107 protein-coding genes, 7 tRNA genes and 1 riboswitch are annotated in these 115343 nt (G+C 53.8%); of the genes, 61 read left to right on the top strand and 53 right to left on the bottom strand.

Annotation, left to right across the window (positions count from 1 at the left end):
• Position 1 precedes the first annotated feature (1 nt).
• The 20 genes from AC2FCQ_RS08325 to sdhC form a co-directional block, all read right to left on the bottom strand.
• Positions 2-77 (bottom strand) — tRNA-Lys (locus AC2FCQ_RS08325).
• Positions 78-256: 179 nt separating this feature from the next.
• Complete coding sequence (gene cpoB, locus AC2FCQ_RS08330) at positions 257-1057, bottom strand: cell division protein CpoB (RefSeq protein ID WP_490308039.1); 801 nt, start codon at positions 1055-1057, stop codon at positions 257-259.
• Positions 1058-1066: 9 nt separating this feature from the next.
• Positions 1067-1576, bottom strand: coding sequence for a peptidoglycan-associated lipoprotein Pal (gene pal, locus AC2FCQ_RS08335; protein WP_037418161.1), 510 nt, complete (start codon positions 1574-1576; stop codon positions 1067-1069).
• 44 nt (positions 1577-1620) lie between these two features.
• Positions 1621-2913 (bottom strand): Tol-Pal system beta propeller repeat protein TolB, encoded by a 1293-nt coding sequence (gene tolB, locus AC2FCQ_RS08340; RefSeq protein ID WP_020825685.1) that lies wholly within the window; start codon positions 2911-2913, stop codon positions 1621-1623.
• A 132-nt stretch (positions 2914-3045) separates the two neighbouring features.
• Positions 3046-4293, bottom strand: coding sequence for a cell envelope integrity protein TolA (gene tolA, locus AC2FCQ_RS08345; protein WP_490308040.1), 1248 nt, complete (start codon positions 4291-4293; stop codon positions 3046-3048).
• A gap of 81 nt (positions 4294-4374) precedes the next feature.
• Positions 4375-4803, bottom strand: coding sequence for a colicin uptake protein TolR (tolR, locus tag AC2FCQ_RS08350; protein WP_490308041.1), 429 nt, complete (start codon positions 4801-4803; stop codon positions 4375-4377).
• A 12-nt stretch (positions 4804-4815) separates the two neighbouring features.
• The gene (gene tolQ, locus AC2FCQ_RS08355) at positions 4816-5499 is read right to left on the bottom strand and encodes a Tol-Pal system protein TolQ (protein ID WP_209636248.1); all 684 of its coding nucleotides are present in this window, start codon (positions 5497-5499) and stop codon (positions 4816-4818) included.
• On the bottom strand, positions 5496-5900 hold the full coding sequence (gene ybgC / locus AC2FCQ_RS08360) for a tol-pal system-associated acyl-CoA thioesterase (RefSeq protein WP_012005710.1): 405 nt from the start codon (positions 5898-5900) through the stop codon (positions 5496-5498). The genes tolQ and ybgC overlap by 4 nt, the downstream gene beginning before the upstream one ends.
• Before the next feature lie 130 nt (positions 5901-6030).
• Positions 6031-6327, bottom strand: coding sequence for a cyd operon protein YbgE (gene ybgE, locus AC2FCQ_RS08365; protein WP_265554335.1), 297 nt, complete (start codon positions 6325-6327; stop codon positions 6031-6033).
• Positions 6327-6440, bottom strand: coding sequence for a cytochrome bd-I oxidase subunit CydX (cydX, locus tag AC2FCQ_RS08370; protein WP_004949761.1), 114 nt, complete (start codon positions 6438-6440; stop codon positions 6327-6329). Before cydX ends, ybgE begins: the two co-directional genes overlap by 1 nt.
• 17 nt (positions 6441-6457) lie before the next feature.
• Entirely contained in the window at positions 6458-7597 is a 1140-nt protein-coding gene (gene cydB, locus AC2FCQ_RS08375; protein WP_265554343.1) for a cytochrome d ubiquinol oxidase subunit II, read from the bottom strand.
• 14 nt (positions 7598-7611) lie between these two features.
• Entirely contained in the window at positions 7612-9180 is a 1569-nt protein-coding gene (cydA, locus tag AC2FCQ_RS08380; protein WP_209636254.1) for a cytochrome ubiquinol oxidase subunit I, read from the bottom strand.
• A gap of 796 nt (positions 9181-9976) precedes the next feature.
• Positions 9977-10849 carry a succinate--CoA ligase subunit alpha gene (gene sucD / locus AC2FCQ_RS08385; RefSeq protein WP_209636256.1) on the bottom strand — a complete coding sequence of 291 codons (873 nt, stop codon included), beginning with the start codon at positions 10847-10849 and terminating at the stop codon, positions 9977-9979.
• Complete coding sequence (gene sucC / locus AC2FCQ_RS08390) at positions 10849-12015, bottom strand: ADP-forming succinate--CoA ligase subunit beta (RefSeq protein ID WP_012005704.1); 1167 nt, start codon at positions 12013-12015, stop codon at positions 10849-10851. The genes sucD and sucC overlap by 1 nt, the downstream gene beginning before the upstream one ends.
• A 241-nt stretch (positions 12016-12256) precedes the next feature.
• Entirely contained in the window at positions 12257-13471 is a 1215-nt protein-coding gene (gene odhB, locus AC2FCQ_RS08395; protein WP_209636258.1) for a 2-oxoglutarate dehydrogenase complex dihydrolipoyllysine-residue succinyltransferase, read from the bottom strand.
• Between the two features lie 17 nt (positions 13472-13488).
• A complete protein-coding gene (sucA, locus tag AC2FCQ_RS08400; RefSeq protein ID WP_265554873.1) occupies positions 13489-16296 on the bottom strand; it encodes a 2-oxoglutarate dehydrogenase E1 component in 2808 nt (935 codons plus the stop codon).
• 261 nt (positions 16297-16557) lie between these two features.
• Complete coding sequence (locus AC2FCQ_RS08405) at positions 16558-17274, bottom strand: succinate dehydrogenase iron-sulfur subunit (protein ID WP_209636262.1); 717 nt, start codon at positions 17272-17274, stop codon at positions 16558-16560.
• A gap of 16 nt (positions 17275-17290) precedes the next feature.
• Positions 17291-19057 carry a succinate dehydrogenase flavoprotein subunit gene (gene sdhA / locus AC2FCQ_RS08410; protein ID WP_209636264.1) on the bottom strand — a complete coding sequence of 589 codons (1767 nt, stop codon included), beginning with the start codon at positions 19055-19057 and terminating at the stop codon, positions 17291-17293.
• A 1-nt stretch (position 19058) separates the two neighbouring features.
• On the bottom strand, positions 19059-19406 hold the full coding sequence (gene sdhD, locus AC2FCQ_RS08415) for a succinate dehydrogenase membrane anchor subunit (RefSeq protein ID WP_209636266.1): 348 nt from the start codon (positions 19404-19406) through the stop codon (positions 19059-19061).
• Positions 19400-19789 (bottom strand): succinate dehydrogenase cytochrome b556 subunit, encoded by a 390-nt coding sequence (sdhC, locus tag AC2FCQ_RS08420; protein WP_020825671.1) that lies wholly within the window; start codon positions 19787-19789, stop codon positions 19400-19402. Before sdhC ends, sdhD begins: the two co-directional genes overlap by 7 nt.
• A 733-nt stretch (positions 19790-20522) precedes the next feature.
• On the opposite strand from sdhC, the gene AC2FCQ_RS08425 reads away from it, so the two are divergent.
• Positions 20523-21815: a citrate synthase gene (locus AC2FCQ_RS08425; protein ID WP_209636268.1), complete on the top strand. Its 1293-nt coding sequence runs from the start codon at positions 20523-20525 to the stop codon at positions 21813-21815.
• Between the two features lie 59 nt (positions 21816-21874).
• On the opposite strand, the gene nei is transcribed toward AC2FCQ_RS08425, so the two are convergent.
• From nei to AC2FCQ_RS08485, 12 genes are all read right to left on the bottom strand, one after another.
• Entirely contained in the window at positions 21875-22666 is a 792-nt protein-coding gene (gene nei / locus AC2FCQ_RS08430) for an endonuclease VIII (RefSeq protein WP_490308042.1), read from the bottom strand.
• Between the two features lie 56 nt (positions 22667-22722).
• A complete protein-coding gene (gene pcp / locus AC2FCQ_RS08435) occupies positions 22723-23367 on the bottom strand; it encodes a pyroglutamyl-peptidase I (protein WP_404760154.1) in 645 nt (214 codons plus the stop codon).
• A 9-nt stretch (positions 23368-23376) separates the two neighbouring features.
• A complete protein-coding gene (locus AC2FCQ_RS08440) occupies positions 23377-24396 on the bottom strand; it encodes a DUF979 domain-containing protein (protein WP_209636275.1) in 1020 nt (339 codons plus the stop codon).
• Positions 24393-25124, bottom strand: a complete 732-nt coding sequence (locus tag AC2FCQ_RS08445) for a DUF969 domain-containing protein (RefSeq protein ID WP_209636277.1) — start codon at positions 25122-25124, stop codon at positions 24393-24395. Before AC2FCQ_RS08445 ends, AC2FCQ_RS08440 begins: the two co-directional genes overlap by 4 nt.
• A gap of 60 nt (positions 25125-25184) precedes the next feature.
• The gene (gene pxpA / locus AC2FCQ_RS08450) at positions 25185-25922 is read right to left on the bottom strand and encodes a 5-oxoprolinase subunit PxpA (protein ID WP_265554375.1); all 738 of its coding nucleotides are present in this window, start codon (positions 25920-25922) and stop codon (positions 25185-25187) included.
• Positions 25912-26844: a 5-oxoprolinase subunit PxpC gene (pxpC, locus tag AC2FCQ_RS08455; protein ID WP_265554377.1), complete on the bottom strand. Its 933-nt coding sequence runs from the start codon at positions 26842-26844 to the stop codon at positions 25912-25914. The genes pxpA and pxpC overlap by 11 nt, the downstream gene beginning before the upstream one ends.
• Positions 26838-27494, bottom strand: a complete 657-nt coding sequence (gene pxpB / locus AC2FCQ_RS08460) for a 5-oxoprolinase subunit PxpB (RefSeq protein ID WP_265554379.1) — start codon at positions 27492-27494, stop codon at positions 26838-26840. Before pxpB ends, pxpC begins: the two co-directional genes overlap by 7 nt.
• A 152-nt stretch (positions 27495-27646) precedes the next feature.
• Positions 27647-28390, bottom strand: a complete 744-nt coding sequence (locus tag AC2FCQ_RS08465) for a type 2 GTP cyclohydrolase I (RefSeq protein ID WP_490308043.1) — start codon at positions 28388-28390, stop codon at positions 27647-27649.
• Positions 28391-28407: 17 nt separating this feature from the next.
• Positions 28408-29388 carry an MBL fold metallo-hydrolase gene (locus AC2FCQ_RS08470; RefSeq protein WP_490308044.1) on the bottom strand — a complete coding sequence of 327 codons (981 nt, stop codon included), beginning with the start codon at positions 29386-29388 and terminating at the stop codon, positions 28408-28410.
• Between the two features lie 22 nt (positions 29389-29410).
• Complete coding sequence (gene phrB / locus AC2FCQ_RS08475) at positions 29411-30841, bottom strand: deoxyribodipyrimidine photo-lyase (RefSeq protein WP_490308045.1); 1431 nt, start codon at positions 30839-30841, stop codon at positions 29411-29413.
• A gap of 15 nt (positions 30842-30856) precedes the next feature.
• Positions 30857-31810 (bottom strand): YbgA family protein, encoded by a 954-nt coding sequence (locus tag AC2FCQ_RS08480; RefSeq protein ID WP_265554387.1) that lies wholly within the window; start codon positions 31808-31810, stop codon positions 30857-30859.
• Between the two features lie 144 nt (positions 31811-31954).
• Positions 31955-32161 carry a YbfA family protein gene (locus tag AC2FCQ_RS08485; protein ID WP_209636294.1) on the bottom strand — a complete coding sequence of 69 codons (207 nt, stop codon included), beginning with the start codon at positions 32159-32161 and terminating at the stop codon, positions 31955-31957.
• A 445-nt stretch (positions 32162-32606) separates the two neighbouring features.
• Here AC2FCQ_RS08485 and AC2FCQ_RS08490 point away from each other — a divergent pair, with 445 nt between their 5' ends.
• The 6 genes from AC2FCQ_RS08490 (at position 32607) to kdpE (ending at position 40550) form a co-directional block, all read left to right on the top strand.
• Entirely contained in the window at positions 32607-32696 is a 90-nt protein-coding gene (locus AC2FCQ_RS08490; protein WP_004949718.1) for a K(+)-transporting ATPase subunit F, read from the top strand.
• On the top strand, positions 32696-34384 hold the full coding sequence (gene kdpA, locus AC2FCQ_RS08495) for a potassium-transporting ATPase subunit KdpA (RefSeq protein ID WP_265554389.1): 1689 nt from the start codon (positions 32696-32698) through the stop codon (positions 34382-34384). Before AC2FCQ_RS08490 ends, kdpA begins: the two co-directional genes overlap by 1 nt.
• Positions 34385-34410: 26 nt before the next feature.
• Positions 34411-36480 carry a potassium-transporting ATPase subunit KdpB gene (kdpB, locus tag AC2FCQ_RS08500; protein WP_209636298.1) on the top strand — a complete coding sequence of 690 codons (2070 nt, stop codon included), beginning with the start codon at positions 34411-34413 and terminating at the stop codon, positions 36478-36480.
• Between the two features lie 19 nt (positions 36481-36499).
• Positions 36500-37069 carry a potassium-transporting ATPase subunit KdpC gene (gene kdpC / locus AC2FCQ_RS08505; protein WP_209636300.1) on the top strand — a complete coding sequence of 190 codons (570 nt, stop codon included), beginning with the start codon at positions 36500-36502 and terminating at the stop codon, positions 37067-37069.
• A 79-nt stretch (positions 37070-37148) separates the two neighbouring features.
• A complete protein-coding gene (kdpD, locus tag AC2FCQ_RS08510; RefSeq protein ID WP_490308046.1) occupies positions 37149-39842 on the top strand; it encodes a two-component system sensor histidine kinase KdpD in 2694 nt (897 codons plus the stop codon).
• Between the two features lie 18 nt (positions 39843-39860).
• Positions 39861-40550: a two-component system response regulator KdpE gene (gene kdpE, locus AC2FCQ_RS08515; RefSeq protein WP_209636304.1), complete on the top strand. Its 690-nt coding sequence runs from the start codon at positions 39861-39863 to the stop codon at positions 40548-40550.
• A 27-nt stretch (positions 40551-40577) separates the two neighbouring features.
• Here kdpE and AC2FCQ_RS08520 read toward each other — a convergent pair whose 3' ends face one another.
• From AC2FCQ_RS08520 to seqA, 4 genes are all read right to left on the bottom strand, one after another.
• Positions 40578-40877, bottom strand: coding sequence for a DUF3861 domain-containing protein (locus AC2FCQ_RS08520; protein WP_209636306.1), 300 nt, complete (start codon positions 40875-40877; stop codon positions 40578-40580).
• Complete coding sequence (locus AC2FCQ_RS08525) at positions 40877-41530, bottom strand: PadR family transcriptional regulator (protein ID WP_404760156.1); 654 nt, start codon at positions 41528-41530, stop codon at positions 40877-40879. Before AC2FCQ_RS08525 ends, AC2FCQ_RS08520 begins: the two co-directional genes overlap by 1 nt.
• A gap of 184 nt (positions 41531-41714) precedes the next feature.
• On the bottom strand, positions 41715-43358 hold the full coding sequence (pgm, locus tag AC2FCQ_RS08530; RefSeq protein WP_490308047.1) for a phosphoglucomutase (alpha-D-glucose-1,6-bisphosphate-dependent): 1644 nt from the start codon (positions 43356-43358) through the stop codon (positions 41715-41717).
• 77 nt (positions 43359-43435) lie between these two features.
• Positions 43436-43975, bottom strand: coding sequence for a replication initiation negative regulator SeqA (gene seqA, locus AC2FCQ_RS08535; protein WP_265554397.1), 540 nt, complete (start codon positions 43973-43975; stop codon positions 43436-43438).
• A 281-nt stretch (positions 43976-44256) separates the two neighbouring features.
• On the opposite strand from seqA, the gene ybfF reads away from it, so the two are divergent.
• From ybfF to fur, 4 genes are all read left to right on the top strand, one after another.
• Positions 44257-45030: an esterase gene (ybfF, locus tag AC2FCQ_RS08540; protein WP_404760158.1), complete on the top strand. Its 774-nt coding sequence runs from the start codon at positions 44257-44259 to the stop codon at positions 45028-45030.
• Between the two features lie 291 nt (positions 45031-45321).
• A complete protein-coding gene (gene ybfE, locus AC2FCQ_RS08545; protein ID WP_012005675.1) occupies positions 45322-45609 on the top strand; it encodes a LexA regulated protein in 288 nt (95 codons plus the stop codon).
• A gap of 228 nt (positions 45610-45837) precedes the next feature.
• On the top strand, positions 45838-46377 hold the full coding sequence (gene fldA / locus AC2FCQ_RS08550) for a flavodoxin FldA (RefSeq protein ID WP_209636316.1): 540 nt from the start codon (positions 45838-45840) through the stop codon (positions 46375-46377).
• Positions 46378-46697: 320 nt separating this feature from the next.
• Positions 46698-47144, top strand: a complete 447-nt coding sequence (fur, locus tag AC2FCQ_RS08555) for a ferric iron uptake transcriptional regulator (RefSeq protein ID WP_020825646.1) — start codon at positions 46698-46700, stop codon at positions 47142-47144.
• A 206-nt stretch (positions 47145-47350) separates the two neighbouring features.
• Here the strand turns inward: fur and AC2FCQ_RS08560 are convergent, their stop codons facing one another.
• From AC2FCQ_RS08560 to nagE, 8 genes are all read right to left on the bottom strand, one after another.
• Entirely contained in the window at positions 47351-49312 is a 1962-nt protein-coding gene (locus AC2FCQ_RS08560; RefSeq protein WP_490308048.1) for a glycosyltransferase, read from the bottom strand.
• Positions 49302-50339 carry a UDP-glucose 4-epimerase GalE gene (gene galE, locus AC2FCQ_RS08565; RefSeq protein ID WP_490308049.1) on the bottom strand — a complete coding sequence of 346 codons (1038 nt, stop codon included), beginning with the start codon at positions 50337-50339 and terminating at the stop codon, positions 49302-49304. Before galE ends, AC2FCQ_RS08560 begins: the two co-directional genes overlap by 11 nt.
• A gap of 49 nt (positions 50340-50388) precedes the next feature.
• Positions 50389-51534 carry an MFS transporter gene (locus AC2FCQ_RS08570; RefSeq protein WP_490308050.1) on the bottom strand — a complete coding sequence of 382 codons (1146 nt, stop codon included), beginning with the start codon at positions 51532-51534 and terminating at the stop codon, positions 50389-50391.
• A gap of 76 nt (positions 51535-51610) precedes the next feature.
• Entirely contained in the window at positions 51611-54268 is a 2658-nt protein-coding gene (locus AC2FCQ_RS08575) for a beta-N-acetylhexosaminidase (RefSeq protein WP_209636325.1), read from the bottom strand.
• Between the two features lie 14 nt (positions 54269-54282).
• Positions 54283-54609, bottom strand: a complete 327-nt coding sequence (gene chiQ / locus AC2FCQ_RS08580; protein WP_209636327.1) for a ChiQ/YbfN family lipoprotein — start codon at positions 54607-54609, stop codon at positions 54283-54285.
• Between the two features lie 216 nt (positions 54610-54825).
• Positions 54826-56229 (bottom strand): chitoporin ChiP, encoded by a 1404-nt coding sequence (gene chiP / locus AC2FCQ_RS08585; RefSeq protein WP_490308051.1) that lies wholly within the window; start codon positions 56227-56229, stop codon positions 54826-54828.
• A gap of 570 nt (positions 56230-56799) precedes the next feature.
• Positions 56800-58464 carry a glutamine--tRNA ligase gene (glnS, locus tag AC2FCQ_RS08590; RefSeq protein WP_209636330.1) on the bottom strand — a complete coding sequence of 555 codons (1665 nt, stop codon included), beginning with the start codon at positions 58462-58464 and terminating at the stop codon, positions 56800-56802.
• 252 nt (positions 58465-58716) lie between these two features.
• Positions 58717-60663: a PTS N-acetyl glucosamine transporter subunit IIABC gene (gene nagE, locus AC2FCQ_RS08595; RefSeq protein WP_209636332.1), complete on the bottom strand. Its 1947-nt coding sequence runs from the start codon at positions 60661-60663 to the stop codon at positions 58717-58719.
• A 334-nt stretch (positions 60664-60997) separates the two neighbouring features.
• Here nagE and nagB point away from each other — a divergent pair, with 334 nt between their 5' ends.
• From nagB to AC2FCQ_RS08655, 12 genes are all read left to right on the top strand, one after another.
• On the top strand, positions 60998-61798 hold the full coding sequence (gene nagB, locus AC2FCQ_RS08600) for a glucosamine-6-phosphate deaminase (protein ID WP_012005664.1): 801 nt from the start codon (positions 60998-61000) through the stop codon (positions 61796-61798).
• An 18-nt stretch (positions 61799-61816) separates the two neighbouring features.
• The gene (gene nagA / locus AC2FCQ_RS08605; RefSeq protein WP_209636335.1) at positions 61817-62956 is read left to right on the top strand and encodes an N-acetylglucosamine-6-phosphate deacetylase; all 1140 of its coding nucleotides are present in this window, start codon (positions 61817-61819) and stop codon (positions 62954-62956) included.
• A 149-nt stretch (positions 62957-63105) separates the two neighbouring features.
• Complete coding sequence (gene nagC, locus AC2FCQ_RS08610) at positions 63106-64326, top strand: DNA-binding transcriptional regulator NagC (RefSeq protein ID WP_209636337.1); 1221 nt, start codon at positions 63106-63108, stop codon at positions 64324-64326.
• Between the two features lie 67 nt (positions 64327-64393).
• Positions 64394-65146, top strand: coding sequence for an HAD-IIA family hydrolase (locus tag AC2FCQ_RS08615; protein ID WP_209636339.1), 753 nt, complete (start codon positions 64394-64396; stop codon positions 65144-65146).
• 179 nt (positions 65147-65325) lie between these two features.
• Positions 65326-66780 carry a chitinase ChiC gene (chiC, locus tag AC2FCQ_RS08620; RefSeq protein WP_209636340.1) on the top strand — a complete coding sequence of 485 codons (1455 nt, stop codon included), beginning with the start codon at positions 65326-65328 and terminating at the stop codon, positions 66778-66780.
• 290 nt (positions 66781-67070) lie between these two features.
• Positions 67071-68735 carry an asparagine synthase B gene (gene asnB, locus AC2FCQ_RS08625; protein WP_209636343.1) on the top strand — a complete coding sequence of 555 codons (1665 nt, stop codon included), beginning with the start codon at positions 67071-67073 and terminating at the stop codon, positions 68733-68735.
• A 220-nt stretch (positions 68736-68955) separates the two neighbouring features.
• Positions 68956-69032: transfer RNA gene (locus tag AC2FCQ_RS08630), tRNA-Met, on the top strand.
• A gap of 8 nt (positions 69033-69040) precedes the next feature.
• A tRNA-Leu gene (locus AC2FCQ_RS08635) sits at positions 69041-69125 on the top strand.
• Between the two features lie 28 nt (positions 69126-69153).
• Positions 69154-69228 (top strand) — tRNA-Gln (locus AC2FCQ_RS08640).
• 40 nt (positions 69229-69268) lie between these two features.
• Positions 69269-69343: transfer RNA gene (locus AC2FCQ_RS08645), tRNA-Gln, on the top strand.
• A 37-nt stretch (positions 69344-69380) separates the two neighbouring features.
• A tRNA-Met gene (locus tag AC2FCQ_RS08650) sits at positions 69381-69457 on the top strand.
• 19 nt (positions 69458-69476) lie between these two features.
• Positions 69477-69551 (top strand) — tRNA-Gln (locus tag AC2FCQ_RS08655).
• 107 nt (positions 69552-69658) lie between these two features.
• On the opposite strand, the gene ubiF is transcribed toward AC2FCQ_RS08655, so the two are convergent.
• Complete coding sequence (gene ubiF / locus AC2FCQ_RS08660; RefSeq protein WP_490308052.1) at positions 69659-70840, bottom strand: 3-demethoxyubiquinol 3-hydroxylase; 1182 nt, start codon at positions 70838-70840, stop codon at positions 69659-69661.
• A 322-nt stretch (positions 70841-71162) separates the two neighbouring features.
• On the opposite strand from ubiF, the gene miaB reads away from it, so the two are divergent.
• From miaB to AC2FCQ_RS08720, 12 genes are all read left to right on the top strand, one after another.
• On the top strand, positions 71163-72599 hold the full coding sequence (gene miaB, locus AC2FCQ_RS08665; protein WP_265554410.1) for a tRNA (N6-isopentenyl adenosine(37)-C2)-methylthiotransferase MiaB: 1437 nt from the start codon (positions 71163-71165) through the stop codon (positions 72597-72599).
• Positions 72600-72853: 254 nt separating this feature from the next.
• The gene (locus AC2FCQ_RS08670; protein ID WP_209636349.1) at positions 72854-73189 is read left to right on the top strand and encodes a zinc ribbon domain-containing protein YjdM; all 336 of its coding nucleotides are present in this window, start codon (positions 72854-72856) and stop codon (positions 73187-73189) included.
• Positions 73190-73405: 216 nt separating this feature from the next.
• Positions 73406-74461, top strand: coding sequence for a PhoH family protein (locus AC2FCQ_RS08675; protein WP_209636351.1), 1056 nt, complete (start codon positions 73406-73408; stop codon positions 74459-74461).
• Entirely contained in the window at positions 74458-74931 is a 474-nt protein-coding gene (ybeY, locus tag AC2FCQ_RS08680) for an rRNA maturation RNase YbeY (protein ID WP_020825630.1), read from the top strand. The genes AC2FCQ_RS08675 and ybeY overlap by 4 nt, the downstream gene beginning before the upstream one ends.
• An 84-nt stretch (positions 74932-75015) precedes the next feature.
• Positions 75016-75894, top strand: coding sequence for a CNNM family magnesium/cobalt transport protein CorC (corC, locus tag AC2FCQ_RS08685; protein ID WP_209636353.1), 879 nt, complete (start codon positions 75016-75018; stop codon positions 75892-75894).
• 7 nt (positions 75895-75901) lie between these two features.
• Positions 75902-77431, top strand: a complete 1530-nt coding sequence (gene lnt, locus AC2FCQ_RS08690; protein WP_490308053.1) for an apolipoprotein N-acyltransferase — start codon at positions 75902-75904, stop codon at positions 77429-77431.
• A gap of 432 nt (positions 77432-77863) precedes the next feature.
• On the top strand, positions 77864-78760 hold the full coding sequence (locus AC2FCQ_RS08695; RefSeq protein WP_265554414.1) for an amino acid ABC transporter substrate-binding protein: 897 nt from the start codon (positions 77864-77866) through the stop codon (positions 78758-78760).
• Positions 78761-78973: 213 nt separating this feature from the next.
• Positions 78974-79714, top strand: coding sequence for an amino acid ABC transporter permease (locus AC2FCQ_RS08700; protein ID WP_490308054.1), 741 nt, complete (start codon positions 78974-78976; stop codon positions 79712-79714).
• Positions 79714-80388: a glutamate/aspartate ABC transporter permease GltK gene (gene gltK, locus AC2FCQ_RS08705; RefSeq protein WP_209636359.1), complete on the top strand. Its 675-nt coding sequence runs from the start codon at positions 79714-79716 to the stop codon at positions 80386-80388. The genes AC2FCQ_RS08700 and gltK overlap by 1 nt, the downstream gene beginning before the upstream one ends.
• Positions 80388-81113, top strand: a complete 726-nt coding sequence (locus AC2FCQ_RS08710; RefSeq protein WP_209636361.1) for an amino acid ABC transporter ATP-binding protein — start codon at positions 80388-80390, stop codon at positions 81111-81113. The genes gltK and AC2FCQ_RS08710 overlap by 1 nt, the downstream gene beginning before the upstream one ends.
• A gap of 119 nt (positions 81114-81232) precedes the next feature.
• On the top strand, positions 81233-82168 hold the full coding sequence (rihA, locus tag AC2FCQ_RS08715; protein WP_490308055.1) for a pyrimidine-specific ribonucleoside hydrolase RihA: 936 nt from the start codon (positions 81233-81235) through the stop codon (positions 82166-82168).
• A gap of 132 nt (positions 82169-82300) precedes the next feature.
• Complete coding sequence (locus tag AC2FCQ_RS08720) at positions 82301-82999, top strand: FMN-dependent NADH-azoreductase (RefSeq protein ID WP_490308056.1); 699 nt, start codon at positions 82301-82303, stop codon at positions 82997-82999.
• Between the two features lie 50 nt (positions 83000-83049).
• On the opposite strand, the gene AC2FCQ_RS08725 is transcribed toward AC2FCQ_RS08720, so the two are convergent.
• The gene (locus AC2FCQ_RS08725) at positions 83050-83532 is read right to left on the bottom strand and encodes a zinc ribbon-containing protein (RefSeq protein ID WP_209636367.1); all 483 of its coding nucleotides are present in this window, start codon (positions 83530-83532) and stop codon (positions 83050-83052) included.
• Positions 83533-83920: 388 nt separating this feature from the next.
• Here AC2FCQ_RS08725 and leuS point away from each other — a divergent pair, with 388 nt between their 5' ends.
• From leuS to lipA, 13 genes are all read left to right on the top strand, one after another.
• Positions 83921-86503: a leucine--tRNA ligase gene (gene leuS, locus AC2FCQ_RS08730; RefSeq protein ID WP_490308126.1), complete on the top strand. Its 2583-nt coding sequence runs from the start codon at positions 83921-83923 to the stop codon at positions 86501-86503.
• Positions 86504-86517: 14 nt separating this feature from the next.
• Positions 86518-87078, top strand: coding sequence for an LPS assembly lipoprotein LptE (gene lptE / locus AC2FCQ_RS08735; protein WP_265554420.1), 561 nt, complete (start codon positions 86518-86520; stop codon positions 87076-87078).
• Positions 87075-88109, top strand: coding sequence for a DNA polymerase III subunit delta (gene holA / locus AC2FCQ_RS08740; protein WP_490308057.1), 1035 nt, complete (start codon positions 87075-87077; stop codon positions 88107-88109). The genes lptE and holA overlap by 4 nt, the downstream gene beginning before the upstream one ends.
• Positions 88099-88761 carry a nicotinate-nucleotide adenylyltransferase gene (gene nadD, locus AC2FCQ_RS08745; protein ID WP_490308058.1) on the top strand — a complete coding sequence of 221 codons (663 nt, stop codon included), beginning with the start codon at positions 88099-88101 and terminating at the stop codon, positions 88759-88761. The genes holA and nadD overlap by 11 nt, the downstream gene beginning before the upstream one ends.
• A 188-nt stretch (positions 88762-88949) precedes the next feature.
• The gene (gene rsfS, locus AC2FCQ_RS08750) at positions 88950-89267 is read left to right on the top strand and encodes a ribosome silencing factor (RefSeq protein WP_037417998.1); all 318 of its coding nucleotides are present in this window, start codon (positions 88950-88952) and stop codon (positions 89265-89267) included.
• Between the two features lie 3 nt (positions 89268-89270).
• Complete coding sequence (rlmH, locus tag AC2FCQ_RS08755; protein WP_004949595.1) at positions 89271-89741, top strand: 23S rRNA (pseudouridine(1915)-N(3))-methyltransferase RlmH; 471 nt, start codon at positions 89271-89273, stop codon at positions 89739-89741.
• A 38-nt stretch (positions 89742-89779) separates the two neighbouring features.
• Positions 89780-91675 carry a peptidoglycan DD-transpeptidase MrdA gene (gene mrdA / locus AC2FCQ_RS08760; protein WP_209636376.1) on the top strand — a complete coding sequence of 632 codons (1896 nt, stop codon included), beginning with the start codon at positions 89780-89782 and terminating at the stop codon, positions 91673-91675.
• Between the two features lie 8 nt (positions 91676-91683).
• Positions 91684-92796 (top strand): peptidoglycan glycosyltransferase MrdB, encoded by a 1113-nt coding sequence (gene mrdB, locus AC2FCQ_RS08765; protein ID WP_012005638.1) that lies wholly within the window; start codon positions 91684-91686, stop codon positions 92794-92796.
• A 10-nt stretch (positions 92797-92806) separates the two neighbouring features.
• Entirely contained in the window at positions 92807-93898 is a 1092-nt protein-coding gene (rlpA, locus tag AC2FCQ_RS08770) for an endolytic peptidoglycan transglycosylase RlpA (RefSeq protein ID WP_209636378.1), read from the top strand.
• A 176-nt stretch (positions 93899-94074) separates the two neighbouring features.
• Positions 94075-95286 carry a D-alanyl-D-alanine carboxypeptidase DacA gene (gene dacA / locus AC2FCQ_RS08775; protein ID WP_037417985.1) on the top strand — a complete coding sequence of 404 codons (1212 nt, stop codon included), beginning with the start codon at positions 94075-94077 and terminating at the stop codon, positions 95284-95286.
• A gap of 236 nt (positions 95287-95522) precedes the next feature.
• Complete coding sequence (gene ybeD, locus AC2FCQ_RS08780; RefSeq protein ID WP_020825613.1) at positions 95523-95786, top strand: DUF493 family protein YbeD; 264 nt, start codon at positions 95523-95525, stop codon at positions 95784-95786.
• A gap of 134 nt (positions 95787-95920) precedes the next feature.
• A complete protein-coding gene (lipB, locus tag AC2FCQ_RS08785) occupies positions 95921-96589 on the top strand; it encodes a lipoyl(octanoyl) transferase LipB (protein ID WP_209636380.1) in 669 nt (222 codons plus the stop codon).
• Positions 96582-97547 (top strand): lipoyl synthase, encoded by a 966-nt coding sequence (lipA, locus tag AC2FCQ_RS08790; RefSeq protein ID WP_209636382.1) that lies wholly within the window; start codon positions 96582-96584, stop codon positions 97545-97547. Before lipB ends, lipA begins: the two co-directional genes overlap by 8 nt.
• A 95-nt stretch (positions 97548-97642) precedes the next feature.
• Here lipA and tatA read toward each other — a convergent pair whose 3' ends face one another.
• On the bottom strand, positions 97643-97852 hold the full coding sequence (gene tatA / locus AC2FCQ_RS08795; protein WP_209636903.1) for a Sec-independent protein translocase subunit TatA: 210 nt from the start codon (positions 97850-97852) through the stop codon (positions 97643-97645).
• A 219-nt stretch (positions 97853-98071) separates the two neighbouring features.
• On the opposite strand from tatA, the gene AC2FCQ_RS08800 reads away from it, so the two are divergent.
• From AC2FCQ_RS08800 to AC2FCQ_RS08815, 4 genes are all read left to right on the top strand, one after another.
• Complete coding sequence (locus tag AC2FCQ_RS08800; protein WP_209636385.1) at positions 98072-99133, top strand: diguanylate cyclase; 1062 nt, start codon at positions 98072-98074, stop codon at positions 99131-99133.
• A gap of 99 nt (positions 99134-99232) precedes the next feature.
• Positions 99233-99295: riboswitch (Fluoride riboswitch) on the top strand.
• 76 nt (positions 99296-99371) lie between these two features.
• Positions 99372-99755, top strand: a complete 384-nt coding sequence (gene crcB / locus AC2FCQ_RS08805; protein ID WP_209636387.1) for a fluoride efflux transporter CrcB — start codon at positions 99372-99374, stop codon at positions 99753-99755.
• Positions 99756-100058: 303 nt separating this feature from the next.
• Entirely contained in the window at positions 100059-100655 is a 597-nt protein-coding gene (locus AC2FCQ_RS08810; protein WP_209636390.1) for a TetR/AcrR family transcriptional regulator, read from the top strand.
• Between the two features lie 5 nt (positions 100656-100660).
• On the top strand, positions 100661-101851 hold the full coding sequence (locus tag AC2FCQ_RS08815) for a multidrug effflux MFS transporter (protein ID WP_490308059.1): 1191 nt from the start codon (positions 100661-100663) through the stop codon (positions 101849-101851).
• 67 nt (positions 101852-101918) lie between these two features.
• On the opposite strand, the gene cspE is transcribed toward AC2FCQ_RS08815, so the two are convergent.
• Complete coding sequence (gene cspE / locus AC2FCQ_RS08820; RefSeq protein ID WP_002210315.1) at positions 101919-102128, bottom strand: transcription antiterminator/RNA stability regulator CspE; 210 nt, start codon at positions 102126-102128, stop codon at positions 101919-101921.
• 346 nt (positions 102129-102474) lie between these two features.
• On the opposite strand from cspE, the gene AC2FCQ_RS08825 reads away from it, so the two are divergent.
• The 5 genes from AC2FCQ_RS08825 (at position 102475) to AC2FCQ_RS08845 (ending at position 107461) form a co-directional block, all read left to right on the top strand.
• Positions 102475-103638, top strand: a complete 1164-nt coding sequence (locus AC2FCQ_RS08825) for a M20 peptidase aminoacylase family protein (protein WP_404760164.1) — start codon at positions 102475-102477, stop codon at positions 103636-103638.
• Positions 103639-103822: 184 nt separating this feature from the next.
• A complete protein-coding gene (locus AC2FCQ_RS08830; RefSeq protein WP_209636396.1) occupies positions 103823-105148 on the top strand; it encodes an LLM class flavin-dependent oxidoreductase in 1326 nt (441 codons plus the stop codon).
• Positions 105149-105171: 23 nt separating this feature from the next.
• The gene (locus AC2FCQ_RS08835) at positions 105172-105699 is read left to right on the top strand and encodes a GNAT family N-acetyltransferase (RefSeq protein WP_265554492.1); all 528 of its coding nucleotides are present in this window, start codon (positions 105172-105174) and stop codon (positions 105697-105699) included.
• Positions 105700-105733: 34 nt separating this feature from the next.
• Positions 105734-106621 carry an amino acid ABC transporter permease gene (locus tag AC2FCQ_RS08840; protein WP_490308060.1) on the top strand — a complete coding sequence of 296 codons (888 nt, stop codon included), beginning with the start codon at positions 105734-105736 and terminating at the stop codon, positions 106619-106621.
• 9 nt (positions 106622-106630) lie between these two features.
• A complete protein-coding gene (locus AC2FCQ_RS08845; RefSeq protein WP_322740273.1) occupies positions 106631-107461 on the top strand; it encodes an amino acid ABC transporter ATP-binding protein in 831 nt (276 codons plus the stop codon).
• Between the two features lie 30 nt (positions 107462-107491).
• Here the strand turns inward: AC2FCQ_RS08845 and AC2FCQ_RS08850 are convergent, their stop codons facing one another.
• Complete coding sequence (locus AC2FCQ_RS08850) at positions 107492-108001, bottom strand: VOC family protein (RefSeq protein ID WP_490308061.1); 510 nt, start codon at positions 107999-108001, stop codon at positions 107492-107494.
• A gap of 166 nt (positions 108002-108167) precedes the next feature.
• Here AC2FCQ_RS08850 and AC2FCQ_RS08855 point away from each other — a divergent pair, with 166 nt between their 5' ends.
• Together AC2FCQ_RS08855 and AC2FCQ_RS08860 are read left to right on the top strand one after the other, a co-directional pair.
• Positions 108168-108647, top strand: a complete 480-nt coding sequence (locus AC2FCQ_RS08855) for a cold-shock protein (protein WP_404760295.1) — start codon at positions 108168-108170, stop codon at positions 108645-108647.
• A 261-nt stretch (positions 108648-108908) separates the two neighbouring features.
• On the top strand, positions 108909-109070 hold the full coding sequence (locus AC2FCQ_RS08860) for a YnfU family zinc-binding protein (protein WP_245209914.1): 162 nt from the start codon (positions 108909-108911) through the stop codon (positions 109068-109070).
• A 5-nt stretch (positions 109071-109075) separates the two neighbouring features.
• On the opposite strand, the gene AC2FCQ_RS08865 is transcribed toward AC2FCQ_RS08860, so the two are convergent.
• From AC2FCQ_RS08865 to AC2FCQ_RS08875, 3 genes are all read right to left on the bottom strand, one after another.
• A complete protein-coding gene (locus AC2FCQ_RS08865) occupies positions 109076-110524 on the bottom strand; it encodes a GGDEF domain-containing protein (protein ID WP_245209918.1) in 1449 nt (482 codons plus the stop codon).
• Between the two features lie 591 nt (positions 110525-111115).
• Positions 111116-111667, bottom strand: a complete 552-nt coding sequence (locus tag AC2FCQ_RS08870; protein WP_209636406.1) for a flavodoxin family protein — start codon at positions 111665-111667, stop codon at positions 111116-111118.
• Positions 111668-111797: 130 nt separating this feature from the next.
• Entirely contained in the window at positions 111798-112709 is a 912-nt protein-coding gene (locus AC2FCQ_RS08875; protein ID WP_490308062.1) for a LysR family transcriptional regulator, read from the bottom strand.
• A gap of 97 nt (positions 112710-112806) precedes the next feature.
• Between AC2FCQ_RS08875 and AC2FCQ_RS08880 the strand changes: the two genes are divergently transcribed.
• Together AC2FCQ_RS08880 and AC2FCQ_RS08885 are read left to right on the top strand one after the other, a co-directional pair.
• On the top strand, positions 112807-113868 hold the full coding sequence (locus tag AC2FCQ_RS08880; RefSeq protein ID WP_490308063.1) for an aldo/keto reductase: 1062 nt from the start codon (positions 112807-112809) through the stop codon (positions 113866-113868).
• 314 nt (positions 113869-114182) lie between these two features.
• On the top strand, positions 114183-114344 hold the full coding sequence (locus tag AC2FCQ_RS08885) for a YnfU family zinc-binding protein (RefSeq protein ID WP_265554504.1): 162 nt from the start codon (positions 114183-114185) through the stop codon (positions 114342-114344).
• A gap of 22 nt (positions 114345-114366) precedes the next feature.
• Here the strand turns inward: AC2FCQ_RS08885 and AC2FCQ_RS08890 are convergent, their stop codons facing one another.
• Positions 114367-115308, bottom strand: a complete 942-nt coding sequence (locus AC2FCQ_RS08890) for an MBL fold metallo-hydrolase (protein WP_400768359.1) — start codon at positions 115306-115308, stop codon at positions 114367-114369.
• Between the last annotated feature and the right edge of the window lie 35 nt (positions 115309-115343).

The following is a 115343-nucleotide window of genomic DNA, read 5'->3' on the forward strand; positions in this document are numbered from 1 at the left end:
TTGGTGGGTCGTGCGGGATTCGAACCTGCGACCAATTGATTAAAAGTCAACTGCTCTACCAACTGAGCTAACGACCCAATTTCCTTGCTGCTTTAACATCTTGCAAGATGTCTTGGCAACGGCGGCATATATTACTAATTTATCTTGGCAGCGCAACTTAAATTTTCGAACAAGTGGTTCAACTGCTTGTTCTTCACACGAATGAGCCCAGAAATCGGTCAAATCGACTAACTTCTGGGCTCATTTTTTTTGCTTGCTAACCGGCGACGCGACTTTTCGCCTGTTTGGCCGCAGCACTGGTTGGGTATTGTTTAATCACCTGCTGGAACACGGCTTTGGCTTTATCAGCCTGCCCTTTTTCCTGCATGATGATACCCACCTTGTACATTGCGTCCGGTGCCTTTGGTGATTTTCCGTAATTCTTCACCACGACCGCGTAATAGTAGGCCGCATCATCTTTCTTACCCTTGTTGTAAAACAACTGGCCCAGCCAATAGTTGGCATTAGGCTGGTAAGTCGATTTTGGGTACTGTTTTACGAAGGTCTGAAAAGCGGAAATTGCCTGGTCATACTGCTTTTTTTCCAGCGCCAATGAAACAGCGGCATTGTAGTCGCTGTTTTCATCGCCCGAGCTGGCGGGTGCTGCAGCTGTAGCGCCCGCAGACGCGCTCTCAGCGCTATCGGAAGATGCAGCCGCTGCTGCCCCACCCGCGGCACCTGCTGCGGCAGCAGAGCCCTGAGCGCCGCCCTGGCTGATGCTATCCATTTGTTGATAGATCTGCTTTTGGCGTTCAACAACCTGATTCAGTTGATATTGGTTTTCCTGGATTTGCCCGCGGAGAGAGTCAATATCACGCTGGTTGTCAGAGAGTTGTTGCTGGAGTTGGTTTAAAAGCTGGCCCTGAGCATTGCTGATGCGCTCAAGTGAGGTGACACGGTCTTCGACCGAGCCGGAGCCGACATTACTGATTGGCGCTTGGGCAGTAGCGGCCCATGGGACCGCTACGCCAACCAGTAACGACAGACTCAACAAGTGACGTCTGAAGTTACTGTTCATGCGATTCTCTTAGTAAACCAGAACTGCACGACGGTTTTTAGCATAAGCCGCTTCGTCGTGGCCCAGTACTGCTGGTTTTTCTTTACCGTAAGAAACGATAGAGATCTGGTCAGCAGAAACGCCTTTACCTTGCAGGTACATTTTCACTGAGTTAGCACGACGCTCACCCAGGGCAATGTTGTATTCCGGCGTGCCGCGCTCATCCGCATGACCTTCTACGGTCACTTTGTAAGACGGGTTGTTACGCAGGAATGCAGCGTGCGCGTCCAGCATCTGAGCGAACTCAGAGCTCACGTCATACTTGTCCAGGCCGAAGTAAACAATGTTGTTCTTCTGCAGTTCTTGCATCTGCAGACGAGCTTGTTCTTCAGAAGACAGGTTGCTGCTGCCATTTTCTGTACCAGTGCCAGCGCCCATACCAGATTGGTCGTTGTTTGCGCTTTTGTTAGAACTACAAGCCGCTACAGCCAGAACTGGCAGTGCCAGCAGAAGCCCTTTCAGCACTTTGTTCAGTTGCATTTCTTTAATCCTTTTATAGTTTGCCATACATATTTACACATGCATCACAGATACGGCGACCAGGCAGGGAATTTGACCTGTCCATCAGTTGCCGGAAGACGCGCTTTGAAACGCCCATCAGTCGATACCAGTTGCAACACGGAGCCCATACCTTGCGTGGAGCTATAGATCACCATGGTGCCATTTGGCGCAATACTAGGCGTTTCGTCCAGGAAGGTGCCGGTTAAAACTTGAACGGCGCCCGATCCGAGATCTTGTTTGGCGATATGCTGAGCACCATTGTTGGAGCTCACCATCACCAGGAATTTACCATCAGAGCTGACTTCAGAATCCTGGTTCTGAGAGCCTTCCCATGTCAGACGCTGTGACGCACCGCCACTGGCACTGACTTTATAAATCTGTGGCCGGCCGCCCTGATCGGAGGTATAAGCCAGAGACTGGCCATCCGGGAACCAGGTCGGTTCGGTATTGTTGCTGCGCCCGTCGGTGATTTGGGTGATTTGGCCAGAGCCAAGGTTCATCACGTACAGGTTCAGGCTGCCGCTTTTAGACAGCGCAAAAGCCAGTCGGCTGCCGTCCGGTGAGAACGCAGGTGCACCATTGTGACGCGGGAACGACGCGATCTGACGGATAGCACCGTTAGCCAGCGTCTGCACAACCAACGCTGAACGACCGCTCTCAAAGGTCACGTACGCCAGCTTGCTGCCGTCCGGCGACCAGGCTGGGGACATCAGTGGTTCCGGTGAACGGTGTACCACAAACTGGTTGTAGCCGTCGTAATCCGCGACGCGCAGCTCGTACGGGAATTTCCCGCCGTTGGTCTGCACCACGTAAGCGATACGGGTACGGAATGCACCTTTAATACCGGTCAACTTCTCAAACACTTCGTCACTGGCGGTGTGAGCAGAATAACGCAACCATTGCTTGGTCACTTTATACTGGTTCTGCGCCAGAACGGTGCCGGGTGAACCCGAGGTGTCCACCAGTTGATATGAGATCAGGTAGCCGCCGTCTGCACCAGGTTGCACCTGGCCGACCACGACCGCGTCAATGCCCAATGCAGTCCATGCCGCCGGCGTCACTTCAGACGCGGTGGTAGGTTGCTGCGGCATACGCGCCACGTCAATTGGGTTGAATTTGCCGCTGTTGCGCAGGTCTGCGCCGACAATCTTGCCAATATCTTCTGGAGGCGTGCCTGGGCCCGCCCATTTAAACGGCACCACACCAATAGGACGAGCAGAGTCGACCCCTTGGGTGATTTCAATGCGAACTTCCGCGTGAAGAACGGACGCCCACAGAATCAAAAAACCTAACGCTACTCGAAATGCCTGCTTCATCTCATCTCCCTTATCCAGGCGGGATGCCTGCGATAAATTAGCAGAATTTTAACAAACCAACGCAAACAAAACTACATAATCCCTGTTGGTTACCTTAGTACATCCCTGCGATATGACTTAGCCAATCAACAGTTATTCCGGTTTAAATACAAGGGTCGAATTCTTAAAATGCTGATAAACAGCGTCGCTTGACGGTTTCGGGATCTTAGCCTGATTCGCAGCGGCGACTGCCGCCTGGCAGAGGGCAGGATCCCCCCCCACTGCTTTCACGTCAATCAAAAAGCCATCAGGCCCTAGCTTGATGCGAAGATCACAGGTCTTACCGATAAACGAGCTAGGATCATAGAACTTGCTCTGAATCGCAGCACGAATCTGTCCCGCATAACCATCAATATCAGCACCACTGGCACCCGCGGTTTTGGCATTGCCTTGACCTGCTGGTTTACCGTCACCCTTCTGCTTGCCGCCGCCTTTCGGCGCGTTTTTACCGTCCGCAAGACCACCCATAATATCTGCAACATCAGATGCTTGGGCAGCTGCGGCTGCAGCAGCTTTCTTCTTGGCATCTGCCGCTTTCTTGGCTGCGGCTTTCTCAGCAGCAGCCTTTTCGGCAGCAGCGGCTTTTTTCTCAGCTTCCGCGGCCGCTTTTTTCTCAGCCTTCTCGGCTTCTGCCGCCGCTTTCTTCTCGGCGTCAGCAGCAGCCTTTTTCTCCGCGGCTTCGGCAGCTTTTTGTTCTGCAGCCTCAGCAGCAGCTTTCTTCGCCTCTTCCGCCTGTTTCTTGGCGGCTGCGGCAGCAGCGGCTTCTTTCTTGGCTTCAGACTCGGCTTTCTTCTGTGCGTCCGCCTGCGCTTTAGCGACTTTATCCGCTTCAGCCTTGGCCTTCGCAGCGGCCGCTTCCGCTACTTTCTGTTGTTCTTTGGCTTTCGCCGCGGCGTTCTCGGCCACTTTTTGCTGTTCAGCTGCCTGCTTTTGTTGCTCTGCGGCCTGTTTTTGCTGTTCAGCCTGTGCTTTGGCGTCCTGGGCCGCTTTTTCCTGCGCGCTCAAACGCTCTTTCTCCAGCTCTTTCAGGCGCTGCTGTTCCGCCGCCTGCTTCTGCTGAAGTTCTTCGGCCTGCTGTTCCGCTTTTTTCTGGCGCTGCTTTTCAGCACGCTGCGCGTCGTTACTCTGCTGTTGTTGGCGGTTGTACTGCTCCACCACTGCCCCGGGATCGACCATCACTGCACCGACGACCGAACCGTCACCGCCGCCGCCGGCACTGTTCATGTCGACGTTTTCTTGCAGCGATCCCCAAATCAGCAGGGCAATCAATACAAAGTGCAGAACGACCGAAACAATAACGGCGCGGTTCAGCTTATCGTTTTGCTCAGTTGCCTTTACCAAAATAGATTCCCAAAAACTGGCGTTGCTTATACGGGGTTCCTGCACCGCAGCACAGGAACCGGGTTGCCACTGACCTCAGGGTCAGATCGGCTGGGTCATCAGCCCTACAGAAGTGACGCCCGCCTGATGGAGAATATTCAATGCCTTGATAACCTCATCATACGGAACTTCCTTTGCCCCACCGATCAAAAAGACCGTTTTAGGGTTAGCCGCTAAACGCGACTTGGCTTCGGCAGCAACCTGCTCCGGCGGCAATAGCTCCATGCGATCGTGATCTACCACTAACGTGTATTGACCCACACCGGAAACCTCAAGGATTACCGGCGGGTTATCGCTACTGGACACCGCTTTAGAATCGGTGGCGTCTGGCAGATCAACCTCAACACTCTGCGTGATAATCGGCGCCGTTGCCATAAAGATCAGCAACAGCACCAGCAACACGTCGAGCAACGGAACTATGTTAATTTCGGACTTCAGCTCGCGCCGATTACGTCCACGAACTCTCGCCATGCTACCTCCTACTTATTTGCTGTCGCTGGAGAAGGCCTGACGATGCAGAATAGCGGTGAACTCTTCCATAAAGTTGTCGTAATTCTGCTCAAGCTTGTTGACGCGCTGGTTGAGGCGGTTATAGGCCATAACAGCCGGAATAGCGGCGAACAAACCGATAGCCGTTGCGATCAGTGCTTCAGCGATACCCGGCGCTACCATTTGCAGCGTGGCCTGTTTAACCGCACCCAGTGCGATAAAGGCATGCATAATCCCCCACACGGTGCCGAACAGGCCGATATACGGACTGATCGAACCTACGGTGCCAAGGAAAGGAATGTGGGTTTCCAGCGTTTCCAGTTCGCGGTTCATCGAGATACGCATCGCACGCGACGCCCCTTCGATCACCGATTCCGGCGCATGGTTATTAGCACGATGTAAACGCGCGAACTCTTTGAAACCAGAGTGGAAAATTTGTTCGGAACCCGTCAGGCTATCGCGACGTGCCTGGCTTTCCTGATACAAACGGGAAAGCTCAATACCGGACCAGAATTTGTCTTCAAAGGCTTCGGCGTCACGCGTAGCCGCATTCAAAATGCGGGTGCGCTGAATGATGATCGCCCAGGAGGCCACTGAGAAGCATATCAAAATCAACATGATAAGCTTAACCAGCAGGCTTGCCTTCAAGAATAAATCTAGGATGTTCATCTCATTCACTGCTTAAACTCCGCGACAATAGACTTAGGAAGCGCTATCGGCTTCATTTGGTGTGGATCAATGCATGCAATCAACACATCGGCCTGACTCAAAAGAGTTCCGTCAGAATTGACAATACGTTGAGCAAACGTAAGAGAAGCCCCGCGCATCGAGGTGATTTCACTCTGAACTTCCAGCTGGTCATCAAGACGTGCGGGAAGCAGATAATCTACCGTCATGCGCCGGACAGCGAAGGCGACATTTTCACTGAGCAGCTGCTGTTGATGAAAGTTATGATGACGCAGCATCTCAGTGCGCGCTCTTTCAAAAAAAGCCACATAGCGGGCGTGATAGACCACACCACTGGCATCGGTATCTTCGTAGTAAACGCGAACCGGCCATCGAAACAACGTATTACTCACTCTACTTCCCAGCAATGCAATTTAACGGTGCTACTATACGCAAGACGGATCGGGTTGGGAATGGGTTACAAGATGGGAACGAAAATAATTATGGGCCGCGATGGCCCATAACTTGGGGGTATAGCGGAGATTATAAAGAAACGTAAAGTAATCCTGCGGCCAGGATCACAATTGCCGGAAGTGGCGCAAAAAAAGCACGCCACAAAGTGCGTTGCGGTCGGAACCCGACGCCATGAACCACCCCGGCGCACACTGCCCAAATAAGCAGCAGGCCTTCCCAAATCTCCAGCGAGCTGGTCTTCGCCGCAAAGCGGGTCGGATCCCAGAAAATACAGCCCGCCAAAATCAACGCCAGCACCAGTGAAAGGGCCCTGATAGGGCCCTTATCAGTGATAGCGTACAGCTTGTCAGTCAATGACGAACTCATTACTTACCGTCTTGCTGTGCTTTTGAATCTTCGTGATGCTCAAGCGCCAGCGCCGTGATGATGCCGAAGGCACAGGCAAGAAGCGTTCCGAGAATCCAGGCAAAATACCACATGGTTTAGCTCCCTATCCTTAATACAGCGAATGCTTGTTGTTCTCGACGAAGTTTTTGTCGAGACGGCCGAACATTTTGTAGTACGACCAGCTGGTGTACCCCAGAACGATAGGCACGAAGATCGCCGCGACAACGGTCATCACTTCCAGCGTCAACAGGCTGGAGGTGGCATCCCACATCGTCAGGCTGATGTTAGGCACCGTGCTTGATGGCATCACGAACGGGAACATAGTCACCCCGGCGGTCAGGATCACACAGGCAATGGTCAATGACGACGTCACGAACGCCAGCGCGTCTTTCGACAAGCGAGAGAACAGAACCGTGAACAACGGCAGCACCACACCCAAGGCAGGCAGTGCCCACAGCAGCGGGTACTTGTTGAAGTTGATCAACCAGGCACCGGCCTGATGAGCCACTTCTTTGCGCATCGGGTTAGACTCTGCCATGGTGTCCAGCGCCGAGGTAATCACATAACCATCGATGCCTTTTACCAGCCAAATGCCACCTAACAGGAAAAATACCGCCATCACCAGCGTGGAGATCTGCGCCGCAGCGCGAGCACGCAGGTGAATCTCACCGGTTGTACGCATCTGCAGGTAAGTTGCCCCCTGCGTCACCAGCATGGTCAAACTGACCACACCCGCCAACAGGCCAAACGGATTCAGCAGTTGGAAGAAGTTACCGGTGTAGAACAGACGCATGTATTCGTCCATGTGGAAAGGTACGCCCTGCAGCAGGTTACCGAATGCCACGCCGAACACCACCGCCGGCACGAAGCTGCCGATGAAGATGCCCCAGTCCCACATGTTACGCCAGCGGCTGCTTTCCAGCTTCGAACGGTAGTCAAAACCGACCGGGCGGAAGAACAAGGCAGACAGCACCAGGATCATAGCAACATAGAAACCGGAGAACGCCGCCGCATAGACCATTGGCCAGGCAGCAAACAACGCACCACCGGCAGTGATCAGCCACACCTGGTTACCGTCCCAGTGCGGTGCGATGGAGTTGATCATCACACGGCGCTCAGTATCGGTTTTACCGATAATACGCACCAGGATACCGACACCCATGTCGAAACCGTCGGTGACGGCGAAACCGATCAGCAGTACGCCAATCAGGACCCACCAGATAAATCGCAGTACTTCATAATCAAACATACGTGGACTCCTGTTTAGCGCGCTTCCTGCACGGCGGCAGTCGGTTGTTCAAAGTGGTAGCGGCCAGTTTTCAGGCTGCTTGGACCCAGACGTGCAAATTTGAACATCAGGTACATTTCAGCCACCAGGAACAGGGTGTACAAGCCGCAAATCAGCCCCATCGAGAACAGAATGTCGCCCGCAGTCAGTGAAGAGTTCGCAACCGCAGTCGGTAGCACCTCACCAATTGCCCAAGGCTGACGACCGTATTCAGCCACGAACCAGCCGGCTTCGATCGCAATCCAAGGTAATGGCAAGCCATACAGCGCCGCACGGTGCAGCCACTTCTTCTGGCCAATGCGGCCGCGAAGGACGCTCCAGAACGACAGACCGATGATCAACAGCATCAGCACGCCACAGGCCACCATGATACGGAAGGCGAAGTACAGTGGTGCTACGCGTGGAATGGAGTCTTTGGTTGCCTGTTGGATCTGCGTTTCCGTCGCGTCGGTGACGTTCTGGGTATAACGCTTCAGCAGTAAACCGTAGCCCAAATCCTGTTTGGCCTTATTGAACTCAGCACGTACTGCCGGGTCGGTATTGCCGCTGCGCAGCTCTTCCAGCAGCTGGTAGGCTTTCATACCGTTGCGGATACGGACTTCATGCTGCGCCATCAGATCTTTCAGGCCGGTGACCTGGGTATCTGTTGAGCGGGTGGCAATCAGGCCAAGCGCATAAGGAATTTGGATAGAGTAGGAGTTTTCCATTTTATCCTGATTCGGAATACCGAACAGGGTAAAGGAAGCCGGAGCCGGTTGAGTGTCCCACTCGGCTTCAATGGCAGCCAGTTTGGTTTTCTGCACGTCGCCCATTTCGTAACCGGATTCATCACCCAGTACGATAACAGACAGCACGGCAGCCATGCCGAAGCTGGCAGCAATAGCGAAAGAGCGCTTGGCAAAGGCAGTATCACGGCCTTTCAGCAGGTAGTAAGAACTGATACCCAGAACGAACATCGCGCCACAGGTATAGCCGGCAGCCACGGTGTGTACAAACTTCACTTGCGCAACGGGGTTGAGTACCAGTTCGGAGAAGCTGAGCATCTCCATACGCATGGTTTCGAAGTTGAAATCCGAGGCAATTGGGTTCTGCATCCAACCGTTGGCAACCAGGATCCACAGCGCAGAGAAGTTTGAGCCTAATGCAACGAGCCAGGTAACGGCCATGTGCTGCACCTTGCCCAGACGATCCCAGCCGAAGAAGAACAGGCCGACCAGCGTCGATTCAAGGAAGAACGCCATCAGACCTTCGATGGCCAGAGGGGCCCCGAAAATATCACCGACGTAATGTGAGAAATATGACCAGTTAGTCCCGAACTGGAACTCCATGGTCAAACCGGTGGCCACACCCAGAGCAAAGTTAATTGCAAATAACTTGCCCCAGAATTTGGTCATATCTTTATAGATTTGCTTGCCTGACAGTACATATACCGTTTCCATAATTGCCAGCAAAAACGCCATACCTAGCGTTAATGGGACAAATAAGAAATGGTACATCGCCGTTAAAGCAAACTGTAAGCGCGACAGTTCGACAATATCAAACATCTTGACTCCTTGCTCCTCGCAGGAAGACTCCGACATGCGGTTATCGATATGACTTCGGGTGAAGCTACCGGTAACGCCCCGCAGTGAATGCCCTTAAACACAACAAAAATTTGATCCAGCTTCTCCGCTTTCAACCATGCATTCGACGCAGGCCACACCGGCCAATGTACTAAACACACCACTGAAAACCGACAACGGGTAACAAATGCAACAAGATCAACCATCCATTTTCATCATGGATGATACTCGCCCAATCCCACACAATAAATAGGTTTTTACGTGATATGGGTTAGACTTTTGGTTACAGGTCAAATTCTGGCCTAAAGAGGTATTCAGACGTAATTTGATCTGAAACAATTTAAGCCTATCTGCATTTTATTTCCAGATTCAGCTCACAATTTCTCATAATTATCTTGTGGTTATGTTACACAATGGTTTCGTAGTCTATCTACGTGCCTTTTGTGTTAAATAGATGTGATATTTAATGGTTATTTGTATTTAAATCGAAGTTGGCCTGTGACTAATGTTAGCTTTTATTAACCTACTCTCAGGACAAGCTTAGCTTATTTTTTTGCTCTGATAATTTCTGGCAATAAAAAAGAAAACTTATTGATTGAAACAGTCAGCATATACACCCGCCGCCTATCCTCTTTTCGACACGAAATGGCTCTCCAAAGGTGCCTGACGCCCGATACACGGGATATAGGTTAACGCTCCCGCCTAGGGCAGGCAAAAAAAAACAGGGCCAGACAAAAAGTCTGGCCCTGCTTAAATATGGGCTACTGCAGGCGGTTAATTAGCGATTCAGAACCGCTTTTACTGCCTCACCGATATCAGCCAGGCTGCGTACGGTTTTAACCCCTGCCGCTTCCAGCGCCGCAAATTTCTCGTCTGCAGTGCCTTTACCGCCGGCAATGATGGCACCAGCATGGCCCATACGCTTGCCTTTAGGCGCGGTAACACCCGCGATATAGCCAACCACTGGCTTGGTCACGTGGTCTTTGATGTAAGCGGCGGCTTCTTCTTCCGCGCTGCCACCGATCTCACCGATCATCACGATCGCTTCGGTCTGCGGATCTTCCTGGAACAGCTTGAGGATATCGATGAAGTTGGAGCCCGGGATCGGGTCACCACCGATGCCCACACAGGTAGACTGACCCAGACCGGTATCCGTGGTTTGTTTCACCGCTTCATAGGTCAGGGTACCAGAGCGGGAAACGATACCCACTTTACCCGGCAGGTGGATGTGGCCAGGCATGATGCCGATTTTGCACTCGCCTGGGGTGATAACACCTGGGCAGTTAGGGCCGATCATGCGCACGCCGGCTTCGTCCAGCTTCACTTTCACAGTCAGCATATCCAGCGTTGGGATACCTTCGGTGATGGTGATGATCAGTTTGATGCCTGCATCGATAGCTTCCAGAATGGAATCTTTGCAGAATGGCGCCGGTACGTAGATCACGGACGCTGTTGCGCCAGTCGCTTCTACGGCTTCACGCACAGTGTTAAACACGGGCAGGCCCAGATGCTGAGTGCCACCTTTGCCCGGCGTAACGCCGCCGACCATTTTGGTGCCGTAAGCGATAGCTTGCTCAGAGTGGAAAGTCCCCTGGCTACCGGTGAAGCCCTGGCAAATTACTTTGGTGTTCTTATCGATTAAAATGGACATTATTTGCTCCCCACTGCCGCAACAACTTGCTGAGCCGCATCAGTCAGGCTGGTCGCAGCAATGATATTCAGACCGCTGTCCGCCAGTTTCTTGGCGCCCAGCTCGGCGTTATTCCCTTCCAGACGCACAACCACCGGGACGTTAACGCCCACTTCGGCAACTGCGCCAATGATACCGTCGGCGATCAGGTCGCAACGCACGATACCACCGAAAATGTTAACCAGAACGGCTTTCACCTTGTCGTCAGACAGGATGATTTTGAATGCTTCGGTCACGCGCTCTTTGGTTGCACCGCCGCCCACATCGAGGAAGTTAGCAGGTTCGCCGCCGTGCAGTTTAACGATGTCCATGGTACCCATCGCCAGGCCCGCGCCGTTAACCATGCAACCGATGTTGCCGTCGAGAGCAACGTAGTTCAGCTCCCACTGAGCCGCACGGGATTCACGCTCATCTTCCTGAGAAAGGTCACGCATTTCACGCAGCTCTGGCTGACGGAACAATGCGTTGCCGTCGGCGCCCAGTTTACCGTCCAGGCAGATCAGATCGCCCTGCTTGGTGACGACCAACGGGTTGATCTCAACCATGGCCAGATCACGCTCCAGGAACAAGGTCGCCAGACCCATGAAGATCTTGGCGAACTGGCCAACTTGCTTGCCAGTCAGACCCAGTTTGAAGGCCAACTCACGACCCTGGTAAGGCTGCGGGCCTGCCAGTGGATCGATGGTCATTTTGTGGATCAGTTCCGGCGTTTCTTCCGCAACTTTCTCGATCTCAACGCCACCTTCGGTGGATGCCATAAACACCACGCGACGGCTTGCACGATCTACTACCGCACCCAGGTACAGCTCTTTATCGATATCGGTCGCGGCTTCTACCAGGATCTGGTGAACCGGCTGACCCAGCGCGTCAGTCTGGTAAGTCACCAGACGTTTGCCCAGCCAGGCTTCAGCAAAAGCACGGATATCTTCTTTGCTGTTTACGACTTTAACGCCGCCAGCTTTACCGCGGCCGCCAGCATGAACCTGACATTTAACCACCCACGGGCCGGAGCCGATTTTGGATGCGGCTTCTTCCGCTTCACGCGGTGTGGTACAGGCATAACCGGTTGGTGCCGGCATACCATACCGAGCAAACAGCTGTTTTGCCTGATATTCGTGTAAATTCATGATGTTCTATCCATTCAGTTCTGAAGGTTTTAGCCGAGCCATTTTGGCGGAAAACCGCATGACTTTAATCGGCCACATAGCACAGAGTGTGGACGCGGCGTACCCGTCATACTTGAAGCTGCAACTTTGTTGGCTGCCTTCTCTCACCCCAGTCACATAGTTCGCTATGTTCCTGGGGATTCGTTCCGTTGCCGCCGCGTTGCAACTTCAATTATTTAAGGTCGCGCGCCCATCAGGGTTACTAAACGTCCAGCAGCAGACGAGCCGGATCTTCCAGCATCTCTTTGACCGTCACCAGGTAACCCACGGATTCTTTACCGTCGATCAGGCGGTGGTCATAGGACAGTGCCAGATACATCATTGGCTGAATCACAACCTGGCCTTTAACCGCCATTGGGCGATCTTTAATGGCGTGCATGCCCAAGATGGCGCTTTGCGGTGGGTTGATGATCGGGGTAGACATCAGTGAACCGAATACGCCGCCGTTGGTAATGGTGAAGTTACCGCCCGTCAGCTCTTCCACGGTCAATTTGCCATCACGGCCTTTGACTGCCAGTTCTTTGATTTTCTTCTCGATGTCCGCCATGCTCATGCTGTCTACATCGCGCAGCACTGGGGTCACCAGGCCACGTGGGGTAGATACTGCAATGCTGATATCGAAATAGTTGTGGTACACCACGTCGGTGCCATCAATAGACGCATTCACTTCAGGGAAGCGTTTCAACGCTTCAACCACGGCCTTGATGTAGAAGGACATGAAGCCCAGACGTACACCGTGACGTTTTTCGAAGGCTTCGCCGTACTGCTTGCGCATGTCCATGATCGGCTGCATGTTGATTTCGTTGAAGGTCGTCAGCATCGCAGTGCTGTTCTTCGCTTCCAACAGGCGCTCGGCTACGCGCTTGCGCAGACGGGTCATAGGTACACGCTTCTCGCTGCGACCGCTCAGAGCAGGCTGCGGAGCGGCCTCAACGGCAGCTGGCTTATCGCCTTTCTTGCCGTTAGCCAGGTGTGCTTCCACATCTTCGCGGGTGATACGGCCACCCACACCGCTACCTTTGATGGCAGCAGCATCAAGATCGTGCTCGGCAATCAGGCGGCGGATCGCCGGGCTGAGTGCGTCGTTGCTTTCTTCTTCCAGGCTGGCGGTTGCGCGCTGAGCTGGAGTGGCTTCTTTAGCCTGGCTCTTCTCTTCGGTCGGTTTGCCTGAACTGTTGCCCGGGCGAATACGGCCGAGGATCTGGCGAGAAAGCACGGTTGCGCCCTCTTCTTCCACGATCGCATCGAGGATCCCTGCTTCGCTGGCCGGTACTTCCAGCACAACTTTATCAGTTTCGATTTCAACCAGAACTTCGTCACGCTGGACGCTGTCACCTGGTTTCTTGTGCCAGGTGGCTACGGTCGCATCTGCAACCGATTCAGGAAGGTCAGGAACCAGAATATCTACGCTACTCATTTGCTTTCCCTTAATCTTTAATCAATATTCAGCGCGTCATTAACCAGAGCCTGCTGCTGCTTCTGGTGTACGGACATATAACCGACTGCCGGAGAGGCAGAGGCTGGACGTCCGGCGTAACGTAAAGAAGCCCCGAACGGCACGACTTCACGGAAATTATGTTGGCTACAGTACCAGGCACCCTGGTTCAGCGGCTCTTCTTGACACCAGACGAAATCATGCACGTGAGCATATTTCTCCAGCACCGCCTGAAGGGCCTGATGCGGGAACGGGTACAGTTGCTCAATACGTACGATGGCCACGTCTTTCTGGTCGTTTTTGCGACGCTGTTCCAGCAGATCGTAATAGACCTTACCGGAGCAGAGCACCACGCGTTTGACCGCTTTCGGATCCAGATCGTCGATCTCACCAATCGCCGGCATGAAGGTGCCGTTAGCCAGCTCATCCAGAGAAGAGGTCGCCAGCGGGTGACGCAGCAGAGATTTCGGTGACATCACCACCAGCGGACGGCGCATACCGCGCAGCGCCTGACGACGCAGCATGTGGTAAACCTGGGCCGGGGTGGATGGGATGCACACCTGCATATTCTGCTCAGCACACAGCTGCAGGTAACGTTCCAGACGCGCAGATGAGTGCTCTGGGCCCTGGCCTTCGTAACCGTGCGGCAGCAGCATCACCAGACCACACATACGGCCCCATTTCTGCTCGCCGGAACTGATGAACTGGTCGATGACCACCTGAGCGCCGTTAGCGAAGTCACCGAACTGCGCTTCCCAAATCGTCAAGGTGCGTGGTTCTGCGGTGGCATAGCCATATTCGAACGCCAGTACGGCTTCTTCAGACAGTACGGAGTCCCAAACTTTGAACTCGCCCTGCCCGCTGTGGACATTGGCCAGCGGCACGTAGACCGAACCATTTTTCTGGTTATGCACCACCGCATGACGGTGGAAGAAGGTACCGCGACCGGCATCTTCACCGGAAAGGCGGATTGGAATGCCTTCGTCAACCAAAGTCGCGTAAGCCAGCGTTTCCGCTGCGCCCCAGTCGAACGCTTTACTACCTGCTGCCATCTCTGCGCGGTCACCGTAGATTTTCGCTACGCGTGATTGCATTTCGATCGCTTCCGGCGCGGTACTGATGCGACGGGCCAGTTCCTGCAGGCGCTTCATTTCAACTTTGCTTGGGTACTCTTCGTCCCATTCGTGGTTGAGGTACGGCGACCAGGTAAAGGAGTGCAGGTTCATCGGACGCCATTCTTCAACCACGCAGTCACCGCGGTCGAGCGCATCACGATACAGGTTGACCATTTCCGTGGCATCTTCCAGCGTGGCAACTTTTTGTTCAGTCAGCACGTCAGCATAAAGCTTGCGCGGCGTAGGGTGCTTTTTGATCTTCTGGTACATCACCGGCTGGGTTGCACTTGGCTCATCGGCCTCGTTATGCCCGTGGCGACGGTAGCAAACCAGATCGATCATCACGTCACGTTTGAAGGTGTTACGGAAATCCAACGCCAGACGGGTAACAAAGGCCACCGCTTCAGGATCGTCAGCATTCACGTGGAAGATCGGTGCCTGCACCATCTTGGCAATGTCGGTACAATATTCGGTTGAACGCGCATCCAACGGGTTGGAGGTGGTGAAACCAACCTGGTTGTTAATCACGATACGAACCGTACCACCCACTTCATAGCCGCGAGCCTGAGACATGTTCAGCGTTTCCTGAACTACGCCCTGGCCAGTAATGGCGGCATCACCGTGGATAGTGATTGGCAGTACCATATTGCTGCGCGCTTCATCCAGACGGTCACGACGAGCACGTACAGAACCCATAACCACTGGGCTGACGATCTCCAGGTGCGACGGGTTAAACGCCAGCGCCAGGTGAACCATGCCGCCTTCGGTTTCTACGTCGGAGGAGAAGCCTTGGTGATATTTCACGTCACCGGTACCGAGGTGTTCTTTATGCTTGCCGGCAAACTCGTCGAACAGGTCGGCAGGTTTTTTACCCAGTACGTTGATCAGCACGTTCAGACGGCCGCGGTGGGCCATGCCCAATACCACTTCGCGCGTGCCATTCTTACCGGCGTGACGCACCATCTCTTTCAGCATCGGCACCAGCGCATCGCCGCCTTCCAGCGAGAAGCGCTTCGCACCCGGGAACTTGGCACCCAGGTAGCGTTCCAGGCCTTCCGCAGCGGTCAGCTCGTTCAGGAAACGGCGTTTCTCGTCGTTGGTAAAGCTGGCGTGACCCACGACCGATTCGATACGCTGCTGGATCCAGCGTTTCTCTTCGGTATTGGTGATGTGCATGTATTCAGCACCGATCGAACCGCAGTAGGTCTGCTTCAGCGCAGCATACAGGTCGCCCAATTTCATGGTTTCTTTGCCGATGGCGAAAGAACCCACGTTGAAGGTTTCCTGGAAGTCGGCTTCGGTCAGGTTATGGTAGCCAGGCTCAAGGTCAGGAACTTGCTCCCGCTGCCATAGACCGAGCGGATCGAGGTTGGCATGCTGATGTCCGCGGAAACGGAAGGCGTTAATCAGCTGCAGTACCTTGACTTGTTTGGCGTCGGTGTCTGGATCGTTGATGGTGGTGTTATAACGCGCAGAGTCTTTCGCCAGGCGGCGGAAGTAGTCACGCGTTTGAGAGTGAAGCTGATCGGGTTTTACACCCGCGGTTGGTAGCTGTTGAAAAATGGAACGCCAGCTATCTTCAACGGAGCCCGGATCGGTTAAGAAGTCTTCATAGAGCTGTTCTATGTAAGACTGGTTCGCGCCCGCCAGATAGGAGGAATCCAGCCAGGCCTTCATTGCGCCGTTCTGCATCATGATCCCTTAAGCTTTGAAGCTTTAGTTTTCGCCGTGGTTAACATAATTACCGTGATGGATACGGTTTGCCGTAGAAACGGTTCACTCGACGTACTTTTACGGTACGTTCTGCTATGGACCTCGCGGTCCCTTACAAGGAACCTCTAAAAACCGGCGGGCGAACCAGGCTGCATGCTGCCACAGCCACTGGTCAGTTTTTAGAGGCTCCCTCCTTTGCGATGTGCGCCGGAAACTGCCCGGCGCAGCATCTCATTCCACTTATGCGCCGCGTTGCAGCAACATAGACTTGATATGACCGATAGCACGCGTCGGATTCAAGCCTTTAGGGCATACACTGACACAATTCATAATGCTATGGCAGCGGAAAACACTGAAAGCGTCGTCCAGATCGTCTAAACGTTCTTCCGTTTCCGTATCACGGCTGTCGATCAGGAAGCGGTACGCCGCCAACAGGCCAGCCGGGCCAACGAATTTGTCAGGGTTCCACCAGAACGATGGGCAAGACGTCGAGCAACATGCACACAGAATGCACTCGTACAGACCATCCAGCTTGGCGCGTTGCTCCGGCGATTGCAGGTGCTCACGCGCCGGTGGGTTCTTGCCGTCGTTCTGCAGGTAAGGCTTGATCTTCTCATACTGGGTATAGAACTGACCCATATCAACGACCAGATCGCGCACGACTGGCAAACCTGGCAGCGGACGAATCACAATCTTGTTATTGCCTTTACGCAACGACGAGACCGGTGTGATACATGCCAGACCGTTTTTACCGTTCATGTTGAGGCCATCGGAACCACAGACCCCTTCACGACAAGAGCGGCGGAACGACAGGGTCGGATCTTTCTCTTTCAGCTGGATCAAGGCATCCAGCAACATCATGTCGCGACCTTCTTCCGCTTCCAGGCTGTAGTCCTGCATATGCGGAGCGTCGTCAACATCCGGATTGTAGCGATAAATTGAAAATTCGAGTTTCATCAATCGATCTCCGCAATTAGTAAGAACGCACTTTCGGCGGGAATGCCGGGCGCAGCTTCGGTTGCATGTTCACTTCACGACGCGTCATGCTTTCCGATTGCGGCTGATACAGCGAATGACACAGCCAGTTGGCATCGTCACGTTCTGGGAAGTCGAAGCGGCTATGTGCACCACGGCTCTCAGTACGGAAGTTGGCCGACACGGCGGTGGAATACGCGGTCTCCATCAGGTTATCCAACTCCAGGCATTCAATGCGTTGGGTGTTGAACTCGCTGGAGGTATCATCCAGACGTGCATTCTTCAGACGTTCACGGATCTCTTTCAGCTCTTCCAGGCCTTTCGCCATCGCATCACCTTCACGGAATACCGAGAAGTTGTGCTGCATACAGGCTTGCAGTGCCTTACGGATTTCAACCGGATCTTCACCTGAACGGGTATTGTTCCAGCGGTTCAGACGGTCGAGTGACGCTTCCACATCAGATTCACTGGCATCACGGCTTGCGCCCTGCTCTGCCATCGACTCCTGCAGATGCATACCGGCAGCACGACCGAACACCACCAGGTCCAGCAACGAGTTGCCACCCAAACGGTTGGCGCCATGCACGGATACACAGGCAATTTCGCCAACGGCGAACAGGCCCGGGATCACAACATCTTCGCCTTTTTCGTTCACAGTCAGCGCCTGGCCAGTCACTTTGGTCGGAATACCGCCCATCATGTAGTGACAGGTTGGAATAACGGGAATAGGTTCTTTCACTGGATCGACGTGAGCGAAAGTACGCGACAGTTCCAGAATACCCGGCAGGCGGGATTCCAGGACTTCTTTGCCCAGGTGATCCAACTTCAGTTTGACGTGCGGGCCCCACGGACCGTCACAACCACGGCCTTCGCGGATTTCAATCATGATCGAACGAGCAACCACGTCGCGACCAGCCAGGTCTTTAGCGTTCGGCGCATAGCGCTCCATGAAACGCTCGCCGTGTTTATTCAGCAGATAACCGCCTTCGCCACGGCAACCTTCGGTCACCAAGACACCCGCGCCAGCGATGCCGGTCGGGTGGAACTGCCACATTTCCATGTCCTGCACGGGCACGCCGGCACGAATTGCCATGCCAACACCGTCACCGGTATTGATATGTGCGTTAGTGGTGGACTGGTAAATACGGCCTGCGCCGCCGGTTGCCAACACGGTAGCTTTGGCTTTGAAGTACACCACTTCACCGGTTTCAATGCAGATAGCCGTGGTACCGACGACCGCACCATCCTGGTTTTTCACCAGATCCAGCGCGTACCACTCGGAGAAGATAGTGGTGTGGTTTTTCAGGTTCTGTTGATACAGGGTATGCAGCAACGCGTGACCGGTACGGTCAGCTGCCGCCGCAGTGCGGGCCGCCTGCTCGCCACCGAAGTTCAGTGACTGGCCGCCGAATGGACGCTGATAGATGCGGCCATCATCCGTACGAGAAAACGGCAGCCCCATATGTTCCAGTTCCAGAACGGCTTCAGGGCCGGTTTTACACATATATTCAATGGCGTCTTGGTCACCGATATAATCGGAGCCTTTCACCGTGTCATACATATGCCATTCCCAGTTATCTTCGTGGTTGTTACCCAGGGCTACGGTAATACCCCCCTGAGCAGACACGGTATGGGAACGGGTCGGGAAGACTTTTGACAGCAAGGCGCAAGTAGAGCCCGCTTGAGAAATTTGCAGTGCCGCGCGCATACCTGCACCGCCTGCACCGATAACGACAGCATCAAACTCTCTGACCGGCAGTTTCATTTTACGCACCCCACACTACGATTGTTCCGTACAGTAAATAGACCAGCAACACGACAATAACCGCCAGTTGCAACACCAGACGCACCGCGACGGGTTTGACATAGTCTGTCAGTACCTGCCACAAACCGACCCAGGCGTGAACCAGAATCGACAGCAGCGTCAGTACAGTGAACACTTTCGTAATAGAAGTGGCGAAGAAACCGCGCCAGATTTCGTAGGTGAGATCCGGAGCCGTGACGAAGAAGCCCAGGATATACAGTACATACAGGGTGATGACGATAGCGGAAGCACGCAGTAACAACCAGTCGTGTACGCCGTTGCGTCCTAATGCAGAAACATTGTTTACCATACGAGGACTCCAGCCAGAACTGACAGCACGACGGTCAGACCGATCGCCACCTGGGCAGAACGGGTACCGGCGGCTAAACTCTCTTCGATATAGCCAAAATCCATTAACAAATGGCGAATGCCACCGCAAATGTGATAGGCCAGTGCAGTGAGGATGCCCCAGAATATGAATTTGACAACGAAGCTATTCATGATGGCAGCAGCCTGCATGAAACCCTCTTGGGAAGAGAGAGACAGGCCCAGCAGCCAGAGGAGGATACCCACGGCAACGAAGGTAATTACGCCAGAGACTCGATGTAAGATGGACGCTATCGCAGTTACGGGAAACCGGATCGTTTGCAGATCCAGGTTGACAGGTCTTTGTTTTTTCACGTTTTTGCCCACACAGCTCTTATTATTTTCCTTCCTCCGGCCTGGGCGGGGATCAGACAGCGTTAAGAGCCAAAACCCTCACACGTCACGCGCTCAAACAACAACATCCTGTGTGCTTAAACGGCGCGTAGTTATAACGCTGGGTGCTCCTACTTCAGGGTATCCCGGAGACCTGGCGGCAGTATAGGAGGATCACATTCTGATTACAATTCCCATACAATCCCTTTGGTAACATTTCCCCCGAACAGTGATTTAGATCACGGATTTCACAATTAGCACAAAATTAATTATCTGATTTGACAAGAGATCAACAATTCCATTACATATAGGGGCACAAACGGCCCTATGACGCGCTATAGGTCAGCAGATACACTTCCCCCAGTGTTCAAGATATGCAACAGTGTATTTGGCGGAACCTATCCCAATGGCGGTTTTTGCCGTTCATATTTGCAGCACATTGCCGCAGACATAATTAAATAAGGCATAGAAAACAGTTTATTGGGATAGGTTCAACAACCCCCGAACACGTCGTAGGTAAGATTAACAGAACATAACGAATTCCGATGAATCGTTAACAACTGGTCACCCGCCTCGTTCGCCTGGTTAGCACTCTGTACCCTACCCGCGCAATTGCGCAGTCGCTCACAGAGTTAGCGTCCGCACCATTTTTTGCGGGCAACCTGAGGAGAATTAAGGTATTTCAGTTGTTAGAGGTTTTTAAAATAAGGCGCAAAGGAGACTGTAAATGACTGATAAGAAAGCGACGCTAACCATTAACGATGGTGAAGCTCCAATCGAACTGGGCGTATTATCCCCGACACTGGGCCCCGATGTCCTTGATGTCCGCGCCCTGGGCTCCAAAGGTTATTTCACGTTTGATCCCGGCTTTACCTCTACCGCTTCCTGCGAATCCAAAATCACCTTTATCGACGGTGACAAAGGCATACTGCTGCATCGTGGCTTCCCAATCGAACAGTTGGCGAAAGAATCTTCCTATCTGGAAGTATGCTACATCCTGCTGTACGGCGAGACCCCGACTGCCGAAGAGTTTGAGACCTTCAAAACGACCGTCACCCGCCACACCATGATCCACGACCAGATCACCCATCTGTTCCGTGGTTTCCGTCGTGACTCACACCCAATGGCCGTGCTGTGCGGTGTAACAGGTGCCCTGGCGGCGTTCTACCACGATGCACTGGACGTTAACAACGAGCGCCACCGCGAAATCACCGCGTTCCGCCTGCTGTCCAAAATGCCTACCGTGGCAGCCATGTGTTACAAATATTCTCTGGGCCAGCCGTTCGTTTACCCTCGCAACGATCTGTCCTACGCCGGCAACTTCCTGCATATGATGTTCGCGACTCCGTGTGAAGAATACGTGGTGAACCCGGTGCTGGAACGCGCTATGGATCGCATCCTGATCCTGCACGCAGACCACGAGCAAAATGCGTCCACCTCAACCGTACGTACCGCAGGCTCTTCAGGCGCTAACCCGTTTGCCTGTATTGCTGCCGGTATTGCTTCACTGTGGGGACCAGCACACGGCGGTGCCAACGAAGCCGCACTGAAAATGCTGGAAGAGATCAAAACCGTTGAGCACATCCCTGAGTTCATCAAGCGTGCCAAAGACAAAAACGACTCATTCCGTCTGATGGGCTTTGGCCACCGCGTGTACAAGAATTACGACCCACGTGCCACCGTGATGCGTGAAACCTGTCACGAAGTGCTGAAAGAGCTGAACAAGAAGGACGATAACCTGTTGGAAGTGGCGATGGAGCTGGAACACATCGCGCTGAACGACCCGTACTTCATCGAGAAGAAACTGTACCCGAACGTCGACTTCTATTCAGGTATCATCCTGAAGGCGATGGGTATTCCTTCTTCCATGTTTACCGTTATCTTCGCTATCGCCCGTACTATCGGCTGGATCGCACACTGGAACGAAATGCACGACGAAGGCATCAAGATTGCCCGTCCGCGTCAGTTGTACACCGGCTATGCCGAACGCGACTTCACGTCCCAGCTGAAAAACAAGTAACGCCGCTTTACCCTACGTATTGCCGCTAAAATGCCGCCCCAATGGGCGGCATTTTTTTGCTATTTCTGACATCCCGGACACCAATAGAAAGGTCGGGACGACAATGAAGTACGCACGATCATCGCACCGCAACGCTCACAAGGTTCGCCACTGCGGTGGAATACTTTAAAACTGAACAGCGCACCATGGTGGCGGTTTTCATCCACCTGCCCGCGCGTTTGGTAAGACAATCGCGGCACCGCCAGTAAAGCTTCCGCCAGCCGCTGTAAAACGTCAGACGGCAGTTCTTGCGGCCTATGGTGAGGTGCCAATTCTGCCTGCCAAAGAATTTCAGCGCGCAGATAGTTGCCCAACCCCGCGAGAAAAGCTTGATCGAGCAACATGCCGCCCAGTTGTCTGCGGCGAAATGCAGGCGACAAGAGTCGCAGCGCCACTGCCTCCACTGTCAGCGTCATGTCCAACACGTCAGGGCCAATGCGCTTTAAAAACGGGTGCTGTTCTATCTCTTCACGCGGTCCGACGGTAATATCCGAAGCGCTGTACAACAGAATCGCCCGCTCCGCCGTTTCAAGCCTTACACGCAGATCCCGCTTGGTTTCAGGCATCTCCCCCGCGTTTACCACCTTCCATACGCCATACAATTGGTTATGGCTATACAGCGTCAATCCGTTTGAAAAATGGGTTAACAGCGCCTTGCCACGCGGTTCAATAGCGACAATGCGTTCGCCAATTAGCTGATTGCGATAATGTTTAAGTTGGGGGAAAGCAAAACCGACCTCGGTCAGCGGTTGGTCTAGCACCGCCGCCGCCAGCGCATCTGCCGCCCGGCGAATCTCCGGTCCTTCCGGCATATGAAAACTCCTGAATAAGCCCCGGCGCAGCAAGCCGCACCGGGGTATGACGGGTGTTAGTGTGTCGCACCGCCAACCACTTTCAAATCATGTTCCACCTGCAATGCAATGGAAATCGCCAGCTCGAGGGCAAACAACACCGTGTTCGCGGCCATGCTCGGCGCACCAGGGTGCGCCGCCGCCTGTTCCGGCAGATAAGGGATATGAATAAACCCACCCTTGATTGCCTGTTGGTCACTCAAGCGGTGCAACAAGCCGTACATCACGTGGTTGCAGACATAGGTCCCGGCCGTTTGTGACACTGAGGCCGGAATACCGGCTTCACGCATCGAGTTCACCATTGCCTTGATCGGCAACGTGCTGAAATAGGCTGCCGGCCCGCTTGCAACGATAGCTTCGTCTATTGGCTGTTGCCCCTGATTATCGGGGATACGCGCATCATCGATGTTGATCGCCACCCGTTCGAGGGTTATATCGGTGCGCCCACCCGCCTGCCCGATAGCCAGCACCATCACGGGTTGTACCTCATCGATCGCGGCATTCAGCGTGTCCAACGCCGCGCCGAACACGCAGGGCAGTTGGCGCGCAATAATGCGCGCACCAGCCAATTCCATATCATTGAGTTGCTTGACCACTTCCCACGAAGGATTAACGCGTTCGCCGCCAAAGGGTTCAAAACCCGTGATCAATACCTTTTGCATGCGTTCTCCTTACAGGAACATCAGGAAATAAAGCAGGAATACGTTAACCAGCAGCAGCAGCACCCCAGTCGGTACCTGCGCTTTGATCACCGCATTCTTGTCCGGCAATTCCAATAACGCCGCCGGTACAATATTAAAGTTAGCAGCCATTGGCGTCATCAGCGTGCCGCAATAGCCGGAAAACATACCGATAGCCGCCATGACTGCCGGATTACCCCCATGCTGTAACACCAGAATCGGAATACCGATACCTGCGGTAACAATGGGGAAAGCCGCAAAGGCATTGCCCATCACCATCGTCAGCAACGCCATACCGATAGCGTAAACCGCAACGGCAATAAAGCGATTGTCGACCGCCAGATACTCCTGGGTCAGATGAGAAATGGCCGTGCCGACACCGGCTGCGGTAAACAACAGGCCCAGCGTGGCGAGGATTTGCGGCAAAATAAACGCCCAACCGATGGAGTCCAGCAGGCGACGTGCTTCCTGGATCGGTTGCAGCACTTTTTCATGCGTCATTTTCACGGCGATAACCAGGCCAAGCAAACAACCGGCGGTCATCGAGAACAGCGTAATCAAGGTTGCGTGATTGCCGCTGCCGAATACCGCGGTTTGCAGCGCAGGAATATTGTTAAACAGCAACACCCCCACGACCGTCACTACCGGGATGGCCAATGCGGGAATAAACAGCCGGTTCCCCAGGCGCTTGGCACTTTCTTCGCGCTGTTGTGGCGTACGCTGATGATAGCTACCCAGGCGTACACCGCCAAAACCGGCGATCAACGCCATGATCACGACCACCACACCGACAATGATGTGCAGCATGCGTTTCTCGTTGCTGCCCTCACCCAGCACGTCACCTAACAGACGATAAGTCCAGTCGCCAACCAGGAACACCAGGCCATACAGCGCCCAGAACAAACCTGTGGTAATGCGGCGGGGATTGGCACGATCGCGGAAAGACATCACCGCCACGATCAACAGCACGACACCGGCCAGCCAATAGAGATATTGTTGTTGGAAAGTCATTGAGCATCCCCTTTAGCCTGCAGCGCCGCCTGATTGAGTTGCGCCAATTCGGCGCTGAGCTGTTTATCCATCCGATAAAGCCGGAATGAATGGATCAGGAAAGCAAAGATGGCCGTCGGGATACCCCAAAGTGCGATATGCAATGGCTCGGTCTGAATACCACCGGACTCCAGCATAAAGTTGTGCATGAAGATAATGGCACCGAAAGCCACAAAAATATCCTCACCAAAGAACAACCCGACGTTATCCGTAGCAGCAGACATGGCACGCAGACGGTGGCGCGTACGTTCCGGCAATTCGCCGTAGCGGTTTTCTGCTGCCCCTTCAGCCATCGGCGCCAACAATGGACGCACCATTTGCGGATGCCCGCCCAGGCTGGTCAGCCCCATGGCTGCGGTGATTTCACGAACAAACAGATAGACGATCAACAACCGTCCTGCGGTGGCACTCTTGATCTTGGCGATCCACGCCTGCGCGCGCTCTTTCAACCCGTGGCGCTCCAGCAAACCAATTACCGCCAATGGCAGTAACAAGATCAGCGGCAGGTTACGGGTATTGAGGAAGCCTTCACCCAGTTTTTCCAGGATCACGTCTAGCGGCATCAGTGCCGCCAGCCCGGTGATGATGCCGGCGACAATCACCACCAGCACGGGGTTAAAGCGTAAAACAAATCCAACCACGATGGCGGCAATGCCAATCAATGGCCAGAGGTTAACGGCCTGTTCCATAGTATTCCCTCGATAATTTCTAATAGTTTTTTTGTTTGTGATGTTGTGTGTACTGCTTAACTACTCGGCGCTAACGTTGATACCTTCAACGGCAAAACGCTCGCGCAGCGTGCGCGCGTATTCCAGCGCATGTTCACCGTCGCCATGCAGGCAGACAGTTTCGGCCTGAACGGCGGCCCAGGTGCCGTCCAGCGTACGAACCCGATGATGACGAACCATTTCCAGCGTTTGTGCCAACGCCAGTTCGTCGCTGGTAATCAGCGCCCCAGCCTGGCCACGCGGCACCAGCGTGCCATCGGCCTGATAACCACGATCCGCAAAAACTTCCTGCCGTGTCTTCAGCCCCTGTTTTTGACCGGCGCGGATAAGCTCACTGCCCGCCAATCCCACTAACCGCAGCGTCGGATCTACCGCTTTAACCGCCCGGGCGATAGCCTCTGCCAGCTCCGGTTCTACCGCGGCCTGGTTGTACAACATGCCATGGGGTTTCACATGCACCATCACTCCGCCTTCAGCACGGGCAATTGCGGCAAGCGCACCAAGCTGATACACCACTTGCGCATACACCGTTTCTGGCGGCAATTGCATGCGAGTACGGCCAAAATTCTCACGATCGGGGAAGCTTGGATGCGCGCCAATGGCAACGCCGTATTGCAGTGCCCAACGCACCGACTGCCGCATGGTCTGTGCATCCCCAGCATGAAAACCGCAGGCGATATTGGCCGAGCTCACCCGTTGCAACAGCGCCTCATCGTTGGCGCAGCCTTCTCCAAGATCGGCATTCAAATCAACGATCATTTAACCCCCAGGCAATCTGTTGGATGAAGTGTTCCTGTTCCGCCTTGGCGCGTTGCGCCTCTGCCAGAGTACAGGGTACAAAGTGGATGGCTTCGCCCAGGCGAATTTGCGCCAAATGGTAAAGATCGGCTTCGATCACGCAGGCAATACGCGGATATCCCCCGGTAGTCTGCGCATCGGCCATCAGTACGATTGGCTGGCCGTTATGCGGTACCTGTACAACACCCGGTAACAGGCCATGCGACAACATTTCGCGATCGGTGGTGCGGCTCAGCACACTGCTACCATGCAGGCGATAGCCCATACGATTACTCTGCGGGCTCAGCTGCCAGGCCGTACGCCAAAATGCTTCCCGCGCCTCTTCACTGAATTCGTCATATTCCGGCCCCGGCAACGCACGGACGCGGTTGTTAAACAGCAATTGCTTTACGCCAGTGCTCTGCGGCGGCAACGAACGCCCTTGCCCCAATGGCAGGCTGTCACCATCCCGCAGGTTGCGCCCTTCCAGCCCGCCGAAAGCCGCTTTGCTATCTGTACTATGGGAGCCGAGCATTTCAGGAACCGCGATACCCCCGGCTATTGCCAGATAAGTGCGCATTCCGCGTTTCGGCATTTTCAGAACAAGCTGCTGACCCGCACTGACCGCATAGCGCCAGCCGGTCCATAAAGGCTTTCCATCCAATTGCGCATCGCAACCAGCACCGGTCAGAGCGATCCAACCTGGCTGGGTAAATTCGGCGCTAAATTGCCCAAGGGTGATTTCCAGTCCGGCGGCCTTGATGTCATTGCCCACCAGCAAGTTAGCGATCCTCAACGCGGGTTCATCGAGTGCACCGCCCTGGCTGATCCCCAGACGGCGGAAACCGTTACGGCCCAGATCCTGCACCGTGGTGTAAATACCCGCACGCAGAATCTTCAGCATACGCCCTCCTTCTGTGGCACAAACCTTACGCTATCGCCAGGACGCAGTAGGGTTGGTGGCATTTCATACGGATTAAACAACGCCAGGGGGGTTCGCCCAATCAACTGCCATCCGCCCGGAGTCACCAACGGATAAATCCCGGTCTGGCTACCGCCAATGCCTACGGAACCGGCCGCCACTGACAGCCGTGGTTCGGCACGTCGCGGCGTCGCCAATTTTTCAGGCATACCGCCCATGTAGGAAAAACCGGGTTGGAAACCGAGGAAATAGACCACGTAGGCCGCTGATGAATGACATTCCACCACCTGCTGTGCCGTCATACCGGTATGGCGCGCGACGTCATCCAGATCGGGCCCATCCTGGCCACCATAAATGACCGGAATATCCACCTGACGCGATTCAGGAACCAGGCTTTCCTTGCTGTCCCAGCCCTCTTGCAACAACCCCAGCATCGCTTCGGCGTCAGCCTTGGGCGTATTCAGCAACAGCGTAAGATTATTCATGCCCGGCACCACTTCACGTACATCGGGATGATGATTCAGTTTTTCGGCCAACGCCCAGATCCGCTGCTGGCTCGACAGCGTCACCGGCGGCGACAGTTCAAGCACTACCGCTCTTTCACCTAACAGGTAACATCGTGCTCGTTGCACCCTTTTCTCCTTATTATTATCGCGATGAAAACCCATCAGTTATGCGTGACAGCGCCCCGGCTGTCAATAGAACAACCTTTGGGAAAATAAGGGATTAGGCTATTAAAAGGATTCAGCCAGTGTATAAACCGGCTGAATCCTGAAGAGAAAAATCAGGCAGGATTCGGGATATCAATAAAGGTCACATCAAAACCATGTTGTTGAGCCAGCCATTCCCCCAGCGCCTTGATACCACCGCGCTCAGTGGCATGGTGACCAGCCGCAAAGAAATGAATGCCCATTTCCCGCGCGCTGTGAATAGTTTGCTCAGAAACTTCGCCGGTAATGAAGGCATCCACGCCAAATCGTGCCGCGCTGTCGATAAAGCCCTGACCGCCGCCGGTACACCAGGCAACGCGGCGGATATGTGCTGGCGCATTATCGCCACAGTGCAGCACGGAACGCCCCAGACGGCTCTCGATACGTTGTTGCAGTTCAGCCCCGGTCAGCGGGTGTTCGAATTCGCCGTGTGGTACCAGGGGTTCCACCTCACCAATCACGCGAATACCCAGCAAATGTGCCAACTGCGCGTTATTGCCCAATACCGGGTGTGCGTCCAGCGGCAGGTGATAGCCATACAGGTTGATATCATTGCTCAGCAGCGTTTTCAGCCGGTTGCGCTTCATGCCGCGTATTGATGGCGCTTCGTTTTTCCAGAAATAGCCATGATGCACCACAATAGCGTCCGCCTGGTGTACCACCGCGGCATCCAGCAAGGCCTGGCACGCCGTAACGCCAGTGACAATGCGCTGCACATGTGGCCGCCCTTCCACCTGCAGGCCATTTGGCCCGTAATCCTGAAACGCGGCGGTGTTCAGTTCGCTATTGATCAACTGTTCCAGATCGAGGTTACGCATAAAGTTCTCTCTTCAATTCAAAATGTCTGCCGGTCGCCCTGTTCCATCAGGATAAATTTTACGCCCAGATCGTTGCCCTGATCCAACTGTTGCTTAATGGTCGCGCGCACGTTTTCACCTTGCTTCAGACTGGGTTTGATATGGCTGATCACCACCGGTAAATCTTTCAGTGAACCTTCGCCGCCGCTGTACTGCGCCAGATTTTTCAGCTCTTTAAGCAACCACGCAGGCGTCAAATGCCCATACAGATTTTTATCCTCCACCTCATTGGGGTAGGACGCTTCGATGATCATCCCTTTCAGTTTTTTCTGTTCGATAAGCGGCCCCAGCACGCGCCAGGCGCTATCCAGATTGCGTGATTGCTCAAGTGCATCCGGCCCGGTATCGCCGAAAAAGGCAAAGGATCCGCTACGGTCGGACACCAGCAACATCGATGAAGGGTAACGATCATGGCTGAGCGGATACATCACGCCCGTCAATCCGGTGACCCCCAGCGTCACGCGCTGCTGCGGCCTTACCGTTTGCAAGCGGTAGGTACCCAACCGCGATCCATTGCCGGAGTCGGTAAAGTTGGGCCAGGCCTTCCAGTTAAAGTAATGGTTGCGCAGGGTCAGAATGGTATCTGCCTGGGCATAGATATTTTTCTTGCTGTCTTCCGGCGAGCCGATAATCAGCCCCGCCACATGGTCCAAATGGCCGTGACTGATAAAATAAGCGCCAATCAGCTGGCGGAATACATAGCCTTGCGGGGTATAGGGCGCAGCCAATTCAGGGGTGACTTGAGGGAAACTGCCCTTTTCCAGCCCTTTGGCAATGCCTGGCAGCAGCGAGCCGGCATCCAGCGCCAGATACTGCGACTGATTGTCGCTGCGGATCAGGTAGGAGGTCAGATTGCCGTCGCTAACCCCCCCGTCCACGCCTAATGCCACTACATCAAAGCCCGCCATCGCCAGGGCTGAATAACCGCTCAGGCACAGGGCCAGCACCTTTTTCATCATTATGTCGCTCCTTGCTGTTGCCTTAATATTCCCCGCGCTTCGCCGCTTCAAAGGCTGCCAGCGTATCCAACCGCGCCTGCTTGTGGTCGACAATCGGCAGCGGGTAATCCAGCACACGCTGCTGCTGTTCCGCCCAGCGATGGGGTTGATGGATAGCATTGTCCGGTACATCCGCCAGCTCGGGCAACCATTTACGGATAAAAGTGCCTTGCGGATCAAAACGTTCGCCCTGAGTGGTCGGGTTAAAAATGCGGAAATAGGGCGCAGCATCGGTACCGGTTGACGCCGCCCACTGCCAGCCACCGTTATTGGCCGCCAGGTCGCCGTCCACCAGTTTTGACATGAAGTAACGTTCGCCAGCGCGCCAATCAACCAACAAGTCTTTCACCAGAAAGCTGGCGCTGATCATACGTAAGCGATTGTGCATCCAACCGGTTTCATTCAACTGGCGCATGGCGGCATCGACAATCGGATAGCCCGTTGCCCCCTGCTGCCACGCCTGCAAAAACTCAGGATTATTCTGCCAGCGTACCTTATCCGTCCAATCGATAAAGGGACGGTGCCTGCATAACGCAGGATAGGCCACCATCAGATGCCGATAAAACTCGCGCCAGATCAGCTCATTTAGCCAACCAAAGGCGCCGCTATCGCTGTTTTCCAATACCTGCGGGCATTCAGCTCGCAGACGATTAAAGCACTGACGCGGTGATAAGGCGCCGATGGCCAGATAAGGCGACAAACTGCTAGTGCCGGCAATGGCGGGCAGATCTCGCTGTTCAAGGTAATCTTGCACCTGTTCACGGCAAAAGGTTCGTAACCGCTGCAGCGCCGCCTCTTCCCCTGCAGGGAAATCCCCCATTGCCTCTGCCGGCGGATAATTGAATGCTTCAGGTACGGCGGTTATTGGCAGCGCGCCACCACACCGTGTTTTGGGGGCTGGCAGGGAACGAACGTCCGATTCTGTCAGGCGTTGGATAAAGGCTTTACGAAATGGCGTATAGATTTTGTACATTTCACCGCCACCGGTTCTTACGCTACCCGGCGGCAATAACAGGCTGTCATCAAAACTCTGGCAAATCACCTTCCCGGATAAACACTGCTCTAACCCTTGGTCACGGACGCGTTCGTTGATTTCGTACTGGCGATTGTAAAACAGTCTATCCACCTGTTCCTGCTCGCAGTAAGCAACCAACCAATCAACCGAGGTGGCGAAATCATCACATTGATGGTAGCCGAGCGGAATGCCACGCTCGGCAAGCGCCTGCTGCACCAGCAGCAAATTGGCATGGATAAATGACGCCTGGCGCGGTGCCATTTCGTGCTGTAACCATTGTTGCGGGGTGGCGATAAACACGGCCAACACGCGGGCGTCAGGATCGCTACAGGCGGCGTGCAGCGCTTTGTTGTCGGTAATACGCAGATCGTTACGCAACCAGACCAGATGCGTGGTCATAAAACTCCTTGTCGGTTAGTGGCCATAACGCAGGCGCAGCGCTTCGGGATAGGGTTCGAAATAACGTTGATCCGCCAGATAGCGATCGGGGTACTCAGCCATGTAATGCTTGAGCAAGGTGATCGGTGCAAGCAGCGGTTGTACACCCTGTCGATAACGATCAATCAGCTGTGCCAACTCCTGGCGCTGCGCAGAACTCAGATGGCTGCGGAAATAACCCTGCACATGCATCAGCACGTTGGTGTGGTTACGGCGCGTCGCCTTGTGCGCCAGCAGTTTCATCAAGCGACTACGGTATTCAATGGCAAACGCCTCCAGCGATTCCCATTTGTCCACACCTGCCACAAAACGGCCCAACTCACGGTATTCTGGCTGCGAGTGCGCCAACAACGACAGCTTGTAACGGCTATGAAAGGCAATCAACCCGCCACGGGTTAGCCCTTTGCGCCACAGCATGTTCAATTCATACAGCGCATAAACGCGTTCTACAAAATTTTCCCGCAGCGTTGCATCGTTCAACCGCCCGTCTTCTTCCACCGGTAACCAGGGCATTTGCCGCAGCAGTTCGGCAGTGTACAACCCGACACCGCTTTTACGCGCGCCTTCGCCGCTATCGTCATACAGTCGAACCCGCTCCATCCCACAGCTTGGCGAGTTGGCGCAAACAATGTATCCGCACAGGTGCTGCAAAGCGGCAATGCGCTGTGAGGAAAATTGCTGCATCTGGTCGGTCACGTCGATGCTGTCGTCATTGCTGTAGCGTAATGCCACATGATGTTGTTTTTTGATCAACCGCAGTGCCGGGCGCGGGGTCGACAAACCGATTGCCATTTCCGGGCAAATCGCCTCAAAACGCACGTAGGGGGCCAGTTGTTCCACCGCAAAGGCCAGCCGTTTATGGCCACCGTCAAAGCGCACCTTCTCACCCAGCAGGCAGGCGCTGATCCCAATAGGAATTTTGTCACTCATCAATAGGCTCTCCCAGCGTTGGATGATGTTAAAAGTGTAGAGGAATTTCCCTCAGGGGACGAACCTTACCGACACAATGACTGAACGGCGCACATAAAAAAACCCCCGCTGTGAAGCGAGGGTTTTAGGGGACGACGGCAACGATCAGTAAAAATCGCAGGACGCCAGTTCCGCCTGTTGCAGCCAGACCGGTTTATCGCTGGTTTTTGACCAAACGCGGTGCAAATAGCTGTAAAAACGTGCACGGTCGCTGCGGAACAGCATTACCGGTAAAGCCAATAAACCTGCCAGGATCACTGCGCTGCGGCGCAGGAGAATCCGATGCAATGAATAAGCGTGATAGATAGACATGCGAACCTCCTCAAAAAACGCCTGGCCGTTGATCTGTCTTGGAAACAGCACTGGCGTAAACAATTAAAACAGGACCATTTGGTAACTGGACAAAATTTTAGCGCAATTGATGAAAGTTTACTACTCATCCGACCACCTTATCGCACAAAAAATCGCAAATAATTCGTACAATCCGTAATTTTGTTACATCAAGGTTAATAATTAACTAACCATTGGTTACATTGTGGTTATTTACAGCCTGTTTACGCAAACCTTCATCTTCACGCCCCCAAACAGGAGTCCAATCGCACTACGCCCCCCAAAATCGAGGCTAAAAAGCCATTTTCTGCTGTAATTTCAGCCATTTTTATACTTTTTTTACACCGGCCAACGCTATTTTTTCATCTTCTTTCTACCGCCCTCCCTACACTCGCTGTATCAAAAACTACACCTCTGGAGGTGTCCCGTGAGTATCAGCGTTATTGGTGGTGCGCTGTTGGTTCTGCTGCTGTTGGGCTATCTGGTCTATGCCCTGTTTAATGCGGAGGATTTCTGATGGCGGCTTCAGCCTTTTTATTGATTGCCAGCTTCCTGCTGGTGCTTCTGCTGCTAGCCCGTCCATTGGGCGGCTTTCTGGCGCGGTTGATCGAAGGTGAGCCACTGCCGGCACTGCGTCAGTTGGAAACGGCCGTTTGGCGCTGCTGTGGCAATACTACCGCTGAGATGAAATGGTGGCAGTACGCGCTGGCAATCATGTGGTTTAACCTGCTCGGTCTGGCTTTACTGTTCGTGCTGCTGATGACACAAGGTTCGCTGCCACTCAACCCACAGGGCTTCCCCGGCCTGTCTTGGGATCTGGCGTTCAATACCGCCGTTAGCTTTGTCACCAACACCAACTGGCAGGCCTACAGTGGTGAAAGCACACTCAGCTATTTCAGCCAGATGGCGGGATTGGCAGTGCAGAACTTCCTGTCAGCGGCGACCGGTATCGCGGTGGCGTTCGCCTTGATCCGTGCCTTCACCCGCCGTTCCAGTGCCACCATCGGTAACGCCTGGATCGACATATTCCGCGTGACACTCTATGTCTTGCTGCCAATTTCACTGCTGATTGCGCTGTTTTTCGTCAGCCAGGGCACGCTGCAAAACTTCCTGCCTTACGTGCATATCAGCACGCTGGAAGGCGCGCAGCAAACGCTGCCTATGGGGCCGGTAGCCTCACAGGAAGCGATCAAGATGCTCGGTACTAACGGCGGCGGCTTCTTTGGCGTTAACTCCGCGCACCCGTTTGAGAACCCAACGGTTCTGACCAACTTTGTGCAGATGCTGGCGATCTTCTTGATCCCCTGCGCGTTGTGTTTCGCTTTCGGCCGCGTGGCCGGAGAGAACCGCCAGGGCCACGCGTTGATCTGGGCTATGGCGCTGATCTTTGTCGTCGCTGTGGTCGTGGTGATGTTTGCCGAATTGGCGGGTAACCCGCATTTGAGCGCATTGGGCAGCGATAGCAACATCAACATGGAAGGCAAAGAATCACGCTTTGGCATTCTCGCCACCAGCCTGTTCTCGGTGGTGACGACTGCGGCCTCCTGCGGTGCAGTCAACGCCATGCATGACTCCTTCACTGCGCTGGGTGGCATGGTGCCCATGTGGCTGATGCAAATTGGTGAAGTGGTGTTTGGCGGCGTCGGCTCTGGCCTGTACGGCATGCTGCTGTTCGTCCTGCTGACCGTCTTTATTGCCGGCTTGATGATTGGCCGTACCCCCGAATACCTGGGCAAAAAGATTGATGTCTATGACATGAAAATGACCGCGCTGGCGATTTTGGTGACACCGACGCTGGTGCTGTTGGGCACGGCGTTGGCTATCGCCACCGACGCGGGACGCGCCGGTATCCTGAATCCAGGTGCACACGGTTTTAGCGAAGTGCTGTACGCCGTGTCGTCCGCAGCCAACAACAACGGCAGCGCCTTTGCCGGGCTGAGCGTCAACACCCCGTTCTACAACCTGCTGCTGGCCTTTGCCATGTTCGTCGGCCGTTTTGGGGTGATCCTCCCTGTCCTGGCGATTGCCGGTTCGCTGTGCGCGAAGAAACGTCAGCCGGCGGGTAACGGTACTCTGCCAACCTACGGGCCACTGTTTATTGGCCTGCTGATCGGCACCGTATTGCTGGTGGGCGCTTTAACCTTCGTACCGGCGTTGGCGCTGGGACCGGTGGCAGAGCATTTGCAGCTTTGGCTGGCTAAATAACAGAGCTCATAGAGAGAGAAGAAGAGATGACTCGCAAACAACGCGCGCTGTTTGAACCGGCATTGGTCCGTACCGCGCTGATCGATGCGCTGAAAAAACTGGATCCGCGCACTCAATGGCGTAATCCGGTGATGTTCGTGGTGTATATAGGCAGCATCCTGACCACGGTTATCTGGTTAGCGATCCTCACCAAACAGACCGAGGGTAGCGCGGCCTTTACCGGCAGCATTGCCCTGTGGCTGTGGTTCACCGTGCTGTTCGCCAACTTTGCCGAAGCGCTGGCCGAAGGGCGCAGCAAGGCCCAGGCAGAGAGCCTGAGAGGCACCAAGAAAACCAGCTGGGCGAAGAAACTGGCCGCGCCGCGCCGTGATGGCGTGACCGAGAAAGTTTCCGCCGAGAGTCTGCGAAAAGGCGACATCGTCCTGGTTGAGGCCGGTGACACCATTCCGTGTGACGGTGAAGTGCTGGAAGGCGGTGCCTCGGTCGATGAAAGCGCCATTACCGGTGAGTCTGCCCCGGTGATCCGTGAATCCGGCGGTGACTTCTCCTCGGTGACCGGCGGTACCCGCGTGCTGTCCGACTGGCTGGTGATACAGTGCAGCGTCAACCCAGGCGAAACCTTCCTCGACAGGATGATCGCCATGGTGGAGGGCGCCAAACGCCGCAAAACCCCGAACGAAGTGGCACTGACTATTTTGTTGGTCGCGCTGACCATTGTGTTCGTACTGGCGACGGCCACGCTGTTCCCGTTTTCGCAATACAGCGTGGAAGCCGCCAACGGAGGATCTGTCGTCACCATCACCGTACTGGTGGCACTGCTGGTCTGTCTGATCCCTACAACCATTGGCGGCCTGCTGTCTGCCATCGGCGTGGCGGGGATGAGTCGGATGCTGGGTGCTAACGTCATCGCTACCAGCGGCCGTGCGGTAGAAGCCGCCGGTGACGTGGACGTGTTGCTGCTGGATAAAACCGGCACCATTACGTTGGGTAACCGCCAGGCTTCCGAGTTCCTGCCGGCTCCCGGGGTTAAAGAACAGGAACTGGCCGATGCCGCACAGCTGTCTTCACTGGCCGATGAAACGCCGGAAGGCCGCAGCATTGTGGTGCTGGCCAAACAGCGCTTTAACCTGCGTGAACGCGACCTGCAGGCGCTGAATGCTTCCTTTGTGCCTTTCTCCGCCCAGACGCGTATGAGCGGCGTGAACGTGCAGGACCGCATGATCCGTAAAGGGGCTGTGGATGCCATCCGTCGCCACGTGGAATCCAATCAGGGCCACTTCCCACAGGCGGTGGACGATTTGGTCGCCAGCGTGGCACGTACCGGCGGTACACCGCTGGTCGTAGCCGAAGGCCCACGCGTGCTGGGGGTGGTCGCACTGAAAGATATCGTCAAGGGCGGTATCAAAGAACGCTTCGCCGAACTGCGCAAAATGGGCATCAAAACGGTAATGATCACCGGTGATAACCCGCTCACCGCAGCAGCCATCGCCGCCGAGGCCGGGGTGGATGACTTTCTGTCAGAAGCAACACCGGAAGCCAAGCTGGCGTTGATTCGCCAATATCAGGCAGAAGGACGCCTGGTCGCGATGACCGGCGACGGTACCAACGACGCTCCTGCGCTGGCACAGGCCGATGTCGCGGTGGCGATGAACTCCGGTACCCAAGCCGCCAAGGAAGCGGGCAACATGGTGGATCTGGACTCCAATCCGACCAAGCTGATTGAAGTCGTGCACATCGGTAAACAAATGCTGATGACGCGTGGCTCACTGACGACGTTCAGCATCGCCAACGACGTAGCGAAGTATTTTGCCATTATTCCGGCGGCGTTCGCGGCAACCTATCCGCAGTTGAACGCGCTAAACGTGATGCACCTGCACTCCCCTGCCTCCGCCATTATGTCGGCGGTTATTTTCAACGCCTTGGTGATTGTGTTCCTGATCCCACTGGCGTTGAAAGGGGTGAGCTACAAGCCGATGAGTGCAGCCGCACTGCTGCGTCGCAACTTGTGGATCTACGGTGTCGGTGGTCTGTTAGTGCCCTTTGTCGGCATCAAGTTGATAGACCTGATCCTGGTTGCTTTGCACATTGCCGGTTAATCATTGAGAGGAAATAACCATGTCTTACTTACGTCCATCGCTGGTGATGTTAGTCCTGCTGACGTTGATTACCGGTATCGCTTATCCGCTGTTGACGACCGGGCTGTCACAGTTACTGTTTTCTCATGCAGCCAACGGCTCTTTGCTGCATCAGGGCGATAAAGTGATAGGTTCGGCGCTGATCGGCCAAAACTTCACTAAACCGGCGTATTTCTGGGGGCGCCCTTCTGCTACCGGTGATTCGGCCTATAATGCCATGGCGTCTGCCGGCAGCAACCTGGCTGCCACCAACCCGGCACTGGATAAAGCCATCGCCGAACGCGCGGCCCAATTGCGCCAGGCCAACCCAGCGATGAAAGGCCCGATCCCTGTCGACCTGCTGACCGCGTCGGGCAGCGGGTTGGATCCGCAGATTTCACTTGCGGCGGCACAATACCAACTGGCCCGCGTTGCTGCGGCACGCCAATTGGCACCGGAGCAAATCGCGAAACTGATTGATGAAAGCACCGATCAGGCGACCCCCAATTTTATGGGCGAGTCGGTGGTAAACGTGCTGAAATTGAACCTGGCACTCGACGCATTGAAATAATGCTTCACGTGCGAGTGACAGGATAAGTATCGGGTTCGGCGTGCCGAACCCGCTTTACGTTGCTGCAAAAGGAACTCCGATGGTGGATGAGGAACAACAGCGTCCAGACCCAGACAGCCTGCTGGCACTGGCCAATGAAAAACCACGCGGTCGGCTGAAGGTATTTTTCGGTGCCTGTGCCGGCGTAGGCAAAACTTACGCCATGCTGCAAGAGGCGCAGCGGCTGCGTGGCCAAGGGTTAAACGTGCTGGTGGGCGTGGTCGAAACTCACGGTCGCAGCGAAACCGCTGCGCTACTGAATGGGTTAGATGTGTTAGCGCAAAAGCGCATCCAATATCGCGGCAGGTTAGTGCAGGAGTTTGATCTCGACGCCGCGCTCGCACGTCACCCTGCTCTGATCCTGATGGATGAACTGGCGCACAGCAACGCCCAGGGGTCACGCCACCCGAAACGCTGGCAGGACGTGGAAGAGCTGCTGGACGCGGGCATCGACGTGCTCACCACCGTCAACGTACAACACCTGGAAAGCCTAAACGACGTGGTTGGCGGCGTGACCGGGGTGCGAGTACGCGAAACGGTGCCCGATCATGTCTTCGACGAAGCCACCGAAGTGGTATTGGTTGACTTGCCCCCCGACGATCTGCGCCAGCGCCTGAACGAAGGCAAAGTGTATATCCCCGGTCAGGCCGAACGTGCCATCGAGCACTTTTTCCGTAAGGGCAATTTGATTGCCCTGCGTGAACTGGCGCTGCGCCGCACTGCCGATCGGGTCGATGACCAAATGCGCGCCTTCCGCGATACTCAAGGCCGTGAACGTGTGTGGCATACCCGTGACAGCATATTGCTGTGCGTCGGTCATAACAGCGGTAACGAAAAACTGGTGCGCATCGCCGCTCGCCTGGCAGCCAGACTGGGTTGTCACTGGCACGCAGTTTACGTGGAAACGCCAAAGTTGCACCGTCTGCCGGAGAATCAACGCCGGGCAATACTGCGGGCGCTGCGGCTGGCACAGGAACTGGGTGCCGAGACCGCCACGCTGTCCGAACCCTATGAAGAACGTGCGGTGCTGCGCTATGCCCGTGAGCACAATCTGGGCAAAATCATTATTGGCCGTCGCAGCGAGCAACGCTGGAAACTGCGCGGCAGCTTTGCCGACCGTCTCGGCCGGCTGGGGCCGGATCTGGATCTGGTGATCGTCGCGTTGGAAAACGATCCCCCCGTAGCGCCGGGGAAAGAGCATGATAACCGTAACTTTACCGAAAAGTGGCGCATGCAATTGCGCGGCTGCGCCGTGGCGGTCGCACTCTGTGCCCTGATTACCCTGCTCTCTCAATGGTTGCTGCCTGGCTTTGACCAAGCCAACCTGGTGATGGTGTATCTGCTCGGGGTCGCAATCGTCGCGTTGTTCTTCGGCCGCTGGCCCTCGGTTCTGGCCGCTGTGATTAACGTCGCCAGCTTCGATCTGTTCTTCGTCCAGCCGGAATGGTCGTTTGCCGTCAGTGACATGCAGTATCTGCTGACCTTCGGCGTGATGCTGATCGTTGGCATCACCATCGGTAACCTGACCGCGGGCGTGCGCTATCAGGCGCGTGTCGCGCGTTATCGCGAACAGCGTGCTCGACACCTGTATGAGATTTCTCGAGGGCTGAGCCAGGCGCTGACCGCCGAAGACATCGCCAAAACCAGTCGCCATTTCCTCTCCAGTAGCTTCCAGGCCAAAACCGTGTTGTTGCTCCCGCAGGAGGACGGCAAGTTACAGCAAATGGTCGGGGAAACCGGCGGATTATTATCAGTGGATGAAGCTATCGCACGCTGGAGTTTTGATAAGGGCATGCCTGCCGGCGCCGGTACCGACACTCTGCCCGGCGTCCCCTATCAGCTGCTGCCGTTAGCCACGTCGAAACAAACCTTTGGCTTATTGGCCATCGAACCCAGCAACCTGCGCCAACTGATGGTGCCGGAACAACAGCGGCTGCTGCAGACCTTTGCCGTACTAATCGCCAGTGCGCTGGAACGTTTGCATTTGGCACACAGTGCCGAGGAAGCCAAACTGGATGCCGAGCGCGAGCAACTGCGTAACTCGCTCTTGGCGGCCCTGTCCCATGATTTACGCACCCCGCTGACGGTACTGTTTGGCCAGGCGGAAATTCTGACGCTCGATTTAGCGGCAGAAGGTTCCAATCATGCCCCCCAGGCCAGTCAAATCCGCCAACAGGTGCTGAGCACGACACGGCTGGTGAACAACCTATTGGACATGGCTCGCATTCAATCGGGTGGCTTCAACCTGCGTAAAGAGTGGCAGTCACTGGAAGAGATCGTCGGCGCATCGCTGCATATGCTGGAACCCTTGATGACCCAGCATCAAATCAAGGTTGAGCTGCCGCCAGAGCAGATATTGGTCAACTGCGATGGCAGCCTGTTGGAACGGGTGTTCACTAACCTGTTGGAAAATGCCAATAAATATGCCGGCTACGATGCTACTATCGGAATTCGTGCCCATACTCTGCCTGAATGGCTGGAAGTCGAAGTCTGGGACAATGGCCCGGGAATTCCCGAAGGGAAAAAACAGCTTATTTTCGATAAGTTTTCCCGCGGCAATAAAGAGTCTGCAATCCCCGGTGTGGGTTTGGGGTTAGCGATTTGCCGTGCCATTATTGAAGTACACGGTGGCCGCATCTGGGCAGAAAACGGGGCCAACGGCGGGGCCAGTTTCCGCTTTGTGCTACCGCTGGAAAAGCCACCGGAAATAGACAATGAAGCCTTTGATCTTTAATCAAGCCCCGGGAGTCTTGTGAGCAGCACGCCAACCAATATTCTGATTGTCGAAGATGAGAAAGAGATCCGGCGTTTCGTCCGCACCGCGCTCGAAAGTGAAGGTCTGCGGGTGTTTGAAAGCGAAACGTTGCAACGTGGGTTAATAGAAGCCGGCACGCGCAAACCGGATCTGATTATTCTTGATTTAGGGTTGCCAGACGGCGACGGGCTTAACTATATCCGTGATTTACGGCAATGGAGCGCTATTCCGGTGATTGTGCTGTCGGCGCGCAACGCCGAAGAAGACAAGATTGCCGCGCTGGACGCTGGAGCGGACGACTATCTCAGCAAACCTTTTGGTATCGGTGAACTGCTTGCTCGGGTGCGGGTCGCTTTACGGCGTCATTCCGGCAGCCTGCAGGAAAGCCCATTGGTTAACTTCTCGGAAATTACCGTCGATCTGATTAATCGCCGGGTGCTGCGTAAGGGTGAAGATCTGCATCTGACGCCGATTGAGTTTCGTCTGCTGGCCGAACTGCTGGCAAATTCCGGCAAAGTCATCACCCAGCGTCAGCTACTGAGCCACGTCTGGGGACCGAATTACGTCGAGCATAGCCATTATCTGCGGATTTATATGGGTCATCTACGGCAAAAGCTGGAGGCCGATCCGGCCCGGCCAAAACATTTACTGACCGAAACCGGCGTCGGTTACCGCTTTATGCCTTAAGAGTCAGGGGCGCGACAAACCGCGCCCCTACGCGTTTGGCCCTTTCTTCAACCCCATCATAAATTCTTTGAACGCCTCACGTAACGGTGCAAACACCGGGTGCTTGCGGTTTTCGATCATCACTTCAGAAAACAACTTGAGGCCAACGGCAAAAGCCGCGCTGTTATTGTCACCGAAATTCAGATCTTCACGCGCTTTGATACGCTCAACGATGCCCAGAATGTCATCGTGGTTCTCCACCTCAAAGCTCAGTGGTGCTTTGTCGACGGGCTCCCCCTTACGGTCATTCAACGCTTCGACGGTAATACGGAAACGGTGTCCTGGCATCAGTCATTCTCCGTCGCTGTTGGGGTAATGTTCATTTCGCTTTCAATCGCCGCTACTGCGGTGAGCAATGCGGCATTAATGCGTTCAACTTGCTGCGGTGAAAGATCGGCACGCATCACATTACCGCGTAGCAAACTGCGTAGACGGTTCATGGCGTCAGAGATGCCTTCGGCAAGATTGCCGTGATGATGATGACCCCGATCGGCTCCTGCCAGGCGGGCCAGGATCACGTCGACAGCGGCCTGGTGCTTTTGCAGCTCACTCTGGCCTAGTGCGGTAATCTGGTAGCTTTTACGGCCGTTGCCGCTGGTGATTGGCTCAAGAAAATCTTGCTCTTCCAGCAGTGTCAGCGTGGGGTAAATCACACCTGGGCTTGGCACATACAGGCCGGAGGACGCCTCATCAATCGCCTTGATGAGTTCGTAACCATGGCTTGGCTTACGCGCCACCAGCGCCAACAGCACCAATCGTAGATCGCCATGTTCAAACATGCGGTGACGCCCGCCACGTCCACCTCGCCCACCACGGCCAAGTTCTTCGCCGTGATCGCCACCAAAGTGATGACGTCCGCCGCGACGGCGATGATGGTCGTGCCCTTCTTCGCTGTCATGGTGACAACCATGACGACGGTGTAAATCTAAACGGTGAAACATAGGTATACCTCTCAATGAATAGTACGTTGACGAGGTTATTTAGATATATCTAAATAACTTCGATATATCTAATCTAGATCGATATATCGAAATGCGCAAGCGGTGTTCATGAAAAAGATATATCTAAACTCCGGGCATAAAAAAAGCGCTGTAAAAACAGCGCTTTTTATCAGACGAAGAAAGATTACTTGGCGGACGCCAGTACCGCACTCACGATATCGACGGCTTCATGCTCGATCTTTTCGCGGTGTTCGGCACCCAGGAAGCTCTCACAGTAAATCTTGTAGGCATCTTCAGTACCAGAAGGACGTGCTGCGAACCAGCCGTTGTCTGTCATCACTTTCAAACCACCAATCGGTGCACCATTACCCGGCGCTGCCGTCAGGCGTGCAGTGATAGGGTCACCCGCCAGAGTATCGGCCTTGACCATGTCTGGCGACAACTTGGACAACGCGGTTTTTTGCGCTGAGGTTGCCGGTGCCTGGATGCGGTTGTAGCTCGGTGCACCAAAGCGCTTGGCCAAATCATCGTAATGATGCTGAGGGTTTTCGCCAGTCACCGCAGTGATTTCGGCGGCCAACAGGCACATGATGATGCCGTCTTTGTCGGTCGACCAAGGTGTGCCGTTGAAACGCAGGAACGATGCCCCTGCGCTCTCTTCACCACCAAAGCCCAGGCTACCGTCGAACAGACCGTCGACAAACCATTTGAAGCCCACCGGCACTTCGACCAGTTTACGGCCCAAATCTGCCACTACGCGGTCAATCATCGCGCTGGAAACCAGCGTCTTACCCACTGCCACATCAGCGCCCCACTGTGGACGATGCTGGAACAGATAGTTGATAGCCACCGCCAGATAATGGTTCGGGTTCATCAGGCCCGCCGGTGTAACAATGCCGTGGCGGTCATAGTCCGGGTCATTGGCAAACGCCAGATCGAACTTGTCACGCAGCGCCAGCAGGCCACCCATCGCCGGAACCGACGAACAGTCCATGCGGATCACGCCGTCGTGATCCAAGTGCATAAAGCGGAAGGTCTGATCGATAGAATCATTCACCAGCGTCAGATCCAGCTTGTAGTGCTCTGCAATGCGCTGCCAGTAGGCAATGCCAGAACCCCCGAGCGGATCAACACCCAGCTTCAGACCGGCACGCTGAATGGCGGGCATATCGACCACGTCCACCAAACCTTCAACATAGGGCTGCACCAGATCCTGAGCCTGTACATGACCGCTGTTCCAGGCTTTATCCAGCGACTGACGCTGTACGCCTTTCAACTGCACAGACAGCAGTTCATTGGCACGTTTTTCAATCACAGAAGTCAGGTTGGTATCGGCCGGGCCACCGTTGGTCGGGTTATACTTGATGCCGCCGTCTTCAGGTGGATTATGGGATGGGGTAATCACAATACCGTCAGCCAATGCTCCGCCGTTGCGGTTGTGGCATAAGATGGCGTGAGATACCGCAGGCGTCGGTGTGAAACCGTTATTTTCCTGCACGATCACATCCACGCCGTTGGCGGTCAGCACTTCCAACACAGAAATGAAGGCTGGCTCTGACAATGCATGGGTGTCTTTGCCCACGTAGCATGGGCCGGTGACCCCTTGCTGGTGGCGTACTTCGGCAATCGCCTGCGCGATAGCGAGAATATGGGCTTCATTGAAGCTGTGGCGCTGAGCGCTGCCACGATGGCCTGAGGTCCCGAACTTCACCGCATGTGCGGCGTTGCCCGCTTCCGGTTGCAGTACATAGTACTGCGACGTCAGCTGGGCTACGTTGATCAAATCGCTTTGCTGAGCCGGCTGCCCGGCACGTGGGTTATTCGCCATCGACATATCTCCCTAATCCCTGTCCAGCGGCCTGGCAATATGTCGCTCACGGCCACCATGACGGGCTGTTCGCTAAATTAGATAGTGCCGCAAACTTTATCTGTCAGTTCCGCTGGGAACTGCATAGCCTGCATGATGTGCTCCACCATGCTGCGTTTGCGACCGGTATTGGTATTGGTGATCACCCAATAAGGCGTGCCCGGAACGTGCTTCGGCTTGGTGTGCGTTCCATTCGCCAACAGGGTTTGCTGATCGCCTGCAAAATAGGTGCGGGTACGGCCGTGCAACGCTTCAGTTGCGGTGGCAAAACCGGCCGCATCGAGGGTATACAGGGTGGATAGTACCAGCATAAAACGATTCACCGCTTTGCTCTGCTCGGCATACTCATCCGACAACAGCAGTTCGCGCACGGCACGCACGCGATCGCGCGGTCGCGGAGCAGCAACAATTTTGTCCTGCTCGGCGCTCTGTGCGCTGGCAACTGGCGCAGCGCGCAAGGGCTGACCGGCGGTAAATTTCAACATACGGCGCAAAATATCGGACGCGCTCTCACCAATATGTTGCGTGTGGCTGGCAATATAACGGTAAAGCTCTTCGTCGACTTCAATAGTTTTCATCTTTATCCAGTACTGTTTTTTTCTACTTAGAACCTGAAGCCAGATCCTGCATTCAAGCCATGGGATTATAAGGTTAAAAGCGCGGGAGCGAACATAACAATGTGTCCCGACACGGCAAAAGCAGACTATTACCTAGAGTCCGCCCAGCATCCACGTTGCCAAACCCGCACCTTACCATGAAAAATCCGCGTTATACCCCATGGATTTCAAGCGGCAGCACGGCAACGGGTATGTTCATCCGGTGTTTTAATCATGATAACCTAATCTGAATCTCTCTCAGTATGAACTTCACCATGAAATTACATTATCAATTGCTGGCAACCGAGTCCGCAGCGTTGCCGGTCATGCTGATCCACGGGCTATTCGGCAATCTGGACAATCTGGGCGTCCTGGCGCGCGACCTGAACCAACAGCACAGCGTGATTAAAGTCGATTTGCGTAACCACGGCCTGTCGCCACGCTCAGCGGTAATGACCTACCCGGAAATGGCCCAGGATCTGCTGGCGTTGCTGGATGATTTGCATCTGGAGAAGGTCATTGTTATCGGCCATTCAATGGGCGGTAAAGCGGCGATGGCACTGACGGCCATCGCGCCAGAGCGAGTGGAGAAACTGATCATTATTGACGTTGCACCGGTGGACTATCACGTTCGCCGCCACGACGAAATTTTTGCCGCGTTACAAGCCGTCAGCGCAGCCGGCATCACGCAGCGCCAACAGGCTGCGGAGTTGATGCGCAGCTATCTGGATGAAGAAGGTGTGATCCAGTTCTTGTTGAAGTCATTCCATCAGGGCCAATGGCGTTTCAACCTGCCGGCGCTGATCGATCAATATGAAAATATCACCGGCTGGCAGGAAGTCCCCGCCTGGCCGCACCCGACGCTGTTCATTCGTGGTGGGCTGTCGCCCTATGTACAAGATAGCTACCGCGCCGATATCGCCCGTCAATTCCCACAGGCACGTGCACACGTGGTTGCAGGCACTGGGCACTGGGTTCATGCAGAAAAACCAGAAGCCGTGTTACGTGCCATTCATCGTTTTCTCGGCGAAGCCTGAGCCAATTGCCCCCTTGTCAGAGAAGGAATCCTCCCTAAAACGGCCATCTGGTGAAAAAACGCGCTAAAGATAACGGCTTAGCGCGTTTTCGGCTCAGTTAAACATTGTCGTCGCTCCATCTGCTGGGGTAATATGGCGCGCTATAATTTTGCCGCCGTGCTAAGCGTGTTCAATAGCGCCGGGCTGGGGGTGAATTTGGGTTAGGGTTTATTGGCCCGAAGTGTGTTAACCGAACCATCCAGAAGCGTTTACGCGCTTTTTGATGCAAACTCCCTTGCAGTACCGCTACCTATGGCAAAAGAACAAACGGATCGCACGACGCTGGATCTGTTCGCAGATGAACGCCGTCCGGGGCGCCCGAAAACCAACCCGCTATCCAGAGATGAACAGCTTAGAATCAATAAGCGTAATCAGCTTCGACGCGATAAAGTCCGTGGCTTACGGCGTGTGGAACTGAAGATCAACGCGGATGCGGTGGACGCCCTGAACAAATTGGCGGAACAGCGTAATATCAGTCGCAGCGAGCTTATTGAGCAAATGCTGTTGGCGCAACTGGCAGACGACCAGCCAGAACATTGATCATTGCAGCCGCACGTGCGGCGCGGCGTTAAGGATGACGCCCGATCAACATCGTTTTATTCCACCCGGTATCGCATAAACGTGATAAAACCCCGGGGTAAATTTCTGGCATGATACGCAATTACCGGTAAGGGTTTCCCTTGCTATGGCATCATTTTAATCGGTGTTATCGTGGTCAGCGCTAACATCGTGTAATGCAATTTATTGAATTTAAAGGTTATACGCGATATGGCTAATGTAGGCATTTTCTTTGGCAGCGACACTGGCAATACCGAAAACATTGCCAAGATGATCCAGAAAATTCTTAAGCAACAGTTTGGCGACGATGTTTGCGAAATTCACGACATCGCCAAAAGCAGCAAAGAAGACCTGGAAGGTTTCGATATTCTGTTGCTCGGTATCCCGACATGGTACTACGGCGAAGCCCAGTGTGACTGGGATGACTTCTTCCCAACGCTGGAAGAGATCGACTTCAACGGCAAGCTGGTTGCGCTGTTTGGCTGTGGCGACCAAGAAGACTATGCAGAATATTTCTGTGATGCGATGGGGACTATCCGCGACATCATTGAACCACGTGGCGCCGCCATTGTAGGCCACTGGCCAACCAAAGGTTACCACTTCGAAGCGTCGAAAGGCCTGGCGAGTGACAGCCACTTCATCGGTCTCGCCATTGACGAAGATCGCCAGCCAGAACTGACCAATGAACGTGTCGAAGGTTGGGTAAAACAAATCGTCGAAGAGTTGAGCCTGGCCGAGATCGTCGGGTAACGCCAAAGGTTGAACAAAAGCCCTGCAAAGTGCATAGTGTTGCCGGCAGGGCCGTCATCGGCAGTACGGATTACTGCAATAGAAGATACACATTTGTAACTTCTCACATCGTCAAGGTAGACTGAGATATCGGTTTATCCCATCCATCAAGACGTTGCGTGTGCAACATGCAATAGTGCAATTATATCTTTGTTAACAACCGGCGGTTTCTATTTAGGCCAACCGGTTCTATAATGAGACGCAATTAACACTTTGTGCCGACCGATGCCACAGGCGAGAACGCCTCAACTTGATTAGCATAGTAACAGGACTGAATCCGCATGACTGACAACAACACCGCATTGAAGAAGGCCGGCTTAAAAGTCACGCTTCCGCGACTCAAAATCCTGGAAGTACTGCAAAATCCGGAATGCCATCACGTCAGTGCGGAAGATCTGTACAAAAAACTGATAGATATGGGCGAAGAAATTGGCCTGGCTACGGTTTACCGCGTACTGAACCAATTTGATGATGCAGGCATTGTGACTCGTCACAACTTCGAAGGCGGCAAGTCCGTGTTCGAACTGACCCAGCAACATCATCACGACCACCTGATTTGCCTGGATTGTGGCAAAGTGATCGAATTCAGCGATGAATCTATCGAAGTGCGTCAGCGTGATATCGCCAAACAACACGGCATCAAGCTCACCAACCACAGCCTGTACCTGTACGGCCACTGTGAAACGGGTGACTGCCGCGAAGACGACACTCTGCACGACAAAAAATAATGCCCTTAACCGGCATTGAGAACCGCCTTAACGGCGGTTTTTTTATGCCTGAAGCAAATAGATAAAAAAATCCCCGGACAGGCCCGGGGAAAGATCATAGCTAAATGACAACAATTGCAGCGGCACTTCTCCACGGTACTTCTCACTTCCCACTTACACCCACTTCAACGTCAACTCCCCCGCCGACACGCGGATGAGTAAACTCGTTACAATGCATATTCAAGAAAGAGCAGCCGATCAAAAAACATTGCCTTGGCTTGGTCGAACACACCACGAATACGGAACCCCTTGTTCAAATACATTTTGCAGGCATCACTACTTTGCCAGACGCACAGCGCGATGTTTTTCGCCTGGCGTTGATCCGCCTGTAGCTGAATCAAGGCAAACATTTGGTTAAAATACCCCAGCCCCCGAAATTGGCTCTCAATCGCCAAGCTACAGACAAAATAATCGTCAGCGACACAGTGGCTTTGCACAAAGCTGTCGTAAGCCTCATCAAGAGGTTTCATTTCATCGCGATAAAGGTAGTCCGTGTCTATGGCATACAGTTCACTGACGGTCGCCGCATTGAAAAAACCGATAAACTCTCCGCGCCGATCGTAAGCCACGGTGATCAGATCCAGGTAAGGTTCGATATTTTGCGCCTGCTGCAAAGACACCAGATCCAGCCCAGCACGATTGCCAACGGAACAGTATTCCAGGTAGCTCGTGCTAAAAATCAGCTTTGCCATGCGGGTCTTATCCGCTTCACCCACCTGCCGTCCCGCCATGAAATGCAACGTTCCCCGCGGTTCAGGCGGCACAGCCTCCCCCACCCCCTGGGCAGAACGCCAGTAATGCCCAGCCGCTATCTGCCGCCGGTTGTCGGCAATCAGGTACTCCCCAAAAAGCTGGTTTACCCGATCAAGCCGCTGATCATGAGAAAGCACCGAATAGTAGTGGTAATGATCGATGTCGGACCGAATCTGCGCCGGATAGGCCATGCGAGGTACTTCATCAACGGTAAATATTTCCGCATAGCGTGCCAAATCCAGCGGCTGCTCAAGCTGCCAATCCAGATTTTCCAACCGGCTAACACATTGCTGGTAGCTCTGCTCTTCTTCTTGCGACAACGGTAGCCGCACATTGGTGATCACATCTTCCAGCAGCCGCATACCGCGAATACCGCAGGTTACCGCCTGTGGGGTTGCGTCATACAAAACACCATGCATCTGGCAAAAACGATCGTGGCTGAGGAAAGTACGTTCAATATGACGACTCCACAATTGGTAAAAAGGATCGAACAGCTTCCGTTCATAAATCGGATTTCTTTCCGGTACCTCACTGCTTTCCCCCGCATAAATTTGATCGAGCCCAGCTAACATCCTGCACAGCGCCATATCTCCCTTACGGCTGATGATCATTCCCGTTTCGTCGAGGAACAAATTCAACCAACTGACGTGGCTAACTTCACCTCCGGGCAGGAACTGAAGATAGTCCGGAACCTCAGGCTTGATCAGAAACAGTGTCGCCGCTCGGTGGGGAAGTGTGTCGATATCCATATACACGCCCCCCATCTCAATCAAAATCAAAAAGCGGAAGTAGTCGGACAGTGTGGCGTAATAGCGTTTATCATGGAGCTGATGGATAAACCCCAAACTATTACCGACTCTTCTTTGCGCCAGTTCACTCAACGAATGCACCTGCAGGCGATGGTTACCGGCATCGTACTCACCCAACTGGCCGCCATGCGTTTGGGGTGAGGCAATGAAACAGGCATCCTTTGCCAGCTGCTTTGCATCCCAAACCCATAACATGCCGACCCAGTCACGAGCCTCGCCACGACTCACCGCTTGTTGTGCATCCCCCCACTGAGAGATAACTTCTCGCGCGTCGTCAGGAATGGCTCCGCCCAACCAAATGCGGTGCAGCAATTGTTCCCCTGCGGCAAGTGGCCGCGTGGGCACGCAAAATAGTGAAGAACAGCGTGCGGCATCAAATAAATGCCCCTGCGCAGACAGCCATTCCCGTAGTTGATTCACCCCACGTTGATAACGCGCCTTTGCCGCTGGCGTAGCCTGACGTTGGCACTTCACGAATTCAAACTTCAAATCGCTTAGCCGCGCCTCATATTCAGCCCGAAACAGATCATCCTGCAGGGCGCCAAAATGCCCGTTGTTAAGCGCCATCGGCAGCCATCCTTATTAATGGACCATAACCCTGCGGATTTTTGCTCTGCCAAGACCAGGCATCACATACCATTTTTTCCAGGCTGCGCTTGGCTTGCCAACCCAGCTTTTCCGCAGCCAACGACGGATCGGACCAACACTCGGCGATGTCACCCGCACGTCGGGGATTAAATTGGTAGGCGATCTTGAATCCACAGGCACGTTCGAACGCCTGAATAATTTCCAGTACCGAGTAACCCTTGCCCGTGCCCAGGTTATAGACGTTAAAACCTGGCTGCAGGTTATCCAGCGCTTTCAAATGCCCTTCAGCCAGATCCATAACGTGGATATAATCACGTACCCCAGTTCCATCGCTGGTCGGGTAGTCGTTGCCATACACGGGCAACACCGCGAGTTTGCCAATAGCCACCTGTGCCAGATACGCCAGAAGATTATTGGGAATGCCGGCGGGATCTTCACCAATCAAGCCAGACTCATGCGCCCCGGCGGGATTAAAATAACGCAATGCGGTGATCGCCATCTGTGGCGCAGTGGTGGCAAACTCTGCCAGGATCTGCTCAACAATCAGCTTGGAAGTGCCATAAGGATTTGTGGTCTGCCCAACACGGCAATTTTCCGTCAGCGGAGTATATTCCGCAGGTCCGTAAACGGTGGCCGAAGAGCTGAAAATAAACTGATTAATGCCCGCATGGCGCATTCTGTCCAGTACGATCAATGAGCCAGAAATATTATTTTGATAATATTTCAGTGGCTGCTCGGTTGATTCTCTGACAGATTTCAAACCGGCAAGATGAATAACAGCATGAATATCATGCTGACGGAAGATGTGATCCAATAGGTGATATTGCTGAATATCACCCTGATAGAAAATGGCTTTTTTCCCCGTCAGCCTTTCTACGCGAAACAGAGACTCTGACGAACTGTTGGACAGGTTGTCTAATACAACGACGTTCTCCCCCCTTTCCAACAGCGCCAACACCGTATGCGAGCCGATATAACCGGCGCCGCCCGTCACCAATATAGCCATCATATATCCTTGTTTGTGTTTAAAAATAAACGACTCACTCAGAAACCACCTACACTTCCCGGGTTTTAAAACCGACAGGTAAAGCAATAAAAAGCAGTAATATGGCTAACAGATAAACGGAGGAATGTGGCCCGTACTCGGTCAGGATCCCTTGTAATATTCCGGCCAGGATCACGCCGGTTGAAATACTGTTGGTGAACAACGTGGTGGCCATCCCCGCCCGTTCCGGCATCAAATCCTGGAAGTAGAGCATGCCGATGGTGGCCCCAATACCGATAAATATCGCGTTAAAGACCTGCAAGACCAGCAAGCCAACGGGAGAGGTAAACCACAGCATGCCGGCATAAAACAGCATGCCAGCCACCATCGCAGTCAACATCATCAGGCGTTTGCCCACCCGGTTCACGTAACGCCCTGCCAGGATCATGATCGGGATTTCTATCGCAGCGGCAACGCCCATCATCCAGCCGGTCAAACGCTGCGGCAAACCCAGTTCGGCACTGATATACAGCGGAACATCAATCAGATACATAGCGCTGCAGGTCCACATCAATACCGAGGCAAAAAACAGCAGGCTAACGTCTTTATCAAAGACCGTTTTTTGCTGCGTTGCGACGTGGCTATTGATGGTGACACGCGCCACCTCGGGCAATATCCGCCAAGCCAACAGCGTGACTAACAGAAATATCCCCGCGGCAAAAATAAACATGGCAGTGAAGCCATAATTCACCACCAGCATAAACGCCAATGGGGGGCCAAAGACCCAGGCAAGAGAAAGTTGGGCGCGCATGACCGCGCTGAACATCGCAACGTTTTGCGTTGAGCGCTCGCCATACTCACGCGCAAGAGCAAATAATTGCGGTATCGCCGTATTGGCGATGGCCGTTAACAGCACGCCCACCGTTATTAGCGTTAAATAATTACGATTAAATGCAAATAACAGACAGTTCCCTGCCGCCAATAAATAACAGATTAAAATCAGGTTGCGCCGATCCCGTTGGCGGTCTGATTTTTTCGCCAGTAAAAAACTGACAATAATGCCGACGCCAGCGTTAACCGCATAAAAAAAACCGACCCATAAAGACGTGACCTGCACCTCGGTCGTGAGGAACAGACTCAGGGTCGGTATTTGCAGTGCCCCGGCAATCCCGGAAAAAAAAGCAACGACCATAAAGGTCAGCCGTATCGAATTCATCTCTGATTACCGTCGGTCGCTGCTATTGAGGATCAATAACGGCCCGCCTGCGAACAGGCGGGCCGTGGCTCAAAAATTACACTTTCTCGGCACGGCTGTAGCGCTTCCCGTCCGGGCTTATCGCGCGGATAAGCACCTCACCGCCAACACGCGGCTTGGCGTTGGCATCGTACCGCTGCCATTGCTTGCCACCATCCGTGGAATACTCAATGCCCAGACCCGGCAGAGAAATATTGGCCTCCAGCATGCCCCCCACTACGCGAGCGCCCGGCACCGGCAGCCGATAACTCACGCCACCTTTGTCCAGTTTTGCCAGCTCTCGCTGACCAAGGAGGTTGGCGAAGCGCAGCCAATCACGATCCAGTTTCTTCGTGTCGACAAAGTGGGTTTCACCGCCTTTATACTCCCGGCCCGCCCGGTAATCTTGCTCCCAACTTGCGCGGTGCCATGCGCGCTCTGCCACCGACAGCGAACGAGGGAATATCATGTATTCCATTTCATCGTCGGTGCGCTGGGTTTCACTCCACATCTGGGCTGAAATACCGTAAGCGCCCGGCCAAGGTTTGTCGCTCTTGGCGGTGAAATGATTGCCATCACGGTCAACCGAGGTTTCCGCATTTTGCGGCAAGTTATTCGGCGCAAAGCTGAACATTTTCTGTTCGTCGCTGAAACGGGTACCCCAGTAATAGCCACGCTCGTCCGGATTCACCTCATACGGGAAATCCATGTAAACGTAATCCGGGTTAGACAGGATCACTTCGTAGCCTTTATTGGCCCAATCATTGGCACTATCAAAACCGCCCCAATACAAAGTATCCCAGAAATTCACCCCGACGCGTTCAGTAGCGAATGCCTTGGCATTCTTCGCATCTTTCAGACCATCCTGCCAAGCCTGCATTCTGTCGATGCCATGTGCCTTCACCAGTTGGCTAACTTCGACGCCAAAGTAGCTTGGCAGGTGTTCCATATCCGCGACTTTACCGTCTTTGATCATCATTTGGCACACCTGGGACTTCGCCCAAGGTTTGTCTTCTTTACGCTGATCAATGATGCCTTTACCCGCCTCCGGCTTGGCAACATCGGTATACCCAGCACCTAAACGAATGTTTTTCGCCTCGTCACCGCCAAAGTGCCAAGTGCTCAGCGGCTGCCCCGCCTCTTTGTGCATTTGGGCAATCTCGCCAATCACCTTATCGACAAAGCGCTTGGACGAGTCCAGGCAAGGGTTGAGGTAGCTTTGACGGTTGAAGTACTGCACCGAGGTGGTATTGGAGGTATCGGTCGGATCCACCAGGCGGAATTCGTTGGCCTCTTGCTCTTTACCTGCGGCATGCAGTTTTTTATAACGTGCTTCCATTGAGACCACGGCTGCACGAGCATGCGCCGGCATATCGATCTCTGGGATCACTTCAATCTTGCGCGCCTGAGCGTACTTGATAATGTCGATATAATCCTGACGGGAGAAGAACCCACCGTAGACGTCAGGCCCTTGGCCGTATTGTGGTAACAAGCAGGTGGTTTCACTCAAGTCATGGCAGCGCTGCCCCCCGACTTCCGTCAATTCCGGCAACCCTGGGATGGCAATACGCCAACCTTCGTCATCACTCAGGTGGAAATGGAATTTATTGAGTTTGTAAGCCGCCATCTGGTCAAGCAGACGCAAAACGGCCTCTTTTTGATGGAAGTTACGTGCGACGTCCAGGAAGATACCGCGATACTGGAAGCGTGGAGCATCTTTAACCTCCAGCGTGGCAATTTTGGCGCTGCCGTCGGCAGGAATCAGCGACAGTATAGATTGCAGACCATAGAAAACCCCGGCCTGATCGAAACCGATAACCTGTGCTCCCTTGTTGCCAATGCTCAACGCATAGGCACCCGACACCGCCAACTCACCGTTGAATTTGCCAGGCTGGATATCGGTCTTGATCGGATAGCCACTCGCGTTATCGGTTATTCCCAATAAAGCAAAACGTTGGGTTGCCGCGTCTGCGGCCGGTTTGGACAATGCGCTTAATTCCAGCGCTACGCCGTTACTCAGATCGGCATCCTGTGAATGTACTTTCACATGCAGCGGCGTGGGCACGATCTGACCGCGTAGTGACGCTGCCGGCAAGGTTTTCAGCTCGGCATTTTTTGTGAAACGGGAGGCTGGCGTCATCAAGATGTTATTGTCATCTTTGGTGCGCTTCCACTGGTCGCCGGTAAAGGGCGCCACAAACTGACTCAGATCTTCGGTGTCGGTATTGATCAGGATTTTTGGCTTGGCATCGCCTGAAGTGGCATACCAGCGCGGCACAAAGTCTGTTTTAAACAACTGCCAGTATTCTGCAATAATCGGGATATCAACCGTTTTACCCGCAGGGAAGCCGGTAAATTTATCGGTGGGCTCCAGCTTATACAGATCGCCCGTCAGGTGAGATATTTTGAATTGATCGTTGTCCACCCGCATTGTCTGGCGGGCACTGTGGAAGTAAATCGCCCAGTCGTGGCCTGTAATTTCCTGATTATCGTTGGTCAGACTGATTAGGACCTTATTGCATGCTGCCCAATCGGCGCCCAGTTTGCCGCAATCCAGGCCACTGTCTGCGGCGCGGTTATCGACCATTTTCAAATTCAGTTTCAACTGGCTAAGTTGATCCACCAATTGCTGATTGGCCATCGCGTTCCCCACGCTGCCAAATAACCCTACGGTTGCCGTCAATGCAGCAACCGCACTCAATTTGAATTTGTTCATCTTTAGCATCATCCTTAATTATTGTTATCGTGGATCTCTTTCCAAATTTTCCCGCACTGTGCGTCATAAGCCTGGCCGTTGCCGCTATGAACCGCCTGAATGCAGTTCTGATAATCCATCACCCGCACCGTTTCCTGCTCGGCAAACTGCTGATGCTGCTTCTCTTGTTTCAATACGTTCAGCACTGCCTTACAGGGCTGTAGCCTTTCTGGCGACCCTTCGGCAGTGTTAATACAGGCACTGTAGGCCTGTTTCAATTTGGCGTCTTCCGGCGGTGCAGCTGGCTGTACACACGCACTCAGCGCGACAGTTGCGGCCAACATCAACATGATTTTTTTCATCGTGTTATTCCCGTTAAGTGTCCCCGGCGCTGCCGCCGGGAATATACCCGTCATCTTTCAAGCCGCAGCGTTGTTATCGGCACTCGCTTACCCGTTACCCTAGGGGACGAATATATTCGTCCCGATGAATACGGGCGCTGCATGCAGCGCCCCTACCTTGCCAGGGGATGAGCCAGCTGGCCGCCTAGCCGTAACTTGAAGGCCATAGGCTATGTTTTAGAAAATGGTGAATGGTGCGATAACCATGAACTTGACGTCTTTCTCGTCCTGGAAGATGTTGCCGTAGCCGCCACCCCAGCTTGGGATGTTGGTGTGGTTGTCATATTGGGTGTAGTGCAGTTTCAGCAGGGTGCCTTTGGCACGACCGTCCTGAATGGTGTACATCGCGTCCAGGCTCCAGGCGCTTTCTTTCAAACGCTGGCTCTGATCGTACATTGGGTTGGTACTCGGCTTCGCATCCCAGGCATAAACATAAGAACCGCCAACCGCCATCCCCGGCAGGTTCCAGTTGCTCAGGTCATACATCACGCCGGCGTAAACCGCTTTTTCGCCGTTGGCGTTGAAGTCAGAACGGTTATCCCACCACACGTCGAGACGCCCGTTGGACGAAGCGTAAGTTGGAGTCATACGCTGCAGGAAGTAACCCTGATTGCCTTCGGCCTTGACCATGGTGCCTTCCAGGCGCCAATTAAACTGCCCTGTGGTGTAGCCAAAAGTCAGCGCCTGCAACCAGGCTAACCCGTCATAGATGCTGTTAGGATCATTCTTGTCGCTAATGCGGTCTTCCGTACCGTAGAACTGATAGCTGGTCGTCAACGGGTTGCCTACCAGATCGAATTTATAAGAGGCTTTGGTGAAGTACTGGTTTACATAGCCCTGGGCCTGACCGAATGCCGCTTCCAGTACAAAGTCGTTTTTAAAGTCATACTTCGCACCAAGCGAATGAAGGTAGGAGACGCCCGTTTTTTTATCGTTCTGGCGGAAGTCGTCCATTTCGATATGCCATGGCGCTTTGTATTTATTGGTCCACATGTAGGAGAAACTCAATGCCCCTGCATCACCGTAGTCAAATTTGGCGCCGGCCTCAGCCCCTTGATAGGTGCCCGGCATAAAGCTCCAGTGTGGCGCCAGCAAAGTTTGGCCGGTTGGCTGGATATAACCGGCACGAGCCCAGACGGGGCCATACTTGAATTTACCTGCAGCTTTATACAGGCTGACACCGCCTTTATCGCCGCTGTAATCTTCATCATAGGTACGGTTTTTGGAAGAGAACGCAATTTCGTTCGGGTGGCCGCTGGCACTGGACTCAGCGAGCTCAATGGCGGTAAAGGCCCCTACGTCCAGACCAAACATGTCCCAGGCATAGCCCGAAGCGAAATCCAGGCTCAGGTTGGCCGTCGAATGTGACAGGTTAGTGGTGTATTTATTGTAATCGTCACTGGTCGGATTGAGATCTTTACGGTCGCGTTCACGTTGCCAGTAATACACACCGCCGGTCATCGTGGAATCATCGACAAACCCTGCGGCTTTCGCCTCAGGGGCCATGGCAAACCCTGTTCCCAACAGCGCACCCGCTACTGCGAGCGCCAGCGTTTTACGCTGAGCACCGTGCGTACCCATAATGAAATTCCTCTTTGACTTAACTTTAAAAGTTGCAGCCGCCCGTGTTCACCACTGCCCTGCACGACTGCTAATAAAAAACCCAACCGGGTAAAAAATAATGCTGGCAGAGCTCAAACCCCACAGCACTTATTGCTACAGCTAGACTATTTTTCGCGACGCGAATTATCAAATGAATTATGAGAGAGATTTGTCAAAGTATGACAAAGAGCACATATCGATGAGATTTTGTTACGTAGCTATGCAAAGAGGCTGTCGAATAAAAAATTCAATTAAATCAGAATAAAAAAGGATATCAGGTCAACCAGAGACGATTAATGGTTTCAGCTTAATCAAAAAAGTCAGTCAGGAGAAAAAATGTGAGAGCGCTCTCTAAATGACATTAATTCGCATCGCGAATATATAAGACAATGTTATATTACTAATGATTTTTATCAAGAAATTACTGATATGCCGGGCAGATAAATAAGATTGAGAAAATAAAATGCCCTGCTGGGGCTAAGCGGCAGCGACAGGCATAAAAAAAGCGCAACTCAAGTTGCGCTTTTCGCGTTAATACCGCTTCAGAACTCAGGCGTCAATTTTAGCCCAGGTATCACGCAGGCCAACAGTGCGGTTGAACACCAGGTGCTCGGCCGAAGAGTCGCGGTTGTCAGCACAGAAATAACCTTCACGCTCGAACTGATAGGCTTTTTCAGGCTGTGCTGCTGCCAGGCTTGGCTCTACGAAGCCACGCTTGATAACCAACGACTCAGGGTTGATCGTGGTCAGGAAGTCCTCTGCTGCAGCTGGATTCGGCACATTGAACAAACGATCATACAGGCGGATTTCAGCTGGCAATGCGTGCTCAACGGAAACCCAGTGGATCACACCTTTCACCTTGCGGCCATCGGCAGGATCCTTGCTCAACGTATCGGGGTCATAGCTGCAGAAGATGGTGGTAATCTCACCCTCAGCGTCTTTCTCAACGCGTTCCGCCTTGATCACGTATGCATTACGCAGACGCACTTCTTTACCCAGTACCAGACGCTTGTACTGTTTGTTGGCTTCTTCACGGAAGTCAGCGCGATCAATATAAATCTCACGGCTGAACGGCACTTCACGGCTGCCCATTTCCGGCTTATTCGGGTGGTTAGGCATCGTCACCATTTCCACACCGGTCGTCAAATTCTCGATAACGACCTTCACCGGATCCAGCACGGCCATCGCACGCGGCGCGTTCTCGTTCAGATCTTCACGAATACAGGCCTCAAGCGCCATCATTTCGACGTTGTTATCCTGCTTGGTCACGCCGATACGCTGGCAGAACTCGCGAATTGATGCGGCAGTATAGCCACGGCGACGCAGGCCAGAAACGGTCGGCATACGCGGGTCATCCCAGCCTTCAACGATATTCTCGGTCACCAACTGATTCAGCTTGCGCTTCGACATGATGGCGTACTCAAGATTCAGACGCGAGAACTCGTATTGACGCGGATGACAAGGGATGGTGATGTTATCCAGCACCCAGTCATACAGACGGCGGTTGTCCTGGAACTCCAGCGTACACAGTGAATGGGTGATCCCTTCCAGCGCATCGGAAATGCAGTGGGTGAAATCGTACATCGGATAGATGCACCATTTGTTGCCAGTCTGGTGATGCTCAGCAAATTTGATACGGTACAGCACGGGATCGCGCATCACGATAAACGAGGATGCCATATCAATTTTAGCGCGCAGGCAAGCGGCACCTTCGGCGAACTCGCCGTTGCGCATTTTCTCAAACAGCGCCAGGTTCTCTTCTATGCTGCGGTCACGGTATGGGCTGTCTTTACCCGGCGCGGTCAGGCTACCGCGATATTCACGGATCTGTTCAGGCGACAGTTCATCGACATAAGCCAAGCCTTTACCGATCAGTTCCACCGCATAATGGTGCAGTTGATCGAAGTAATCTGAGGAATAACGGACGTTACCGCTCCACTCAAAGCCCAACCACTCTACATCGTGTTTGATCGACTCAACGAACTCGATGTCTTCTTTTACCGGGTTAGTATCATCGAAACGCAGGTTGCACTGGCCTTGATAATCTTGGGCGATGCCAAAGTTCAGGCAGATGGATTTAGCATGGCCAATATGCAGATAGCCATTTGGCTCTGGTGGGAAACGGGTATGAACAGACGCGTGTTTCCCTGACGCCAGATCTTCATCAATGATCTGACGGATAAAATTGGTTGGGCGGGCTTCAGCCTCACTCATTTCACTATTCCTCAATGCAAAGCGCTACACATAACCGCCTATGTTCCAACAAGCCACGCCCGGAAACAACCGTTTGTTTCACGAAAAATGCGGAGCATTGCACCACAATGGATCGCTGCCCCCCTTTCTGTGGCCTCTTCTTTCTTCGCCACCCATAAAAAAGCGGGAAGAGATTGCTCTCTTCCCGCCAAAGGTAGGGTGCCTTCCGTCATGACTCGTTAAACACCCCGGGCACTACTCAGGTAAAACAGTTTATTTTTGGATCTCAAACAGCTTGGTCTGGCCAGCCACGACAGAGCCGGTTGCCAGCGCCGTCAGACCTGCGTAATCGTCAGAGTTACTGACCACGACAGGACTGATCATCGAACGGGCATTGGCGTTCAGGAATTCCAGATCCAATTCAAGGATTGGCTGACCGGCTTTCACCTCAGCACCCTCTTCAACCAGACGTTTGAAGCCTTGACCGTTCAATGCAACGGTGTCGATACCCATGTGCACCACAATCTCCGCACCTTTGTCTGTTTCCAGACAGAATGCATGATTGGTGTTGAAGATTTTCACGATGGTGCCGTCAGCCGGTGCCACTACGGTTTTGTCGGTCGGGCGAATCGCTACGCCGTCGCCTACGGCTTTGCTGGCAAAGGCTTCATCAGGAACCTGATCCAACGCCACCACATCACCTGTTACCGGCGCCACCAGCGACTCAAAGGCCACTTTAGGTGCATTAGGCACAGCCTGTGATTTTGCGACATTCACACCGGCAGCCGGTGCGACTTCTGCCGCAGGAACCGGGCCGGTAGCGATGACTGCACGCATACCATCAGCAATGGCTTCGGCTTTAGAGCCCACGATAACCTGAACGGTTTGCTTGTTCAGTTTCACGACGCCTGAAGCCCCTAGGCGCTTACAGCTTGCATCGAGTACTTTTGAAGAATCTTTAACGGTCAGACGTAAACGGGTGATACAGGCATCAATGCCGGTCAGGTTGTCAGACCCCCCGATGGCACCAATGTAGCTGCGAGACAGTGCGCGCAGGCCTTCATCCGTGTTGCTGTTGGCTTCAGGAGCGACGACATCGTCAGACGCATCTTCACGCCCAGGGGTTTTCAAGTTGAACGCACGGATAATGATAGAGAACAGGACGAAGTACACCGCGAAGGCAACCAGACCCATCACAATCAGCATCCAGACGTTCTTACTGGCCGCTGGCAGGTTGTACATCAACACGTAGTCGATCGCGCCGGCAGAGAAGGAGAACCCGGCATGGATGCCCAGCAAGGTAGCAACAAACAGGCTGATACCGGTCAAAATAGCGTGGACTAAATACAGCAGGGGAGCCAGGAACATGAACAGGAATTCAAGTGGCTCGGTCACACCGGTCAGGAATGCGGTCAGTGCAACGGACAGCAGCATACCGCCGACCATTGGGCGACGCTCTTTGGGTGCCGCGAAATACATGGCCAATGCCGCACCCGGCAGACCAAACATCATGATTGGGAAGAAGCCGGACATGAACATCCCGGCGGTGCCGTCACCCGCGTAGAAGCGGTTGATGTCGCCGTGGAAGATAGTGCCTGCGGCATTGGTGAATTCACCAATCTGGAACCAGGCGATGGTGTTCAATACCTGATGCAAACCGGTTGGGATCAGCAGACGGTTAACGAAACCGAAGATACCGGAACCGATCGCGCCCATGGAAACAATCCATTCACCGCCTGCGTGGATAGCATTCTGAACCGGTGGCCAAATATAACCAAAGATGGCTGCAAGGATTAAACAGAAAAAGCCGGTAGCGATTGGGACGAAACGCTTACCGCCGAAGAAGGAAAGGAACTCTGGCAGTTTGATGCCGGACCAGCGGTTATAGACAGCACCACCCACCAGGCCGGTAATGATACCTGCCAACACACCCATGTTGATTGCTGGGTTAATGGTGACCATCGCCTTGGTCAGGATGAAGTAACCCACCGCGCCCGCCAGTGCAGCTGAGCCGGCATTGTCTTTCGACCAGGTTGCCGCCACACCGATAGCAAAGATCAACGCCAGGTTATCGAAGATTGATCCACCGGCCTGTGCGATGAACGAAATATTGAGTAAATCAGGCTGGCCGAAGCGTAGCAAAAGCGCCGCAACGGGCAGTACTGCGATTGGCAGTTGCAACGACCTGCCCAATCTTTGGAAAAAGCCGAGTATGTTCACCTTAATATTCCCCCTAATGCCCTTTTATGGGCTTTATCATATTTTACGCAAGCGCCATCACACACTGCGATTAACTCTGGACGAGCGACAACAAGTGGAGTGTAAAAAAATTATTTCGTATCGCAAATTAAAACCTCCTTTTTTGTGATTTATATCACCAAAAAGCAGTCTTTACCTGCCACATTGCTAGCCATCACACAAAACTTATTTTATCATTAAAAAAATCATCAAGCCTGACGCTTCACGCGAGAATCATAAAGCTGGGTTACGCTTAGGACTCTTGCACAGGCTCGAACCAGTATAGCTTTAGTTTACTTACCCCAAGAGGTGTTAGATGAGACTTATCCCACTGAAAGATACTGCACAAGTCGGCAAATGGGCCGCCCGCCATATCGTCCAGCGCATCAACGCATTCAAGCCTACTGCGGAGCGTCCGTTTGTGCTCGGCCTGCCAACCGGCGGTACTCCGCTGGAAGCGTACAAACATCTGATTGCGATGCACAAAGCAGGTGAAGTAAGCTTTAAGCATGTGGTGACTTTCAACATGGATGAATACGTTGGCCTGCCGCAGGAACACCCGGAGAGCTATCATACCTTCATGTACCGTAATTTCTTTGATCACGTTGATATCCCAAGTGAAAATATCAACTTGCTGAATGGTAATGCACCGGATGTTGACGCCGAGTGCCGCCAGTACGAAGCAAAAATCAAATCCTACGGCAAAATCAATCTGTTCATGGGCGGCGTCGGCATTGACGGTCATATCGCGTTTAACGAGCCGGCTTCATCCCTGGCATCACGTACTCGCATCAAAACGCTGACTGAAGATACCCGTATCGCCAACTCCCGCTTCTTCGGCGGCGATGTCAGCCTGGTGCCGAAGTTTGCACTGACCGTGGGTGTCGGTACGCTGCTCGACGCAGAAGAAGTGATGATTCTGGTGACCGGCCATGCCAAGGCACAAGCTCTGGAAGCCGCTGTGGAAGGCAATATCAACCATATGTGGACCATCAGCTGCCTGCAATTGCATGCCAAAGCGGTTGTGGTGTGCGATGAGCCATCCACCATGGAACTGAAAGTCAAAACCGTTAAATATTTCCGCGAATTAGAAGCGGAAAGCGTTAAGAGTCTTTAATTCTTGCAGGGGGCTACGATGTTCGCTTTAACCCACGGCCGTATTTTCACCGGCCACGACGTACTTGACGACCACGCAGTTATTATCGCTGATGGGCTGATTGAACGAGTCTGCCCGCTGGCTGAGCTGCCGGCCGGCATCGAAACGCGCGATCTGGGTGGCGCTATCCTGGCCCCCGGTTTGATTGACGTGCAGCTTAACGGCTGCGGCGGCGTGCAATTTAACGACTCGCTGGACGCCATTTCGGAAGAGACGCTGGAAATCATGCAGCGTGCCAACGAAAAATCCGGCTGCACCAGCTATCTGCCAACGCTGATCACCAGCAGCGACGAATTTATGAAGCACAGCATCGATGTGATGCGCGCTTATCTGAAAAAACACCCGAATCAGGCACTTGGCCTGCATCTGGAAGGGCCGTACCTTAGCCCGCTGAAAAAAGGCACCCACAACCCCGCGTTCATCCGCAAGCCGACCAGCGAGATGATCGACTATCTGTGTGCTAATGCCGATGTGATCACCAAGGTCACGCTGGCGCCGGAAATGGTAGAACCGCACTTTATCAAGCAGCTGACCGCCGCCGGCATTGTCGTGTCCGCCGGTCACTCGAATGCGACGTACGAACAGGCCCGCACCGGATTTGCTGCCGGTATCACTTTCGCCACTCACCTGTATAACGCCATGCCGTATATTACCGGGCGTGAACCGGGGCTGATGGGGGCGATCTTCGACACGCCAGAAGTCTATACCGGCATTATCGCCGACGGTCATCATGTCGCTTGGGCGAGTATCCGTAACGCCAAACGCATGAAAGGTGATAAATTGGTGTTGGTCACCGACGCCACCGCCCCGGCGGGGGCCGATATTGACCAATTTATTTTCGCCGGTAAAACAATATACTATCGCGATGGGCTGTGCGTGGACGAAAACGGCACCCTGAGCGGCTCCGCGCTGACCATGATCGACGCCTTGAAGAACAGCGTTGAACACGTCGGTATCGCGTTGGACGAAGCGCTGCGTATGGCAACGCTGTATCCAGCGCGTGCCATCGGCGTGGATCACCGTTTAGGCACGATCGAAGCCGGTAAGGTGGCGAACCTGACCGCATTTACCCGTGATTTTAAGATCACCAAAACGCTCGTTAACGGTAACGAGGTTTAACTAACATATGTACCCAAAATAATTCGAGTCGCAGGTAGGCGGCAACTGAACGAACCTCAATGAGCATACGCGGGTATGTGATTTGAGTGAGTAAAGGCAGCCCCCCTGTAACTTGAAGTATGAAGGGTAGACAGAGAGTAAAATTATTGATGAGTACTGGCGGACAAGCACAGATAGGGAATGTTGACTTAGTCAAGCAACTCAACGGCGCGGCGGTTTACCGTCTGATCGACCAACAAGGTCCGATCTCGCGCATTCAAATAGCCGAACTGAGCCAGCTAGCGCCCGCCAGCGTCACTAAAATTACTCGCCAGTTGTTGGAGCGCGGGCTGATCAAAGAAGTCGATCAGCAAGCCTCTACCGGCGGCCGCCGCGCCATTTCCATTGTCTCCGAAACCCGGCATTTCCATACCGTGGCTGTACGCCTGGGTCGTCACGATGCCACCATCACGCTGTACGACATGAGCGGTAAATCGCTCGGTGAAGAACACTATCCACTGCCGGAGCGTACCCAGGAGACACTGGAAAATGCGCTGTTCACTGCCATTTCACAGTTTATCGAAAGCTATCAACGCAAGCTGCGCGAGTTAATCGCCATTGCCGTCATCCTGCCTGGCCTGGTTGACCCTGCGCTAGGCGTGGTGCGCTATATGCCGCACATCAGCGTCAATAACTGGGCGCTGGTCGACAACCTACAACAACGTTTTAATGTCACCAGCTTTGTCGGCCATGACATTCGTAGTCTGGCATTAGCTGAGCATTACTTTGGTGCCACCCGCGACTGCGAAGACTCTATTTTGGTGCGTCTGCACCGGGGTACCGGTGCTGGCATTATCGTTAATGGCCAGATCTTCCTGGGCAACAACGGCAACGTCGGTGAAATTGGTCACATTCAAATCGATCCGCTGGGCGAGCGCTGCCACTGTGGTAACTTCGGTTGCCTGGAAACCGTTGCCGCCAACGCCGCGATTGAACACCGCGTTCGTCAATTGCTGACTCAGGGCTATCCAAGCAAACTGACGCTCGACGACTGTAGCATCGCCGCCATTTGCAAAGCCGCTAACCGCGGCGATCTGCTGGCCAGCGAAGTGATTGAGCACGTGGGTCGTTATCTCGGGAAAGCCGTGGCTATTGCCATCAATCTGTTTAATCCGCAGAAAGTGGTGATCGCCGGTGAAATCACCGAAGCGGAAAAAGTGCTGTTGCCGGCAATCCAAAGCTGCATCAATACTCAGGTGCTGAAGGACTTCCGCAAGAACCTGCCGGTAGTCACCTCCGAACTTAATCATCGCTCGGCAATCGGCGCTTTCGCCCTGGCCAAACGGGCGATGCTCAACGGCGTGCTATTGCAGCGATTGCTGGAAAGCTGATCCGCCGCCTCAGGCAGGTGTGCTATCTTCGCGTTTTGCCTGCCGCAAATCATGAGAAACAGCAACAATGACAATCAAAAACGTTATATGTGATATCGACGGCGTGCTGCTACATGACAACACGCCGGTTCCCGGTGCCGATCTTTTCCTGGCGCGTATTCAGGAACAGGGCATGCCGCTGGTCGTTCTGACTAACTATCCGTCACAAACCGCGCAGGATCTGGCGAACCGCTTCTCCGCCGCCGGGCTTGAAGTGCCGGAAAGCGCGTTTTATACCTCAGCCATGGCCACCGCCGATTTTCTGCGCCGCCAAGAAGGCAAAAAGGCCTACGTGGTCGGTGAAGGTGCCCTGATCCACGAACTGTATAAAGCTGGCTTCACCATTACCGATATCAATCCGGACTTTGTGATCGTCGGTGAAACTCGCTCTTATAACTGGGACATGATGCACAAAGCCGCCTACTTCGTGAACAATGGCGCCCGCTTCATTGCCACCAACCCGGACAGCCATGGCCATGGTTTTACACCGGCTTGCGGCGCACTCTGTGCCCCAATTGAAAAGATCACCGGGCGCAAACCCTTTTACGTGGGTAAGCCAAGCCCGTGGATTATCCGCGCCGCGCTGAATAAAATGCAGGGGCATTCGGAAGAAACGGTGATTGTTGGCGACAACCTACGCACCGATATCCTGGCGGGCTTCCAGGCCGGTCTGGAAACCGTCTTGGTCCTGTCTGGCGTTTCGACGCTGAACGATGTCGAAACCATGCCATTCCGCCCGAGCTACATCTTCCCTTCCGTTGCGGATATCAATATTTTCTAATGCCTAAGGTGGCCATTGCGGCCACCTTTATCTCCCCGTCAATTTGAATTAAATTTATTATTGGCAGGAAAAGGTTTCACCCCGCCCTCGTTAAAAACCCGCATTATATATTTACGCCCCGCCAATAAACCCTATTGACGGCAAGTGGAAATACTCTTACCTAAAATAACGAGGTTACTATGAGCTCCGATAATATTATCAATGCACAGGTTGCAGATGCTGCAGCCGCCATGCCGGATATGTCCAATAAAAAAATCATGATGGGCTTTTGGCATAACTGGGCAGCGGGTGCCAGCGACGGTTACCAACAGGGCCAGTTCGCTAATATGAACCTGACCGATATTCCTGCTGAATATAATGTGGTTGCCGTGGCGTTTATGAAGGGCGACGGTATCCCAACCTTCAAGCCCTACAACCTGTCCGATACCGAGTTCCGCCGCCAGGTTGGCGTTCTGAACAGCCAGGGCCGTGCGGTACTGATTTCTCTGGGCGGTGCTGACGCACATATCGAATTGAAAACCGGCGACGAAGACCGGTTGGCTAATGAAATTATTCGTTTGGTGGAAACCTACGGTTTTGATGGCTTGGACATCGATCTGGAACAAGCCGCCATCGGCGCAGCTAATAATAAGACGGTCTTACCGGCCGCATTGAAAAAAGTAAAAACACATTATGCCGCTGAAGGTAAAAACTTTATTGTCAGCATGGCGCCAGAGTTCCCTTATTTACGTACCAACGGCACTTACCTGGATTATATTACCGCACTCGAAGGTTATTATGATTTCATTGCACCGCAATATTATAACCAGGGTGGTGACGGTATCTGGGTCGATGAAGCCAATGGCGGTAAAGGCGCCTGGATCACTCAAAATAATGACGCCATGAAAGAAGACTTTCTGTATTACCTGACGGAAAGTCTGGTTACTGGCACCCGCGGTTATACCAAAATCCCAGCGTCCAAGTTTGTTATCGGCCTGCCAACCAACAATGACGCCGCTGCTACCGGGTATGTGGTCGACAAGCAAGCTGTCTATAACGCCTTCGCGCGCCTTGATGCCAAAGGTTTGTCGATCAAAGGCCTGATGACCTGGTCGGTTAACTGGGACAACGGCAAGAGCAAGGCCGGCGTGGCCTACAACTGGGAATTCAAAACACGTTACGCCGCGCTCATTCAGGGAGGTGTAACACCACCGCCGGGAAAGCCTGAGGCACCCACGGCGTTGAACGCCAGCGCGATCACCTCAACCTCGCTTACGTTAAACTGGGCTGCGGCTAACAGCGCCAATCCGATAAGCCAATATACGGTTTACCGTAACGGTAACGCGATCGGCCAGACCGGTGGTCTGTCGCTGCAAGACAGCGGCCTGACGGCGGCGACACAATACAGTTATTTTGTCACCGCCACCGACAACAAAGGCAACACCTCCCTGCCGAGCAGTGCACTGGCAGTGAAAACGGCAGACGGCGGCACACCGCCGGACCCTGGCGTCAATGAGTGGCAAAACAGCCACAGCTACAAGGTCGGTGATGTAGTGACCTACAAAGGAAAGAAATACACCTGCCTGCAAGCACACACCTCTAACGCCGGATGGACACCGGACGCAGCCTTCACACTCTGGCAGCTGACTGCCTGATAGTCCGCAATGAGTTGCCGGTAAAACTTTCCGGCAACTCATCTATTTGTCAAAAAAAATGCATTATCACTAATTATTGACGTCAAAAACTGAATATCCGCTAATAATCACCCTACCCCAAACAACTATTTTCTGGCACTGCGCTAAAACGCTTGCATCCCCTGTTGGTTTTGACGCATTTTCATAAACACAACGCAGCAACACCGCGCCATCATTGATGAGCCGGCGACGCTGCCTATAACAGCAAAAACAACATCACAGTCTATAAAAGTCGTTAGGAGAGTCGTTATATGTGTTCTATTTTCGGTGTGCTCGATCTGAAGTCCGATCCCGTTGAACTGCGTAAAAAAGCGCTGGAGCTGTCCCGTCTGATGCGCCACCGCGGGCCGGACTGGTCCGGTGTTTACGCCAGCGATAAAGCCATTCTGGTGCATGAGCGTCTATCGATTGTCGACGTTAACAATGGCGCACAACCGTTGTACAACGCAGCACACACCCACGTTTTGGCCGTTAACGGTGAGATTTACAACCACCAGGCGCTGCGCCAACAACTGAGCGATCGCTATGCGTTCCAGACCGGCTCTGACTGTGAAGTGATCCTGGCGCTGTACCAGGAAAAAGGCACTGACTTCCTCGACGACCTGCAAGGCATGTTCGCCTTTGCGCTATACGATTCAGAGAAAGACGCTTACCTGATTGGCCGTGACCATCTGGGTATTATCCCGCTGTATATGGGTCATGATGAATTCGGCAACCTGTATGTCGCCTCTGAAATGAAAGCGCTGGTGCCGGTTTGCCGCACCATTAAAGAATTCCCGGCAGGCAGCTATCTGTGGAGCCAGGACGGTGAGATCCGCGAATACTACCAGCGTGACTGGTTCGATTACGACAATGTCAAAGACAACGTGACAGACGCCAATGCCCTACGCAACGCGCTGGAGGACTCGGTGAAAAGTCACCTGATGTCTGACGTGCCTTATGGCGTGCTGTTGTCTGGCGGCCTGGACTCTTCCGTCATTTCCGCTATCACCAAAAAATACGCCGCTCGCCGAGTGGAAGATCAAGAGCGCAGCGAAGCCTGGTGGCCGCAGCTGCATTCATTTGCTGTCGGTTTGGAAGGCTCCCCAGACCTGCGCGCCGCGCAGGAAGTGGCGAACCACCTGGGCACCGTGCACCATGAGATTCATTTCACCGTGCAAGAAGGTCTGGATGCCATTCGCGACGTGATTTACCACATCGAAACCTATGACGTGACCACCATTCGTGCCTCGACCCCGATGTACCTGATGTCACGCAAGATTAAAGCGATGGGTATCAAGATGGTGCTGTCTGGCGAGGGAGCAGACGAAGTGTTCGGTGGCTACCTGTACTTCCATAAGGCGCCGGATGCCCGCGAATTCCATGACGAGACCGTACGCAAGCTGCTGGCATTACATATGTTTGACTGTGCTCGCGCGAATAAAGCAATGTCTGCCTGGGGTGTAGAAGCACGCGTGCCCTTCCTGGATAAAAAATTCCTCGACGTGGCGATGCGTATCAACCCGAAAGACAAAATGTGCGGCAATGGCAAAATGGAAAAACATATCCTGCGTGAATGTTTTGAGTCCTATCTGCCCGCCAGCGTGGCCTGGCGCCAGAAAGAGCAGTTCTCCGACGGCGTGGGCTATAGTTGGATCGACACGCTGAAAGAAGTCGCTGCCAAGCAAATTAGCGATCAACAGCTCGAAACCGCACGTTTCCGTTTCCCGTACAACACGCCAGGGTCTAAAGAAGGTTACCTGTACCGCGAAATCTTCGAGGAGCTGTTCCCTCTGCCAAGCGCAGCCGAGTGCGTGCCAGGCGGCCCGTCAGTGGCTTGCTCTTCAGCGAAAGCCATCGAATGGGATGAGTCATTCAAAAAGATGGACGATCCTTCTGGTCGTGCAGTCGGCGTTCACCAGGCTGCCTACAAATAATCGTCCGGCGTTTTATTCTTTGGGCGGGCCTTCGGGCCCGCCTTTTTGTTGATGTTTTCAACCATTAATCAGCCGAATTGATGATTTTATCGCCATACTGTTCACAACCCAGACAAACAACACATCAGGTCGCTTTTTTGGGAAAAAACTTGTTGACGCAAAACGGCCATATACGCATAATGCGCCCCGCAACGCCGATGAAGGTTGCGCGAAAAAAGATGGCTACGTAGCTCAGCTGGTTAGAGCACATCACTCATAATGATGGGGTCACAGGTTCAAATCCCGTCGTAGCCACCATCTTTTTTGCGGGAGTGGCGAAATTGGTAGACGCACTAGATTTAGGTTCTAGCGCCGCAAGGTGTGCGAGTTCAAGTCTCGCCTCCCGCACCATTTCATTCATCGAGTTGCAGGCATCTAATGGGGTATCGCCAAGCGGTAAGGCACTGGTTTTTGATACCAGCATTCCCTGGTTCGAATCCAGGTACCCCAGCCATTTTTAAATGGTCGATGCGAAAAAAAGTTAGACATGTTGATGGGGTATCGCCAAGCGGTAAGGCACTGGTTTTTGATACCAGCATTCCCTGGTTCGAATCCAGGTACCCCAGCCATCATCTACTTTGACTTTAAAGTAAAATATCGACAAATGGCTACGTAGCTCAGCTGGTTAGAGCACATCACTCATAATGATGGGGTCACAGGTTCAAATCCCGTCGTAGCCACCATATTTTACTGTTACACCATTGGGGTGTCGCCAAGCGGTAAGGCTCTGGTTTCTGATACCAGCATACCCAGGTTCGAATCCTGGCACCCCAGCCACATTTAGAAAAGCCCGCTTCGGCGGGCTTTTTGCTGTCTGACGTTTGGGCGATATGAAGGTTGTTTATCAGGGCGCAACATGCAGCGCCCCTACGAACAAGGGGCAATTACAACCCCAGTGCGTATTTCAGCGCATGTTCCTTCAACTTACCCGCCCGCTGAGCTGCCATCAATGCAATATTGCGTGCCACGCTGAGCGGCGCCAAATTATTACTGAAGGCGGTATAAAAAAGATCCATACCACTTTGCATCAGCAAATTGTCGGTACGGCGGCGGCGCTGATAACGCATGAGCACCGCTTCGCTGCTCCAGTCCTCGCCCTGCTCCCGCGCATCACCCACCACGGCCAACAACGCTTCCACATCGCGATAGCCCAGGTTCACGCCCTGTCCAGCCAGCGGATTAATCGTATGAGCCGCGTCTCCGATCAATGCCAACCCTGGCAATACATAACGCTGCGCATGTCGACGGGCCAGTGGGAACGAGCCGGCAGCATGCACTTTTACCGCCCCCAAACGTGCAGGAAACGCTTCGGCGATTTCTCGCTCCAGCTGCGCTGACGGCATTGCCTGCAACTGACGGATGCGTTGCGGGCTGTCGTACCATACCAATGAAGCCCATTGATCATACAGCGGCAGGAAAGCACGTGGCCCAGAAGGGAAAAACTGCTGCCAGGTCACATCCTGCTGCGGTGCACCGGTATCGACGGTGATCAGCATGCAAGACTGGCGATACTGCCAGCCGTTAGTACCAATAGCCACCAGGTTCCGTACCTGCGAGTTCGCACCGTCGGCCCCCACCACCAAACGCGCCTCTAGCGTCTCAGAGGAGTCCAACGTCACCTGCCAATGGTCATCAACGCGTTGCAGAGAACGCAGCTTGGCAGGGCAACAGAGCGTCAGATTTTCGCACTGTTCCAATTGCTGCCAAAGCGCCAGTTGCAGAATGCGGTTTTCCACCATAAAACCCAGTTCCGGCAGTCCGAGCGAGACAGCATCAAACGCCACCCGTGAAGACGCCCATTCCCAGGTTTCCAACCGACGGTAGGGTGCAGTACGCATGGCTTGCACCGCTGGCCAGGCACCCAGTTGTTTGAGTAACCCCACCGATGTGCACCCAATCGCAGAAATGCGCAGATCCGGTGGGCTGTGGGCATCGAACGCCTGCGGAGCCTGGTGCTCCAGCAATGCCACGGACCAACCCGCCTGTGCCAGCCCCAGAGCGGCGGCGGCGCCGACCATTCCGCCCCCGACCACCACGGCGTCATACCGTTTTTGAGAAGTGTTCATATTGGCTATATTTTCTTAGTGGATTATCGCCATCCCCACCGGCATGGCATTTGGCATCAGTGTAACGGATTTTTAATTTGGCTTCAGGTTGCATACCGTTTTCCCCGCGCTGGTCACAACGGCGTCAAATGTTTACAATATACCTGTCGTCTTTCAAGCCGCAGCGTTGTTGGCTGCCTTCGCTCACCCCAGTTACTTACCTGAGTAAGCGCCTGGGGACTCCCGAACTTGCCGCCTAACTGCAACTTGAAAGCCATAAGGTATAAGCGCTCTGCACGTCGTGTATCGCAACTTTCGCTCCGCACTGAGTAATGGCAAGTCAATGACGAAGAAACTACATATCAAAACCTGGGGCTGCCAGATGAATGAATACGATTCATCAAAAATGGCAGACCTGTTGAACAGCACGCACGGCTTCGAGTGGACCGAAAACGCCGAAGAAGCGGACGTGCTGCTGCTGAACACCTGCTCGATCCGCGAAAAAGCGCAAGAAAAAGTTTTCGCCATGCTGGGCCGCTGGAGATTGTTGAAAGAGAAAAACCCTGCGCTGATCATCGGTGTGGGCGGCTGTGTCGCCTCCCAGGAAGGGGAGTTGATCCGTACTCGCGCCCCCTGCGTAGACGTGGTATTCGGTCCTCAGACTCTTCACCGCCTACCGGAAATGATCAACCATGTGCAGGGCACTCGCAGCCCGGTGGTCGACATCAGCTTCCCGGAAATCGAGAAATTCGATCGCCTGCCGGAGCCGCGCGCTGAGGGCCCAACGGCCTTTGTCTCTATCATGGAAGGGTGCAACAAGTACTGCACCTTCTGCGTGGTGCCTTATACCCGCGGTGAAGAAGTCAGCCGCCCGAGTGACGACGTGCTGTTCGAAATCGCGCAATTGGCAGCGCAGGGCGTGCGGGAAGTGAACCTGCTCGGTCAGAACGTTAACGCCTACCGCGGAGCCACTTACGACGGCAACATCTGTTCGTTCGCCGAACTGCTGCGTCTGGTCGCGGCCATCGACGGTATCGATCGCATCCGCTTCACCACCAGCCATCCGATCGAGTTCAGCGATGACATCGTCGCCGTGTATGAAGATACGCCGGAACTGGTCAGTTTCCTGCATCTGCCGGTGCAGAGTGGCTCAGACCGCATCCTGACCATGATGAAGCGCGCGCACACCGCGCTGGAATACAAAGCGATCATTCGCAAATTGCGCAAGGCGCGTCCCAACATTCAGCTTAGCTCAGACTTCATCATCGGCTTCCCAGGCGAGACCCAGGCTGACTTCGAGCAGACCATGAACCTGATTGCCGAAATTAACTTCGACGCCAGCTTCAGCTTTATTTATTCGTCACGCCCGGGAACCCCGGCAGCCGATATGGTCGATGACGTCAGTGAAGAAGAGAAAAAACAGCGACTGTACATTCTGCAAGATCGCATCAATCAGCAGGTGATGCAGTTCAGCCGTAAGATGCTCGGCACCGTACAACGCATTTTAGTGGAAGGGACCTCTCGCAAAAGCGTGATGGAATTAGCCGGCCGTACCGAATGCAACCGCATGGTGAACTTTGAAGGCACGCCGGACATGATCGGCCAGTTCGTTGATGTGGAAATCACCGACGTTTTGACCAACACCCTGCGTGGCGCAGTGGTACGTACCGAACAGCAGATGGACCTGCGCGTACATGAATCCCCGCAGTCAGTCATCGCCCGGACGCGCAAAGAAAATGCGTTAGGTGTCGGTATTTACCAGCCCTCCCTTCATACTTGAAGCTGCATCTGTGTTGGCCACGCACGCTCCCCCCAGTCACTTAGTTTACTCAGTGACTGGGGGCTCGCTGCCGCGTTACTCGGCAAAGCCTCGCCCCGTTGGGGCCAGCGGAAGCGCTGTTCAACAAAGCCGTGGCTTTGTTGTGATGTAACTCCAATTATTTTGGAATGACATCCCGTACAAAAACATTTATTTCTCCGCCGGGCGCGTGCGTCCGTTGCGGTTCTTTTTTCTATTTTAAGAGGCGACATAACATGCAACTCCCACACTGCCCGAAGTGCAACTCCGAATACACCTATCAGGACAACGCGATGTTCATCTGCCCTGAATGTGCCCACGAGTGGAGCGACAGCGCCCCGGCAGAAGACAGCGATGCGCTGATTGTCAAAGACGCCAACGGCAACCTGCTGGCCGACGGCGACGCGGTGACCGTGGTAAAAGATTTGAAGGTCAAAGGCAGCTCTTCAATGCTGAAAATTGGCACCAAGGTGAAGAACATCCGTCTGGTGGAAGGCGACCACAACATTGATTGTAAAATCGATGGGTTTGGTCAAATGAAGCTGAAATCCGAGTTCGTGAAAAAGAACTGATCCCGTAGACTTTGCTCTCACGTTCTTACGCGGCTGTTTAGGCCGCGTTTTTCCTCTATCAGCCCTTGAATTTCGCCGTCGGCGCACAGATAGATCATGGGTAAACTTGCGCCAGTGCGTCGCACCATGAATAATTCAAGGTAGAGAACCTCAGGTTTTGCCCTGAATGCGCGTACCGAAAATCAACCAGGCCCGATATGAGCCTTGAGGAATAGTTTGAACGTCGCAACACAAGAAATTTTGTTAGAGCCGGCAGACAATAAGCGATTACTCAGCCTGTGCGGCCCGTTTGATGAGAACATCAAACAACTCGAACGCCGGTTGGGTATTGAGATAAACCGCCGTGACAACCGTTTTAAACTGGTTGGCAAAAACCCGAGTGTGGTTGCCGCCGCTGATATCCTGCGCCACCTGTACGTGGACACCTCCCCCATCCGCGGCGTGATCCCAGATATCGATCCGGAACAAATTCATCTGGCCATCAAAGAAAGCCGGGTGCTGGAACAGATTGCCGACAGCGTGCCGGATTACGGCAAGGCCGTCACCATCAAAACCAAGCGTGGCATGGTGAAACCGCGTACGCCGAACCAGGCGCAGTACATCGCCAATATTCTCGACCATGACATTACCTTTGGCATTGGCCCGGCAGGTACCGGCAAGACCTATCTGGCGGTTGCTGCCGCGGTAGATGCGCTGGAACGTCAGGACATTCGTCGCATACTGCTGACCCGCCCCGCGGTCGAAGCCGGTGAAAAACTGGGCTTCCTGCCAGGGGATCTGAGCCAAAAGGTCGATCCTTATCTGCGCCCATTGTACGACGCCCTGTTCGAAATGCTGGGCTTCGAGCGCGTAGAAAAGTTGATTGAACGCAATGTGATTGAAGTTGCGCCGCTGGCCTATATGCGCGGCCGTACCCTCAACGATGCGTTTATCATCCTTGATGAGAGCCAGAACACCACTATCGAACAGATGAAGATGTTCCTGACACGTATCGGGTTCAACTCAAAAGCGGTGATTACCGGTGACGTGACGCAGGTAGACCTGCCACGCAACCAAAAATCCGGCCTGCGCCACGCGATGGAAGTGCTGGCGGACGTCGAAGAGCTGAGCTTCAACTTCTTCCACAGCGAAGATGTGGTTCGTCATCCGGTCGTTGCCCGTGTGGTAATCGCCTATGAAGCCTGGGAAGCCGCCGAACAGAAACGCAAAGACGCCATTAACGAACAACGTAAGCGCGAGGCGACTATCGCCTCCGAGCAGGAGATACCATGAGTCAGGTGATTTTGGATCTGCAGATTGCCTGTGCAGACAGTAACGGTCTGCCGGACGAGGCCACTTTCCAGCGCTGGCTGGAAGGCGTGCTACCGCAGTTTCAAGAAGAAGCCGAAGTGACCATTCGCTTGGTCGACGAGGCCGAAAGTAACGAATTGAACCTGACTTATCGCGGCAAGGACAAACCCACCAATGTGCTGTCATTCCCGTTCGAAGCCCCCCCGGGTATTGAACTGCCGCTGCTCGGCGATTTGATCATCTGCCGACAGGTCGTTGAACAAGAAGCGGTTGAGCAAGAGAAGGCGCTGGAGGCCCACTGGGCGCATATGGTTGTTCACGGTAGCCTTCATCTGCTAGGGTATGACCACATCGAAGACGATGAAGCCGAAGAAATGGAGTCTTTGGAAACCGAAATCATGCACGGCCTGGGCTATCCGGACCCGTACCTGGCGGAAAAAGACCCTCTCTGACGTCAGCTGATTTCCCCACAGCCCCTCTATGGGGCTGTCGCTGACTCCCCTAACTCTGACATGAGTGATGTTAACTAAAACGCCATGAGCGACGACCATTCACAAAGCAATGACAGCCCCAGTCCCAAGAAGGGGTTCTTTACTCTTATCCTTAACCAGCTGTTCCACGGCGAACCTAAAAACCGTGGTGATCTGGTAGAGCTGATCCGTGATTCCGAGCAAAACGACCTGATCGATCCCGATACCCGAGACATGCTGGAAGGCGTGATGGATATCGCCGAGCAGCGCGTGCGCGACATCATGATCCCGCGCTCCCAGATGGTAACGCTCAAGCGTAACCAAACGCTGGAAGAGTGCCTGGACGTGATCATTGAATCCGCCCACTCGCGCTTCCCGGTGATCAGCGAAGATAAAGATCACATCGAAGGCATTTTGATGGCCAAGGATCTGCTGCCGTTTATGCGTGCAGAATCCGAGGAGTTCAGCATCGACAAGGTGCTGCGTACCGCCGTGGTGGTGCCTGAAAGCAAGCGAGTAGACCGGATGCTGAAGGAGTTCCGCTCCCAGCGTTATCACATGGCGATTGTCATTGACGAATTCGGCGGCGTATCCGGTCTGGTCACTATCGAAGACATTCTGGAGCTGATAGTCGGCGAGATTGAAGATGAATATGATGACGAAGACGATCTGGATATCCGCCAGCTCAGCCGTCATATGTATACCGTGCGCGCATTGGCACCGATTGAAGACTTCAATGAAGCCTTCGGCACCCATTTCAGTGATGACGAGGTCGACACTATCGGTGGTCTGGTGATGCAAGCCTTCGGTCATTTGCCTGCGCGCGGGGAAACCATTGAAATCGAAGGTTACCTATTTAAAGTTGCGATGGCCGACAGTCGACGTATCATCCAGGTTCATGTAAAAATTCCGGACGATTCTCCGCAACCGAAACTGGAAGACTAAATTAAACATGGCTAAAGCCTCTTTCCTTGAACGCCAGTGGGTTCGCGCCCTACTGGCGCTGTTGACCGGTGCCAGCGGTACGTTGGCATTTTCTCCGTACGATATCTGGCCTGCGGCCATTGTCTCCTTGTTTGGCCTGTTGGCCGTTACCCTCAATCGCACGACTAAACAGTCCGCCTTGCTCGGTTTCTGCTGGGGCTTCGGTCTGTTCGGTACCGGCATTAACTGGGTTTACGTCAGCATTGCCGATTTCGGTGGCATGCCCTTCGCCGTTAATATTTTCCTGGTCGCGTTACTGGCCGCCTATTTGTCACTGTATACCGGGCTGTTTGCCGGATTGCTGGCACGGCTGTGGCCAGCTACCAGCTGGTACCGTTTGGCGATTGCCGCGCCCGTGTTGTGGCAAGTGACCGAGTTTCTGCGTGGTTGGGTACTAACCGGTTTCCCTTGGCTGCAGTTCGGTTACAGCCAGCTCAACGGGCCGTTAAAAGGTATTGCCCCGCTGATGGGGGTAGATACCATCACCTTTATGCTGATGGCGATCGCCGGGCTACTGGTGTACGCGGTGAATCAACGCCGTATCACGCCGGCCGTGGTTGCCGTCGCGCTGCTGCTGTTGCCGTGGCCTTTGCGCCAACTGCACTGGTTCACCCCACAACCGGACAAAGCGGTCAACGTCGCCATGGTTCAGGGCAACATCGCTCAGTCGATGAAGTGGGACCCGAAAGCCCTGGTCAGCACGCTGCAAACCTACCTGGATGAAACGCGCCCCTATGTGGGCAAAGCGCCGATCATCATCTGGCCGGAATCCGCCATCCCGGACTATGAAGCCAGCCAGAATGGTTTCCTGACTATGATGGATGATCTGATGCGTGCCAAAAACAGCAGCCTGATCACCGGCATTGTTGACGTACGTGCGACACCGCAGGGCCAGCAAATTTACAACAGCGCCATTGTATTGGGCGAGCCCGCCCCCTACAGCTACCCAGCCAAAGACCGCTACAACAAGCACCATTTAGTGCCCTTCGGCGAGTTTGTCCCGCTGGAGACGTTGTTACGCCCACTGGCACCGTTCTTTGATCTGCCAATGTCTTCCTTCAGCCGCGGCGATTATGTCCAGCCGCAGCTCAGTGTGAAGGGGTACAACCTGACTGCGGCGATCTGTTATGAGATTGTCTTGGGCCAACAGGTTCGCGACAACTTCCGCCCAGATACCAACTTCCTGTTGACCATTTCCAATGACGCCTGGTTCGGCCATTCCATCGGTCCGTGGCAGCACTTCCAGATGGCGCGTATGCGGGCACTGGAGTTGGGCCGGCCACTGTTGCGCAGCACAAACAACGGCGTCACCGCCGCGGTAGATGCCAACGGTGAGGTCATCGCAGAGATTCCGCAGTTCACTCGTAAGGTGCTTGAAGTGAAAATGACGCCGACCACCGGCATCACGCCTTATGCCCGCTTTGGCGCTACGCCATTGTGGATCGTCACTTTACTGCTCAGCGGTCTGGCGCTGATCCTCAGTCTGCGTCGTAAATAATCCTTTGGGGCGTTGCCGCTGGCACGCCCCGCTTCAATTCATCCCCCCTATAAACTTAACATTGCCTCCCGCATCGCCAGCGTTTGCCATTCAGCCAGCATAAACCATTGCTAAATCAGCGTTTCTGGCACACTCCTTGCTTTAATTATTCTGTGATTGATGACCGATTTACTTTTACTGACGCTTTGTCGCACTTATGCACAACTCAGGGGCATGACCGGCACCATATAGGTGCATTGAGATTTTGTTGCATTAATTTGGTGCGCGTGGCGTCTCAAAAAATGAAACATTTTAGTTTCAAGCCGTTCACAATCGGCTATTTTCTAACGGTTATCGGTACTAAGACTATCTTTATAACTTAAGCAATAAACCTCCATTTTGAATCTGATGCTCTTTGAATTTGAGCCACCACAACAGCAAAGGAGTTGGACCATGCAAATGCGTAAATTGGCGTTATCGTTACTGCTGATCGGTATGGCAGGTAGCGTAGCCCATGCGGAAGAACTGACCGGTACGCTGAAGAAAATCAAAGATAACGGCGTGATCGTTGTCGGCCATCGCGAATCGTCAGTGCCGTTCTCCTACTACGACAACCAGCAGAAAGTTGTGGGTTACTCCCAGGACTACTCCAACCAAATCGTTGATGCTGTTAAGAAAAAGCTGAACCTGCCTAACCTGCAGGTAAAAATGTTGCCAATCACCTCACAGAACCGTATCCCACTGCTGCAAAACGGTACCTTTGACTTCGAATGTGGCTCAACCACCAACAACCTTGAGCGTCAAAAACAGGCCGCCTTCTCCAACACCATCTTCGTGGTCGGTACCCGCCTGTTGGTAAAAAAAGGCTCTGATATTAAAGATTTCAAAGATCTGGCCGGGAAACCTGTCGTCGTAACGTCCGGTACCACCTCTGAAGTGCTGCTCAATAAGCTGAACGACAGTAACAAAATGAACATGCGCATCATCAGCGCCAAAGACCACGGTGACTCATTCCGTACCCTGGAAAGCGGTCGTGCCGTGGCCTTTATGATGGACGACGCCCTGCTGGCCGGCGAACGCGCAAAAGCGAAGAAGCCGGATCAATGGGAAATCCTTGGAACGCCGCAATCTCAAGAAGCCTACGGCTGTATGCTGCGTAAAGACGATCCTGAGTTCAAAAAACTGGTCGATGACACCATCGCTCAGGCACAGACTTCAGGTGAGGCAACGAAATGGTTTGATAAGTGGTTCAAACAACCTATCCCACCTAAGAATCTCAACATGAACTTCGAACTGTCGGACGACATGAAGAAATTGTTCAAAGAACCTAACGATAAAGCACTGAACTAATAGAACAAGGGCTGGGGCGGCCATCAGGCCAAGCCAGCTCTGTTGATGACTGGGACAGACAGGAATACGGGAGGCCGTTCCCCTCCCGCATTTTTCCCCCATTGCACATTACCGATGCCCGCACACATAAGTCAGCCCGACTGGCCGCGGTGCCATCGGCGTTGAATAGTCATCAATCTTTAGGCGCTCTGCGCCCGCTTAACGGAGTTTGTTATGTCAATAGATTGGAACTGGGGTATCTTTCTGCAGCAGGCCCCGTTTGGGAATACCACCTACCTTGGCTGGATTTGGTCCGGCTTCCAGGTAACGGTAGCCCTCTCCGTCTGTGCATGGATTATCGCTTTCTTTGTCGGTTCGCTATTCGGTATCTTGCGTACCGTACCCAACCGCTTTCTTTCCACCCTTGGCACCTGTTACGTTGAAATGTTCCGTAATGTGCCGCTCATTGTGCAATTCTTCACCTGGTATCTGGTGATCCCGGAACTGCTGCCCACCAACATCGGCATGTGGTTCAAAACCGAACTCGATCCTAACGTGCAGTTCTTTGTTTCTTCGATGCTGTGCCTTGGTCTCTTTACTGCTGCACGTGTGTGCGAGCAGGTTCGTGCCGCCATCCAGTCGCTGCCACGTGGCCAGAGAGCTGCCGGGCTGGCCATGGGCCTGACGTTGCCGCAGACCTATCGCTACGTGCTGTTGCCGAATGCTTACCGGGTTATTGTGCCGCCGATGACCTCGGAAATGCTCAACCTGGTCAAAAACTCCGCCATCGCCTCCACTATCGGGTTAGTCGACATGGCAGCCCAGGCAGGCAAACTGCTGGATTACTCCGCGCATGCCTATGAGTCCTTTACCGCGATTACACTGGCCTATATCGGCATCAATGCCGTCATCATGCTGCTAATGCGTTTGGTCGAAAGAAAAGTGCAGTTGCCCGGCAATATGGGGAGTAAATAATGTACGAATTTGACTGGGCATCCATTGTCCCAAGCTTCCCTTATCTCCTTCAGGGTCTGCTCATTACGCTGAAGATCACCGTGACCGCCATCGTTGTCGGTATCCTTTGGGGCACCATTCTGGCCGTCATGCGGTTGTCGTCGTTCAAGCCAATCAGTTGGTTCGCTGCCGTGTACGTCAACCTGTTCCGCTCGGTGCCGTTGGTTATGGTGCTGTTGTGGTTCTATCTTGTCGTTCCAAGCTTATTACAACAGGTTCTAGGGTTATCACCGAAAACCGATATTCGCCTGATCTCGGCTATGGTAGCCTTTTCCCTGTTTGAAGCGGCCTATTACTCGGAAATTATCCGTGCCGGCATTATCAGTATTTCGCGCGGTCAGTCTTCCGCTGCGTTGGCATTAGGCATGACTCACTGGCAATCCATGAAGCTGGTAATCTTGCCGCAGGCATTCCGCGCCATGGTGCCGCTGCTGCTAACCCAAGGCATCGTACTTTTCCAGGATACTTCTCTGGTATACGTACTGAGCCTGGCTGACTTCTTCCGTACTGCTTCCACCATCGGTGAGCGCGACGGTACGCAGGTCGAAATGATCCTGTTTGCCGGTTTTGTCTACTTTGTTATCAGTCTCGCCGCTTCGGCGCTGGTAAGCTATTTGAAGAAAAGGACTGTTTGATGATATCCCTGAAAAATGTTTCTAAGTGGTACGGTCACTTTCAGGTTCTGACCGATTGCACCACTGAAGTAAAAAAAGGCGAAGTGGTGGTAGTCTGTGGTCCTTCAGGTTCAGGCAAGTCCACCCTGATCAAAACCGTCAACGGCCTGGAGCCGATCCAGCAAGGCGATATCCTGGTGAACGGCACCCCGGTCAACAACAAAAAAACCAATCTGGCGCAGTTGCGTTCAAAAGTCGGCATGGTGTTTCAGCACTTTGAGTTGTTCCCGCACTTGTCGATCATCGACAATTTGACGCTGGCACAGGTAAAAGTACTCAAACGCGATAAGGCCGCCTCACGCGATAAAGGCCTGAAGTTGCTGGAGCGTGTCGGTTTGACCGCCCATGCCAATAAGTTCCCTGGGCAACTTTCCGGTGGCCAACAGCAACGTGTGGCTATCGCCCGTGCGCTGTGTATGGATCCTATCGCCATGCTGTTCGATGAACCCACGTCTGCGCTCGATCCGGAAATGATCAACGAAGTACTGGACGTTATGGTGGAACTCGCGAACGAAGGCATGACCATGATGGTGGTAACCCACGAAATGGGCTTTGCCCGCAAAGTGGCAAACCGGGTGATCTTTATGGATGAGGGCAAAATTGTCGAAGATCGTAACAAAGACGACTTCTTCAACAACCCAGAGTCCGAGCGTGCTAAAGATTTCTTGGCGAAAATCCTGCACTGATGACGACTCTGCGCCCCGCCTGGGGCGCAATTTTATTTCCCCCCGCCCGGCACTAAAAGCACTTGTTTCTCCTCTGTTTTGATCCGATGCTCACTGGATAACAACAAAAGGAGATAAACATGCCCCGCCCTATCATTATCGATTGCGATCCCGGCCTGGACGATGCCATTGCCCTTGCTATGGCACTCAGCTCACCGGAACTGGACGTTAAAGCGATCACCACCTCCGCCGGCAACCAAACGCCAGAGAAAACCCTGCATAACGCACTCGGCCTGCTAACGCTGATGAAGCGTGAAGACATTCCTGTCGCTGCAGGTGCCACTGCTCCCCTGATGCGTGAACTGGTGATTGCCGACTACGTCCATGGCAAAACCGGCATGGGTAATACCCATCTGCCGACCCCGACGATCGCACCGGTCAAACAAACCGCCGTGGAGCTTATCGCTGACCTGTTACGGAACAGCCCAGAACCAATCACGTTGGTGGTCACCGGGCCAATGACCAATATTGCGCTGCTATTGGCTCAACACGCTGAGTTGAAAGGTAACATTGAGCGTATCGTATTTATGGGGGGCGGGATGAACGCCGGTAATACGACTCCCGTGGCGGAATTTAATATTTTTGTCGACCCGGAAGCCGCCGACATGGTTCTGAAATCCGGTGTGCCAATGACCATGGCGGGATTGAATGTGACTCACCAGGCATTGGTGCTGCCGCAGGATATCGAACGTATCCGCAACATCAAAAATCCGGTAGCGCAGGCCGTGGCAGAAATGCTCGACTTCTACCTGCCGCTGTATCTCAGCCACCCGCGAGGATTGCCTGGTGCCGCGATGCACGATCCCTGCACCATCGCCTGGCTACTGGCACCACAGCTGTTTAGCAGTATAGAACGTTGGGTCGGTGTAGAAACCAAAGGGGAATACACCCAAGGGATGACGGTGGTGGATGTCTTCCAGCAAAACGGCAACGCGGCCAACGTGGAAGTGCTGACCGACATTGACCGCGAAGGGTTTATCAATCTGTTAGCCGAACGCGTGGCAGGTTACCAATAGCGCCTCTCAACGTTCAATTTTTTTGATTTAACCCAGCGAATTTTTACGCTATCACTGCTCCAGGCTTGCCTCTAAGATGCTATCAAATGCACAACAGCACTGACACCTTAGACCTAGCCTGGAGAATACCCAATGAGTCGTATACTGGTCCTGAAATCAAGTATCCTGGGTGATTACTCCCAGTCTGGAAAATTAGTCGATTTTTTTGTTCAACAGTGGCGTGAAACCCACCCAAGCGACAGTTTTACCTTTCGCGATTTAGCCAACCCGACCCTACCTGAGCTGGATGGCGAAGTGATTGGCGGTTTTAACGCCGGTGACAAGCCTTTAACGCCACACCAGCAAGAGACGCTGGCACTTTCAGATGCGTTGATTGCCGAGCTGAAATCGCACGACACCATTATCATCAGTGCGCCGATGTACAACTTCAACATCCCCACTCAGTTGAAAATCTATTTCGACCTGGTGGCGCGTGCCGGTCAAACCTTCCGTTACACCTCCGAAGGCGCAGAAGGCCTGGTTACCGGCAAAAAAGCGATAGTGATCTCCAGCCGCGGCGGTATCCATGCAGATACACCAAGCGACCTGATCACACCTTACCTGAAGCTGTTCTTAGGGTTTATCGGCATTACTGATGTGGAGTTCGTGTTGGCAGAAGGCTTTGCCTATGGCCCAGAAGCGGCAGAAAAAACCGCGCAGGACAGCCGTATTGCCGTGGCGCAGAAAGTGCCTGCTGCGCAGTACGCTGCGGTTGCCAACAAGGTTGAAACAGCGACAGCCCCAGCCAGCGGTGGTTTTCTCAGTAACTTGATGAAGAAACTCTTTGGTTGATAGCAATGCCCCGGCTCTATCTCGACAAGAGAGGACCGGGGCGTGAAATTTTAAGGCTCGAAAGGCCGACGTTGGAACTGGTCGTGACCGCATTTCGGGCATAGCGGCAGCACTTCCGGTGTGTAAAATGCCAAATGATGGTGGCACTGTTCACACACCAGGTTGCCCAGACCAACAACTTCACCGCTGTGGTAAACACCGTGATGGCTGACATCTTTGAAGACTTCTCGCCATTCCAACTGGGTTTTATCCGTAATATCTGCCAGTTCCTGCCACAGGCTCTCTTTAATCACCCGCATAAAAACGCTGTCGGTAAACTCGTCCCGGCTTTCCTGGTAGCTACGCGCAAACTCTTCCAAGTCGCGCCTGACCGCCAGAGTGACCTGCTCCACTTCATCGCGCGTCAACTCACCGGCTTCATTCAGCCGTTTTTCAGCGCTCGCGACCAGTGCGTCAATATCACGTTCGCCATTTTTCAAACGTTCGGTCAGAGATGCCACCAATTCGCGGTAGTACTGAGCAACCTTGTTCATAATCTCTCCTCGATGAACTTACGTGACAGGGCTTACCTCTTAAACTATCCCTTATCATTTTAGCCGTAAATTGCTGATGTCACTTGGCAAGGGGTGAGATCCTCAGGTTGTGAGTCATATCATGGCGAAGATTTTTTAAATACGCCGAGTCGGGCGCTGGGTGTTGTTGCCAAGAGGTCTTATCAGCTATGCTATGCGGATCTATAAGTACTCAACAGAATGCTACAGAAATACCCCGATAGGTTTCGAGTCACGGCCAGGTGGCCAGTGCGGGAAACCCAGAAGCTTACAAAGGTAAGTGACTGGGTTGAGTGTACGCAGCCAACAACGCCGCGGCTTGAAAGATGAAGGGGGTAGCTGTTTGACACCTACAGGACCACCAGCCGCCATGCAAGAGCAATACCGTCCAGAAGACATAGAATCGAACGTACAGCTTCACTGGGAAGAGAAGCAAACTTTCAAGGTTACCGAAGATGCGAGCAAGGAAAAGTATTACTGCCTATCCATGCTGCCGTACCCATCAGGCCGTCTGCACATGGGGCACGTTCGTAACTACACTATCGGTGACGTGATCTCGCGCTATCAGCGCATGCTAGGTAAAAACGTCCTACAGCCGATCGGCTGGGATGCGTTCGGCCTGCCGGCTGAAGGCGCTGCGGTGAAAAACAACACTGCACCGGCTCCGTGGACCTACGACAACATCGAATACATGAAGAACCAGCTGAAACTGCTGGGCTTCGGCTATGACTGGGATCGCGAGATCGCCACCTGCGATCCGGATTACTACCGCTGGGAACAGTGGTTCTTCACCAAGCTGTACGAAAAAGGCCTGGTCTACAAGAAGACCTCCGCGGTGAACTGGTGTCCGCACGATCTGACCGTGTTGGCTAACGAACAGGTTATCGACGGCTGCTGCTGGCGCTGTGACACCAAGGTTGAGCGTAAAGAGATCCCTCAGTGGTTTATCAAAATCACCGATTACGCCGATCAACTGCTGAACGATTTGGACACGCTTGAAAGCTGGCCAGAGCAGGTGAAAACCATGCAGCGTAACTGGATTGGCCGCTCTGAAGGGGTGGACATCACCTTTGACGTGGCGGGCAGCGATGAAAAACTGACGGTTTATACCACGCGTCCTGACACCTTTATGGGTGCCACCTACGTTGCCGTTGCCGCGGGCCACCCGCTGGCGCAGCAAGGCGCCGTGAACAACCCTGCGCTGGCTGAATTTATCGAAGAGTGCCGTAACACCAAAGTGGCCGAAGCCGAAATGGCGACGATGGAGAAGAAAGGCATGCCGACCGGCCTGTTCGCCATCCACCCGCTGTCCGGCGAGCAAGTGCCAATTTGGGTTGCCAACTTTGTGCTGATGGAATACGGCACAGGCGCCGTGATGGCAGTACCCGCTCACGATCAACGTGACTGGGAGTTCGCGACCAAATACGGTTTGCCGATCAAACCGGTTGTGCTGGCACTCGACGGCAGCCAACCCGACGTGCAAGCCGAAGCCATGACTGAAAAAGGCACACTGTTCAACTCGGGTGAATTTGACGGTCTGGATCACCAAGACGGTTTCAACGCCATTGCCGACAAACTGGTCGCCAAAGGCGTCGGTCAGCGCAAGGTTAATTACCGTCTGCGTGACTGGGGCGTTTCCCGCCAGCGTTACTGGGGTGCGCCAATCCCAATGGTGACGTTGGAAGACGGTACCGTGATGCCAACACCTGAAGACCAACTGCCGGTGATCTTGCCGGAAGATGTGGTAATGGACGGTATCACCAGCCCAATCAAAGCCGATCCTGAGTGGGCGAAAACCACCGTAAACGGTCAGCCAGCGTTCCGTGAAACAGACACCTTCGACACCTTTATGGAGTCATCCTGGTACTACGCGCGTTATACCTGCCCGCAGTACGACAAAGGGATGCTGGATCCAGCCGCCGCCAACTACTGGCTGCCGGTCGATCAGTATGTTGGCGGCATCGAACATGCCATCATGCACCTGATGTATTTCCGCTTCTTCCACAAACTGCTGCGTGACGCAGGCCTGGTCGATTCCGATGAGCCGGCAAAACGCCTGCTGTGTCAGGGTATGGTGTTGGCAGATGCCTTCTATTACACCGGTAACAGCGGTGAGCGCGTGTGGGTTTCTCCCGTCGACGCCAATGTTGAACGCGACGACAAAGGCCGCATTATTAAAGCCACCGATCCACAAGGTCGTGAACTGGTCTATGCTGGCATGAGCAAAATGTCGAAGTCGAAAAACAACGGCATCGACCCACAGGTGATGGTTGAGAAATACGGCGCCGATACCGTGCGCCTGTTCATGATGTTCGCTTCACCGGCAGAAATGACGCTGGAGTGGCAGGAGTCCGGTGTGGAAGGGGCAAACCGCTTCCTGAAACGCGTCTGGAAACTGGCCTACGAACATCTGGAAAAAGGTGCAGTTCAGCCGCTGAACGTTGCGACACTGAACGAAGAACAAAAATCACTGCGCCGCGATCTGCACAAAACCATCGCCAAAGTGACCGACGATATCGGCCGCCGTCAGACGTTCAACACCGCGATTGCCGCGGTGATGGAACTGATGAACAAGTTGGCCCGTGCACCGCAAGAAAGCGAGCAAGATCGTGCGCTGTTGCAAGAAGCACTGTTGTCCGTGGTTCGGATGCTGTATCCGTTCACTCCACACGTGTGCTTCTCTCTGTGGCAGGCTCTGGGTGGCGAAGGTGATGTGGATACCGCAGCCTGGCCGCAAGCCGACGAGCAAGCGATGGTCGAAGATTCCAAGCTGGTGGTTGTGCAGGTAAACGGCAAGGTTCGCGCTAAAATCACTGTGGCAGCGGATGCAACCGAAGAGCAAGTGCGCGCGCGCGCTGCCGAGGAACATCTGGTCGCTAAATATCTGGACGGGGTTACGATTCGCAAAGTGATCTATGTTCCTGGCAAATTGCTTAACCTGGTTGTGGGTTAACACAAGGAGGCGTTGTGCGACATCGTATTCTGACGTTGTTGCTGGGGTTGGCGGTGCTGGTCACCGCTGGCTGCGGTTTTCACCTGCGTGGCACCACGCAGGTACCCTCAGAAATGAAAACGCTACTGCTGGATAGTGGAGACCCTTATGGCCCGCTGACCCGTGCAGTGCGTGAACAGTTGCGTCTAAGCGGCGTGACCATTGTCAAAGATGCGAAACGTAAGGATCTCCCTTCCCTACGCATCATTGGCGCAACCGAAAGCCAGGATACCGCGTCTATCTTCCAGGACGGTAAAACCGCTGAGTACCAGATGGTGCTGACCGTTCAGGCACAGGTGCTGCTCCCGGGTCACGATTTGTATCCGCTGAGCGTGAAAGTGTTCCGTTCGTTCTTCGATAACCCACTGACCGCACTGGCTAAAGACTCCGAACAGGAGATCATTCGTCAGGAAATGCGTGAGCAGGCCGCGCAGCAACTGGTGCGCAAACTGCTGACCGTGCACGCGGCGGAAGAAGAAACGCAACAGAAAGCTGCTGCCGCCGGTGAAAAAGCGGCCAGCCGCGTAGATCAATGATTCGTATTTATCCTGAACAACTTGCCGCGCAGCTCCGAGAGGGGCTGCGCGCTTGTTATTTATTGAGTGGTAATGAACCGTTACTGTTGCAGGAAAGCCAGGATCTGATCCGTCAGGCGGCGCAACAACAGCAGTTCACCGAGCATTACAGCATTTCACTTGACGCCCATACCGACTGGGACGCCATTTTCAGCATCTGTCAGGCCATGAGCCTGTTTGCCAGTCGCCAGACGCTGATGCTGATCTTCCCGGAGAACGGACCCACCGCGCCTATCGGTGAACAGTTAATCAAGCTGGCCGCCCTGCTGCATGACGATATTTTGCTGATACTGCGTGGGCCGCGCCTGACCAAGGCGCAAGAAAACAGCGCCTGGTTCAAGGCTCTCACTCCGCATGGTGCTTATGTCAGTTGCCAGACACCTGAGCAAGCCCAATTGCCACGCTGGGTAGCGCAGCGCGCCAAAACCATGAAATTGGAATTGGACGATGCGGCCAATCAGTTGCTGTGCTATTGCTACGAGGGCAACCTGCTTGCGTTGTCGCAGGCACTCGAAAGGCTGTCACTGCTGCATCCAGACGGTAAACTCACGCTACCGCGCGTTGAACTGGCGGTAAACGACGCCGCACACTTCACGCCATTCCACTGGCTAGATGCTCTGTTGGCGGGAAAAAGCAAACGTGCCTGGCATATCCTGCAACAGATGCAGCAGGAAGATGTCGAACCGGTCATTTTGCTACGTACCCTGCAGCGCGAATTGCTGCAGTTGCTGAATTTGCAAAGACGCATGGCATCAGTGCCGCTGCGCACGTTGTTTGATCAGTACAAAGTGTGGCAAAACCGCCGCAATCTGGTCACTCAAGCATTACAGCGACTATCCGGTGCCCAACTGCGGCAAGCGGTGCATCTGCTGGCGCAGATTGAAATCACCCTTAAACAGGATTACGGCCAATCGGTTTGGTCGGAACTGGAAACCCTGTCAATGCTGCTGTGCGGCAAACCTCTGGCCACGAGTTTTTCAGATGCCCACTAAAACGCAAGACACCACCGTTCTGCACGCCCTGTTTGGCGGTACCTTTGACCCAATCCACTACGGCCATTTACGGCCGGTGGAGGCCCTCGCTGCAGAAGTTGGCCTGAGCCGGGTCACGCTACTGCCAAACCATGTTCCCCCACATCGCCCTCAGCCCGAGGCTAATGCACAGCAACGGTTGAAAATGGTAGAGCTGGCAATCGCCGGTAATCCGTTATTTGCCGTAGACGACCGTGAGCTGCACCGCACAACGCCGTCCTATACCATAGAGACGCTGGAAGCCATTCGTAAAGAACGTGGCGCTGAATTGCCTCTGGCGTTTATTATTGGCCAGGACTCGCTCTTGTCGTTGCACAAATGGCATCGCTGGCAATCGCTGCTGGAGACCTGTCATCTGCTGGTGCTGGCCCGTCCCGGTTACAATGACCGGATGGACACGCAAGAACTGCAGCAGTGGCTGGAACAGCATCGGGTGACCGATGCCACACAGCTTAGCCTGAAACCTCAGGGCTATATCTATCTGGCAGACACACCGCAGTTGGAAATTTCTGCCACGGAAATCCGCCAGCGCCGCCATCAGGGCCTCAACTGTGATGACCTGTTGCCACGTTCAGTACAACGCTATATCGAGTTACAGGGTTTATATCGCTAGCGAGAGCTGCATGATATACTGCGCCGCTATTTTTCAGGTATTCGCTGAAAACCCCGGAAACCTTAGCTGGCCGGGCAGTCACCAGCTGGCTTTCAGCGGCATCCTGCCGACTTATCATTGATTCAGGCCGCAATACGGGCAGTTGCCCGCCGCAGTCGAATAAACCGAACACACCCGAGGGGGAACCTTTGCAAGGTAAAGCGCTCCAAGATTTCGTCATCGATAAAATTGATGACCTGAAAGGCCAAGACATTATCGCTCTGGATGTACAGGGTAAATCCAGCATCACCGATTGCATGATCATCTGCAGCGGCACCTCTACCCGTCACGTGATGTCGATCGCCAACCACGTTGTGCAGGAAGCGCGCAACGCCGGTATGGAACTGTTCGGCATGAAAGGTCAGGAAGCTTCTGACTGGGTGGTTGTCGATTTAGGCGAAGTGATTGTTCACGTGATGCAGGAAGAAAGCCGTCAGTTGTACGAGCTGGAAAAACTCTGGAGCTAAGCGGTGAAACTGCAACTGGTAGCGGTCGGCACTAAAATGCCAGACTGGGTGCAGACCGGCTTTATGGATTATCTGCACCGCTTTCCAAAAGACATGCCGTTTGAGCTGACCGAAATCCCGGCGGGCAAGCGCGGCAAGAATGCCGATATCAAACGCATTCTGGAAAAGGAAGGCGAGCAGATGCTGGCGGCGGTGGGCAAAGGCAATCGTATTGTCACGCTGGATATCCCCGGAACGCCGTGGGAAACACCGCAGTTGGCGCAACAGCTCGAACGCTGGAAGCAGGATGGCCGCAACGTCAGCCTGTTAATTGGCGGCCCAGAAGGGCTAGCCCCCGCGTGCAAGGCCGCAGCCGAACAAAGTTGGTCACTCTCGCCGTTGACATTGCCGCATCCTTTAGTGCGCGTTCTGGTGGCTGAAAGCCTCTACCGCGCCTGGAGTATTACAACAAATCATCCTTACCACCGGGAATAATCGGTGGTAACCGTGACAGAGTGAAATAAAGCAGCGGGATGAAAATAGAACGTAACCCTTTTCGCGACTATACGGCTGAATCGGCCCTGTTTGTACGCCGCGCCCTGGTGGCGTTCTTGGTCATCCTGGTGCTGACTGGCATCCTCATCGCCAATCTGTATAATCTGCAAATCGTCCGCTTTGAGGATTACCGCACCCGCTCCAACGAAAACCGCATCAAACTGGTGCCCATCGCGCCCAGCCGCGGCATCATTTACGATCGCAACGGCACCCCGTTGGCGCTCAACCGTACGATTTACCAACTGGAACTGATGCCGGAAAAGATCGACGATCTTAAGGCTACGCTACAGGCATTGCGGCCCGTGGTCGATCTGACCGATGACGACATCACCAATTTCGAGAAAGAGCGCAAACGCTCGCGCCGTTTTGTCTCTATCCCGGTGAAAACCGCCCTGAACGAAGTGCAGGTGGCGCGTTTTGCCGTTAACCAATTCCGCTTCCCCGGTGTCGAAGTTAAAGGCTATCAGCGCCGCTACTATCCTTATGGATCTGCCCTGACCCATGTGATCGGCTACGTGTCGAAGATCAACGACCGTGACGTTGAACGGCTGGATAAAGATGGCAAGTTGGCCAACTACGCCGCCACACACGATATTGGCAAGCTGGGCATCGAACGCTATTACGAAGATACCCTGCACGGCAAAACCGGCTACGAAGAGGTTGAAGTCAACAACCGCGGGCGTGTCATTCGCCAGCTGCACGAACAGCCGCCTTCCGCCGGGCAGGACGTTTACCTGACACTGGATCTCAACCTGCAACGCTATATCGAACAGTTGCTGGTGGGCAGCCGGGCTGCGGTAGTCGTGAGCGATCCGCGCACCGGCGGCATTCTGGCGATGGTGTCCAACCCCAGCTATGATCCGAACCTGTTCGTCGACGGTATCTCCAGCAAAGACTACCAGGGGCTGCTGAACGATCCGAACCGGCCGCTGATCAACCGTGCAACGCAAGGGCTTTATCCCCCAGCCTCCACGGTGAAGCCGTACATTTCCGTCTCGGCACTCAGCGCAGGGGTGATCACCAAAAATACGACGCTGTTCGATCCCGGTTGGTGGCAATTACCCGGTTCGGAAAAACGCTTCCGCGACTGGAAAAAATGGGGCCACGGCCGCCTGAATGTGACCAAAGCGCTGGAAGAATCGGCGGATACCTTCTTCTATCAAGTCGCCTACGATATGGGCATCGATCGCCTGTCGACCTGGCTGACCAGGTTCGGTTACGGCGAATATACCGGTATCGATCTGTCCGAAGAGCGTTCTGGCTTAATGCCAACCCGCGAGTGGAAATTCAAGCGTTATAAAAAACCCTGGTACCAGGGCGATACCATTCCTGTAGGCATAGGCCAAGGCTACTGGACGGCTACGCCTATCCAGATGTCCAAGGCACTGACCACGCTGATAAACGACGGCAACGTCAAAACGCCACATCTGTTGCAGAGCACCAGAATCAATGGGGCACTGGTGCCATTTAGCCAAGAAGAAAGCAAGCAGATCGGCGATATTCATTCCGGCTTCTGGGAAATTGCCAAAGACGGCATGTATGGTGTAGCCAACCGTCCGAACGGGACGGCGCGTAAGTACTTCGCGGATGCACCTTACAAAGCCGCGGCGAAATCGGGTACCGCACAGGTATTCGGCTACGAAACCTACAACGCCCACAAACTGGCGGAGCACCTGCGTGACCACAAATTGATGACGGCGTTTGCACCGTACAACAACCCTACGGTGTCGGTCGCCATCATTCTGGAAAACGGCGGCTCCGGTCCGGCGGTCGGGACAATTACCCGTCAGATCCTCGACCATATCCTGTTGGGCGATAACAATACGCAATTACCATCTGAAGCCCCACTGCCACCAGGCGTAGAGGGTGATTAAGGTAGAACATGACTGAAAGCCAACAAAAAGGGTCGATCTGGACCAAAATCCACATCGATCCTACATTCCTGCTACTCATTCTGGCCCTGCTGGTCTACAGCGCGTTCGTCATGTGGAGCGCCAGCGGGCAGGACATTGGCATGATGGAGCGCAAGATCGGCCAGATCGTCATGGGGCTGATCGTGATGGCCGTCATGGCACAAATCCCACCGCGGGTGTATGAAAGCTGGGCGCCGTATTTGTATATCTTCTGCGTAATCCTGCTGATTTTGGTGGATGCCTTCGGCCAAATCAGTAAAGGGGCTCAGCGCTGGCTTGATCTCGGCTTTGTGCGCTTCCAGCCGTCCGAGATCGCCAAGATTGCCGTGCCGTTGATGGTGGCGCGCTTTATGAACCGCGACGTCTGTCCGCCTTCGCTGAAGAATACCGCCATCGCACTGGTGCTCATTTTCCTGCCAACGCTGTTGGTTGCCGCACAACCGGATCTGGGGACCTCAATTTTGATCGCCGCCTCCGGCCTGTTCGTGCTGTTTCTGTCCGGCATGAGCTGGAAGCTGATCGCCGTGGCTGCGGTATTGCTGGCTGCCTTTATCCCCGTACTGTGGTTCTTCCTGATGCACGGCTATCAGCGCGACCGCGTCATGATGCTGCTCGATCCGGAAACCGACCCGCTTGGTGCCGGCTATCATATTATTCAGTCAAAAATCGCTATTGGCTCCGGTGGTCTGTCAGGCAAGGGTTGGCTGCACGGTACCCAGTCGCAGTTGGAATTCCTGCCGGAACGCCACACCGACTTTATCTTCGCGGTGTTGGCCGAAGAGTTAGGGCTGATCGGGGTGCTGGTGCTGCTGGCACTGTACCTGCTGGTGATTATCCGCGGGCTGATGATTGCCGCCAAGGCACAAACGACCTTTGGCCGAGTGATGGTCGGCGGCCTGATGCTGATTTTGTTTGTTTATGTGTTTGTTAACATTGGCATGGTCAGTGGCATTTTACCGGTAGTTGGCGTACCTTTGCCTCTGGTCAGCTACGGGGGTTCGGCGCTGATTGTGCTTATGGCCGGGTTCGGCATCATCATGTCGATCCACACGCATCGGAAAATGATGTCTAAAAGTTTATAAGAGGTGAGTAATGCGTAAGGAATGGCTTTGGGTCGGCGTAGTCGCGGTGTTACTTTCCGCCTGTACCGCCCCGACCTCGGAACAGCAAGCACCGCCGCAGCAGCCGTATAACGGGCCGGTGGTGGAAATCGGTGGCGTTGAGCCTCAATATGAACCCTATAACCCTAATAACTTGCAGGATTATAAGGTTAATGGCGACACTTACCGCATTGTGAAAGATCCGCAGAACTTCTCGCAAACCGGTCTGGCGAGCTCCTATGGCGAAGAAGCCCGAGGCAACACCACGGCGCTGGGTGAACAGTTCGACCCTAACGGTCTGACCGCCGCACACCCGACGCTGCCGATCCCAAGCTACGTACGCGTGACCAACCTGGCCAATGGCCGCCAACTGGTGGTTCGGGTTAACGATCGCGGCCCTTACACCAAAGGTCGCATTATCGATCTGTCGAGAGCCGTGGCCGATCGCCTGAACCTGTCCAACAACACCAAGGTCAAGGTTGATTTCATCAATGTTGCACCGGACGGCACCCTGAGCGGTCCTGGCACCATCGGTACTACCGTCGCCAAACAAAGCTACGCCCTGCCTTCACGCCCGGATCTTGGCTCCAGCAGCATGGGTACCCCGGTACAGCAGGACGTTCCTGTCGCGAGCGGCGCAGCAGTTCGCCCCATTGACAACAGCAGCCTGAATAACGGCGATGACGCCCCAGCAGCGGCCACCAGCAACAGCGGCCGCAGCGGTTTCCTTGGTGCGCCGAGTGCCGTACCGGCTGGCGTGTTGGAAGGCTCAGAGCCTGAACCTGCAGTCAGCGCTGCCGCCATTGCTGCCCCTGTAGCTGCCACTGCAGCCGTTGGTGCAGGCAGCATGGCTTCTGGCGGAAGCTATGTCGTCCAGGTTGGTGCACTGAGCAGTGCCGAACGTGCACAGACCTGGCAACAAAGCCTGAGCCAAAAGTTTGGCGTGCCCGGTAAAGTGGCTGCCAGCGGCAACGTTTATCGCGTACAGTTAGGCCCGTTCAGCAGCCGCCAACAAGCGACTCAGTTGCAGCAGCGCCTCGCTAGCGAAGCGCAGCAACAATCTTTTGTCACTGCTGCACCTTAAACAGAGCTCCGGCAGATATCGCGACTGATACTCCTTCCTTTAGCTGAAACATTTTCTTTCAGCTAAAGCCAGTAAAGCGCGATGAGTCAGAGGATTGGCTAATGCCTGCCGGGATCTCATCTGTTATAGTGTGGCTCGTTTTTAACTTTACCCTCATGGATGTTGTAGTCTCGATCATGAAACAAGTAACTTCTTTCCGCTTAATCAAGAGCATAGCGCTCGGCACCGTTATCGCGATGAGTGCAACTACTGTTGCGCATGCCGATGACGTTAATATCAAGACCATGATCCCAGGGGTACCGCAGATCGACGCGGAAGCCTACGTCCTGATTGATTACAACTCCGGTAAAGTTTTGGCCGAAATGAACGCCGATGCGCGCCGCGACCCAGCCAGCCTGACCAAAATGATGACCAGCTACGTCATCGGCCAGGCACTGAAAGCAGGTAAAATCGGCCAGGAAGACCTGGTTACCGTCGGACAAGATGCCTGGGCAACCGGCAACCCGGTATTCAAAGGCTCTTCGCTGATGTTCCTGAAGCCAGGCGACCGCGTACCTGTTTCCAAGCTGACCCGCGGCATTAACCTGCAGTCCGGCAACGATGCCTGTGTGGCCATGGCCGACTACGTGGCAGGCAGCCAGGACGCATTTGTTAATCTGATGAATACTTACGTCAGCAAGCTGGGCCTGCAGAACACCCACTTCCAAACCGTACACGGCTTGGATGCACAGGGTCAGTACAGTTCAGCGCGCGATATGGCGTTGATCGGCCAGGCGCTGATCCGCGACGTACCAGATGAATACGCGATTTATAAAGAAAAAGAGTTCACCTTCAACAATATCCGCCAGATGAACCGTAACGGTTTGTTGTGGGACACCAGCCTGAACGTGGACGGCATCAAAACCGGTCATACCGATGCAGCAGGTTATAACCTGGTTGCCTCTGCAACAGAAGGCCAGATGCGCCTGATCTCTGCGGTGCTGGGTGGTCGTACTTATAAAGGCCGTGAAACCGAAAGCAAAAAACTGCTGACGTGGGGCTTCCGTTTCTTCGAAACCGTTGCGCCACTGAAAGTGGGTAAAGAGTTTGCCTCTGAACCAGTGTGGTTCGGCGATACAGACCGCGTTGAATTGGGCGTAGACAAAGACGTCTATCTGACCATTCCACGCGGCCGCATGAAAGACCTCAAAGCCAGCTACGTGTTGAACACACCAGAAATTCATGCCCCTCTGGCTAAAAACCAGGTTGTCGGCAGCATCAACTTCCAGCTCGATGGCAAAACCATCGATCAGCGCCCACTGGTGGTGATGAACGAAGTGAAAGAAGGTGGTTTCTTCAGCCGTATCGTGGATTACATCAAACTGATGTTCCACCACTGGTTCGGTTAACAGTTGAAACGGGCGAAATCGCCCCCATATACTGATTAACTTTAACTCCCGCTCCGGCGGGAGTTATAATTTATAGATTAGCGATACCCTAAATAATTGGAGTTGCGTCGAGGCGGCAAGCGTATGAATCCCGATGAACTTACTCAAGTAAGTGATTCGGCTAAGTAAGGGCAGCCAACAAAGGGGCAGTTTCAAGTATGACGGGACTATATTGATAGCCGCACTCTGGAGCGCACATGAAAACTAAACTGAACGAACTGCTCGAATTCCCTTGCTCATTTACCTACAAAGTAATGGGCTTGGCACAACCCGAGCTGGTAGACCAGGTGGTTGAAGTGGTGCAGCGCCATGCTCCTGGGGACTATAACCCACAGGTTAAACCGAGCAGCAAAGGCAATTACCACTCCGTTTCCATCACCATTAACGCGACTCATATAGACCAGGTGGAAACCTTATATGATGAGCTGGGCAACCTTGAAATTGTCCGCATGGTGCTGTAATTCCAGCACAAAAACCTGCTTTTCAGCCCGGGCCAGAGCATTCTCTGCCCGGGTTGCGCATTTTTGGTCAGCGAAATGCTGGTCGCGGGCCAGAGCGCCCGGTATAATGGCATTACCACTTCTGTAACCTGGCGATGACTCTTTTGCAACCAGACAAGATCATTTTGCGTCAGCTGGGGTTGCAGCCCTACGAGCCTGTATCCCAAGCCATGCACAACTTCACCGATCGCCGAATCGAGACCACGCCAGATGAGCTGTGGCTGGTTCAGCATCAGCCGGTGTTTACCCAAGGCCAAGCCGGTAAAGCCGAGCATCTGTTAATGCCGGGTGACATTCCGGTGATTCAGAGCGATCGCGGCGGCCAGGTGACCTATCACGGCCCGGGGCAGCAGGTGATGTATGTGATGGTTGATCTGAAACGCAACAAGGTTGGCGTTCGGCAGCTGGTCACGGCTATTGAAGATACCGTTATTAATACCCTTGCCCATTTCAACATCGCGTCACGCGCCCGTCCGGATGCGCCCGGTGTTTACGTGGGGGAGCAAAAAATTTGTTCGTTGGGTTTGAGGATCCGCAAAGGCAGTTCATTCCACGGCTTAGCCCTGAATGTCGCCATGGATCTTACCCCCTTCCAGCGTATCAACCCTTGTGGTTACGCCGGCATGCAGATGACACAGGTCAGCGCGGTTGTGCCTGGCGTTGGTATTGAAGACGTACACCCAGTCCTGGTACAGGAATTTGTTCATTTACTCGGCTACCCGAAGGTCGAGCTTCGTAACTGGAACCTGCACGATTATGAGTAAACCAATTCAGATGGAACGCGGCGTCAAATACCGCGATGCAGACAAAATGGCGTTGATCCCGATTAAAACGGTGGTCACCGAACGGCAGGAGCTGTTGCGTAAACCCGAGTGGATGAAAATCAAACTCCCTGCCGACTCTACCCGCATTCAAGGCATTAAAGCCGCAATGCGTAAAAACGGTCTGCATTCGGTGTGCGAAGAAGCTTCTTGCCCGAACCTGTCTGAGTGCTTCAACCACGGTACGGCCACCTTTATGATCCTGGGCGCTATCTGTACCCGCCGCTGCCCATTCTGTGACGTGGCACACGGCCGCCCTGTGGCCCCGGATGTTAACGAGCCGGAGAAACTGGCTCAGACCATCGCCGATATGGGCCTGCGTTATGTGGTCATTACCTCGGTTGACCGCGACGATTTGCGCGACGGCGGTGCTCAGCACTTTGCCGATTGTATCGCTGCCATCCGCGCCAAGAACCCGACCATCAAGATTGAAACCCTGGTACCGGACTTCCGTGGCCGTATGGATCGCGCACTGGAAATCCTGACCGAAACGCCACCAGACGTGTTCAACCACAACCTGGAAAACGTACCGCGCGTCTATCGTCAGGTTCGTCCGGGCGCTAACTACGAGTGGTCACTGAAGCTGCTGGAACGCTTTAAAGAAGCACATCCTCACATCCCAACCAAATCAGGCCTGATGGTCGGTCTGGGTGAAACCAATGCGGAAATCGTTGAAGTGATGCGCGATCTACGTCGCCATGGTGTGACCATGCTGACTCTGGGCCAGTATCTGCAGCCAAGCCGTCATCACCTGCCAGTACAGCGTTACGTCAGCCCGGCAGAGTTCGACGAAATGAAAGAAGAAGCGATGGCGATGGGCTTCACCCATGCCGCATGCGGTCCGTTTGTTCGTTCATCCTACCATGCCGATTTACAGGCAAAAGGGATGGAAGTGAAGTAATCGCAGCAATGAATTGTTACGTTTCTCATCACGGAAACGCCAAAAAACGGATGTCCTTGCGGCATCCGTTTTTTATTGCCCAACCAAAAGCGTCATTACTGGTCTTTCTTTTCCACGCTCTGCGGGTTGGACTGGCTTTCAGCGGTGTTCGCTGCTGGCGGTGTCGTATCATCACCGACCGCCTTTTTAAAGCCTTTCAGCGCAGCGCCTAAATCTGCGCCCAAAGAACGCAGCTTGCTGGTACCGAACAGCAAAATGATCAACACCGCAATCACCAGAAGTTTGGTAATACTGAGACCTTCCATACTCACCTTCTTATTCATATAGCGCTGCGGACGCAGCGAAACAACAAAGCTTGCCTGATAATATTTACCTACTTTCCCTGAGCCAAAACAACATCAACATGTAACAGAGTGAGATCTTGAGCCAAGATGCTATTTTAAATGCATTGAACATTAATCAGACTATTCTGAGTTTCTTAGCTGCATGCTACGCTGTCATTCTACTTACTGTGGAGTTGCCGGATGTACACGCCTTCAGTCATTGATACCAGACGTTCCGGCCTCAGCTTCGCCAGACGCACCTATCTGCCTCGCATTGTCGGCCTTGGGGTCGGTTTTATCTGTGTATTCTCGGTGCTTTATTCACAGCAGACGTCTCCTTGGATATGGGGCCTGCTGGTTCTCCACGGTTTTATCTGGCCACACCTTGCCTACCAATGGGCACGTCGTTCCGCTATGCCTTTCAAGGCTGAGATCCGCAACCTGCTGATCGATTCATTTTTTGGTGGGCTGTGGGTGGCGATGATGGCATTCAATGCCTTACCGTCAGTCGTTATCCTGTCGATGATGGGCATGAACAACATTGCCTCCGCCGGAAAATCACTGTTCCTCAAAGGATTGGCCGTGCAAGTGTTCAGTGCCCTGGCGATCGGTGCCGTGCTGGGTTTTCCCTTTCAACCACAAAGCACAGCGCTGCAGATCTATCTGTGCCTGCCGATGATCTATCTCTACCCCACGCTATTGGGGTTGGTGACGTACCGCACCGCCAAACGGCTGGCGGAGAAAAAACAGGAACTGCTGCGTATCAGCATGCGTGACGGCCTGACAGGGCTGTATAACCGCCGTCATTGGGAACATTTGCTCCATCACCAATTTGACAGTTGCCGGCGCTATCAGCACAGTGCAACTCTGATTTTGATGGATATCGATCGTTTCAAAACCATCAACGACACCTTCGGGCATGCGCTGGGGGACGAGGCCCTGGCGGTGTTGGCCGAAGAGCTGTTAATTGGATTACGTGCAGTGGATATTGTTGGGCGCTACGGCGGGGATGAGTTTGGAGCCGTGTTGCCAAACACCAGTGCTGAACAAGCCAGTATTGCGCTGGTACGCATTCAGGAGCGGCTGAACGACATTATTTTCCGTGAGGCGCCACAGCTAAGATTGAATATCAGCGCCGGCATCGCCGATTATCACGGTGAAATGACCGGCTATCTGGACTGGTTAAAAGCCGCTGACAACGCGTTGTATCGTGCGAAGAACAACGGCCGCAATCGCCTGGAACTCGCGGTGCCCAATCATTAATACCAAGAGTGACAATTTCTGCTTTCCACGTCACTTTTGATACTACAAAACCGTCGGCGCTGGGTGTAAGATCCCACCAGCGCGGCAAAAACAGCGGCGTCGAATCACGGAGATGACATTCCTCCATAACCGCCTTCACAGGCTGATGATGTCTACGTAACCTCTCAGAGGGGTACGTAGCATTGTGCCTGGACCTTTCTGAGTTTGACTTCCCATTTAATGAAAGGCAGTTTTGACCATGTTGAGTTCTTTACTGGCAGTTTTTATTGGCGGCGGTGTGGGCAGCGTACTGCGCTGGGCCATCAGTATGAAGATGAACCCGCTGAATGCCCATATCCCCCTGGGTACTCTGGCGGTGAATTTGCTGGGGGGTTTTATCATCGGCGCCGCTATCGCCATTTTCTCTCGAATGACGCATCTGGATCCTACCTGGAAGCTGCTGATTACCACCGGTTTCTGCGGCGGTTTGACCACCTTCTCCACCTTTTCGCTGGAAGTGGTCTATTTGCTGCAAGATGGGCGTTTCGCCTGGGCTCTGGCCAATATGTTACTCAACCTGGCGGGCTCGCTGGCGATGACCCTGCTGGCGTTTATGCTGGTCATTTGGATTAATGGGCAATGAGCTAATTTCGTTGCCTTAATGTTTCCTTAATCTGCCCAGCCCATAATCTCATCCAGTATCCCCCACTGGATGAGAACTCAGATGTTTAGTCTGCCAAGAACCGCCACTGAAGTTACCGCAACTCTGCTGTGCCTGCTGATTGTTGGCACCTTCATCAAGGTTTATCTGTTCGCCTGACGTTCAGCGCCCCGACACCGACCTTTACAGTTGTGATATTGCCTATTGCCGTTGTTGCATTACAATTGAGAATGAACGTTCACACCCAGAAAGTGAAACGCATTTCTCTTGGCAAAGGATCGGGACATGATATCCACCAGCGACAGCAGGCAGGCTAAAGTACAGGCTCGCCGCGACCAGATTGTCGACGCAGCAAAACTCTGTTTTCGCCAGCACGGTTTTCACGCCGCCAGCATGGCGGAAATCGCACAAAACTCCCAACTGAGCGTCGGCCAGATCTATCGCTACTTCGACAACAAAGATGCGATCATCGAAGAGATCGTTAATCGTATCATCACCAGTAAAATGCGGCGGCTCGAGGATCTCGGCGATCATATCAACCTGATCGCTGGCACTTTGGCAGCACGTACCCTGTTTCAACAACCCGGTGAAAGCGAAACCGACCACATGTTGATGTTGGAGGTTACTGCCGAGGCCACACGCAACCCGAGCGTGGCGAAAATGCTCAGTGATGCAGAAACACGGTTATTCCACCATGTTTGCCAGAACCTGCAGCGGATCTACCCGCACTTCAGCGAGCAGGAAATCGCCGCCAGGGTAGAGTTTATTGCCGTATTAAGCGAAGGTACCGGTTATCGCATCCTCACCACCCAAAAAGCCGATATCAGCCTGCTCAGCGGCCTATACCAGCAAGCTATCTCTCACCTGTTCAGGAAACCATAATCCTCATGACCAGACACATAGCCAGACAACGTCTGGTGTACGCACTCGTACTTGGCCTGCTTGCCTCACTGGGGCCGCTGTGCATCGATCTTTACTTACCTGCCCTGCCGGAAATGGCCGGAGAGTTGAATACGTCAACATCCACGGCACAGCTCAGCCTCACTGCCGGTCTGCTCGGGCTGGGGGTCGGTCAGCTGATTTTTGGCCCCTACAGCGACAAACTTGGCCGCATGCGTCCGCTGCTGCTTTCTCTGGCACTGCTGTTGGTTGCTTCCCTGTGGTGTGCTCTGGCACCCAATATCGACCAGTTACTGATAGCCCGGCTGTTACAAGGGTTAGCAGGGGCAGGTGGTGCCGTTATTTCCCGCGCCATCGCCCGCGATCTCTATTCCGGGCACGAACTCACGCGCTTCTTCGCCCTGCTGATGTTAGTCAACGGCCTGGCACCGATCATTGCACCTGTATTGGGTGGCGCGATGCTGCAGTTTATGGACTGGCGTGGCATTTTCGGCGCGTTGGCGGCCATCGCGGTACTGCTGTTTACTCTCGCCAGCCTGAAACTGCACGAATCTCTGCCCGCGGAGCGTCGTAGCCAGGGTGGGATCTTGGCAATGTTGCAATCTTTGGGGGGGTTGCTCACTCAGCGCCAATTCATGCGCCTGTGCCTGACGCAAGGCTTTGTCATGGCCGGCATGTTCGCCTACATCGGCGCCTCTCCCTTCGTATTACAGCAGATTTATGGCCTCAGCCCACAGATGTTCAGCCTGTGCTTTGCCGTCAATGGCGTTGGGTTGATCATTTCTGCGCAAGTCGCCAGCCGTCTAAGCATGCATTTTGGTGAAAGAAAGGTACTGAAAGGCGGCTTAACATTAGCGGCTATCTCATCGCTGCTGTTGCTGCTGGCTGCCGGTTTGCACGCACCGCTAGGACTGTTGATGGTGCCACTGTTCTTCTCGGTAGCGGTGATCGGGATTGTCGGCCCGACAGCATCATCTTTAGCGATGCAAAGCCAGGGGGACAAGGCGGGGAGCGCATCTGCGTTGATCGGCGTGAGCATGTTTGCGCTCGGGGCATGCAGTGTGCCACTCACCGGGTTGGGCGGTACTTCCAGCGTGTCGATGGCACTGACGATTGTTGGCTGTTACGCCATTGCCATCCTGCTGTTTAGCTTACTGGTACGTAAACAACCGGCTTGAGTTACCGAAAAATAATAATAAAAAACCCGCTCAAGGAGCGGGTTTTAAGAATTTCGGCTACTGTAGCTTAGATAGCGATAACGTTAGCAGCAGATGGCCCTTTGGCACCGTTCGTGATTTCAAATTCTACACGCTGGCCTTCAGCAAGAGTTTTGAAACCATTGCTAGCGATAGCAGAGAAGTGAACGAAAACGTCCTTGCTGCCATCTTCCGGAGTAATGAAGCCGAAGCCCTTGGATTCATTAAACCACTTAACGCTACCTTTAATCTTAGACATCAAACTTACCTTTAACGTGAATGTAAGACACAAAACGTGTGTCCAGTACAGTACAGCAATTAGACGGGATTTTGTCCACAACCTGGATCACATAAAATCGATAAAAAGTGAAAAAATCCATCTCGAACGGTGTAAAGCCTGTGTCCTCTTGGCCATTACCGCATTGAGCAGTCCGATCCTCTTTAAACCCTGGCGAACAACGACCGAACGCCTGTTTCACGAACAGTCAACGCACGTTGCCACCGTGATGCAGACACAATCGCTATGAAATATAACCAGATAGTCTTTTTGCTTCCGGCTGCCCTGCACTAGGGTTAAAGCTTACTAACCACTGTGAGCCAAGACTATGACCCGCCAACTGGCCGAAAAAATCGTCGCCTACCGCCGTGAACTGCATCAGAACCCTGAGCTGTCCAATCACGAGTTTGCTACTACCGCCCGCCTCACCCGCTGGCTGGAAGAGGCCGGTATCCGTATTTTACCGCTGGGGCTGAAGACCGGCGTAGTGGCCGAAATCGGCAGTGGAAAGGGGCCAATCATTGCGCTGCGCGGTGACATTGACGCCCTGCCGATCGAGGAAATTTCCGGCGTGCCGTTCAGTTCGCAAAACAGCGGTGTGATGCACGCCTGTGGGCATGATTTTCATACCTCGGTCATGCTTGGTGCCGCACACTTGTTGAAAGCACGTGAGGCCACCCTGCCCGGTACGGTTCGTATTTTCTTTCAGCCGGCAGAAGAAACCTTTAACGGTGCTCAACACCTGATCGACGCTGGCGCGTTGGATAACGTAGCCGCCGTGTTCGGCTTGCACAATGCACCGGAACTGCCGACCGGCACCTTTGCTACCCGCGCAGGTGCGTTTTACGCAAACGTTGATCGCTTCCAGATCCTGATCACCGGCAAGGGTGCTCACGCCGCCAAACCGGAGCAAGGCGTCGACACCATTGTGACCGCCAGCCAGATTGTCAACGCGCTGCAAACCCTGCCCAGCCGTAGCTTTAGCTCGCTGGAATCGCTGGTCGTCAGCGTTACGCGCATTGAGGGCGGCAATACCTGGAACGTCCTGCCACAAACCGTGGAACTGGAAGGTACAGTGCGTACCCATAGCGATAAAGTACGCCGACAGGTACCGGATAAAATCCGCCAGGTGATTAATGGCGTAGCCGCTTCGCTTGGCGCAGAAGCGGAACTGCGCTGGCAGGCCGGTCCACCTGCCGTCGTGAATGACGCGCGCTGGGCAACGTTCAGTAAAACGGTCGCTGCTGAAGCAGGCTACCGGGTAGAAGAAGCCGAATTGCAAATGGGCGGTGAAGACTTCGCCCTTTATCTGCACCACGTACCGGGCGTCTTCGTCAGTATCGGCTCAGCCAGTGAGTTCGGTCTGCATCATCCGCGCTTTAACCCGGATGAACAGGCCATTTTCCCTGCGTCACAATATTTCGACCTGTTGGCAGAACGCACTCTGCAACAATTAGCTACCGCACCAGAAAAAGCCACCAGCAAGGTGTAAAAACTCACCCAGGAATAAGCCGCAGCGCAGTGTATTCTGCGCTGCGGCTTATTATTTTTGCGCTGTTATATTTGCTATTTTCAACATTTGAATATGCTGTTTTGTTGTTTTACATCCTGATGTTGCTCATCAATAGTGGTGCTCTAGAGATAGCGCCACAGGGGCACTTAACAAGGTGATAGCAATGAGCAACAGTGCGAAGAATCAACGACAATTGCGCCTTGGCGCCATTTTGCATGGCGCATCAGGAAATATGTCTGCCTGGCGGCATCCCGATGCCACTGCCGATGCCAGCATTAATCTCGATTTTAATATTGCCACGGCAAAAAAAGCCGAACAGGGTAAATTAGATTTCGTGTTTGTGGCCGACGGTTTATATATCAATGAGAAATCCATTCCGCATTTTCTCAATCGTTTTGAACCGCTAACCCTGCTTGCCGCCCTCTCTGCCGCCACGCGTAAAATTGGGTTAGTGGGCACCCTATCAACTTCGTACAGCGATCCCTTTACCGTTGCACGCCAATTCGCCAGCCTCGATCACCTGAGCAAAGGCCGTGCAGGCTGGAACGTGGTGACTTCGCCGCTGGAAGGATCGGCAAAGAACTTCTCACGTACAGAGCACCCCGAGCACAGCCTGCGCTACCGCATTGCCAGTGAATACCTCGACGTCACCAAAGGATTGTGGGACTCGTGGGAAGCCGACGCCTTTGTGCGCAACAAACACAGCGGCGAATTCTTCCGTGCCGATAAACTCCATACCCTGAATCACCAGGGTGAGTTTTTCTCGGTACAGGGGCCACTGAATATTGGTCGTACACCACAAGGCCGCCCGATCCTGTTCCAGGCGGGCGCCTCGGAAGACGGCAAGCAATTAGCAGCCAAACACGCCGATGCGATCTTCACCCACCATGATACCCAACAACAAGCTCAGACGTTTTATCGTGACGTCAAAAAACAGCTGGTAGAGCAAGGGCGCGAACCGGATGACCTGCGGATCTTCCAGGGTGTCAGCGTGATCGTCGGAGACGACCATGAAGACGTGGAGCGTCAGTATTGGGAAACCGCACGTCTGGTCAGCATCGAAAACGCACTCAACTACCTTGGGCGCTACTTTGAACACTATGACTTCTCCCGCCACCCTCTGGATGCGCCGTTCCCGGATATTGGTGAACTCGGACAAAACAGTTTCCGCAGCACCACCGACACCATCAAGCGCAATGCTCGCGAACGTAACCTGACGCTGCGTGAAGTCGCGCTGGAGGCGGCTTCACCGCGCCCAGTATTTGGCGGTACGCCAGAAGCGGTGGCGGACGGCCTGCAAAACTGGTTCGACACCCATGCCGCCGACGGCTTCATCATCAGCGGCGGCACGCCAAATTCATTCGGCCACTTTGTGGATCGCGTGGTGCCGATCCTGCAGCAACGCGGCCTGTTCCGCAGCGATTACAGCGGCGATACGCTGCGCGAGCACCTTGGTCTGAAACAGCCACTCAACCAATTTACGCAATGACCTGGCTGATGAGGAGCCTACCGATGGCAAATGACGTTTTTATCCAAACGCTGCCGGACGACCCGCTGATCGAGCCGGTAATCGCAGGGTTGTTCGGTGAGTACCGCCAACGCTATGGCGACTATTTTGGTGACCAAGAACAGGAACCATTGAGCCTGTACGCCCCCCCACAGGGCGCCTTTATCGTGCTGCTTCGCGCAGAGGAACCGATCGCCATGGGGGCGTTCAAACGCTACGATCAACAAACCGCTGAACTTAAACGCATTTGGACGCGGGCCGATCTGCGCCGCCAGGGCTTGGCACAACGGGTTTTGCAGCAGTTGGAAACGCTGGCGGGGGAACAAGGCTATCGCCAACTCTATCTGACCACCGGTTTTCGTCAGCCTGAGGCCGTGGGCTTGTATTTAAGTAATGGCTATCAACCACAGTTCGACACCACGATCGACAGCGAAGTCTACAGCCGCCCGCCTTATGACGGCCGGCTACCGTTTCGTAAAAGCCTGATAACAGCGGATGCGCTCTGTTGTGCACCCGAAAGGAAGATTGCCTAAAGCTCCCCCTTTTTTCTGTTTCAGGAGACCCGTAATGTCCAAACAAGAAGTCTTAAAAGTGGTGCCCGCACGCTACCCGTTCCGGCTGGTAGGCGCGCTGTTTTCGGTCTTTATTCTGGCGGCTATTGTGCAGTCAGTCGCGGTTAACGAGCGCTGGGAATGGGGTGTATTTGCCGAATGGTTCTTTGCACCTGCAGTGTTGTCGGGCTTGGGGCAGACTCTGCTACTGACGTTGCTCGGCACCCTGTTCAGCATCATCCTTGGCACCCTGCTGGCGTTGGCGCGACTGTCGCGATCTTACCTGTTGGCGTCCTTGGCATGGGGATACATCTGGCTGTTCCGTTCGCTCCCCCTGATTCTGGTGTTGATCATCCTGTATAACTTCTCTTACCTGTATGATGCCATCTCACTGGGGATCCCCTTTACTTCCGTGGTGTTCGCCAGCTACCCGACCATTGATATCCTCAGCCAATTTTCCGTCGCCGTACTCGGGCTCACGCTGGTCCAATCTGCCTATACCGCAGAAATCATCCGCGGCGGCATTATTGGCGTGGAGTACGGCCAGCATGAAGCTGCTGCCGCACTCGGCCTGCCAGGCTACCGCCGTACTTTCCGTATTATTTTGCCACAGGCGCTGCGCTCCATCATCCCGACGGGCTTCAACGAAATCATCAGCCTGGCGAAGGGAACGTCCATTGTCTATGTGCTGGCACTGCCAGAGCTGTTTTACACCATCCAGGTTATCTATAACCGCACCCAGCAGGTCATTCCGCTGCTGATGGTCGCCACCGTCTGGTACCTGTTCATTACCACGGCGCTGTCAGTCATCCAGTATTACATTGAGCGCTATTTCGCCCGTGGCGCGGTGCGCGAACTGCCGCCGACGCCATGGCAGAAACTGGCTGGCTGGTTAAAACGTTAGGAGAATCCCATGTCCGAAGCCATTGATTATTATGCCCTGCGCGAAGAAGCGTCGGTCCGCAGCATCGCGCCAGTGCCCGCACGTGGCCTGATTGAAATCAGTAACGTGAGCAAGTTTTTCGGTAAGCACAAGGCTCTGGACGACGTCAGCCTAACGTTGCAACCGGGTACCGTCACGGTGATTCTCGGGCCATCAGGTTCAGGAAAATCTACGCTGCTTCGCGCTATTAACCACCTGGAGCGCGTCGACGAAGGGTTTATCCGTATCGACGGTGACTACGTTGGCTATCGCCGCAAGGGGGACAAGCTGTATGAGCTAAAAGAGCATGCCATTCTCAAACAGCGCATCAATGTCGGCTATGTATTCCAGAACTTCAATCTGTTCCCTCACCTAACGGTACTGGAAAACATCACTGAAGCGCCGGTAGTCCATAAAATTTACTCGCGAGCACAGGCCAGAGACGTCGCCTATCAGCTGCTGGACACTGTTGGTCTGCGCCACAAAGCCGACGCTTATCCACGCCATTTGTCCGGCGGTCAACAACAGCGCATCGCCATTGCCCGCGCACTGGCGTTAAACCCCAAAGTCATTCTATTTGATGAGCCCACTTCCGCACTCGATCCAGAGCTGGTTGGGGAAGTCCTGGATGTGATCAAAGGACTGGCGGATCTGGGCGTAACGCTGGTGGTGGTGACCCATGAGATTGGCTTTGCGCGCGAGGCAGCGGATCAGATTGTGTTTATGGTCGATGGAAAGGTTGTCGAACAGGGCGATGCGCGTCGAGTACTGAACCATCCACAGCATCATCGCACCATCAATTTTCTCAACAAGGTGCTGTAACCGGTGGGGCGCAAAACGCGCCCCACTTATTCATGCCACTGCGAAACGGCGTTTTTCGGCATCGAAATCCAGCGGCTTGATACCCTGCTGGTTACGATCTTGTTCCGTCAGCAACGCAGCCGGAATAAACCAGGTCACTTCAAACAGCAACCCGTCCGGATCGTGGCCATAAATACTCTTATGCACGCCATGGTCTTCCTCAAGCCCAAGAATACCGCGTTGTGCCAACTGATCGCGAATGCGCTCCAGTTCTTCCAGGCTATCGACTTCCCACGCCAAATGGTACAACCCGGCCGGTGGCTCATTTTCCGCCGGTGGTTCACCGTTCGCACGAAATACCCCCGCTCGCTGCTGCCCCAGATTCTTGCTGAACAACGCCAAGTCGTGATCGTTTTCTGAATCAGCGGCTTGGGTAAACACTGCTTTGTCAGGGTTATCGGTGGCTTTAAGCTTAAAACCCAGAACCTGATGATAAAAATCCGCGCTCTGCTGCACGTCGCTGACATACAGAACCGCATGATTTAGCCGTTTAATTCCCATCTATTTTCCTTGTCAGAAATGAATAACGTCAGGCTGAAAATAGCATGCGGGCAGAAACCCGCTAAATGCCGTTATTGCATTATCAAATGCTGGGCACACAATCTGTCACTGCAAGGCATTCCGCGCTATCATAAGCACTGTATTGAACGACTTTATGAGAATGATGATGAACGGCAAGATAACGACTTTTTTTGAAGACAAAGGCTTCGGCTTTATTACCGATGAGAACGGGGAAAATCGTTATTTTCACGTGATTAAAGTGCAGAATCCGGAGCTGATCAAGAAAAACGCGGCGGTGACTTTCGAGCCGACCAACAATACCAAGGGCCCTTCGGCGTTTGCGGTCAAGGTACTGGCATCGAGCAAGTACATCATCATCGCCAACGAAAGAATCAAAATCACCAGCATTAAATCCTTCAACACCTTCACCAAAGAAGTGCCGGTGAAAGCGGACGTGGATAAAGAAAACACAGTGCTGTCTGTAGGCCTGTTGATGAATCGCATTCGTCCGCAGTCCGAAGATGCGGCGCAAACCATGCAGACGCTGCGTATGCTGACAATCACCACGTTCCAGAACGACACCTACACTTTCTCGGAGCACGAGATCGACATGGATGAAACGCTGAAAGTGCTGAAAAGCCTGTAATCACAACCCCCGCCAGCCGCATATACCCTATGAATTTCGAGTTGGCCGCTCTAGCGCGTCCATGCTCTCGCGGCATTTGTACATCCCCAGGTATGGTAGGGGCGCTGCATGCTGCGCCCGCATTAGTCGGGGCGAATATATTCGCCCCCTACAGTAACTGCGGGACCGCTGCAGCTTGAAAGGCGACGGGTATAAAACATTCAAAGCAATTTGATATCACCTGTGTTAGCGTGGGTTTTCACCTGACACAGGCCATTCATTATGTCTGATACCAGTAGTGTTAAAAGCTTCATTAACCGCTCGACTAAAATCGCCTGCCCTAAATGCGCTTACGTCACCACCCAAAAATGCGCCACGCTACGAAAAAATGTCATGCTGATCTGCCCAAACTGCGGCACGGAATTTGAACCCAAACAGAACTAAAAAACCTACTTGAACATAATGTGGCCAACACTGTTGCCACTGACCACATTAAACGACTCAACACGGTTACGCCCCTGCGATTTGGCGCGATAAAGCGCGATGTCCGCCATATTCATGAGCTGTTCCAGCGACTTCACTTCGTTCATCGCCAAACTGGCAACGCCGACGCTGATGGTAATGTTTAACGGCGTTTTCCCTCTGGGATACACATCAGCCTTTTCTACCAATTGCCGCAAATGCTCCCCCAAAGCCAACCCTTGCGCCGCCAGCGCACGCGGCAGCATGATGGCAAACTCTTCCCCACCCAAGCGGCCAAAGAGCTGATCGTGACGCAGCTCGCGTCGAACGACATGCGCAAAGGAAGCCAATACCTGATCGCCAACCAAATGGCCGTAAGTGTCGTTAATTTGCTTGAAATGGTCGATATCGATCAGCAGCAGCGACACCGCCTCTTTCGACTTATGTTTATGCTCCAACAACTCGCCCGCCTTGCGCGTCAGTGCGTTACGCGCCAGTACCCCGGTAAGGAAGTCGTGATTAGCACTGTGCTCCAGCCGCCGGAGTAGCTTGCGATTAACGGCGATCGAACTCGCCAGAATCAGCGGCCCCATAACCAACATGGCGATCCCCAGGCGGGCCGACATCAGCGTATCGAGAAACGCATTGTGGTTGTTCGGCGTTTCATACAGCATCAGGTTGGCGGAGATGCTGCTGATCTCGGTCATGCCCGTCAGCAGTGTCAGCAAGGTCACAGTGAACAGCTGGTAACGCACCGCGCACCACAACAACGCCGGGATAGGGAAGGCAATGGCGCCCGGCCCACCGATATACACACTGAACGCCAACGAAAACAACAGGGCAAACAGCGGCATACTGCCACGCAGTCGGTAGTTGATCTGCATTCGCAGCAGTTGCTTGAGCCGCGGTGCCGCCAGCAGCACCGGCAATAACAGTAAATTGGTTGAGAATTGTTCGCTGAACCACGCCAGCCAGGCGATCACCGCCGTGTTGTTGTACAGGCTTTCGTTACGCAATATCGACAAAGTCGAAGCCACGGCCGCCCCGCTCAGGCTAGCGGTAAACATATACAGTATTGCCTGAGGTTTACCCATCCGGCGCTGCGACTTCGGCAGCATCAGCATTACGGCATAACCGGTACCAATCAGCGACATGTTGCAAGCATTAAGCCACATAGCCAATGATAGGCTTTCACCATTAGCCAAATCAGCCGCAATCATCCCAAGATAGGTGATGACCCACCCCGCCGGGGTGGCATAAGCAGGCTTGCGTAATAACAGGCCGAGCAAAATCGCATTCACCGGCCAAAACAGGGAAAGTGAGCCTATTGGGCGAGTAAAAATACCCAGCAGTGAAAGTAAAAATGCCAGCAGAAAAAGTGTGATCAACTGGACGGCGGCAGGCAGGCTATGTTTGGTGTTTATTCTGGCGTTCATCGCCTTACCCATATATTGATAATAACCAGAGAAATTCTACGCATATTCCCCCGACAAACATAATGAGGAAGACATGACAACCGGACCTTAACGTAAAAAATAGAGACAATTCAAAACGAAATAAATGGCAGCTCGCCCGACAATAATACCCAGAGATATCTATCAGCATAGCGCAAACCCATGTCAGACAGCATTAACACAAAAACCATAAAATAAAGGAGGGTATTATTTGCCACCTTGCTGTTCTGCTGGCCAATATTTTCCTGTAACTCGCCCAGAAGCGCAATTCATAAAAAAAGCCCGCACAGTGCGGGCTCGCTTGAAGAGCAGCTAATCGACAGTTACGACACAGCCATTGCATGCCTGTGCTGCTGCTCATTGTATCGCCAGAAGCTTAAGCACACCTTAGCAACAAAAAACCCGGTCTAGGAACCGGGAATATTTGTACGAAATGCAGTGTTAGCCCAAGCAGGCTAATAACACGCACCATTTTACGCGTCAATTGTGTAGAGAAAATGAGCAAGACCATGCCTATAAAAGCACAATGCGAGGGCAATACCCCCCCTTCGTTGACGAAAAGGGGATTAACCGTTACGCCAGTTTGGCAGCAAAGCCCGCAACACGTTGGCCGTATAAGCTGGCAGTTTCCAAATCGCCCGACAGCATCTCATCCACACTGGCGTCGGCGGGTGTTTGCACCAATAGCCCGACTGACCCACCCAGATTGTTTACGTCGGTGCGCTGTGCCGATTTGGTATTAGCAGGCATCAATCCCAGGCTGACCCACAGACCACCATGCTGCGAAGCCAGCGTTTGCAACGCGATCAGCGTCACTTGCTTGTCGCCATTCAGGCTGGCACTGTTAGTAAACCCACCGAAAACCTTGTCCTGCCATTTGCGGCTAAACCAGGCTTTTGAACTGGCATCAGCAAACTTCTTGAATTGCCAGGATGGGCCACCCATATAGGTCGGTGAACCAAAGATGATTGCATCCGCCTCATCCAGTTTCTGCCAGGCTTCATCGCTGATATTGCCTTCCTGATCGATAGCGATCAGTTCTGCCTCTGCCCCTTGCGCGACAACTTTTGCCAAACGCTCGGTGTGGCCGTAGCCGGAATGAAAGATAACCACTGTCTTCGCCATATGAAACTCCAAGGTCGTTTCCGTCGGGCGCCGAAGCCGCCCATGATTAGTCATATCCAGACTAATCAACTGACCCCGGAGTGAATACCAAATTTATCTGACAGAGTTATTCAAAAAAACCGGACGCTGCTCATCCCCCCACAACCTTCACACTTTGCTGCCGTGCGAAATCGATAAACGCGCGAAGTGGGCGTGGCATTTGCTGATTGGCAGGATAATAAAGGTAAAAACCAGGAAACGGCGGCGTCCAGGCCGTCAATAACGATAATAGCTGCCCGGCTCGCAAGGCTTCGCTAGCCTGGCTCTCAAATAAATAGGCAACGCCCAGCCCATCAGTTGCCGCACGAATCAGAACCTGCGGATCGTCCACAATTAGCGGGCCTTCCACTGCGATCTCCGATACTTCCCCATCACGCTCGAATTCCCAGCGGTAAAGGTTGCCGTTGGTCGGCCAGCGAGTATTCAGGCAGCGGTGCTGGCGCAACGCATCGGGTGTTTGCGGTGTTCCGAAGCGGGCCAAATAAGTGGGAGAAGCCACCACGCACATCCGCTGTTTGTCACCCAGTGCTACGGCCACCATATCTTTCGGCAGCCGCTCATGCAGGCGCACACCCGCGTCAAAACCGGCTGCCACAATGTCTACCAGCCGATCCTCCACGCTCAGGTCCACAATAATGTCAGGATAGTGTGCATTAAACGGGGCCAACAGCGGGGCCAAATAATGGATAGCCGCCAGACTGGACGCATTGAGCCGCAGCGTGCCTGCAGGCTGCAACCGTAATGCCGCAGTCTGTGTAACAGCAGACTCAATCTCAGCCATCGCCGGCCTTAGTCGGGCCAACAGCTGCTCCCCTGCCTGAGTCAGAGCCACACTGCGGGTCGTGCGATTCAACAGGCGCACACCCAGCCGAGCTTCCAGATTACGCTGCGTTTGGCTAAGCGCTGAAGCGGACATACCCAATTGCACTGCCGCACGGGCAAAGCTGCCATATTCAACAATGGCAGCAAAGGCGCGCAGTTCTGCAAAGTCACTCCCTCTCATTATGCTCTCCATCCTTAATAATTCATGAAGATTATAGCGTATTCAATACACGCTAGACGGGGCCTATCCTTGAGAAAAACCACAGAGGAAACACCTGATGCAAACATCACTGGCCCTAAACCACTACCGCCTACTCGGCCGTTCCGGCCTGCGAGTCTCCCCATTAGCTCTTGGAACCATGACCTTCGGCACCGACTGGGGCTGGGGGGCGGAACAGGCAGAGGCTCGCCGTCTGTTTGACGTTTATGTCGAACGCGGCGGCAATTTCATCGATACCGCCAACCGCTACACCGAAGGCAGCGCCGAGCGCTTTTTGGGAAAATTCGCAGCCGGACGCCGCGATCGCTTGGTGATTGCCACCAAATACACGCTCCCCATGCAGATAGACGACCCTAATTCGGGCGGTAACCACCGCAAAAGTATGATCCACTCGGTGGAGGAAAGTCTGCGGCGCCTGAACACCGATTATATCGATCTGTTGTATCTGCATGCCTGGGACTTCACCACTCCGGTGGAAGAGATTATGCGCGCCATGGATGATCTGGTGCGTGCCGGTAAGGTGCTGTACCTGGCGGTTTCGGATCTTCCTGCCTGGCAAGCTGCCAGAATGCAAACACTGGCCGATTTACGCGGTTGGTCACCGTTGATTGGCCTACAGATCGAATACAGCCTGCTGGAACGCACCGTAGAGCGTGAGCTGATCCCGATGGCACGTGAATTAGGTTTGGGTGTTATCCCTTGGTCGCCGCTGTCTGGGGGTATATTAAGCGGTAAATACAGCCGACAAGACCTGCAGCCATTGGAGGAAGAAAGCGGTACCCGACGCGCTATGATACGCAATAAAGGTATGCTCACCGAACGCAATATTTCTATTGCCGAAACAATGCAATCATTGGCCGACGCGTCCGGCTTCAGTCCTTCGCAAGTGGCCCTGGCCTGGACGTTACGAAATCCGGCGGTAACCGCCCCCATTATTGGCGCACGCACACAGGCGCAGCTAGAAGATAATCTGGGGGCGTTGGATGTCAGACTAACGGAAGATCAATGGCAACGGCTGGAAATCGCCAGCGCCGTTGAGCTAGGTTTCCCTCATGATTTTTTGGCGTTGCAGGCCTCACGCGACATTATGTTTGGAGAACTCGTGATTTCACGCAGATAAAAAAAATCCCGCTCAAGGCGGGATAAACTTAACAGGGATGGGTACTACACTACAGGGAATGGATAACACACAACATCATCGGGTAGCTGTTAAACTACCAGCCTCAATGTATAGAACTGTCATCCCTGCGTAAGGTTGATCCGGCAGATGTAACGCCGGATGGAAATGTGACATTTTTACTGCAGCGCCCTGTGTTCAGGGCAGCAAAAATTCCCCCATCGCGCTCACAGAAATGATGAATAAATCATCAGTAAAGGGCTATTGATGACGCTGAATGGTAGAGTGAGTTTCCCTACATCGACCCGGTGAAAGATATGTCTATCTTTGAAGCCCTTAAGATGTTCAGCGACACATCAGTAAAAATGACCTGTCCAAAGTGCGCTCACGTTTCTGAACAAAATCGCCGGAAAGTGCGTAAAAACATCACCATGATTTGCCCTAAATGCGGCCACTATTTCCTTCCTGACGAAAAATAGTGTCTTCAACACCTCACCGCCTTTAGTGCGAAAGCTGAGTGGTATAGTTAGCGGCAACCCAGCGGTAGCCGTTGCCCTCGGCCTTCACATGGCCCAGTCCGGGGAATGAGATATGGGCTGCGGCCACCCAATCGCCCTCACGCGCCACCTGTGCCAGAATACGCTCTCGGGTTTGCACTGCCTGCTGCTGGTTCACATCAAAATGGATCGCCACCTCAGGGTCCGGCATTTGCACCGCCTTGGCGTGAATGATATCGCCCCACAATACCAGCGTTTGCCCTTCACTTTCGACCCGATAGACCACGCTGCCCGGCGTGTGGCCCGGTGCCGGTAGCGCCTGGATACCGTCCAGTACTTTTAGCGGCGCAGTGAAGGTTTTCAGCTTACCGGCGGCGATCACCGGGTTAAGCGAATCTGCCGACTCCTTGAAGGTATGCCTCTGGCTCGCCTCCACCTTGCTGAGATTGGCCGTGTTCAACCAAAAATCCACGTCTTTTTTATCGACATAAACCAGCGCATTAGGAAATGCCGGTTTGCCGTTTAACGACACTCCGCCAGAGTGATCGCCATGTATGTGGGTCAACAGCACCGCGTCCAGGGTTTCCGCTGGGTACCCCGCCGCACGGAGATTTTCCAACAGGTGCCCACCGGCTTTGCCGAATAACGGTCCGGCCCCCGTATCAACCAATACTCGCTGCTTGCCGGTATCAATAACAAAGGTGTTGATTGAAGTTTCCGCCTGCGGCGTCATCGCCTCCTGGGCCATCCTTTGCTTCAGCGCCTGCGGCGAGATATGGGTCAACAATTTATCGAGCGGAATGGTCACCGTGCCGTCGGACACGGCGGTAATGACAAATTTACCCAGTGGCATGCGGTAATAACCCGGTGCCTGGACCTGCGGCTCCGCCACGGCGGCCCCCGTCAACAGTAAGCCGGCAAATGCCAGCGCAGAAAGCAGCTTCATAACATCCCCTTCAGTTAGAAAAATGCGTCGCCTTT

Source organism: Serratia sp. CoH_134_PS_4, from assembly GCF_058190535.1.

What these genes read in the sequence shown, in the direction of transcription:
- phrB (WP_490308045.1), bottom strand. Translation starts at nt 30,841, where the DNA reads ATGACCACGCATCTGGTCTGGTTGCGTAACGATCTGCGTATTACCGAC.
- holA (WP_490308057.1), top strand. Translation starts at nt 87,075, where the DNA reads ATGATTCGTATTTATCCTGAACAACTTGCCGCGCAGCTCCGAGAGGGG.
- lipB (WP_209636380.1), top strand. Translation starts at nt 95,921, where the DNA reads ATGACTCTTTTGCAACCAGACAAGATCATTTTGCGTCAGCTGGGGTTG.
- sdhD (WP_209636266.1), bottom strand. Translation starts at nt 19,406, where the DNA reads ATGGTAAACAATGTTTCTGCATTAGGACGCAACGGCGTACACGACTGG.
- pgm (WP_490308047.1), bottom strand. Translation starts at nt 43,358, where the DNA reads ATGGCGAATAACCCACGTGCCGGGCAGCCGGCTCAGCAAAGCGATTTG.
- AC2FCQ_RS08865 (WP_245209918.1), bottom strand. Translation starts at nt 110,524, where the DNA reads ATGAACGCCAGAATAAACACCAAACATAGCCTGCCTGCCGCCGTCCAG.
- pal (WP_037418161.1), bottom strand. Translation starts at nt 1,576, where the DNA reads ATGCAACTGAACAAAGTGCTGAAAGGGCTTCTGCTGGCACTGCCAGTT.
- AC2FCQ_RS08850 (WP_490308061.1), bottom strand. Translation starts at nt 108,001, where the DNA reads ATGGGAATTAAACGGCTAAATCATGCGGTTCTGTATGTCAGCGACGTG.
- dacA (WP_037417985.1), top strand. Translation starts at nt 94,075, where the DNA reads ATGAAACAAGTAACTTCTTTCCGCTTAATCAAGAGCATAGCGCTCGGC.
- AC2FCQ_RS08855 (WP_404760295.1), top strand. Translation starts at nt 108,168, where the DNA reads ATGAACGGCAAGATAACGACTTTTTTTGAAGACAAAGGCTTCGGCTTT.
- AC2FCQ_RS08465 (WP_490308043.1), bottom strand. Translation starts at nt 28,390, where the DNA reads ATGCGTAACCTCGATCTGGAACAGTTGATCAATAGCGAACTGAACACC.
- galE (WP_490308049.1), bottom strand. Translation starts at nt 50,339, where the DNA reads ATGGCTATATTGGTGACGGGCGGCGCCGGTTATATCGGCTCGCATACG.
- tolB (WP_020825685.1), bottom strand. Translation starts at nt 2,913, where the DNA reads ATGAAGCAGGCATTTCGAGTAGCGTTAGGTTTTTTGATTCTGTGGGCG.
- lnt (WP_490308053.1), top strand. Translation starts at nt 75,902, where the DNA reads ATGGCTAAAGCCTCTTTCCTTGAACGCCAGTGGGTTCGCGCCCTACTG.
- chiC (WP_209636340.1), top strand. Translation starts at nt 65,326, where the DNA reads ATGAGCTCCGATAATATTATCAATGCACAGGTTGCAGATGCTGCAGCC.
- cydX (WP_004949761.1), bottom strand. Translation starts at nt 6,440, where the DNA reads ATGTGGTATTTTGCCTGGATTCTCGGAACGCTTCTTGCCTGTGCCTTC.
- AC2FCQ_RS08825 (WP_404760164.1), top strand. Translation starts at nt 102,475, where the DNA reads ATGACCCGCCAACTGGCCGAAAAAATCGTCGCCTACCGCCGTGAACTG.
- sucC (WP_012005704.1), bottom strand. Translation starts at nt 12,015, where the DNA reads ATGAATTTACACGAATATCAGGCAAAACAGCTGTTTGCTCGGTATGGT.
- AC2FCQ_RS08560 (WP_490308048.1), bottom strand. Translation starts at nt 49,312, where the DNA reads ATGGCGCTTAACAACGGGCATTTTGGCGCCCTGCAGGATGATCTGTTT.
- corC (WP_209636353.1), top strand. Translation starts at nt 75,016, where the DNA reads ATGAGCGACGACCATTCACAAAGCAATGACAGCCCCAGTCCCAAGAAG.
- AC2FCQ_RS08885 (WP_265554504.1), top strand. Translation starts at nt 114,183, where the DNA reads ATGTCTATCTTTGAAGCCCTTAAGATGTTCAGCGACACATCAGTAAAA.
- chiP (WP_490308051.1), bottom strand. Translation starts at nt 56,229, where the DNA reads ATGGGTACGCACGGTGCTCAGCGTAAAACGCTGGCGCTCGCAGTAGCG.
- seqA (WP_265554397.1), bottom strand. Translation starts at nt 43,975, where the DNA reads ATGAAAACTATTGAAGTCGACGAAGAGCTTTACCGTTATATTGCCAGC.
- kdpC (WP_209636300.1), top strand. Translation starts at nt 36,500, where the DNA reads ATGTCTTACTTACGTCCATCGCTGGTGATGTTAGTCCTGCTGACGTTG.
- AC2FCQ_RS08870 (WP_209636406.1), bottom strand. Translation starts at nt 111,667, where the DNA reads ATGGCGAAGACAGTGGTTATCTTTCATTCCGGCTACGGCCACACCGAG.
- AC2FCQ_RS08835 (WP_265554492.1), top strand. Translation starts at nt 105,172, where the DNA reads ATGGCAAATGACGTTTTTATCCAAACGCTGCCGGACGACCCGCTGATC.
- nagA (WP_209636335.1), top strand. Translation starts at nt 61,817, where the DNA reads ATGTTCGCTTTAACCCACGGCCGTATTTTCACCGGCCACGACGTACTT.
- AC2FCQ_RS08890 (WP_400768359.1), bottom strand. Translation starts at nt 115,308, where the DNA reads ATGAAGCTGCTTTCTGCGCTGGCATTTGCCGGCTTACTGTTGACGGGG.
- pxpA (WP_265554375.1), bottom strand. Translation starts at nt 25,922, where the DNA reads ATGATCGTTGATTTGAATGCCGATCTTGGAGAAGGCTGCGCCAACGAT.
- AC2FCQ_RS08725 (WP_209636367.1), bottom strand. Translation starts at nt 83,532, where the DNA reads ATGAACAAGGTTGCTCAGTACTACCGCGAATTGGTGGCATCTCTGACC.
- fldA (WP_209636316.1), top strand. Translation starts at nt 45,838, where the DNA reads ATGGCTAATGTAGGCATTTTCTTTGGCAGCGACACTGGCAATACCGAA.
- AC2FCQ_RS08860 (WP_245209914.1), top strand. Translation starts at nt 108,909, where the DNA reads ATGTCTGATACCAGTAGTGTTAAAAGCTTCATTAACCGCTCGACTAAA.
- AC2FCQ_RS08575 (WP_209636325.1), bottom strand. Translation starts at nt 54,268, where the DNA reads ATGAACAAATTCAAATTGAGTGCGGTTGCTGCATTGACGGCAACCGTA.
- AC2FCQ_RS08440 (WP_209636275.1), bottom strand. Translation starts at nt 24,396, where the DNA reads ATGACTTTCCAACAACAATATCTCTATTGGCTGGCCGGTGTCGTGCTG.
- asnB (WP_209636343.1), top strand. Translation starts at nt 67,071, where the DNA reads ATGTGTTCTATTTTCGGTGTGCTCGATCTGAAGTCCGATCCCGTTGAA.
- ubiF (WP_490308052.1), bottom strand. Translation starts at nt 70,840, where the DNA reads ATGAACACTTCTCAAAAACGGTATGACGCCGTGGTGGTCGGGGGCGGA.
- AC2FCQ_RS08670 (WP_209636349.1), top strand. Translation starts at nt 72,854, where the DNA reads ATGCAACTCCCACACTGCCCGAAGTGCAACTCCGAATACACCTATCAG.
- kdpB (WP_209636298.1), top strand. Translation starts at nt 34,411, where the DNA reads ATGACTCGCAAACAACGCGCGCTGTTTGAACCGGCATTGGTCCGTACC.
- ybeD (WP_020825613.1), top strand. Translation starts at nt 95,523, where the DNA reads ATGAAAACTAAACTGAACGAACTGCTCGAATTCCCTTGCTCATTTACC.
- AC2FCQ_RS08485 (WP_209636294.1), bottom strand. Translation starts at nt 32,161, where the DNA reads ATGTCTATCTATCACGCTTATTCATTGCATCGGATTCTCCTGCGCCGC.
- miaB (WP_265554410.1), top strand. Translation starts at nt 71,163, where the DNA reads ATGACGAAGAAACTACATATCAAAACCTGGGGCTGCCAGATGAATGAA.
- pcp (WP_404760154.1), bottom strand. Translation starts at nt 23,367, where the DNA reads ATGCAAAAGGTATTGATCACGGGTTTTGAACCCTTTGGCGGCGAACGC.
- AC2FCQ_RS08830 (WP_209636396.1), top strand. Translation starts at nt 103,823, where the DNA reads ATGAGCAACAGTGCGAAGAATCAACGACAATTGCGCCTTGGCGCCATT.
- AC2FCQ_RS08840 (WP_490308060.1), top strand. Translation starts at nt 105,734, where the DNA reads ATGTCCAAACAAGAAGTCTTAAAAGTGGTGCCCGCACGCTACCCGTTC.
- gltK (WP_209636359.1), top strand. Translation starts at nt 79,714, where the DNA reads ATGTACGAATTTGACTGGGCATCCATTGTCCCAAGCTTCCCTTATCTC.
- cpoB (WP_490308039.1), bottom strand. Translation starts at nt 1,057, where the DNA reads ATGAACAGTAACTTCAGACGTCACTTGTTGAGTCTGTCGTTACTGGTT.
- chiQ (WP_209636327.1), bottom strand. Translation starts at nt 54,609, where the DNA reads ATGAAAAAAATCATGTTGATGTTGGCCGCAACTGTCGCGCTGAGTGCG.
- sucA (WP_265554873.1), bottom strand. Translation starts at nt 16,296, where the DNA reads ATGCAGAACGGCGCAATGAAGGCCTGGCTGGATTCCTCCTATCTGGCG.
- AC2FCQ_RS08800 (WP_209636385.1), top strand. Translation starts at nt 98,072, where the DNA reads ATGTACACGCCTTCAGTCATTGATACCAGACGTTCCGGCCTCAGCTTC.
- AC2FCQ_RS08720 (WP_490308056.1), top strand. Translation starts at nt 82,301, where the DNA reads ATGAGTCGTATACTGGTCCTGAAATCAAGTATCCTGGGTGATTACTCC.
- AC2FCQ_RS08875 (WP_490308062.1), bottom strand. Translation starts at nt 112,709, where the DNA reads ATGAGAGGGAGTGACTTTGCAGAACTGCGCGCCTTTGCTGCCATTGTT.
- AC2FCQ_RS08815 (WP_490308059.1), top strand. Translation starts at nt 100,661, where the DNA reads ATGACCAGACACATAGCCAGACAACGTCTGGTGTACGCACTCGTACTT.
- fur (WP_020825646.1), top strand. Translation starts at nt 46,698, where the DNA reads ATGACTGACAACAACACCGCATTGAAGAAGGCCGGCTTAAAAGTCACG.
- AC2FCQ_RS08845 (WP_322740273.1), top strand. Translation starts at nt 106,631, where the DNA reads ATGTCCGAAGCCATTGATTATTATGCCCTGCGCGAAGAAGCGTCGGTC.
- AC2FCQ_RS08480 (WP_265554387.1), bottom strand. Translation starts at nt 31,810, where the DNA reads ATGAGTGACAAAATTCCTATTGGGATCAGCGCCTGCCTGCTGGGTGAG.
- AC2FCQ_RS08700 (WP_490308054.1), top strand. Translation starts at nt 78,974, where the DNA reads ATGTCAATAGATTGGAACTGGGGTATCTTTCTGCAGCAGGCCCCGTTT.
- AC2FCQ_RS08710 (WP_209636361.1), top strand. Translation starts at nt 80,388, where the DNA reads ATGATATCCCTGAAAAATGTTTCTAAGTGGTACGGTCACTTTCAGGTT.
- leuS (WP_490308126.1), top strand. Translation starts at nt 83,921, where the DNA reads ATGCAAGAGCAATACCGTCCAGAAGACATAGAATCGAACGTACAGCTT.
- nei (WP_490308042.1), bottom strand. Translation starts at nt 22,666, where the DNA reads ATGCCGGAAGGACCGGAGATTCGCCGGGCGGCAGATGCGCTGGCGGCG.
- rlpA (WP_209636378.1), top strand. Translation starts at nt 92,807, where the DNA reads ATGCGTAAGGAATGGCTTTGGGTCGGCGTAGTCGCGGTGTTACTTTCC.
- crcB (WP_209636387.1), top strand. Translation starts at nt 99,372, where the DNA reads ATGTTGAGTTCTTTACTGGCAGTTTTTATTGGCGGCGGTGTGGGCAGC.
- mrdB (WP_012005638.1), top strand. Translation starts at nt 91,684, where the DNA reads ATGACTGAAAGCCAACAAAAAGGGTCGATCTGGACCAAAATCCACATC.
- nagB (WP_012005664.1), top strand. Translation starts at nt 60,998, where the DNA reads ATGAGACTTATCCCACTGAAAGATACTGCACAAGTCGGCAAATGGGCC.
- lipA (WP_209636382.1), top strand. Translation starts at nt 96,582, where the DNA reads ATGAGTAAACCAATTCAGATGGAACGCGGCGTCAAATACCGCGATGCA.
- kdpD (WP_490308046.1), top strand. Translation starts at nt 37,149, where the DNA reads ATGGTGGATGAGGAACAACAGCGTCCAGACCCAGACAGCCTGCTGGCA.
- AC2FCQ_RS08695 (WP_265554414.1), top strand. Translation starts at nt 77,864, where the DNA reads ATGCAAATGCGTAAATTGGCGTTATCGTTACTGCTGATCGGTATGGCA.
- AC2FCQ_RS08470 (WP_490308044.1), bottom strand. Translation starts at nt 29,388, where the DNA reads ATGATGAAAAAGGTGCTGGCCCTGTGCCTGAGCGGTTATTCAGCCCTG.
- AC2FCQ_RS08425 (WP_209636268.1), top strand. Translation starts at nt 20,523, where the DNA reads ATGACTGATAAGAAAGCGACGCTAACCATTAACGATGGTGAAGCTCCA.
- cydB (WP_265554343.1), bottom strand. Translation starts at nt 7,597, where the DNA reads ATGTTTGATTATGAAGTACTGCGATTTATCTGGTGGGTCCTGATTGGC.
- AC2FCQ_RS08520 (WP_209636306.1), bottom strand. Translation starts at nt 40,877, where the DNA reads ATGCCAGGACACCGTTTCCGTATTACCGTCGAAGCGTTGAATGACCGT.
- rihA (WP_490308055.1), top strand. Translation starts at nt 81,233, where the DNA reads ATGCCCCGCCCTATCATTATCGATTGCGATCCCGGCCTGGACGATGCC.
- AC2FCQ_RS08880 (WP_490308063.1), top strand. Translation starts at nt 112,807, where the DNA reads ATGCAAACATCACTGGCCCTAAACCACTACCGCCTACTCGGCCGTTCC.
- AC2FCQ_RS08525 (WP_404760156.1), bottom strand. Translation starts at nt 41,530, where the DNA reads ATGTTTCACCGTTTAGATTTACACCGTCGTCATGGTTGTCACCATGAC.
- AC2FCQ_RS08445 (WP_209636277.1), bottom strand. Translation starts at nt 25,124, where the DNA reads ATGGAACAGGCCGTTAACCTCTGGCCATTGATTGGCATTGCCGCCATC.
- AC2FCQ_RS08810 (WP_209636390.1), top strand. Translation starts at nt 100,059, where the DNA reads ATGATATCCACCAGCGACAGCAGGCAGGCTAAAGTACAGGCTCGCCGC.
- kdpA (WP_265554389.1), top strand. Translation starts at nt 32,696, where the DNA reads ATGGCGGCTTCAGCCTTTTTATTGATTGCCAGCTTCCTGCTGGTGCTT.
- mrdA (WP_209636376.1), top strand. Translation starts at nt 89,780, where the DNA reads ATGAAAATAGAACGTAACCCTTTTCGCGACTATACGGCTGAATCGGCC.
- AC2FCQ_RS08570 (WP_490308050.1), bottom strand. Translation starts at nt 51,534, where the DNA reads ATGAATTCGATACGGCTGACCTTTATGGTCGTTGCTTTTTTTTCCGGG.
- nagC (WP_209636337.1), top strand. Translation starts at nt 63,106, where the DNA reads ATGAGTACTGGCGGACAAGCACAGATAGGGAATGTTGACTTAGTCAAG.
- sdhA (WP_209636264.1), bottom strand. Translation starts at nt 19,057, where the DNA reads ATGAAACTGCCGGTCAGAGAGTTTGATGCTGTCGTTATCGGTGCAGGC.
- ybgE (WP_265554335.1), bottom strand. Translation starts at nt 6,327, where the DNA reads ATGAGTTCGTCATTGACTGACAAGCTGTACGCTATCACTGATAAGGGC.
- ybfE (WP_012005675.1), top strand. Translation starts at nt 45,322, where the DNA reads ATGGCAAAAGAACAAACGGATCGCACGACGCTGGATCTGTTCGCAGAT.
- cydA (WP_209636254.1), bottom strand. Translation starts at nt 9,180, where the DNA reads ATGTTTGATATTGTCGAACTGTCGCGCTTACAGTTTGCTTTAACGGCG.
- cspE (WP_002210315.1), bottom strand. Translation starts at nt 102,128, where the DNA reads ATGTCTAAGATTAAAGGTAGCGTTAAGTGGTTTAATGAATCCAAGGGC.
- tolR (WP_490308041.1), bottom strand. Translation starts at nt 4,803, where the DNA reads ATGGCGAGAGTTCGTGGACGTAATCGGCGCGAGCTGAAGTCCGAAATT.
- odhB (WP_209636258.1), bottom strand. Translation starts at nt 13,471, where the DNA reads ATGAGTAGCGTAGATATTCTGGTTCCTGACCTTCCTGAATCGGTTGCA.
- ybfF (WP_404760158.1), top strand. Translation starts at nt 44,257, where the DNA reads ATGAACTTCACCATGAAATTACATTATCAATTGCTGGCAACCGAGTCC.
- ybeY (WP_020825630.1), top strand. Translation starts at nt 74,458, where the DNA reads ATGAGTCAGGTGATTTTGGATCTGCAGATTGCCTGTGCAGACAGTAAC.
- sucD (WP_209636256.1), bottom strand. Translation starts at nt 10,849, where the DNA reads ATGTCCATTTTAATCGATAAGAACACCAAAGTAATTTGCCAGGGCTTC.
- AC2FCQ_RS08615 (WP_209636339.1), top strand. Translation starts at nt 64,394, where the DNA reads ATGACAATCAAAAACGTTATATGTGATATCGACGGCGTGCTGCTACAT.
- nadD (WP_490308058.1), top strand. Translation starts at nt 88,099, where the DNA reads ATGCCCACTAAAACGCAAGACACCACCGTTCTGCACGCCCTGTTTGGC.
- glnS (WP_209636330.1), bottom strand. Translation starts at nt 58,464, where the DNA reads ATGAGTGAGGCTGAAGCCCGCCCAACCAATTTTATCCGTCAGATCATT.
- pxpC (WP_265554377.1), bottom strand. Translation starts at nt 26,844, where the DNA reads ATGCTGAAGATTCTGCGTGCGGGTATTTACACCACGGTGCAGGATCTG.
- tatA (WP_209636903.1), bottom strand. Translation starts at nt 97,852, where the DNA reads ATGGAAGGTCTCAGTATTACCAAACTTCTGGTGATTGCGGTGTTGATC.
- AC2FCQ_RS08405 (WP_209636262.1), bottom strand. Translation starts at nt 17,274, where the DNA reads ATGAAACTCGAATTTTCAATTTATCGCTACAATCCGGATGTTGACGAC.